This window comes from Corallococcus terminator (assembly GCF_049194865.1).
Lineage (GTDB): Bacteria > Myxococcota > Myxococcia > Myxococcales > Myxococcaceae > Myxococcus > Myxococcus terminator_A.
Map to the genome: position 1 here is coordinate 1 of NZ_JBLZWL010000003.1, position 115,343 is coordinate 115,343.

Annotated in this window: 94 protein-coding genes (1 of these 94 running past the window's edge); 48 read left to right on the plus strand and 46 right to left on the minus strand. The window is 68.8% G+C overall.

The window, feature by feature from the left end:
• On the plus strand, window positions 1-273 hold a 273-nt coding region (locus ACN469_RS04050; protein WP_498764301.1), incomplete at its 5' end, for an LpxL/LpxP family acyltransferase.
• Window positions 274-279: 6 nt separating this feature from the next.
• On the opposite strand, the gene alr is transcribed toward ACN469_RS04050, so the two are convergent.
• Window positions 280-1,500, minus strand: a complete 1,221-nt coding sequence (gene alr / locus ACN469_RS04055) for an alanine racemase (protein ID WP_498764303.1) — start codon at window positions 1,498-1,500, stop codon at window positions 280-282.
• 224 nt (window positions 1,501-1,724) lie between these two features.
• On the opposite strand from alr, the gene ACN469_RS04060 reads away from it, so the two are divergent.
• Both ACN469_RS04060 and ACN469_RS04065 read left to right on the plus strand, forming a co-directional pair.
• Window positions 1,725-2,624 carry a transcriptional regulator gene (locus tag ACN469_RS04060; protein ID WP_498764305.1) on the plus strand — a complete coding sequence of 300 codons (900 nt, stop codon included), beginning with the start codon at window positions 1,725-1,727 and terminating at the stop codon, window positions 2,622-2,624.
• 100 nt (window positions 2,625-2,724) lie between these two features.
• Window positions 2,725-3,393: a metallophosphoesterase gene (locus tag ACN469_RS04065; RefSeq protein WP_498764307.1), complete on the plus strand. Its 669-nt coding sequence runs from the start codon at window positions 2,725-2,727 to the stop codon at window positions 3,391-3,393.
• 34 nt (window positions 3,394-3,427) lie between these two features.
• On the opposite strand, the gene ACN469_RS04070 is transcribed toward ACN469_RS04065, so the two are convergent.
• The 6 genes from ACN469_RS04070 to ACN469_RS04095 form a co-directional block, all read right to left on the minus strand.
• A complete protein-coding gene (locus tag ACN469_RS04070; protein ID WP_498764309.1) occupies window positions 3,428-3,784 on the minus strand; it encodes an SDR family NAD(P)-dependent oxidoreductase in 357 nt (118 codons plus the stop codon).
• Window positions 3,785-3,957: 173 nt separating this feature from the next.
• Window positions 3,958-4,980 carry a hypothetical protein gene (locus tag ACN469_RS04075; protein WP_498764311.1) on the minus strand — a complete coding sequence of 341 codons (1,023 nt, stop codon included), beginning with the start codon at window positions 4,978-4,980 and terminating at the stop codon, window positions 3,958-3,960.
• A 219-nt stretch (window positions 4,981-5,199) separates the two neighbouring features.
• Window positions 5,200-6,801: an LVIVD repeat-containing protein gene (locus tag ACN469_RS04080; protein ID WP_498764313.1), complete on the minus strand. Its 1,602-nt coding sequence runs from the start codon at window positions 6,799-6,801 to the stop codon at window positions 5,200-5,202.
• Between the two features lie 51 nt (window positions 6,802-6,852).
• Window positions 6,853-7,311 carry a ribosomal maturation YjgA family protein gene (locus ACN469_RS04085; protein ID WP_498764315.1) on the minus strand — a complete coding sequence of 153 codons (459 nt, stop codon included), beginning with the start codon at window positions 7,309-7,311 and terminating at the stop codon, window positions 6,853-6,855.
• Window positions 7,312-7,345: 34 nt separating this feature from the next.
• On the minus strand, window positions 7,346-7,981 hold the full coding sequence (locus ACN469_RS04090) for a CHRD domain-containing protein (RefSeq protein WP_498764317.1): 636 nt from the start codon (window positions 7,979-7,981) through the stop codon (window positions 7,346-7,348).
• A 108-nt stretch (window positions 7,982-8,089) separates the two neighbouring features.
• A complete protein-coding gene (locus tag ACN469_RS04095; RefSeq protein WP_498764319.1) occupies window positions 8,090-8,974 on the minus strand; it encodes a LysR family transcriptional regulator in 885 nt (294 codons plus the stop codon).
• A 429-nt stretch (window positions 8,975-9,403) separates the two neighbouring features.
• Between ACN469_RS04095 and ACN469_RS04100 the strand changes: the two genes are divergently transcribed.
• The 7 genes from ACN469_RS04100 (at window position 9,404) to ACN469_RS04130 (ending at window position 18,018) form a co-directional block, all read left to right on the plus strand.
• The gene (locus ACN469_RS04100) at window positions 9,404-10,606 is read left to right on the plus strand and encodes a DUF2380 domain-containing protein (RefSeq protein ID WP_498764321.1); all 1,203 of its coding nucleotides are present in this window, start codon (window positions 9,404-9,406) and stop codon (window positions 10,604-10,606) included.
• Window positions 10,603-11,073: an NUDIX hydrolase gene (locus ACN469_RS04105; protein ID WP_498764322.1), complete on the plus strand. Its 471-nt coding sequence runs from the start codon at window positions 10,603-10,605 to the stop codon at window positions 11,071-11,073. Before ACN469_RS04100 ends, ACN469_RS04105 begins: the two co-directional genes overlap by 4 nt.
• A 27-nt stretch (window positions 11,074-11,100) precedes the next feature.
• Window positions 11,101-11,583, plus strand: a complete 483-nt coding sequence (locus tag ACN469_RS04110; RefSeq protein ID WP_498764323.1) for a hypothetical protein — start codon at window positions 11,101-11,103, stop codon at window positions 11,581-11,583.
• Between the two features lie 46 nt (window positions 11,584-11,629).
• Window positions 11,630-12,928, plus strand: coding sequence for a sporulation protein (locus tag ACN469_RS04115; RefSeq protein ID WP_498764325.1), 1,299 nt, complete (start codon window positions 11,630-11,632; stop codon window positions 12,926-12,928).
• Window positions 12,929-12,964: 36 nt separating this feature from the next.
• On the plus strand, window positions 12,965-16,078 hold the full coding sequence (locus tag ACN469_RS04120; protein WP_498764327.1) for a sensor histidine kinase: 3,114 nt from the start codon (window positions 12,965-12,967) through the stop codon (window positions 16,076-16,078).
• A gap of 84 nt (window positions 16,079-16,162) precedes the next feature.
• Entirely contained in the window at window positions 16,163-17,218 is a 1,056-nt protein-coding gene (locus ACN469_RS04125; protein WP_498764329.1) for an SMP-30/gluconolactonase/LRE family protein, read from the plus strand.
• Between the two features lie 128 nt (window positions 17,219-17,346).
• A complete protein-coding gene (locus ACN469_RS04130) occupies window positions 17,347-18,018 on the plus strand; it encodes a hypothetical protein (protein WP_498764331.1) in 672 nt (223 codons plus the stop codon).
• 82 nt (window positions 18,019-18,100) lie between these two features.
• Here ACN469_RS04130 and ACN469_RS04135 read toward each other — a convergent pair whose 3' ends face one another.
• The 3 genes from ACN469_RS04135 to ACN469_RS04145 all read right to left on the minus strand — a co-directional run bounded on the left by ACN469_RS04135 (window position 18,101) and on the right by ACN469_RS04145 (window position 21,287).
• Window positions 18,101-18,685, minus strand: coding sequence for a superoxide dismutase (locus ACN469_RS04135; RefSeq protein ID WP_498764333.1), 585 nt, complete (start codon window positions 18,683-18,685; stop codon window positions 18,101-18,103).
• A gap of 235 nt (window positions 18,686-18,920) precedes the next feature.
• Window positions 18,921-20,210: a universal stress protein gene (locus ACN469_RS04140; RefSeq protein WP_498764335.1), complete on the minus strand. Its 1,290-nt coding sequence runs from the start codon at window positions 20,208-20,210 to the stop codon at window positions 18,921-18,923.
• A gap of 57 nt (window positions 20,211-20,267) precedes the next feature.
• On the minus strand, window positions 20,268-21,287 hold the full coding sequence (locus ACN469_RS04145) for a 2-hydroxyacid dehydrogenase (protein WP_498764337.1): 1,020 nt from the start codon (window positions 21,285-21,287) through the stop codon (window positions 20,268-20,270).
• Between the two features lie 256 nt (window positions 21,288-21,543).
• Here ACN469_RS04145 and ACN469_RS04150 point away from each other — a divergent pair, with 256 nt between their 5' ends.
• Together ACN469_RS04150 and ACN469_RS04155 are read left to right on the plus strand one after the other, a co-directional pair.
• The gene (locus ACN469_RS04150) at window positions 21,544-21,996 is read left to right on the plus strand and encodes a thioredoxin family protein (RefSeq protein WP_498764339.1); all 453 of its coding nucleotides are present in this window, start codon (window positions 21,544-21,546) and stop codon (window positions 21,994-21,996) included.
• A gap of 46 nt (window positions 21,997-22,042) precedes the next feature.
• Window positions 22,043-23,383: a nicotinate phosphoribosyltransferase gene (locus tag ACN469_RS04155; protein WP_498764341.1), complete on the plus strand. Its 1,341-nt coding sequence runs from the start codon at window positions 22,043-22,045 to the stop codon at window positions 23,381-23,383.
• Here ACN469_RS04155 and ACN469_RS04160 read toward each other — a convergent pair.
• Both ACN469_RS04160 and ACN469_RS04165 read right to left on the minus strand, forming a co-directional pair.
• Window positions 23,350-23,805 carry a DoxX family protein gene (locus tag ACN469_RS04160; RefSeq protein ID WP_498764343.1) on the minus strand — a complete coding sequence of 152 codons (456 nt, stop codon included), beginning with the start codon at window positions 23,803-23,805 and terminating at the stop codon, window positions 23,350-23,352. The genes ACN469_RS04155 and ACN469_RS04160 overlap by 34 nt on opposite strands.
• 119 nt (window positions 23,806-23,924) lie before the next feature.
• Window positions 23,925-24,833 (minus strand): LysR family transcriptional regulator, encoded by a 909-nt coding sequence (locus tag ACN469_RS04165; protein ID WP_498764345.1) that lies wholly within the window; start codon window positions 24,831-24,833, stop codon window positions 23,925-23,927.
• Between the two features lie 208 nt (window positions 24,834-25,041).
• Here ACN469_RS04165 and ACN469_RS04170 point away from each other — a divergent pair, with 208 nt between their 5' ends.
• The 6 genes from ACN469_RS04170 to ACN469_RS04195 all read left to right on the plus strand — a co-directional run bounded on the left by ACN469_RS04170 (window position 25,042) and on the right by ACN469_RS04195 (window position 32,025).
• Window positions 25,042-26,154, plus strand: a complete 1,113-nt coding sequence (locus tag ACN469_RS04170; protein WP_498764348.1) for a Kelch repeat-containing protein — start codon at window positions 25,042-25,044, stop codon at window positions 26,152-26,154.
• 451 nt (window positions 26,155-26,605) lie between these two features.
• A complete protein-coding gene (locus ACN469_RS04175) occupies window positions 26,606-27,874 on the plus strand; it encodes a TIGR02270 family protein (RefSeq protein WP_498764350.1) in 1,269 nt (422 codons plus the stop codon).
• A gap of 21 nt (window positions 27,875-27,895) precedes the next feature.
• Window positions 27,896-28,918 (plus strand): DUF2169 family type VI secretion system accessory protein, encoded by a 1,023-nt coding sequence (locus ACN469_RS04180; RefSeq protein WP_498764352.1) that lies wholly within the window; start codon window positions 27,896-27,898, stop codon window positions 28,916-28,918.
• Window positions 28,915-29,955, plus strand: coding sequence for a 3-oxoacyl-ACP synthase (locus tag ACN469_RS04185; RefSeq protein WP_498764354.1), 1,041 nt, complete (start codon window positions 28,915-28,917; stop codon window positions 29,953-29,955). Before ACN469_RS04180 ends, ACN469_RS04185 begins: the two co-directional genes overlap by 4 nt.
• A gap of 12 nt (window positions 29,956-29,967) precedes the next feature.
• Window positions 29,968-31,296 (plus strand): PAAR-like domain-containing protein, encoded by a 1,329-nt coding sequence (locus ACN469_RS04190; protein WP_498764356.1) that lies wholly within the window; start codon window positions 29,968-29,970, stop codon window positions 31,294-31,296.
• Window positions 31,297-31,299: 3 nt separating this feature from the next.
• Window positions 31,300-32,025 carry a hypothetical protein gene (locus tag ACN469_RS04195; protein WP_498764358.1) on the plus strand — a complete coding sequence of 242 codons (726 nt, stop codon included), beginning with the start codon at window positions 31,300-31,302 and terminating at the stop codon, window positions 32,023-32,025.
• Window positions 32,026-32,153: 128 nt separating this feature from the next.
• Here the strand turns inward: ACN469_RS04195 and ACN469_RS04200 are convergent, their stop codons facing one another.
• Window positions 32,154-33,035: a trimeric intracellular cation channel family protein gene (locus ACN469_RS04200; protein WP_498764360.1), complete on the minus strand. Its 882-nt coding sequence runs from the start codon at window positions 33,033-33,035 to the stop codon at window positions 32,154-32,156.
• 63 nt (window positions 33,036-33,098) lie between these two features.
• On the opposite strand from ACN469_RS04200, the gene ACN469_RS04205 reads away from it, so the two are divergent.
• Both ACN469_RS04205 and ACN469_RS04210 read left to right on the plus strand, forming a co-directional pair.
• Window positions 33,099-33,572, plus strand: a complete 474-nt coding sequence (locus ACN469_RS04205) for an amidohydrolase family protein (RefSeq protein WP_498764362.1) — start codon at window positions 33,099-33,101, stop codon at window positions 33,570-33,572.
• Between the two features lie 184 nt (window positions 33,573-33,756).
• Window positions 33,757-34,857 (plus strand): hypothetical protein, encoded by a 1,101-nt coding sequence (locus ACN469_RS04210; protein ID WP_498764364.1) that lies wholly within the window; start codon window positions 33,757-33,759, stop codon window positions 34,855-34,857.
• A 173-nt stretch (window positions 34,858-35,030) separates the two neighbouring features.
• Here ACN469_RS04210 and ACN469_RS04215 read toward each other — a convergent pair whose 3' ends face one another.
• The 3 genes from ACN469_RS04215 to ACN469_RS04225 are packed head-to-tail and all read right to left on the minus strand — an operon-like array spanning window position 35,031 to window position 39,628.
• Window positions 35,031-35,924, minus strand: coding sequence for a YIP1 family protein (locus ACN469_RS04215; protein ID WP_498764366.1), 894 nt, complete (start codon window positions 35,922-35,924; stop codon window positions 35,031-35,033).
• 30 nt (window positions 35,925-35,954) lie between these two features.
• The gene (locus ACN469_RS04220) at window positions 35,955-38,183 is read right to left on the minus strand and encodes a serine hydrolase domain-containing protein (protein ID WP_498764368.1); all 2,229 of its coding nucleotides are present in this window, start codon (window positions 38,181-38,183) and stop codon (window positions 35,955-35,957) included.
• Entirely contained in the window at window positions 38,180-39,628 is a 1,449-nt protein-coding gene (locus tag ACN469_RS04225; protein WP_498764370.1) for a GDSL-type esterase/lipase family protein, read from the minus strand. The genes ACN469_RS04220 and ACN469_RS04225 overlap by 4 nt, the downstream gene beginning before the upstream one ends.
• 272 nt (window positions 39,629-39,900) lie before the next feature.
• Between ACN469_RS04225 and ACN469_RS04230 the strand changes: the two genes are divergently transcribed.
• The 3 genes from ACN469_RS04230 (at window position 39,901) to ACN469_RS04240 (ending at window position 41,271) form a co-directional block, all read left to right on the plus strand.
• Window positions 39,901-40,254, plus strand: coding sequence for a helix-turn-helix domain-containing protein (locus ACN469_RS04230; protein WP_498764372.1), 354 nt, complete (start codon window positions 39,901-39,903; stop codon window positions 40,252-40,254).
• Window positions 40,255-40,329: 75 nt separating this feature from the next.
• Window positions 40,330-40,713, plus strand: a complete 384-nt coding sequence (locus ACN469_RS04235; protein ID WP_498764374.1) for a response regulator — start codon at window positions 40,330-40,332, stop codon at window positions 40,711-40,713.
• 57 nt (window positions 40,714-40,770) lie between these two features.
• Window positions 40,771-41,271 carry a MarR family winged helix-turn-helix transcriptional regulator gene (locus ACN469_RS04240; protein WP_498764376.1) on the plus strand — a complete coding sequence of 167 codons (501 nt, stop codon included), beginning with the start codon at window positions 40,771-40,773 and terminating at the stop codon, window positions 41,269-41,271.
• On the opposite strand, the gene ACN469_RS04245 is transcribed toward ACN469_RS04240, so the two are convergent.
• The 3 genes from ACN469_RS04245 to ACN469_RS04255 form a co-directional block, all read right to left on the minus strand.
• Window positions 41,272-41,697 carry an ATP-dependent helicase HrpB gene (locus tag ACN469_RS04245; protein ID WP_498764378.1) on the minus strand — a complete coding sequence of 142 codons (426 nt, stop codon included), beginning with the start codon at window positions 41,695-41,697 and terminating at the stop codon, window positions 41,272-41,274. It lies immediately after the preceding gene.
• A gap of 136 nt (window positions 41,698-41,833) precedes the next feature.
• Window positions 41,834-42,847, minus strand: coding sequence for an NAD(P)-dependent oxidoreductase (locus ACN469_RS04250; RefSeq protein WP_498764380.1), 1,014 nt, complete (start codon window positions 42,845-42,847; stop codon window positions 41,834-41,836).
• Between the two features lie 34 nt (window positions 42,848-42,881).
• Entirely contained in the window at window positions 42,882-43,892 is a 1,011-nt protein-coding gene (locus ACN469_RS04255) for an NAD(P)-dependent oxidoreductase (RefSeq protein WP_498764382.1), read from the minus strand.
• 190 nt (window positions 43,893-44,082) lie between these two features.
• On the opposite strand from ACN469_RS04255, the gene ACN469_RS04260 reads away from it, so the two are divergent.
• Genes ACN469_RS04260 through ACN469_RS04270 form a run of 3 tightly spaced genes read left to right on the plus strand, consistent with a single transcriptional unit; the run spans window position 44,083 to window position 46,657 of the window.
• A complete protein-coding gene (locus tag ACN469_RS04260; RefSeq protein ID WP_498764384.1) occupies window positions 44,083-44,673 on the plus strand; it encodes a TetR/AcrR family transcriptional regulator in 591 nt (196 codons plus the stop codon).
• Window positions 44,674-44,725: 52 nt separating this feature from the next.
• On the plus strand, window positions 44,726-45,655 hold the full coding sequence (locus ACN469_RS04265) for a LysR family transcriptional regulator (RefSeq protein ID WP_498764386.1): 930 nt from the start codon (window positions 44,726-44,728) through the stop codon (window positions 45,653-45,655).
• Between the two features lie 60 nt (window positions 45,656-45,715).
• Entirely contained in the window at window positions 45,716-46,657 is a 942-nt protein-coding gene (locus tag ACN469_RS04270; protein ID WP_498764388.1) for a pirin family protein, read from the plus strand.
• Window positions 46,658-46,712: 55 nt separating this feature from the next.
• On the opposite strand, the gene ACN469_RS04275 is transcribed toward ACN469_RS04270, so the two are convergent.
• From ACN469_RS04275 to ACN469_RS04285, 3 genes are all read right to left on the minus strand, one after another.
• Window positions 46,713-47,702, minus strand: a complete 990-nt coding sequence (locus tag ACN469_RS04275; RefSeq protein WP_498764390.1) for a LysR family transcriptional regulator — start codon at window positions 47,700-47,702, stop codon at window positions 46,713-46,715.
• Window positions 47,703-47,754: 52 nt separating this feature from the next.
• Window positions 47,755-48,357, minus strand: coding sequence for a hypothetical protein (locus ACN469_RS04280; RefSeq protein WP_498764392.1), 603 nt, complete (start codon window positions 48,355-48,357; stop codon window positions 47,755-47,757).
• Window positions 48,358-48,457: 100 nt separating this feature from the next.
• Window positions 48,458-49,942: a sensor histidine kinase gene (locus ACN469_RS04285; RefSeq protein WP_498764394.1), complete on the minus strand. Its 1,485-nt coding sequence runs from the start codon at window positions 49,940-49,942 to the stop codon at window positions 48,458-48,460.
• Between the two features lie 281 nt (window positions 49,943-50,223).
• Between ACN469_RS04285 and ACN469_RS04290 the strand changes: the two genes are divergently transcribed.
• Window positions 50,224-50,607, plus strand: a complete 384-nt coding sequence (locus ACN469_RS04290; RefSeq protein ID WP_253998940.1) for a serine/threonine protein kinase — start codon at window positions 50,224-50,226, stop codon at window positions 50,605-50,607.
• Here ACN469_RS04290 and ACN469_RS04295 read toward each other — a convergent pair.
• From ACN469_RS04295 to ACN469_RS04310, 4 genes are read right to left on the minus strand one after another with little or no spacing between them, the layout of a single operon-like run.
• The gene (locus ACN469_RS04295) at window positions 50,597-51,625 is read right to left on the minus strand and encodes a hypothetical protein (RefSeq protein WP_498764396.1); all 1,029 of its coding nucleotides are present in this window, start codon (window positions 51,623-51,625) and stop codon (window positions 50,597-50,599) included. The two genes, ACN469_RS04290 and ACN469_RS04295, sit on opposite strands and share 11 nt — an antisense overlap.
• On the minus strand, window positions 51,625-52,002 hold the full coding sequence (locus ACN469_RS04300) for a hypothetical protein (RefSeq protein WP_498764398.1): 378 nt from the start codon (window positions 52,000-52,002) through the stop codon (window positions 51,625-51,627). The genes ACN469_RS04295 and ACN469_RS04300 overlap by 1 nt, the downstream gene beginning before the upstream one ends.
• Window positions 51,999-52,652: a hypothetical protein gene (locus ACN469_RS04305; RefSeq protein ID WP_498764400.1), complete on the minus strand. Its 654-nt coding sequence runs from the start codon at window positions 52,650-52,652 to the stop codon at window positions 51,999-52,001. Before ACN469_RS04305 ends, ACN469_RS04300 begins: the two co-directional genes overlap by 4 nt.
• Entirely contained in the window at window positions 52,649-53,578 is a 930-nt protein-coding gene (locus tag ACN469_RS04310; RefSeq protein ID WP_498764401.1) for a hypothetical protein, read from the minus strand. Before ACN469_RS04310 ends, ACN469_RS04305 begins: the two co-directional genes overlap by 4 nt.
• A gap of 113 nt (window positions 53,579-53,691) precedes the next feature.
• On the opposite strand from ACN469_RS04310, the gene ACN469_RS04315 reads away from it, so the two are divergent.
• Window positions 53,692-54,888 carry a glycosyltransferase family 4 protein gene (locus ACN469_RS04315; protein WP_498764403.1) on the plus strand — a complete coding sequence of 399 codons (1,197 nt, stop codon included), beginning with the start codon at window positions 53,692-53,694 and terminating at the stop codon, window positions 54,886-54,888.
• A gap of 10 nt (window positions 54,889-54,898) precedes the next feature.
• Here ACN469_RS04315 and ACN469_RS04320 read toward each other — a convergent pair whose 3' ends face one another.
• Window positions 54,899-56,089 (minus strand): glycosyltransferase, encoded by a 1,191-nt coding sequence (locus ACN469_RS04320; protein WP_498764405.1) that lies wholly within the window; start codon window positions 56,087-56,089, stop codon window positions 54,899-54,901.
• Window positions 56,090-56,502: 413 nt separating this feature from the next.
• Here ACN469_RS04320 and ACN469_RS04325 point away from each other — a divergent pair, with 413 nt between their 5' ends.
• The 3 genes from ACN469_RS04325 (at window position 56,503) to ACN469_RS04335 (ending at window position 63,087) form a co-directional block, all read left to right on the plus strand.
• Window positions 56,503-59,643 (plus strand): RCC1 domain-containing protein, encoded by a 3,141-nt coding sequence (locus ACN469_RS04325; RefSeq protein ID WP_498764406.1) that lies wholly within the window; start codon window positions 56,503-56,505, stop codon window positions 59,641-59,643.
• Between the two features lie 238 nt (window positions 59,644-59,881).
• The gene (locus tag ACN469_RS04330; protein ID WP_498764408.1) at window positions 59,882-62,617 is read left to right on the plus strand and encodes a CARDB domain-containing protein; all 2,736 of its coding nucleotides are present in this window, start codon (window positions 59,882-59,884) and stop codon (window positions 62,615-62,617) included.
• A gap of 68 nt (window positions 62,618-62,685) precedes the next feature.
• On the plus strand, window positions 62,686-63,087 hold the full coding sequence (locus ACN469_RS04335) for a hypothetical protein (protein WP_498764410.1): 402 nt from the start codon (window positions 62,686-62,688) through the stop codon (window positions 63,085-63,087).
• Between the two features lie 4 nt (window positions 63,088-63,091).
• Here ACN469_RS04335 and ACN469_RS04340 read toward each other — a convergent pair whose 3' ends face one another.
• From ACN469_RS04340 to ACN469_RS04370, 7 genes are all read right to left on the minus strand, one after another.
• Window positions 63,092-63,904: a hypothetical protein gene (locus tag ACN469_RS04340; RefSeq protein WP_498764412.1), complete on the minus strand. Its 813-nt coding sequence runs from the start codon at window positions 63,902-63,904 to the stop codon at window positions 63,092-63,094.
• Window positions 63,905-64,003: 99 nt separating this feature from the next.
• Window positions 64,004-65,068 carry a cysteine hydrolase family protein gene (locus ACN469_RS04345; protein ID WP_498764414.1) on the minus strand — a complete coding sequence of 355 codons (1,065 nt, stop codon included), beginning with the start codon at window positions 65,066-65,068 and terminating at the stop codon, window positions 64,004-64,006.
• Between the two features lie 36 nt (window positions 65,069-65,104).
• The gene (locus ACN469_RS04350) at window positions 65,105-66,979 is read right to left on the minus strand and encodes a hypothetical protein (RefSeq protein ID WP_498764416.1); all 1,875 of its coding nucleotides are present in this window, start codon (window positions 66,977-66,979) and stop codon (window positions 65,105-65,107) included.
• Window positions 66,980-66,983: 4 nt separating this feature from the next.
• On the minus strand, window positions 66,984-67,787 hold the full coding sequence (locus tag ACN469_RS04355; RefSeq protein ID WP_498764417.1) for a protein phosphatase 2C domain-containing protein: 804 nt from the start codon (window positions 67,785-67,787) through the stop codon (window positions 66,984-66,986).
• Window positions 67,788-68,060: 273 nt separating this feature from the next.
• Window positions 68,061-68,750, minus strand: coding sequence for an NUDIX hydrolase (locus ACN469_RS04360; RefSeq protein WP_498764419.1), 690 nt, complete (start codon window positions 68,748-68,750; stop codon window positions 68,061-68,063).
• Window positions 68,751-68,803: 53 nt separating this feature from the next.
• A complete protein-coding gene (locus ACN469_RS04365) occupies window positions 68,804-69,808 on the minus strand; it encodes a diacylglycerol/lipid kinase family protein (protein WP_498764421.1) in 1,005 nt (334 codons plus the stop codon).
• Between the two features lie 81 nt (window positions 69,809-69,889).
• Entirely contained in the window at window positions 69,890-70,894 is a 1,005-nt protein-coding gene (locus ACN469_RS04370; protein WP_498764422.1) for an SDR family NAD(P)-dependent oxidoreductase, read from the minus strand.
• Between the two features lie 368 nt (window positions 70,895-71,262).
• On the opposite strand from ACN469_RS04370, the gene ACN469_RS04375 reads away from it, so the two are divergent.
• From ACN469_RS04375 to ACN469_RS04400, 6 genes are all read left to right on the plus strand, one after another.
• Entirely contained in the window at window positions 71,263-72,996 is a 1,734-nt protein-coding gene (locus tag ACN469_RS04375; protein WP_498764424.1) for an Ig-like domain-containing protein, read from the plus strand.
• A 262-nt stretch (window positions 72,997-73,258) separates the two neighbouring features.
• A complete protein-coding gene (locus ACN469_RS04380) occupies window positions 73,259-74,998 on the plus strand; it encodes an Ig-like domain-containing protein (protein WP_498764426.1) in 1,740 nt (579 codons plus the stop codon).
• A 134-nt stretch (window positions 74,999-75,132) separates the two neighbouring features.
• The gene (locus ACN469_RS04385; RefSeq protein ID WP_498764428.1) at window positions 75,133-76,659 is read left to right on the plus strand and encodes a PEGA domain-containing protein; all 1,527 of its coding nucleotides are present in this window, start codon (window positions 75,133-75,135) and stop codon (window positions 76,657-76,659) included.
• Between the two features lie 69 nt (window positions 76,660-76,728).
• Window positions 76,729-78,147, plus strand: coding sequence for an IgA Peptidase M64 (locus tag ACN469_RS04390; RefSeq protein ID WP_498764430.1), 1,419 nt, complete (start codon window positions 76,729-76,731; stop codon window positions 78,145-78,147).
• 123 nt (window positions 78,148-78,270) lie between these two features.
• The gene (locus ACN469_RS04395; protein WP_498764432.1) at window positions 78,271-81,165 is read left to right on the plus strand and encodes a lipoprotein TP_1001-related protein; all 2,895 of its coding nucleotides are present in this window, start codon (window positions 78,271-78,273) and stop codon (window positions 81,163-81,165) included.
• Window positions 81,166-81,327: 162 nt separating this feature from the next.
• Entirely contained in the window at window positions 81,328-84,666 is a 3,339-nt protein-coding gene (locus tag ACN469_RS04400; RefSeq protein WP_498764434.1) for a putative Ig domain-containing protein, read from the plus strand.
• Between the two features lie 261 nt (window positions 84,667-84,927).
• Here the strand turns inward: ACN469_RS04400 and ACN469_RS04405 are convergent, their stop codons facing one another.
• Window positions 84,928-85,443 (minus strand): hypothetical protein, encoded by a 516-nt coding sequence (locus tag ACN469_RS04405; protein WP_498764436.1) that lies wholly within the window; start codon window positions 85,441-85,443, stop codon window positions 84,928-84,930.
• A 363-nt stretch (window positions 85,444-85,806) separates the two neighbouring features.
• Between ACN469_RS04405 and ACN469_RS04410 the strand changes: the two genes are divergently transcribed.
• Window positions 85,807-86,682, plus strand: a complete 876-nt coding sequence (locus ACN469_RS04410; protein ID WP_498764438.1) for a tetratricopeptide repeat protein — start codon at window positions 85,807-85,809, stop codon at window positions 86,680-86,682.
• Between the two features lie 18 nt (window positions 86,683-86,700).
• On the opposite strand, the gene ACN469_RS04415 is transcribed toward ACN469_RS04410, so the two are convergent.
• Entirely contained in the window at window positions 86,701-87,081 is a 381-nt protein-coding gene (locus ACN469_RS04415) for a hypothetical protein (RefSeq protein ID WP_498764440.1), read from the minus strand.
• Window positions 87,078-88,070: a hypothetical protein gene (locus ACN469_RS04420; protein WP_498764442.1), complete on the minus strand. Its 993-nt coding sequence runs from the start codon at window positions 88,068-88,070 to the stop codon at window positions 87,078-87,080. The genes ACN469_RS04415 and ACN469_RS04420 overlap by 4 nt, the downstream gene beginning before the upstream one ends.
• A 328-nt stretch (window positions 88,071-88,398) precedes the next feature.
• Between ACN469_RS04420 and ACN469_RS04425 the strand changes: the two genes are divergently transcribed.
• The 8 genes from ACN469_RS04425 to hxsC are packed head-to-tail and all read left to right on the plus strand — an operon-like array spanning window position 88,399 to window position 100,234.
• Window positions 88,399-90,906 (plus strand): tellurite resistance TerB family protein, encoded by a 2,508-nt coding sequence (locus ACN469_RS04425; protein WP_498764443.1) that lies wholly within the window; start codon window positions 88,399-88,401, stop codon window positions 90,904-90,906.
• On the plus strand, window positions 90,903-92,243 hold the full coding sequence (locus ACN469_RS04430; RefSeq protein WP_498764445.1) for an ATP-binding protein: 1,341 nt from the start codon (window positions 90,903-90,905) through the stop codon (window positions 92,241-92,243). Before ACN469_RS04425 ends, ACN469_RS04430 begins: the two co-directional genes overlap by 4 nt.
• Window positions 92,218-94,452 carry a DEAD/DEAH box helicase gene (locus ACN469_RS04435; protein ID WP_498764447.1) on the plus strand — a complete coding sequence of 745 codons (2,235 nt, stop codon included), beginning with the start codon at window positions 92,218-92,220 and terminating at the stop codon, window positions 94,450-94,452. The genes ACN469_RS04430 and ACN469_RS04435 overlap by 26 nt, the downstream gene beginning before the upstream one ends.
• Window positions 94,453-94,480: 28 nt before the next feature.
• The gene (locus tag ACN469_RS04440; RefSeq protein ID WP_498764449.1) at window positions 94,481-96,718 is read left to right on the plus strand and encodes a DnaJ-like cysteine-rich domain-containing protein; all 2,238 of its coding nucleotides are present in this window, start codon (window positions 94,481-94,483) and stop codon (window positions 96,716-96,718) included.
• The gene (locus tag ACN469_RS04445; protein WP_498764451.1) at window positions 96,715-97,242 is read left to right on the plus strand and encodes a hypothetical protein; all 528 of its coding nucleotides are present in this window, start codon (window positions 96,715-96,717) and stop codon (window positions 97,240-97,242) included. Before ACN469_RS04440 ends, ACN469_RS04445 begins: the two co-directional genes overlap by 4 nt.
• A 28-nt stretch (window positions 97,243-97,270) precedes the next feature.
• Window positions 97,271-97,615, plus strand: a complete 345-nt coding sequence (gene hxsD, locus ACN469_RS04450; RefSeq protein ID WP_498764669.1) for a His-Xaa-Ser system protein HxsD — start codon at window positions 97,271-97,273, stop codon at window positions 97,613-97,615.
• A gap of 9 nt (window positions 97,616-97,624) precedes the next feature.
• A complete protein-coding gene (gene hxsB / locus ACN469_RS04455; protein WP_498764453.1) occupies window positions 97,625-99,067 on the plus strand; it encodes a His-Xaa-Ser system radical SAM maturase HxsB in 1,443 nt (480 codons plus the stop codon).
• A 3-nt stretch (window positions 99,068-99,070) separates the two neighbouring features.
• Complete coding sequence (hxsC, locus tag ACN469_RS04460) at window positions 99,071-100,234, plus strand: His-Xaa-Ser system radical SAM maturase HxsC (RefSeq protein ID WP_498764455.1); 1,164 nt, start codon at window positions 99,071-99,073, stop codon at window positions 100,232-100,234.
• 2 nt (window positions 100,235-100,236) lie between these two features.
• Here the strand turns inward: hxsC and ACN469_RS04465 are convergent, their stop codons facing one another.
• The 6 genes from ACN469_RS04465 to ACN469_RS04490 form a co-directional block, all read right to left on the minus strand.
• A complete protein-coding gene (locus tag ACN469_RS04465; RefSeq protein ID WP_498764457.1) occupies window positions 100,237-101,013 on the minus strand; it encodes an SDR family NAD(P)-dependent oxidoreductase in 777 nt (258 codons plus the stop codon).
• The gene (locus ACN469_RS04470) at window positions 101,013-101,684 is read right to left on the minus strand and encodes an SDR family oxidoreductase (RefSeq protein ID WP_498764459.1); all 672 of its coding nucleotides are present in this window, start codon (window positions 101,682-101,684) and stop codon (window positions 101,013-101,015) included. Before ACN469_RS04470 ends, ACN469_RS04465 begins: the two co-directional genes overlap by 1 nt.
• A gap of 140 nt (window positions 101,685-101,824) precedes the next feature.
• Window positions 101,825-103,615, minus strand: a complete 1,791-nt coding sequence (locus tag ACN469_RS04475) for a hypothetical protein (RefSeq protein WP_498764461.1) — start codon at window positions 103,613-103,615, stop codon at window positions 101,825-101,827.
• Window positions 103,616-103,702: 87 nt separating this feature from the next.
• On the minus strand, window positions 103,703-103,828 hold the full coding sequence (locus tag ACN469_RS04480; RefSeq protein ID WP_498764463.1) for a hypothetical protein: 126 nt from the start codon (window positions 103,826-103,828) through the stop codon (window positions 103,703-103,705).
• A gap of 638 nt (window positions 103,829-104,466) precedes the next feature.
• Window positions 104,467-105,213: an SIMPL domain-containing protein gene (locus ACN469_RS04485; protein WP_498764465.1), complete on the minus strand. Its 747-nt coding sequence runs from the start codon at window positions 105,211-105,213 to the stop codon at window positions 104,467-104,469.
• 156 nt (window positions 105,214-105,369) lie between these two features.
• Complete coding sequence (locus ACN469_RS04490; RefSeq protein WP_498764468.1) at window positions 105,370-106,005, minus strand: hemerythrin domain-containing protein; 636 nt, start codon at window positions 106,003-106,005, stop codon at window positions 105,370-105,372.
• A 434-nt stretch (window positions 106,006-106,439) separates the two neighbouring features.
• On the opposite strand from ACN469_RS04490, the gene ACN469_RS04495 reads away from it, so the two are divergent.
• On the plus strand, window positions 106,440-107,423 hold the full coding sequence (locus ACN469_RS04495; RefSeq protein ID WP_498764470.1) for a PDR/VanB family oxidoreductase: 984 nt from the start codon (window positions 106,440-106,442) through the stop codon (window positions 107,421-107,423).
• Here the strand turns inward: ACN469_RS04495 and ACN469_RS04500 are convergent.
• Window positions 107,374-111,714, minus strand: coding sequence for a two-component regulator propeller domain-containing protein (locus tag ACN469_RS04500; protein ID WP_498764472.1), 4,341 nt, complete (start codon window positions 111,712-111,714; stop codon window positions 107,374-107,376). The two genes, ACN469_RS04495 and ACN469_RS04500, sit on opposite strands and share 50 nt — an antisense overlap.
• Before the next feature lie 521 nt (window positions 111,715-112,235).
• Between ACN469_RS04500 and ACN469_RS04505 the strand changes: the two genes are divergently transcribed.
• Window positions 112,236-112,910, plus strand: coding sequence for a hypothetical protein (locus ACN469_RS04505; RefSeq protein ID WP_498764474.1), 675 nt, complete (start codon window positions 112,236-112,238; stop codon window positions 112,908-112,910).
• 49 nt (window positions 112,911-112,959) lie between these two features.
• On the opposite strand, the gene ACN469_RS04510 is transcribed toward ACN469_RS04505, so the two are convergent.
• Together ACN469_RS04510 and ACN469_RS04515 are read right to left on the minus strand one after the other, a co-directional pair.
• Window positions 112,960-114,285, minus strand: a complete 1,326-nt coding sequence (locus ACN469_RS04510; RefSeq protein WP_498764476.1) for an IS701 family transposase — start codon at window positions 114,283-114,285, stop codon at window positions 112,960-112,962.
• A 160-nt stretch (window positions 114,286-114,445) separates the two neighbouring features.
• Window positions 114,446-115,343 carry the final stretch of a serine/threonine protein kinase gene (locus tag ACN469_RS04515; protein WP_498764478.1) on the minus strand. It continues 1,544 nt past the right edge of the window, so 898 of the gene's 2,442 nt are visible here — the last part of the coding sequence; its start codon lies off the right edge, out of view; it ends in the stop codon at window positions 114,446-114,448.

A 115,343-nucleotide genomic window follows, 5' to 3' on the forward strand; every position in this document is an offset into this window, starting at 1 on the left:
CCCGCCCTGGCGGTGGCCGCGCAGCGCACGGGCGCGCCGGTGTTCGTGGTGATGAGCGTGCGCAACGGCAAGCCGGGCGCGCGCCTGCGGCTGGAAGTGCAGGGGCCCATCCTCCCGCCCGCGCCCGGCGAATGCGAGGACCCGATTACGGAGCACACCGCGCGCGTCACCGCGGCGATGGAGCGCTGCATCCGCAAGTACCCGCACCAGTGGATGTGGCTGCACCGCCGCTGGAAGGTGCAGCCGCCCAGCGCGACGGACGCGAAGAGCTGAGCGGCCCTACTCCACCACCACGCGGCGCAGGTGCGCGCCCAGGCTCGTGACAATCTCGTAGTGCAGCGTCTGCGCCCAGCCGGCGAGCGCCTCGGCGCTGACGGACTCGTCTCCGTCGCGCCCCATCAGCGTGGCCGTCACCGGGCGCTCGTCATGCGCGGCGCGCGTCACGTCGACGATGAGGTGGTTCATCATCACCCGGCCCAGCACCGCGCACCGCCGCCCGCTCACCAGCACGTGCGCCTTGCCCGACGCCAGCCTCGGGTAGCCGTCGTAGTAGCCCACCGGCAGCACGGCGATGCGCGTGGGCTCCGACGTCCGGTACGTGCAGCCATAGCCCACGTAGCTGTCCGCGGGCAGCCACTTCACCACCTGGCTGCGGCATCGCCACGACAACACTGGCTTGAGCACCGGCACCTCGCCCAGCACCAGCCGCGCCGACAGCCGCGTCTCCGCCGACGGCCACAGCCCATACAGCGAAATCCCCACCCGCTGCGCCTCGTAGCGCGCCCGGGGCAACACCAGCGTCGCGGCGCTCGCGGCGATGTGCCGCTGCAACACCCTCCCCGTCCCCAGCTGCTCCTCCAGCAGGCGCAGCCCCGTCTCGAACGCGTCCACCTGTGCCAACGCGTAGCCCTGCTCCGTCACGTCCTCCGTGTTGGCGAAGTGGCTCAGCCCGCCCACCACCTCCAGCACGTCCCGCGCGTCGACCATGAACTGCGTCTCGCGCGGAATCTGCTCCAGCGTGAAGCCCTCGCGCCCCAGGCCCGTGTCGATGTGGACGTGCACCCGCAGGGGCCGCTCCAGCTTCGCCGCGCGCAGCACCGGCACCGCGTCTTCCCAGCCACGGTCCGCCACCGCCACCTCCACGCCCTCGCGCGCCAGCACCACCGCCTCGTGCGGCGCCACCGCCCCCAGCACCACCACCCGCCGGGGAGACAGGCCCTCCGCCCGCTCGTGCTCGCGCACCTTCAGCGCGTCCTGCGGCGCGATGAAATAGAGGACGTCCACCAGCCCGTGAACCAGCGGCAGCACCTGCGCCAGCCCATGCCCGTAGGCGTTGCCCTTGAGCACCACGCCCAGCGGAGGCGAAGTCCCATCCCGCCCCTCCAACACCCGGAACACCTCCACGTTGTGCCGCAGCGCTCCCGCGCTCAGCTCCAACCACGAGGAATGGGCCGCATCCCCGGGCCCGCCACCAATGGACTCCACGTTCACCTCCACCACGTCGACTCCCGCCCCATACCAGCAATGGCCGGGCCATGGGCTTCGCGGCCCACGGGACACACGGGCGCCCGCGGATGGAGCAGGCGCACCAGGCGCCTGGGCCCGCCCCTTGTCATACCTGTCGTCCCGGAGCCCTCCTCCACCCTCGAACCGAGGCAAACAAGAGTTCACTTCGGAAATGGTTGAATCCGGATTACGCGAGGGGGGTGCTATCGTCCCACGGCGTGTCCCCCCCGGACGTTTCCCTGGCCCAGGCCTTCATCGCGGCGCGTGGCGTTTCCTCCGCGCCGGAGTCGTCGCTTCCCCTGCTGCAGGAGCGGCTGACGCGCGCGCTGTCCACCGCGCGCTCGGCGTGGCCCGGAGTGGAGCTGGAGGGCGCGCGCTTCGTCGGTCATCTCGCGAGGCTGCTCCCCACGCAGGCGCCCTCCGAGGACGTGGAGAAGCTCCACCTGCCGGACGTGTACCTGGCCCGCGCCGCCGCGGACCAGCTGCCCTCCGCGCTGAACGCCTTCGAGTCGAGCTTCCTCCCCGAGGTGAACGCGGCCGTCTCGCGCCTGAAGCTGCCGCCCACGGGGCTCGACGAGGTTCGCCAGTTGCTGCGCCAGCGCATGCTGGTGGGCAGCCAGGACGCGCCCGCCCGGCTGGCCGCCTACCCTGGCACGGGGCCGCTCAGCGGGTGGGTGCGGGCCGCGGCGCTGTGGCTCGCGCTCGACTGGCAGCGCCAGCGCAGCGGACATCCCCTGGCGGATGATGGGGACCTGTCGCTGCTCGTGGCGCCGGGGGACGACCCGGAGCTGCTCTACCTCAAGAACACGTACCGCGCGGAGTTCAGCACCTCGTTCACCGCGGCGCTCGGCATCCTGGAGCCGCGTCAGCGCAACTTCCTGCGCCTGAAGTACCTGGACGGGCTGAGCATCGACCAGCTCGGCGCGCTCTATGGCGTGCACCGCTCCACCGCGGCCCGCTGGGTGGTGGCCGCGCAGGACTCGCTCCTCCAGGAGACGCGACGACTGCTCACCGAGCGACTGCGCCTCACCGGCTCCCAGCTCGACAGCGTGCTGCGCCTCATCTCCAGCCAGCTCGATGTGAATCTCAGCCGACTGTTGCGCTCGAAAGCGGACTGACGCGCGAGCCCGCACGTGCCGGAAGGTGGAGGCAGGCAGAGGAAGAGCCCCTTCCGGAAGGATTCCCCGGAGCGGTGAAGCGAATTAAAGAAGAGGTGGGATGCGAACGCTCTTCATCGGAGATGTCCATGGCTGCGCGGAGGAGCTGAACGCGCTGCTGGCCGCGTGTGGCTGGCGGCCGGACGACCGCGTGGTGCTGGTGGGCGACCTGGTGGCGAAGGGGCCGGACTCGGCGGGCGTGGTGCGGTGCGCTCGCGAGAAGGGGCTGCTCGCGGTGCGCGGCAACCACGACGCGCACGTGCTGCGCTGGCACGCGGGCCGGGGCCCCGAGGGCAAGAAGCTGAGCAAGGAGCACCGCCAGGTTCTGGACACGCTGACGCCCGAGGACTGGACGTACCTGGAGGCGCAGCCGCTGTACCGCCGCCTCCCGGACCTGAACGTCCTCGCGGTGCATGGTGGGTTGGTGCCGGGTGTCCCGCTGGAAGCGCAGCGCGCCGATGAGCTGCTCAACCTGCGCAGCATCGCCCCGGACGGGACGCCGTCGAAGCGCGTGGATGGCGGCGTGCCCTGGGCGAGTTGCTGGAAGGGCCCGGAGCTGGTCATCTTCGGCCACGACGCCATGCGCGGCGTGCAGCAACATCCGCATGCGGTGGGCCTGGACTCGGGCTGCGTGTACGGCGGGCGCCTCACGGCCTATGTGATGCCGGAGGGCCGCCTCGTGTCCGTGCCGGCCCGCCGCGCGTACGTGGACGTGAACGCGTCACCGTGAGCCCGGGCCGCGCGCGTGACGCGGGGTGCCCCGCTCAGATGATTCCGCCGTTGGCGCGCGGCACCTGACCGTTGACCCAACCCGCATCAGGGCCTGCGAGGAAGGCGACGGTGGCGGCGATGTTGACGAGCACGTCCACGCCGCCGAAGGCCGTCTCCGCCGCGTCGAACAGGCGCCGCACCTCCGCGCTCTTGCTGACATCCGCCTTGGCGGCCAGCGCCTTGCCACCCGCCTGCTCAATCTTCCGGACGAGCGCCTCGGCGGGCCCTTCCGACTCCGCGTAGTTCACGATGACGGTGAAGCCGTCCTGGGCGAGCCGCTCCGCGATGGCGGCGCCGATGCCGCGAGAAGCGCCCGTGACGAGCGCCACCTTCTGGGTCTTCGCGTTCATGTCATTCCTCCTGGCCGGCGTTTCATCACCGGCATGAGAGACACCCTGTGCCTTCGCGAGGCCGAAATAATGCCCCCGAAACAGGCATCACAGTTCCACCAGCGCGAACAATCAGGCCGGACGGAAGCCCCGGAGTGCCCCTCTCGTCCGAGCGAGGGGCACCCGGAGGACGGCTAGAAGTCCCGGGCCTGGGCGCGGCGCTGCAGCCTCATGAGGCGCGTCAGCTCGTCACGAATCGACGCCGCGTATTCGGGGCTCTCGTAGTGGATCGTGAGCAGCCGCTCCCGGGGGAACTGGTAGCCCACCAGGCGGACCGTCGTCTCGAACGCCTTCCAGTTGGCGACCACCACCAGGCCACGGCGGGCGAAGCTCACCTCGGGCTCCGAGATGGGACCGAAGAGGGCGGGCTCCTCCGACTCGGAGTCATTCGCGTCGGGCGCCGAGGCCACCGCCGTATCCCGCGAGTCGTCCTCGTCCAGCGAGTCCCCGTCCGGCCGCGCCTCGAGCAGCGGAGGCTGTCCCTCGGACACCTGGGCTCCGGACTCCGTGGGCGCGGGGAAGTTCGTGGGCGCTCCATCGGGCGGAGCTCCCGCGACCTGGGCTCCCGACTCCGTGGGCGCGGGGAAGTTCGTGGGTGCGCCATCGGGCGGAGCTCCCTCGGCGACCTGGGCTCCCGACCCCTCGCTCCGTGACTCCACGGCGGCGGGGAAGTTCGTGGGCGCGGGCGGAGCGCTCTGCGAGAGCAGCCACGCGAGGTCGAGCGACTCGCGGTACCTCTGCACACGACGCGAGGTGCCCCGCTTGGCCGCGCGGCCGTACTTGGCGGTCAGCAATTCCACCACCTCCTGGTGGGCTTCCCGGACGTTCGTGGGCGTCGCGAAGCGCACGAAGACGGAGCCCAGACGCCCGTCCGCGAAGAGGAAGAACACCCGGGCCGGGTGCTCCGCGAGCGCCGTGGTGAGGACCAGGTCGCCGCGCGCGGTCTCCTGCGTGTCCGGGTACATCGCGCGAATCTGGTCGCGCGTCATGCCCCAGGTGGTGGATTGGAAACCGTCACTGGAGCCGTACTTCTCCGCATGCGAGGCGCGGATGGCGGCGCGGCGCTCGTGCACCGTCGGACCGTGGTGACGCGAGCCGCAGCCGACGAGCACGAACAACAACAACGACAAACACCCATTGCGAAGCATCGAGGCCATCTTTCCGTTTCCCCGACAGGACGGCGTCCAGGGCCTCAGCCCGCGACAATCCCCCCGAGGAATCCATGTTCAACCACCGGCACCCTGCTTCGCAGCGTATGGCAGATGGCCTGGAAAGGGCTATGCGTCCGGACAGGCCTCGTACCCGCGCCCGGCACATTCGTTCAACGCCGGAGGCAGGCGCCCACCCGCCTCCGGTGAAGGACTTCCGCCTACCGGCTACAGCTCCTCGAAGATGAGCAGGCCGCGCGAGGTGTCGATGACATAGACATAGCCATCGCCCGGGATGCGCATGCCGATGGCGCCGTCATAGAACGACAGGCCGCGAGCCCGGTCCGTGCCTCTCCAGGTATTGAAGTAGGCGACCTCCCGCATCTGCGAGGGACGCGTCACGTCCAGCACGCGCACCCCGTGCTGATAGTGGGCGAGGTAGAGCAGGCCGTCCTTCAGCTCCATGTTGTGGACGGAGACGCCCTGGGACAGGCGGTACTCGCCGATGAGCACGGGCTCCTCCAGGTCCGTCATGTCGAGCGCGCGGACATGCGCGCCCCAGTCCTCGCCTCCCTCGAAGACGATGAGCCGGTTGTTCACGTAGTGCCAGCGGTTGGTGTGGCTGGTGGCGCGCGGATAGACGTACTCGCCCTGCTTCACCACGTTCGTCGGGTCGCTCACGTCGAGCACCAGCAGCCCCGCGGCCCAGTGATTGACGAAGAGGCGTGTTCCCCACGACGTGGCGTCATGCGGGAAGGAGGCGACCATCGGATTCACGCTCGGGTCCGCGTAGCGGCCGAGCAGCACCGGCTCGCGCTCGTTCTTCACGTTGAAGATGAGCGTCTCCGGCGTGGGCGAGGCGGACATGACATAGAGCCGGTCGTTGTCGCCGTGAATGGTGTGCGCGTCGATGGCGCGGCCATCGGGCAGCGAGCGCAGCAGCTTCGGGTTCGCCGGCTCGGCGATGTCGAAGACGAGCAGCCCCCGGGCGGCGCTGGCGACATAGAGGGCATTGCCCTTGGCCCAGACGCTGTTCCAGTAGCTGTCGCCCGGATAGGTGATGCTGTTCACGAGCCTGGGCTGGGAGCGGTCGCTCAAGTCATAGACGAAGAGCCCACCGGGCCCGGCGAGGGAGTCCGAAAGCGAGACGACATACGCGTGCCCCTGGGTGACGAAGACGTCGGCGACGACGCCCTGGCCCAGCACGGCCTCGCCCACCAGGGTGAGCCCCTGGGACTCCTCCTCGCCCGCGCGCCGCTGGACCTTCTCCGCCTCGAAGGTGGCCTGGAAGGTGGGCTCACCCGCCAGACAGGACACGTAGCACCCCATCACGCGGCCCGGGTTCGGTGCCTCGCAGCCCACGAAGGAGGACCGGTACGCGCGGCCGTCCGGGAGCGTGCCGTGATTGGAGAGGAAGAAGGTGTTCCCCTCCACGCTCACCTCCCGCATGAAGCGGCCGTCGTAGAGCACCCCTCCCTCCGCCAGGAAGTTCATCGCGCCGGTGAACTGGTTGTTGGCTTTCTGGAGGATGTCATTGCCAATGACATTCACGGTGAAGTGGCCCACGGCATTCAGGCGCGTCAGCGAGTCGCGCTCGCACGCGGACAGGTCGAAGGACTCGGGGGTGCCGCACTCGGCGGCGGCGCCGCTACGGGGCAGCAACGGGCAGGTGGCCAGGGGCTCCGGGGCCCAGTCCCCATGGTCCTCGAGTATCTGCGTGGGGCCCTGGTTGACGGGCACCTCCACCACGTCGGTGAGCTCTCGGGAACAACCACTGACGGCACTCAGGCACAGCGAGGCAACGAGCACACCTCTCACGGCAGTCGTCATGATGCTCCATCCAACGGTGTCGGCCCCGGCCTCTCACCAACGCGGTGGAAGTCAGGCCATATCGGTGGAGGGTGCGGATATTTCCGGACGCCGACGCGTCAACAGCGCCGTGTCGAGCCCCAAGCCCAGGAGCACTCCGACGGAGTAACAGACGAGGTCGCTCCACAGGAACCCCGCGCCCAGCACCAGTCGTCCCGGCAACGTGCGGCGCGCGGCATCCAACCAGGGTGCGTGATAGCCCTGGCTGAACTCGATGCCGAAGGAGAACGCGAGCGCGACGGCGGCCACGGCGAGCGCGGAGCGACGAGGAGCGAGGAAGCGCAGCAGCAGGAACACGAGCAGCGCCCACAGCGTGTCCCCCGCATAGGTGGCGAAGAAGGAGGGCCACGGCAGCGACCTCCGGCGCGACGCGAGCCCCAGCGGAATCACCAGCGCCGCCAGCCCCAGCGAGAGCAGGCGGGTGCGAGGCAGGGTGGCTGAGCCAGGGGAGGGGCGCGGAGAGGAGGTCACGCGCCCCAGCCTACCCGAGCCCCGACACGCGGACTCAGGGCTGGGCGGCGTAGAGCTGCCCGCGCATCTCGCCGTAGTAGGTATGCGCCTTGGTGTGGAGGTTGAAGTAGAGCACGCCCTTGCGCGCGAGCGACTCCAGGCTGGCCAGCGTCTTCGTCTGCGCCAGGAAGCCCAGCTCCGCGGGGCAGCTCTCCGGCAGTCCTGGCTTCATGCCCTTCATGTCCTTGATGAAGACGACGTTCGCGTTGGTCAGCTCCACCGACAGCTTCCCCTCCGAGAGCGTCTTCGACAGGTTGCCCAGCTCGCCGAAGTCCACCACCACCGGGCCCAGCACTCCGGGCGGGCCGCAGTGGATGTGGAACATGAGGATGTCGGCGGGGTTGACGCCCTTCATCTCGAACTCGACGTAGGCCCGCGTCAGGTCCTTGGTGAACTTGAGCGCGCCGTAGCCCCGGGACTTGCGCGCCTCGCGAGGCGTGGAGGGCGCCGTGGCGCCCAGGCTCTTCTCCAGCGGCTTCGGCGTCTCGGACTCCTCGCCGGGCTCCTGCGCGGGGCTGAGGAAGGCCTCGTAGACGGTGAAGGTCGTCGCGCCGAGCGCCGGGTCCTTCGCGTGAGCGGACAGCGTCAGCAGCGTGGTGGTGGCGAGTGTGAAGAGCAGCGGCGTTCGCATGGCGGGCTCCGGCGCGGAAGAACGCCCTCATCCGTAGCGTGGATACCCGAGTCCGGGGATGGCCGAAGATGGACACCCGGTGGCCGGATTCGTTCTGTCCTCCTCGGCTCACAGCGGCGCGAGGAAGCCGCGGATGTGTGCGAGCACCTGCTTGATTTTGGGAATCTCGCTGAGCGCCTCGGGGACACTCAGGCGCAGGGGCCGCTCGCGGCCCACCACGTCGGGGAGCACCGGCATCAGCGCGCCCTCCCCTTCTCCCGGGTCGGCGAACTCCACGCTGGGAATCAGGCCGATGCCCTGACCCGCCAGACAACACACTCGGATGAAGTGGATGTCTGTCGACACGAGCGCGGGCTCCACCTGGAACGAAGGTCCGCGCAGTTGGGGCCACAGGCACGCGTCGTCGCCCGGCGCCTGCCAGGAGAGCAGCTCATGGCCCTTGAGGTCCTCCACCGAGCCCGGCGTCCCGCGCCGACGCAGATAGTCCTCGCTGGCCAGGAGTCCTTCGTGCACCCGCAGCACCACTTGCGACATCCAGGGCCCTCGGGGCAGCTCGTCTCCGAAGTGCGCCGCCACGTCCACGTTGTCGAGCGGCTCCGCCAGGGGATTGTCACTGAAGCTCGCGTGCACGCGCAGCAGTGGATAGGTGGTGCGCAGCAGGGCGAAGAGGGGCGCGAGCAGGTGCGGTGGCAAGCCTACCGGAAGAACCACTCGCAGCACTCCGGAGGGGGCCTGCCCCACTTCACGCAGCGAGGCCACCAGCGCGCTCGTCTCCTGCATCATCAGGCGGCCACGACGGGCGAGCACTTCTCCCGCTTCGGTCAGGACGATGCCCGTCGGGGTGCTCGTGAGGAGCGGCACACCCGCGCGCGCCTCCAGTGCCTCCACGCGGCGGCGCAGCGTGGTTCGTGACACGGCCAGGGACTCCGCCGCGGCCAGGAACGAGCCCGTCTCCGCGACACCCACGAAGGCACGCAACTCTTCCAGGTCCATGCTCTCGCCTCGTCGGTGAGGACACGCGGGCCCACACCCAGACGCCTCCCTTCGAGTGAGCATCCTCGGGCCCCTGCACGACCGCAAGGCGGGACGCGGCGACAGTCCTTGCATTCGAGCGAATGGAGCTCGCGGCGGCAGGGGGTACGCTGCTCTTCCCCCATGCGGAAGGAATGCCGTGGTCGAGGGCCTTCGCCTCGGTGGGGTTGAGGGTGGACCATGCGCGCTGACGTGCTGCTGGTGACTGTGTTGCTGCTGGCCACGGGGTGCGCCTCCGTGGAGCGTGCTCCTGGGCGTCGAAGGACCTTGAACTACGCTCCGCATGCGGCCACTGAGTACGCCGCGCAAAGCCACCGGGTTGGAGCCGCCGGGGATGGGGGCCAGAGCGCCGCACTGACACGGCAAGCCGTCCTCGAAGCGACTGACGAAATGAAGGACTCCTTGGACGGTATCGAAGCCGCGCTCTCCACGCTCGAGGGGCGCGCTCCGGATTTTGGTGGAAGGAGTCTCCACGGCGCCTTCACGCGCTATCTCGACCACGGCACCCGTCAGTTGACGTCGCTTCGTGGTGCGCTCGGGCGTGCCACCGTGCTGCCGGGCGTGGCTTCGGAAGTCGGCGATTCGGACATGGAGCTGGCCCTGCTCCGCATGACGGGACCCCGGCTCCAGGGGGCCCTGTTCGGCACCCTGCTACTGGCCACCTGGGTCGACTTCCTTCGCCTCGCGGACGCCGTGCTCCGACAATGCCTCGCGTGCGGCGTCGAGGAGCTGTTCGTGGACCTGTATCGAGTGCGCGAGCTGATGGAGCCCACGCTGAAGGAACTCGCTTCGCCGGAGCCGGAGCGGGTCGAAGCGGCGGCGACCGCGATGCCCGAGTTGATGGGGAAGCTGACGCATGAGTTCGACTCAATTCATCGAGATATCCGCGAGGCCATGAAGGTCGGCGGGCAGGTCATGGCGGCGGCGCAGGCGATGGAGATGCTCGCCCTGATTTCCACGCTGAGGATGTCGCTGCCTCGGCTGCCTCCCTCCGCGCCCGTGACGCTCGGCACGGGGCTGGTGATGGGCTCAGGTGGCGTGATGGCTGGCTCGCGAATCGCCGTCTCCGCCGAGTGGGTGGAGACGATGCGAAGGCTCGTGCAGGCGGGCGTCCTCTCCGTGCCCGCCGTCAGCGCGGCCGTCCGCATCCACGGCGGACAGGTTCTGATGGCTCAAGCGAATCAGGACCTGCCCAAGGGTGTCCGCGATGCGCTGGGCGACAGCCCGGAAGTGCGCGGCATGCGGGTCACGGGCAAAGCGGGAGCGGGCATGTCGGAGGCGCCGCAGCACCACGTCATGCCGCAAGAGCACCGTGAGTGGTTCGAGCAGCGCGGCTTCAAGGGCGACATGGACATCGACCAGTTCTGCGTCCGGATGGAGCGGGCCCACCACGAGGCGATTCACGGCGGTGGGAACTGGAAGCTGGGGCGCATGTGGCCCGACGAGTGGAACCGGATGATCATGCGACTGTTGGGCAAGGCCGAGAGGGAGACGGGCAGGACGTTGACCCGAAACGAGATCCTGAACATCGTCGCGGAGAACATGAAGCTCTACGACATCCCGCTGAAGTTCACCAAGGGGAGGCGCCGATGACCGACGGACGTTCGTGGCAGGGGAACTGGAAGGCCCGCCTGTATGAACGCGTCCGCGAGCGCGGCTACGACTCGCTCACCGCCTTTGCCGCCGCACGCCCAGCCGTCTCGTTAGTAGAGCTGGCAGAGGAGCTTGGCGAGGATGACATCGCCGGTGTGCAGGTGCTGAATGGGCTGCGCGCCGAGGCAGAGCAGCACAAGAGCATCACACGGTTTGTCCGCGATGTTCTCGTGCGCCTGCTATCCCAGAACCTCCCAAATGGGTGGCCAGCAGTCCTTGATGACGGAACCCGCTTCCAGGTTGGGAAGGCTCTTGGCTCATGGTCAGCCTACATTCCTGCTTCATATGAGGAACGAGCCGATCAGGTCATGGCCGCGCTTCGTGCGAATCCCCCACCCGCGGGCTGGCGCCCGCTCGGGCCCGATGACGATTTGCTCCGCACGCTCCTGCCTGACGAAGAAGCCTGACCGGCGGCAGCAAGGAAGACACCGACAATGCCAGGTCGACGCCCCTCCCGAACGGCCACGTCACGCCTCCTCGTCGCAATCCTCGCACTCGGATGGAGCGGCCTCGGCTGCAAGGACTCTGGCCCCGCGCCCACGAGCCAGTCCGCCAAGACGGGCACGGACCTCGCGTCCCTGGAGCGCGTGGTGAACCTTCCCCGTCGGCCCGTGTCCGTCCAGTGGCGCAAGGCCCTTCGCGGCGCGCCGGGGATGGGCCCCACCGACTGGGAAGTGCTGGCGGTCCTCGAGTACTCGGAGACAGAGGCCCAGGCGCTCCTGGCCACGCTGAAACCCACGGACCTCGCTCCGCCCACGCTGGACGACGGAGGCTGGCTGCCGGCCACCACGAGAAAGTCCCTCGCGGGCGCCCGGGCCTATGACGCCTCCCCCTTCTACCGGTCTCCACTCCTGCACGGGACACTCCTCCACGTGCCGGGCACGAACACCTTCGTGCTCTCCCTCTTCACGATGTAGGCACCTGGCAAGCCACCCCACTCTCCCCCCGCTAGAGTCGAACCCCATGGGCCTCTTCGATTCGATGTTCGGCGGCGGCACCGGACTGGAAATCACGCTGGACGGCGACACCGTGTCCGGAGGCGAGGCGCTGACGGGCACCATCACCGTGCGCGGCGGCAAGAAGGCGGCGACCATCACCTCGCTGAAGGTCCAGGTGCTCGGCTCGCGTGTGGGCGGCGCGGGAGACTTCGAGCACCGCCTCCTCTTCGACGGCGCCATCGCCCAGGACGTGGCGCTGCCCGCCAGCGAGTCCATCGAGCTGCCCCTGAGCCTCGACATCCCCGAGGACGCCGACCCGAGCCACGACTACCAGCTCACCGCGACGGCGGACATCCCCGGCGTGGCGGACCCATCGGCGAAGGTGTCCTTCACCGTGCTCGGCCCGGACGACGGCGACGACAGCGCGAGCGTCTACACCGTCGACGAGGTACTCGGGCAGTGGCCCGCGCTCACCGGGCACGACGCGGAGGCATTCCGCGACGCCGCGGTGGAGCTGGATGAACTGAAGGAGAACTTCAACGTGTCCGCTGGCGCGGAGGTGCTCCGCCGCCGCTTCCACGACGAGGACGCGGAGCTGCGAGACACCGCCATCTGGTGGTACGCGCGCCTGCTGGGCCCCACCGCCAATGCCGCCGCCGCCGCGCCGCTCCTCGCCCTCATCCAAGAGCATGCGGACGACACCCTCTTCCTCGACGGCCTGGCCGACGCCGCTGGAAAGCTGGGGCCCGCGGGAGAGGAAATCCTCGCCGTGCTCGCTCGGAGCCGTCACCCGTCGGTGCGGCGCACGGTGGGCTTCGCGCTCCCTTCCGCCGGAGGCCCCCGACAGCGCGAGCTCGCGGAGGCGCTCGCCAGGGACGCGGAGCCCCAGGTCGCCTCGGCGGGCCTCAAGGCGCTCGGGGGCAAGCTCCTCCTGGAGCCCGGCATCGTCGCTCGCCTGGTCTCCGAGGCCACCCACTCCGACAAGGACGAGCTGCGCGTCCACGCCCTCTACGCGCTCAGCGATGCACCCGAGTACGGCGTGCGGGACGCCGCGCTGCCAGCCTTCGCGGTGAATGTGCGGCACGGCTCGGACCAGGTCCGGTCCACCATCGCGGAGGCGCTGCCGAAGTGGCCCCAGTCGCCGGAGCTGATGCGACTGATTGAGCAGCTCGCCTCGGACTCCGACCCCCACGTGCGCGGCAAGCTGATGAACGCCCACGACCGCGACTGCCCCGCCCACCTGCGGCCTCTCTGGGAGCGCGTGGCGGACCAGGACCCGGATGAGAACGTGCGCATGTTCGCCCGCCAGGCGCTGGAGGGCTGAGGACAGCGGGAAGCGGGTGTTAGCCTGGAAGTCTCCATGGCCCCCGCTCCATCAGCGCTCGCCCACCCCGCCGAAGTCACGACGCGCGCGCCCAGGCCAGCCCATCACGGGAGCACGGGGATGCGCGTGCTGGCGCTGCTCACGCTCCTGTGGAGCACGGTCTCCGTCGCGCAGGTGAACGGGCGCGAGCGCCACATCGGCCAGTTCTATCACTCGCGCTGGACGGTGAAGGACGGCGCGCCCGGTCAGGTCTCCGCCCTGGCGCAGACGCCGGATGGCTTCCTGTGGCTGGCCTCGGCGGCGGCGCTGTACAGCTTCGACGGCGTCCACTTCCGGCGCTTCGAGCCGCCCGATGGCCAGCCCTTCAGCAGCATCCAGACGCTGTATGTCGCCCCTGACGGCGCGCTGTGGATTGGCTTCATGCATGGCTCCGTGGCGAGCCTGAAGGACGGCCAGGTCACCCGGTATGGCGAAGCCCAGGGCCTGCCCTTGTCCCAGGTGGTGTCGTTCGCCACCGATGCCCAGGGGGGCCTCTGGACCTCCACCAGTCTTCGCGGCGTGTACCGCCTGAACGGGAGCCAGTGGGAGCGCATCGCCGAGGCCTGGGGTCTGCCCGCGGTGGAGCAACGGGCCCGCGCGATGCTCGTGGACCGGGACGGCGCTCTCTGGCTCGCGCTCGCCGACAAGGTCTACTACCTGGAGAAGCACGGCCGCGCGTTCCGCGACACGGGCATCGCCGTGAAGTGGGCGAGCCGGCTGACCCAGGCACCCGACGGCACGCTCTGGGTCGCCGACCCCACGGACACGGTGCGCCCCGTCGGACTGCCGGGCGGCAAGCCCTACCCTGGCGCGGGGAGCCTGGAGGTCAAGTCCGCGGGCCTGCTGTTCGACCGAGAGGGGAGCCTGTGGGCCACCTCGCTCGGTGACGGCGTGCGCCGCATCGCGCATCCCGAGCACTGGGGTGAGCGGCGCATCACCCGGCGCGACGAGGCCGGGGAGCCCTTCACCGAGAAGGACGGCCTCAGCTCCGACTACACGTGGCCCATCCTCGAGGACAGGGAGGGCAACCTCTGGGTGGGCACCAGCGGCGGGCTGGACCGCTTCCGTCACAGCACCCTGGTGCTGGCCGAGTTTCCTCGCGGCTCGCATGACTTCGCCATCGCGGTGGGCGACAACGGCGCGCTCTGGGCGGGCACCACCAACCGGCCGCTGATGCGGCTGCGCGACAGGACGGTGGACACCTTCGACATCGGCGCCCCCATCCTCGCCGCCCACCGCGACAGGGACGGCCAGGTGTGGCTGGCCGCGGAGACCGGCCTCTGGCGCATCCAGGACGACAAACCCCTGCGCGTCGCGGACCTCCCGGCGCCTCCGCCCGCGTACATCCATGCGATGACGAAGGACACGGAAGGCACCCTCTGGGTCACGCTCGTCGGCGGGGGCCTGTTCCAGTGGCGCGAGGGGAAGTGGACGTCGCTGGAAGCGCGCTCGGAGCTCAAGCCTCGGGAGCGCATGATGGCCGCGACCACCGACGCCCAGGGCCGTGTCTGGCTGGGGCAGACGCAGGAGCTCCTCCGCGTCGAGGGGAAGGACGTCCGTCGCTTTGGCCGCGCGGATGGACTGGAGGTGGGCATCGTCACCTCGCTGAGCGCGGGCCAGCGCCTGTGGGTGGGCGGACAGTTCGGGCTGGCGTACTTCGACGGGCAACGCTTCCACACGCTCGCCGTGGAGGACGACGAGCCCCTGCGAGGCGTCTCCGCCATCATCGAGCTGGCGGACGGAAGCCTGTGGGTCCACGCCGTCTCCGGCATCTTGCACCTGAGCGCGAAGGAGCTGGCCCGTGTCCTGGCCGCGCCCGACAGTGCCGCGCTGCGCTGCGAGCGCTTCGACTTCCTGGATGGCCTTCCGGCGCGACCCACGCTGCTGCGCCCGCTGCCCACTGCGGTGCGCGGAACGGATGGGCGGCTGTGGTTCGCCACCAGCAACGGCGTGGTGTGGGTAGACCCGACGCGCATCTTCCGCAATCCGCTGCCGCCGCCCGTGGCCATCCACGCGGTGCGGGTGGACGGCCAGTGGCTCCCCCCGGGCCCCGGCGCGCTCACCCTGCGTGAGCAGGCGACGAACATCGAAATCGACTACACGGCGCTGAGTCTCTCCATCCCCGAGCGCGTGAGGTTCCGCTACCGGCTGGAGGGCGTGGACACGGCGTGGCAGGACGTGGGCGGACGGCGCGAGGCGTACTACTCACACCTGTCCCCGGGGCACTATCGCTTCCAGGTGCTCGCCACGAACAACGACGGCATCTGGAACGAGCAGGGCGCGACGCTCGAGTTCATCCTGCCCCCCGCCTTCTTCCAGACCTGGTGGTTCCGCGCGCTGTGTGGCGCCGTCGTCGTGGTGGCGCTGTGGCTCCTCTACCTGCTGAGGCTGCGCCAGGTACGGGCCCGCCTGCGGCGACTGCTGGAGGAGCGCCACCACGAGCGGGAGCGCATCGCGCGCGAGCTGCACGACACGCTGCTGCAGGGCGTGCACGGGCTGGTGCTGCGCTTCCAGACGGCGGCGGAGCTGGTGCCCACGGGACACCCGGCGCGCGTGGCCATGGAGAAGTCCCTGGAGCGCGCCGACCAGGTGCTCGTCGAGGGGCGGGACAGGGTGATGGACCTGCGCGCCGCGACGGTGGACCCGGGCGAGCTGTCCACGGCCTTCACCCAGCTGGGCGAAGAGCTGGGGCACGGGCAGCCCATCGCGTTCCAGGTGGTGGTGGCGGGCACCCCCGCCGCGTTGAATCCGCTGGTGCACGACGAGGTCTTCCGCATCGGCCGCGAGGCCCTGGTGAACGCGTTCCAGCACGCCAGCGCCCGGCGCATCGAGGTGGAGTTGACGTATGACTTCACCCAGCTCCTCCTGCGGGTGCGCGACGACGGACGTGGCATCGAAGAGGCGTTCCTCCAGGCCGGCGGCAAGCCCGGGCACTGGGGCCTGTCGGGCATGCGCGAGCGCGCTGGGAAGCTGGGGGCCGGGCTCGACCTCCGGGGCCGGGAGAAGTCGGGGACGGAGATGGAGCTGCGCGTCCCCGCGGAGACGGCGTACGAGGACTGCCCCCAGGGCATCTGGGACCGGCTGCGGCGGCTCGTGGGCGGCCTGCGCTGAAGCCCCGCCACGGTCCGAGGATGTGACACCCCTCGCGCCCTGCTAGCGTCGCCGCGTCCATTTCCCGGCGAGGCTCCAGGCACCATGAAGAAGCTCCTCATCATCGCGGGTGTGCTGTTCGTGGCGCTGGGAGGGCTCGTCCTCAAGACGTTCGCCGACGCCGGCCAGTTCAAGCACCTCTCCCCCCACGCGCCCGGCAAGTGCACGCCGGTGTCGGGCATGCCCGGCGCGGAGGACATCACCTTCCACCCGAGCCTGGGCTACGCCTACGTCTCCTCGGACGACCGGCGCGCGACGCTGGCGGGGCGCCCCGTGCCCGGCGGCATCTACCGCTATGACCTCTCCGGCACCACGCCCCCGGTGCTGCTGACGAGCGGCTTCGCCCCCGACTTCCATCCGCACGGCATCGGCCTGCACGTGGACCCGTCCGGCGCACAGACGCTGTTCGTGGTGAACCACACCCAGTCCGAAGGCAACCGCATCGAGCGCTTCGAGGTCGGCGAGGACGGCCTGCTGGTGCACCGCGCCTCGTTGCGCGACGCGCTGCTCGTGTCGCCCAACGACGTGGTCGCCGTGGACGCACAGCGCTTCTACGTGACGAACGACCACGGCAACCCGCCGGGCGTGAAGCAGGTGCTGGAGGACTACCTCCAGCTCGCCCAGGGCAACGTCCTCTACTTCGACGGCCAGCGCTTCCAGGAGGTCATCCGGGACACGAAGTACGCCAACGGCATCAACCGCTCGCCGGACGGGCGCACCGTGTACCTGGCGGAGTCGGTGGGCCGCTCGCTGCGCAGCTACGAGCGCAACCTGGAGACGGGCGCGCTGACGCTGCTCAACACGCTGGATTTGAAGACCGGCCCGGACAACATCGAGCTGGATGCCGAGGGCAACCTCTGGATTGCCTCTCACCCCAAGCTGCTCGACTTCGCGTCCTATGCGGGCGACCTGACGGGAAAGAGCCGGGCGCCCGCACAGGTGCTGCGCGTGACGGGCACGGGCGCGGACCTGAAGGCCACCGAGGTGTTCCTGGACGACGGAAGCCAGACGGCCGGCACGGCCACCGCCGCCGTCTTCGGCAAGCGGATGCTCCTGGGCCCCGTGTTCGAGAAGGACTTCCTCGACTGCGAGCTGCCCTGAGCGCGCGTCGGAATCCAACGGCCCGTCGCCCCCAGGTCCCAGCCGGCTTGTCCTGACTTGAGAGCCTCCCCAACCTCCTGGCTGCCAAGACAGGGGGCGGAGGCTTTCGCCCGGGGGAGAACGGCGACATGGGCGGTGGGCTGAGTTGGAGGGGGAAGGTTGGACTGGGGGGACTCTGCGCGGCGCTCGCGGCGTTCGCTCCGGGGAGCGCGAAAGCGGACGCGGACGATGCCCTGGCCCTGGGACATCACCACAAGGACAAGCACAAGAAGAAGGAAGAGGAGAAGGCGAAGCGGGAGGCGGCCGCCACCGGTGGCTCGGGCGCGGCGGCGATGATGGGGCCTCGCGTGGGTGGCCACGTGGCCGCGGTGATTCCCTTCCTGAGCGTCACGGACGAGGACACCTCCGTCATCTTCGGGGACTTCTTCACCTTGGGTCTCGCGCCGGGCATCACCCTGACGCTCAACGAGCGCTGGGCCATCGACTTCGAGTTCATCGCCTTCAGCCGCTGGCAGTTCGAGGACGACGGCACTCCGGCGAGCGTCAGCACCAGCTTCGTGCTGGACCCGGGCGTCATCTACGACTTCGGCGCGTTCAAGGGCGGCCTGCGGCTGGCCATGCAGGTGGGCGAGGGCGTGCCCTTCAACGGGGGCATCGTCCCCATCATCATCAAGGGCTTCCCCATCACCGAGCACCTGAAGTTCTTCGTGGAGCTGGACCTGCCCTTCTTCATCACCGGAGCGCCGGGCGACGGGGGCTTCAGCTTCTCGCCCCAGATTCAGACGGGCATCGCCTTCTGACGACGCCCGCCTCACCACCCATCCAGAGCCGCTTCACCGTGCTCGTCACGAGCGGGATGAAGCGGCGCTGGCTGCGAGGACTTCAGCGCGCCTTGAGGTTCTCGGCGACGAAGTCCCAGTTGACCAGGCTGGTGAGGAAGGTCTCGATGTACTTGGGGCGCTGGTTGCGGAAGTCGATGTAGTACGCGTGCTCCCACACATCGATGGTGAGCAGCGCCTTCTGGCCGTGCTTCATCGGCAGGTCCGCGTTGCCCGTCTTCGTGATGACGAGCTTGTCGTTCTGCCGCGCCAGCCACGCCCAGCCGGAGCCGAACTGCGTCGCGGCGGCCTGGGAGAACTCCTCCTTGAACTTGTCGAAGGAGCCGAAGTCGCTGGTGATGGCCGCGGCGAGGTCACCCGTCGGCTGCCCGCCACCGCTCGGCTTCATGCAGTGCCAGTAGAAGGTGTGGTTCCAGACCTGCGCCGCGTTGTTGAACACGCCGCCGTCGCTGGAGAGGATGATCTCCTCCAGGGACTTGCTCTCCTCGGGCTTGCCGGCGAGCAGCTTGTTCAGGTTCGTCACGTACGCCTGGTGGTGCTTGCCGTAGTGGTACTCGAGCGTCTCCTCGCTGATGTGAGGGGCGAGCGCGTCCTTGCGGTACGGAAGTTCAGGCAGCGTGAAGGCCATGAGTCGTGTCCTTTCCAGGGTAAAGGGATGCGGAGAACTATCACCCTCCTACCCGCGAAAGGGGCACGACTCCAATGCATTGGCGGCCCGCCAAAGCACTGGACGCCCGGGATACCGCCGGGTCAACACTCCGCGCGGGCTCCCAGGACAGCGATGTATCAGGTGACCCCGGGCACGTTACGGAACTGGACACCCAGGGTCGCCCAGGCGGTGCACGGCCGCGCGACGCGGAACATCACACCGTGGGCGGACGCACCAGGAGCACCGGCCGCTCGGTGCGAGCGAGGACGGCCTGTGTCACCGAGCCGAGCACCGCGCGCTTCAGCCCCGTGCGCCCATGTGTCCCCAGCACGAGCGCATCCACGGCGAGGCGCTCCGCGGCCTGGGCCAGCGCTGTCACCACGTCCTTGCTGTCGGTGATGACCTCCACCCGCGCGTGACGTCCGGTGGCCTCGGCCTCGCGAGGCACCAGCGCCTCCAGCTTCCGCTGCTCGGTCTGCACCGGCTGGCCCGCCTCCGCGACGTGGAGCAGGTGCACCGTGCCGCCCGGCGCCACCAGACTGAAGGCGTACGCCACCGCGCGGTTGCCCGTCTCCGAGAAGTCAGTGGCCACCAGCACGTCGCGGAACGACGGCAGGGGCGCGTCCACGCCGGTCGGCACCGCGCGCGAGGACACGCAGGCCACGGACATCCGCGCCAGCCGCAGCGCATGGTGGGACACGCTCCACATCTTCCCGAGCGCGCGCCGGTGATGCGTCCCCACCACCAGCAGGTCGGCGCGCTCCCGCTCGGCCAGCTCCACCAGGTGGTCAGCGATGCGTCCCAGCGAGGGCTCCAGCACCGTGCGCGGCGTCGCGCCTCCCGAGGCCAGCGGCGCCATCAACGCCTCCGTCTCCCTGTCCAGCACCGCGCGCAGCTCCGGCGTCATCTCGGCCAGCTCCAGCGGGCGCGACAAGCCCAGGCGCCGGTACTCCTCATCCGGCCACACCACGCGCGCGCCGACGACCTCCACCGGCCCCCACGCGCGCAGCCCGCGCACCCACTCCCGCGCCGCCTCGAAGGGCACCGAGCGGTCCACGCCGAGCACCACGCGAATGGAGCGCTTGCCCTGCGCCCACGCCTCCATCGCCTCCGCGTCGCGGACCGCCAGCAGCGGCGCATCCAGGGACTGCGCCAGTCGGTCCACCGTCCCACCCACGCCGAGGAACGGCGCTTCGCGCGTCGGAGGCGCCGTCACCACCAGCGTGGCCACGCGCTGCCGGGCCACCTCCGCCACCTCCACCGCCGCCTCGCCGGTGCGCAGCTCCTGCTCCACCCGGGCGCCCAGCTTCGTCAGCCGGCGGGCCTCGTCTCCCAGCGCCGCCTCGGCCGCCTGGAGCAGCGCCTTTCCGAACGCACGCGCGGAGTTGGGGTTGAGCACGTGCACCAGGTACAGCGGCACGTTCGCCTTCCGGGCCAGCTCGGCGGCGAAGTCACAGGCGCGGCGCGCGGCGTCGGAGAAGTTGGTGGCGCAGACGATGGACATGGCGGGTTCCTCCACGAGTCGGACGGGCGTCATGCCCATCCGCCCTGCACACACGGCTCACGCTCCGGCGGGCCGGACCTGTTCGACGCGCACCTCGTTCACCAGGGGCTCGCCATGCTCGAAGGCCCGGACGCTCGCCAGCGTGGTGCGGGCGATGCTCACCAGGGCCTCACGGGTGAGGAAGGCCTGGTGCGAGGTGACGAGCACGTTGGGGAAGGTGAGCAGGCGCGCCAGCACGTCGTCCTGGAGCACCTGTCCGGAGAGGTCCTGGAAGAAGATGCCTTCCTCCTCCTCGTACACGTCCAGGCCCGCCGCGCCGATGTGGCCGGACTTGAGCGCGTCGATGAGCGCTCGGCTGTCGATGAGCGCGCCCCGGCCCGTGTTGACGAGCACCACGCCGCGCTTCATCCGCGTCAGCGCCTTGGCGTCCACCATGTGCCGTGTGCCCGGGGTGAGCGGCACGTGGAGCGAGATGATGTCCGAGGCCGAGTACAGCGCGTCCAGCGACACGTAGCGCGCGCCCACCTCGCGGGCGAACGCCTCATCGGGCGCGGCGTCGAAGCAGACGATGTCGCAGCCGAAGCCCTTGAAGATGCGCGCGGCCACGCGGCCGATGCGGCCCGTGCCCACCACGCCCACCGTCTTGCCCGCCATGTCGAAGCCCACCAGCCCATCCAGCGAGAAGTTCCAGTCGCGCACGCGCGCGAAGGCTCGGGGGATGTGGCGGTTGAGGGAGAGCACCAGCGTCACGGCGTGCTCGGCCACCGCGTGCGGCGAGTACTCCGGCACGCGCGTCACCCGCACGTCCAACCGGCGCGCGGCCTCCAGGTCGATGTGGTTGTAGCCCGCGGAGCGCGTGGCCACGAGCCGCACGCCGCCCGCGCGCAGCACCTCCAGCGTGGGCGCATCCAGGCGGTCGTTGACGAACGAGCACACCGCATGGAAGCCCTCCGCCAGCCGGGCCGTCTGGAGCGTCAGCCGAGGCTCCAGGAACGTCAGCGCATGGCCGAACTCCGCGTTGGCGTCCTCCAGCGCGCTCCGGTCATACCGATGGGTGTCGAAGACGGCCAGCCGCATGCCTGCTCCCCCGCCGACAGGCCGTGTGCCCGCCGCGTCCGGTCGGTTGCCACTGCAACGCTCACACCACGCATGGGCGCGGATGAGCAAGGCAAGGGACCGTGCAAAAGCTGCACACGTACGGGAGTGGACGCAAAAGCCACGTGCGCTCCGGGGGCTGGCGGCCAGGCAGGGCAGCCGTTAGAAGCACGGCGCGCGGGCCGCTTCCGGAGCCGACACGGCCTACCTTTTCGGAACGAGGCTCCGAGGAGGCGTCATGTTCCGCTGTGCTGCCTGTGGTGCGTTCAATCGCGTACGAGAGCCCCGCCCTTCCGGAGCACCGGAGTGTGGGCGCTGTCACAAGGCGCTGGATTTGTCGGGCGCGCCGCAGGAGGTGGATGGCGAGGCCCTGGACCGCGCGGTGCTCGGCTCTCCCGTGCCCGTCCTCCTCGACCTGTGGGCGCCGTGGTGCGCGCCCTGTCGCGTGGCGGGCCCCATCCTCGACGAGGTGGGCCGCGCGCAGGCGGGACGGCTGCTGGTGCTCAAGCTGAACACGGAGCAGCACCCGCGTCCCGCGAGCTCCCTGGGCGTGCAAGGCATCCCGACCTTCATCGTGTTCTCCGGTGGACGCGAGGTGGCCCGGCGCAGCGGAGTACTGCCCAGGCCGGAGCTGGAGCGATGGGTGTCGAGCGCCACGTCGGGCCCGCCCGGCGCGGGCGCCACGGCCTGAGTCCCGCACACAGCGCGCTCGCGTCGCGCATTGAAGGAGGCCAGCCATGGAGCCCGAGGCCGCGCTGCTGACGGACCTCTACCAGCTCACGATGACAGAGGCGTATCTCGCCGAGGGCCAGTGGGACGAGGCGGTCTTCAGCCTCTTCGTCCGCGGGCTTCCGGCGAGGCGCAACTACCTGCTGGCGGCGGGCCTGGAGGACGTGCTCGACACGCTGGAGCAGCTGCGCTTCCGTGCGGAGGACCTGGAGTGGCTGGCCTCGCAGGGGCGCTTCTCGGACCGGCTCCTCGGCTGGCTGGAGCGCTTCCGCTTCAGTGGCGACGTGGACGCGATGCCGGAGGGGACGCCGGTCTTCGGCCAGGAGCCTCTGCTGGAGGTACGCGCGCCGCTGCCGGAGGCGCAGCTGGTGGAGACGTACCTGCTCAACCAGGTGCACCTCCAGACGCTCGCGGCGTCCAAGGCCTCGCGCGTGGTGACGGCGGCGGCGGGACGGCCGGTGATGGAGTTCGGCCTGCGGCGCATCCACGGCACGGACGCGGGGCTGAAGGTCGCTCGCGCGACGTACCTGGCCGGCGTGGAGTCCACGTCCAACGTGCTCGCGGGGCGGCGCTATGGGATTCCGCTGTCGGGCACGATGGCGCACAGCTACGTGCAGTCGCACGACGACGAGTTGGAGGCCTTCCGGGCCTTCACCCGTGTCTACCCCGACGCGACGCTGCTGGTGGACACCTACGACACGCTGCGCGGCGTGCAGCACGTCATTCGACTGGCGCGGGAGCTGGGAGAGGACTTCCGCGTGCGAGCGCTGAGGCTGGACTCGGGAGACCTGCTGGCGCTGTCGTTGGCGGCGCGTGAGCTGCTGGACGAGGCGGGCCTGGAGCGCGTGCGGCTGGTGGGGAGTGGCGGGCTGGACGAGGACTCGGTGGCGAAGCTGCTCGCGCGAGGCGCACCCTTGGATGGCTTTGGCGTGGGCACGGCGATGGGCGTGTCCGCGGACGCACCCTCGCTGGACATGGCCTACAAGCTGGTGGAGTACGCGGGCAAGGGCCGCATGAAGCTCTCCTCGGGCAAGGCGCTGCTGCCCGGTGCCAAGCAGGTGTATCGACAGGAAGAGGACGGTGTCGCGCGCAGGGATTTGCTCGTGCGGCGCGGAGACGTCGCGAGCGGGCGCCCGCTGCTGCGACCGGTGATGCGCGCGGGACAGCGTCTGCCCGATGCGTCTCCGTCGCTGGAGGAAATCCGTCAGCACGCGCGACGGGAGCTGTCCCGACTCCCCGCTGAGGTGCGCGCCCTGGAGCCCGCGAGGCCGCCCTACTCCGTCGTCGTCGGTGACGGGCTCGCGCGGGCACGGGCTCACGAGGTCGAGGTCTGGGCGGCCGACCCCTGAGTGTCGCCCTTGCGCGACAGGAGGCCATCCAGCGCGAACGCGCCACTGCCCAGCAGGGCCTGCGCGATGAGCGACAGGAAGAGGAACGCGACGTACTCCCAGCCCCCTCCCTCGTTGGTGAACATCCATCCCTGGGAGACGTGAGGCTTGAGCGCGCCGAGCATCACCGGAAGCAGCGCGAGCGCCACCCATCGAACGCGCAGACCCGCGAGCAACGCGAGGCCTCCGAGCAGCTCCACCGCGAACACGGGCCCGGCCGTCCAGCCGGGGAAGCCATGGGACTCGAAGAAGCGGGCAGTGCCCTCGAAGGTGAAGATGAACGCCTTGGCTCCCGCATGCGCGAGGAAGACGGCGCCCAGCGCCACGCGAAGCACGGTGGCGGCCAGGTCGGAAGAGGAAGGAAGCGAATCGTCGCGGCGCATGAAGACGGCTCCTGGGGTGGAGGGACGCTTCAGGAATGCGCGCCTCGGGGGCGCGGCGGAAGGTCAACCTCCCGAACGAATTGTTCTGGAGGCAGGACAATCCACGCGAGGTGTGCGGCTCACTCCCAGCGGGTGGAGCGGAACTCGGAGGCCAGCGTGTCGAGCAGGGCCCGGACGAGCGGTGGCGGAGAGCGGCCCGCGGCGTGCACGGCGTGGATGCCGACGGGCCTGGGAGCGAAGCGGTCCAGCACGGTGACGAGGCGGCCCGAGCGCAGGTCCTCGTCCACCATGAAGCGAGGCAGCACGGCGAGGCCGATGCCATGGGCCACGGCTTCGCGCAGCAGTGTCCCATTGGAGGCGGACAGCGGGCCCGACACGGGCACGGGTACGGGGATGCGTCCCTTGGGGCCGTAGAAGCGCCACTCGTCCTCGGCGCGCAGGTGCTGGTAGCGCAGACAGTCGTGGCGCAGCAGGTCCTCGGGATGCTCGGGGGTGCCCCGGCGCTTCAGGTAGGCGGGTGAAGCGCAGACGCACAGCGCGGTGGTGGCGAGCTTCCGCGCCACGAGGCTGGAGTCACGCAAGCGCGTGATTCGCAGGGCGACATCCACCCGCTCCTCGACGAGGTCGACCAACCGGTCACTCAGCATGACCTCCACCGACGTGCCCGGATGTGCGGCGAGGAAGCGGGCCAGCGGGGCGGCGAGGTACATCTGCGCGAAGCTGATGGGCGCGTTGATGCGCAGCGTGCCTCGGCCCGCGTCGGAGGCCCCGCGCGTGGCGGCGCTCGCCTCCTGGAGCAGCCGCGCGCAATGGGCGTAGACACCCAGGCCCGCATCGGTGACGGAGAGCTTGCGCGTGGTGCGGATGAGCAACCGCTCCCCTACCCGGGCCTCCAGCCGCGAGACGCGGGCGCTGACCACCGACTTCGACACACCGAGCGCCGCCGCGGCCTGGGTGAACGAGCGGTGCTCCACCACGCGCGCGAAACACGCGAGGCCCAGCAGGTCATCGAACAGGGGCTCCGTCACCCGACGCAGGCTGCCATGGTCGCCCGTGTAGGACCAGCGGGCCAGGGACCGGCACGCCGTCCCACGAGTGGGACTCAGGACTACTGTATTTCCAGTGCAACACAGTGACGTGTATGTCGCGTCGTCACGCGAAGTTGACGAAGAGGGCCGCTGGAGCGTCGGTCCCTCTCGGCACAATGCGGACCTCACCCTTCACCACGAGGAACGGATGACACGAGTAACCACAGCGAAGACGTGGCTCAGCCTGGGACTGTGCGGAGCGCTGGCGACGGTGGCCGGAGCTTCCACGGCCGTCGCCGAAGCACCACGTGCCGAGGCGCGTACGGCCTTCATCTCCCCCTGGTCTCAAGCAGCGTCGATGAGCCAGATTCGCGCGTTCCACACGGCGACGAGGCTGCCGTCGGGCAAGGTGCTCGTCACGGGCGGCAATGGCTGGGGCTCGGTGACGGCGTCGACGGAGACGTATGACACGGCCACCAACACCTGGAGCGCGGCGGCGGCGATGAGCCAGACGCGGGCGCACCACACGGCGACGTTGCTGACCTCGGGCCAGGTGCTCGTCGTCGGAGGCCAGGGCGCGGGCACGCTGGCGAGCGCGGAGCTGTACAACCCCGCCACGAACACGTGGAGCGCCACGGGCAGCCTGGGCACGGCGCGCAGGAGCCATCAGGCGGTGCCGCTGGCGTCGGGCAAGGTGCTGGTGTTCGGCGGCTTCGGGACGACGGCGCTGAAGAGCGCGGAGCTGTACAACCCGGCGACGGGGACGTGGACGGCGACGGGCTCCACGTCGGTCGTCGCGGGGAAGGTCAGCGCCACGCTGCTGCCTTCGGGCAACGTGCTGGTCATCAACGACGACGGAGTCACTGGCGCGGCGGAGGTCTACAACGCGGGCACGGGGGCGTGGAGCCGCGTGTCGGACCCGCCGGCCTTCTATGGTCATGCGGCGCTCCTGTTGAACCAGGGCGCGGTGCTGGCCACGGGACAGGAGACGGGGCAGTACGCGAGCGGCGCGTGGCTGTTCTGGCCGGAGGACAACGAGTGGGAGTACGTCTCGTATGCCACCGAGGAGCGTCGGCGGAGTCACTCGATGACGCTGCTGCCGTCGGGCAAGGTGCTCGTCGCGCGCGGCACACGCAACCAGATTGGCGGCACCACGGAGGTGTTCAATCCGGCCACGTGGCAGCTCTCCGTCGTGGGCAATGACACGCCGACGTATGGGCATACGGCCACGCTGCTGACCAACGGCAAGGTGCTCGTCGTCGGTGGCAGCAGCCAAGAGGAGCCGGAGCTGTACTCGTCCGGCGAGCTGTTCACCGAGTAGCGCGCGGTCCGTGACTCCCGGCCCGCCTGTCTTTCGAGTCGAGGCAGGCGGCGCCCTCCAATCCCAAGCTCAAGCTGCGCCGGGTGCTCGAACACCGAGGCTTCGTGGTGCGTGAGCTGCCCGGATGCGGCTTCGCACACCGCTTCATCGACACGGTGTAGGCACAGGCGTCCATTGTGCTCGCTGGGCCCACCGGTCCGCGTCACGGCATGGTCCGTCCTGGCTCGTGGACGAGCTGTGCGCAGAGAGACCTGTGTGTCCAAGGCATGCGCCGTGGCCGACAGACGCGAAGCCGTGGCGCTCGTAGCCCGGTGGCGACTGGCCAGCGAATTGAAGTCCAGGCCTCCGGGGCTGTGAGCCCTGCTCAAACTCAACAACCTCTCGAGCAACCCGCTGGCCCTGTGTCAGAGCGCCACGCGAGGATTTGGGTGCTCGGCGGGGGGAGGCCTCAATGCTGTTGGTGGATGTCTGGGAAGAGCATCTCGATGAGGCGTCTTTCCGATGGGAGCAATGGGAGCGAGCGCTCGTGGCTCCGGATGCGACGCTGTCCGAGACGGCGGAGCGGGAAGAACGCCTGCTGGGGAATCTGGAAGGACTGGCGGAGCGGGAGGCACTCGACGCGGTGGTGCGGCCGGCGTTCGACTCGGAGGAAGCGGCTCGCGTCTCCGTCGCGACCCACGCGCTGTTGAGCCAGGGCGCCGTGGACGAAGTGTTGTCGAAGCTGCGAGGAGCGGAGGTCGAACTCCGTGCCGCCATGCGCCGCGCGCTGGAGGTCAGCGAGGCCGCGGGAGTGAGCAAGGCGGTCGAGTCCCTGTTGAAGCTGGGCGACCTGGACCTGCAGGCCCACGTGGTGGAGGCGCTGGCCTTCAGACAGTCCGCGTCGTCGGAGATGCTGGCGCGGTACTTCCTGCATGACGAGCCGAGGGCGCGAATCGCCGCGCTTGGCGGGGCGAGGCCGCTGCCCGAGGAGCTCGCGCGGCGGGTGTTGCCCGCGCTGCTCGGCTCCGCGCATCCGGGCATCCGGCTGGCAGCGGTGGAGGCGGGGCTGACGGCGGGGCTTCGTCTGGCGTGGGACGCGTGCGGCAAGGAGGCACGGGAGTTGGGGGCCGCGAGTCCGGAGGCGATGGTGTTGCTCGCGCTGGGTGGCGGTGAGGAGGACACGGACGTCCTCGTGGGACTGGCGAAGGACGATGAGCTTCGTCCCAGGGCCTTGTGGGCGCTGGGGTTCAGCGAGCGGCTCGCGGCGATGGAGGTCTGCGCGGGGCTGCTCCATGTGCCTGGCGTGGCCCGGCTCGCGGGGGAGGCGTTCTCGGCCATGACGGGGCTTGTGTTGGAGGGGCCGTACGCCCTGCTCGAGGGAGAGGAGCCCGAGGAGGTCGATGACCCGGAGGCGGATCTCACGGTGCGTCCCGAGGATGACCTGCCGTGGCCGAACGCGTCGGCGGTCCGGAGTTGGTGGGCGGAGTCACGGAGCCGCTTCGTGAAGGGACAGCGATATCTACTGGGTCGGCCCTTCAGTGGCGCCGTGCTGGTGGAGGCCTTGGAGACGAGTTCGATGCGGCGTCGGCATGTGCTGGCGCGCGAGTTGGCCATCCGCACGAAGGGGCAGCACGTCATCCCTACAAGGGCCTTCACCACGCGGCAGCGTGAGGCACTTACGCGGGCGCAAGGAGCGAGGCTGGCGCTGGGAAGCGGACCCCTCGTCTCCACGCTTCGCTGAGAGCGACGAGGACACGTCACCATGCCCGTTCTCGAAAACCTCACGCCATTCGCGGCGACCGACTTCCTGACGCAGACGAAGGATGGCGAGGACGGCCTCATCCTCGTCGTATCTGGCAGCTTCACCTTGCCAGCACCTGGACGCGCCTCGGTGGCGCCGCTGGCATTGAGCGAAGTGCAGGCTCCGCCACCGAGAGCGGATGCGTACTGGGGAGCACCGGAGACATCGAGTCTTCGGTATGAAGCACCGTCGTCCTATGCACGGCGGGCGACGGACGTGTTGTTGGAAGGGCGCGCATGGGCATCGCGTGGGCGCAAGGTGACGGGGACGCAGGTGCGAGTGCGCGTGGGGCCCGTGGAGAAGCGAGCACAGGTCTGGGGCACCCGAGTCTGGTATCGGGGGCTGGTTGGACTGAGCGCCTCGGCCCCGCTGCCGTTCGAGTCCCTGCCGCTGCGCTACGAGTACAGCTTCGGAGGCACACGCGCGTCGGGATACGAGGCACGCAACCCTGTGGGGCGCGGCTTCTACACGAGCGGGAAGGAGGCACTGGAGCAACCGCTGCCATCCATCGAGACGCCGGAGGCGCTGGTGCGCGGCTGGGCGGACAGGCCTCCGCCGTGTGGCTTTGGGCCGGTGGCTCGACACTGGCAGCCACGTTTGAGCTGGGCGGGGACATACGACGCCGCATGGGTGGAGCGGCGCGCACCGCTGTGGCCCGTGGACTTCGACGAGCGCTTCTTCCAGGTGGCTCCGGAGGGATTGCAGGCCTCGCCTCACTTGCGAGGAGGTGAGCCGGTGGTGCTGGAGGGAGTGTCCCCGGACGGACCGCTCGCGTTCCACCTCCCGACCTACAGGCTGCTGGCGCGCTGCACGTTCGCGGGGAAGCGGGAGAAGCGGCGCATGACGTTGGACACGGTGCGGTTGGAGCCCGAGGAGCGCCGGGTGGTGCTCACCTGGCGGGCGACGTTTCCGGCGCACCGGAGGTTGGCGACGCATGAGGTGAGCACGGTGCGACTGCTGGAGCCGTGGGAGGACGTGACATGAGCGGGGCGCGAGTGGTGGGGGTGGGGTTGTGCACGCCCATCGGGACGACGACGCACCTGACGCTGGCCTCACTTCGAGCGGGGCTCGTGCGCTTCGCGGAGACACAAGTCGAGGACGACCTTGGGGAGCCCGTGAGGGCCTCGAGGTTGAGTCTCTTGGACATCGCGTCGACACGAACAGAGCGAATGAGCGCATTGGCGCGGCAGGCGCTCGTGGGCGTGAAGCCCGTGCTGGAGCGCTTGCCGCCGAGGGCACGTGTGCCCGTGTACCTCGGGCTCCCGGAGTCCGGGTTGGGAGCACAGGTGGAGCAAGCGGCGTTGGTGTCCGCGCTCCTCGGGGCCGGCGAGGGGCGACTGGAGCTGGCGAAGGTGCACGAGGGAGGGAGAGCGGCCTTCTTTGAAGCACTGGCCACCGCGACAAGAGATCTTCAGTCCGGCCGAGCGGGAGCGCTGGCCTTGGTGGGGGCGGTGGATTCACTGGGGGATGAGGCATCGCTGGAGGCGCTGTCGAAGGCACGGCTCCACCTGGGGAGACAGAACCCGGACGGACGGATTCCTGGCGAGGCCGCGGGCTTCGTCGCGCTCACACGGCCAGGGGCATCGAAGTCACTGGGGTTGGAGGAGACGGGAGTCGTGCTGGGGACAGCGTTGGCGGTCGAGCCTCGTCCCTTCGCGCGGACGGAGCCGGGGCTCGCGGAAGGGCTGACAGAGGCGCTGAGGAGTGTGCGGGGCGACGGGGTGATGGGAGGGCGACGGGTGGATGGAGTGCTGGCCTGTCAGCCGGGAGAGACCTGGTGGGGAACGGAGTTCTCGCGGGCGTATCTGCGAAACGCGGGGCTGATGCCCGAGCCGCTGCGGGTGTACCTCTCGGGAGAAGGGTTGGGGGACGCGGGGGCTGGAGCGGGCCCGGTGATGTTGGGCGTGGCCCTGCATCGAGCGCGATGGAGGGAGCCGGCGGCGCGAAGGACGCTCATCTACGGGAGTGCGGACGGGGGTCGGGTGGGGGCGTGCGTGGTGGAGATGATTCCGAAGTCGTGAAGAGGAGGAACCATGGGACGCGTCTACGCGAATGGCCGTTCGATTCTCCACAAGGGTGACGGCAACACGCACACCTCGGCGGCGCCCGATGTTTGTAAGGTACCGACACCGGGAGGACCTGTGCCGACGCCCTTCGTCAATTCCGCGCAGGACTCGATGCTCACGAAGGGGAGCACGAGCGTCACGATTGAGGGCAACCCCGTGGCGCTGACGAGCTCGGAGTTGAGCACGAGCACGGGAGACGAAGCGGGGACGGCGGGAGGCCTCATCTCCTCCAAGTTCAAGGGGAAGATGGCCTGGGGCAGCGGCAGCGTGGACGTGAAGGTCGAGGGAAAGGGAGTGGTCCGCTACCTCGACGTCACCCTGCACAACGGGAACACCTACAACACCACCTTCATCTCCGGCGGGCGCACGGCCTGGGCCTATGGTGACGACGCGCAGTGCACGGCTTGCGGCAAGTCACTGGACACGCACCGTGTCCACGAGATGGATGACGTCGTGGTCCACATGGACACGGTGTTCCTGAAGCTCATGGAGCGACTCCATGAACAGCGACCTCTCATCGAGGAGTACCTGCGGCTCAAGGCGGAGCGAAACACAAAGGAGCAACGAGCTAATGAAGCCGCAGACATCGCAGCCTTGGCTCTGGCACCCCGAAAGCGGAGACGGGAAGAACTAATTTCTCAACTCAATTCCTCACCCGCCGGAGCCAGCACAACCATCAGGAATGAACTCGCCCCACTCCAATCAGAAATCGCAAACACGGAGAAGAAGAACAAGGAAAGAAGAAAAGAGAACCTCCAATCAATCCAGTCCATCAAACTCGAAATGGACAAAATCAACCACCAGCTCGAAAACATGAAACCCGTCCTCACAAAAGACGAGAGCACTGGAACATACACCAAAGGTTACATGGTCGGCACATGCATCTGTAAATGCGCACACCATCCAAGATTGCTAGCAGCATGCTCTGGCACCACTCCTCTTGGGTTCAAGGAGGCTATCGCCGCCACACCGTTCCAGAGAATCGACGACTTTCGGCCGAGTGAGAATCAAGTGCAGTCGATCAAGGGGCAGTCGCGCAACAAATGGGAGTGCGCAGCGCCCAAGCTGCTCCAGGCCGCTGGAGCGGGTGGCCACAAAGCTCGTACCATGTCCGAGCGCTACTTCTCTCCCATTCTGGAACACCAAGTAAAGGTGACATACAGCCACACCAGCAATCACGGAACCGAGCCAGCCCAAGAAGGAAAATTCGGTCATGGCGAATCCGTTCCTTCTTGCACCACCTGTCAAGAACTCCTTCCAGAAATGCTCTGCGCCAACCAGGAAGAGTGCTCATAAACCATGGAAGAACTACTCGCGCTTCTGGAGAGATACTCGCCTGGATATCGAGAGACGATTCATGGAGTTTTCGACTGGCGACTGGATGAACTCGAAGAAGAATTTGGGCGCCCCCTCCCAACGTTCTACAAGTCCTTCGCCACGACGATGGGACAACAGGGAGGACCTCTTCTTGCCCATGTAAACGTTCGTGAACCACTGCACATCGCTTTTCTCTATGAATCCATCGCAGGAGAAATGCCTCCACGGCGATTCTTGTTTATCTTCGGAGATCCGGACCCGTTGGCCCCCTATCACTACTGGCTCGACTTGGAGGCTCCCTCAGAAGAGGGGGACGGCCAAGTCGTACGAATGCCCTTTGGGGAGAACGCTTGGATAGACAAGCTGCACCGAGACTTCATCAGTCTCCGGGAGATGCTCTTCCTTTGGGCCATGGAAGCCGTCCACCTGCCGAGCTTTCCCTATCAAGCGCGTTACCACCGTGGGAAAGGACCCAAGGCCGGCACAGCCGAGGACCTCGCCCGCCTCCTCGAGAAGACGGGCTTCAACCGACTGCCCTACCCTCGCCACAGCATGCTCTTCGAACGGGAGGACGCCGCCATCCGGCTCTATCGCCTTCCCGATGACTCCACTTTCGACATTCGCGTGGGCATGCACAGCGCCGAGCAACTCAGCCACTTCCAGGCCCTCATCGAGGACAACTCAGACCTCGAAAGGTCGCGCTGGTGACCCCGTCATCCCCGTCACCTCGCCGCGTCCCACCCCGTGGCAATCCTGGGCCGGAATGCACGGGCACTCCTCCCACCTGCTGCGCTGGCTCAGGCTTCCTCCGCGAGAAACAGCCCTGACTCCAGGCCTCACGGCTTCGTCCAGCTCTCGTCCTCGTCAGGCCCGCCGAAGTCGTCCCCCTTCCGGGGCACCTCACGCGTGCGTTTGACGGGCAGCCTCCATCCCCGCCACACGGAGATGAGCCGCACCGCCGCACCCACGACCATCCCCGCCACCAGGGCCAGTCGCCGGTGCCCCGTCAGCGAGAACGCCAGACACACCAGGCTCGCCGCGAACGCGGCGAGCACGTAGTACCCAGGCTCCGGCCTCATCACCGAGGGCGTGCGCCGGATGAGCACATCGCGAATGATGCCGCCCCCCGCCGCGGTGATGATGCCGATGAGCACCGCCGTCCCGGGACTCAGCCCCACCTCCAACGTCCGCTGCGTCCCCGCCACCGCGAAGGAGCCGAGCGTCAGCGCATCCAGCGCAGACAACAGCTTCACCGTCGGCCCGTGCCGCAGCTCGAAGATGAACGCCGCGAACGCCCCCGTGAAGGCCGCGACCAGATACGCGGGCTTCACCAGCACCAGCGGCGGCCCCACCTGGAGCAACGTGTCCCGAAGGATTCCGCCCCCTACGCCGGACACGAGCCCCAGCACCAGGAAGCCCATCAGGTCCATCTTCCGCCGCTCGGCCAGCAGCGCCCCCAACACCGAGCCGGAGAACACCCCCAACAGGTCCGCGACGAGCGTCCCGAAGGAGATGACCTGCTCCTGCACATTCGGTTCAGTCAGGTCGAAGGACATGGCACGCGCGCGGCGGCCCGTCAGCACACCGCCATCCTCCAGCCTGGGGACGCCACCCGCCGCCAGCAACCCGCGCCCGGAGTCCCAGTCGCCGCTCGCACGGCATTCCCACCCCAGCGGGCTGGCACTCGGGCGACAGGACAACATCTCCCTGTCCCCCATGGACGCTTCCCCCCCTCGGGCTCACCTTAAGGGTCCACCCGCGTGTCCCCCGGAGCGAAGGCCATGAACCCTTCCCGATTCGCCGACCGCATCTTCGAGGGCGGAACCCTGCTCACAATGAACGAGCATCAGCCCACCGCCGAGGCGCTGGCCCTCCAGGACGGCCACATCCTCGCCGTGGGCACCCGCGCCGAGGTCCTCGCGCTCCGCGGCCCCGATACGGAGGTCATCCCCCTCCAGGGCGGCACGGTGATTCCCGCCGTCGTCGACAAGCTGTCGAACAACAACAACAACGCGGAAGAAGAGGAGCCGGACCCCCAGGGCACCCTCGCACCGGGCCAGCGCGCCAACTTCGTCGTCCTCTCCGGCAACCCGCTCGTCGTGACGCCCCGCGCCCGCGAGGACCTGCGCGTGCTGCACGTCGTCAAGGACGGCCGCAGCCTCTACTTCGCGGACACGCCACCCACGCGCGAGAAGAAGGACGAAGAGCCCTTCAACGAGGCCCTCTTCCTCGACGAGAGCGGCTGGCTCGTCTGAGCCACCCGCACGCGGCCGCCCCGAGCAACTGTCCGCGACAGAGCACCTCGGGGCGCCAGGCGGGTGGGACCGCACCCAGTCCCGCGTGGGCTATCTGAAAGTTCCGGCGATGTACTCCAGGGGTGACTTCCTCCCACTCCCGGCGTTCTGCGATGGTGGGTGGGAACCCGCACCGGAGAGCCTCATGCTCCGCCGCCTTGGCCCCGCGTTCTTCCTCGGAACCCTGCTGCTCGGGGGTGCCTGCAAGAAGTCACAGGACCCCGCGCCCGCGACTCCGCCGGCGCCCCCTCCCTCCGCGGAGCCCGCGCCCACGTTCGCGCTCTCGCTCCTGCAGGACGCAGCTCCCTCGGGCTGTACCTGGATACGCCAGGACGCCACGGGCATACGCAAGGCCCTGGCCACCGTGGATGCCCCCTGCGAGCGACTGGGCCTGGCCTGGGGCCCGGACGGCAAGCAGGGCGCACTGGTGGACCGGGGCAGCGGCACGCTGCCGCCGCGCGCCTGGAAGGTGGACTTCGACGCACCCCAGGGCCTCGTCCCGCTCGCACTCCCCGACGAGGGCCATACGGACTCACTCGGCTTTGACGCACAGGGCCGTGTCGTCGCGCTCGTGTCCCAGTTGGAGGGACTGACGCGCAAGGAGGAGCGCGGCGAGGAGGTCTTCGTCGTGGACGGCCGCCGGCTGCCGGTGCCGGAAGAGACGGAGGGCAGCCCGGCGGGTCTTGCTCACGCGTACCGCCGCGAGGGCGAGACGTGGAAGCGAATCGAATCCGTGGCGACAGTGTACGAGCGGGAGGACGCGCCGGGCACGACGGCGCTGGCCACCGCGAGCCAGCTGGTGTCCTCGACGTTCGGCGCGGACCCGGATGCGCCCGTGGCGACGGAGCTGACCGAGGACAGCGAGGCGGCGCGCCTGGACGCGGTGGTGAAGGACAAGGGCCACACCGAGTACGGCGCCTGGGTCGCCCTGGAGACGCACGGCGGCCCGCTGTACGCGTGGCGGGCGGCGCGCGAGCTGCCGGTGCTGATGCCGCCGCTGCGCTGGGAGGCGAATGATCGCCTCTCCGAGCCGGAGGCCCTGTCGCTGGAGCCCACGTCGGTGGTGGAGCTGCGCGTGCGGGGCGCCCTGCTGCTCGTGGCGTCGGACCACAGCGCGCGCATCTACGACGCGCGGAGCAAGAAGCGCCTCGCCCAGTTCGACGGCGTGCATGGCGCGCGGTTCTGGCCCAAGCAGCGCACCGTCACCGCGGCCCTCCCTTCCTCGGGGACGTCCGCCGGGCAGTAGCGTCCGGCTGGAGGGCAAGCAGGCCCTCGGGCGGCGGCCAGACAAGCAAGCCAACCCTCGCGCTCATGCCCATCCCTTCGAGGATGCATGAGCGCGCCCGGCAACGCCACCTCGCCCCGGGACACGATGAGCGGCACGAGTCCCCGCCGGACGCCGGCTCAAGGCACTGAAGCCTACGGAGACCGCATCAGCGTCGCCATCATCGCGGCGTAGCCGCCCACGCCCAGGCAGCAGGTGGCGATGGGCACGAACAGCGCGCCGAAGGCGGCCTGTCCCCAGCCCACGCGGTGCAGCTTCTGATACGCGGCCACCCGCACGCCGGCGCTCCAGAAGGGCATCACATACATGCCGCAGAAGGGCACCAGGCCTATCAGGTAGACGCCCTGGGACAGGGCATGTCCGCGCAGCGTCGCCGAGAAGGTGCTCGGCGCGCCCGCCATCCGCAGCACCAGGTGGTCCAGCGCGGAGGCCACCAGCGTGACTCCCGCGCTCAAGAGGGGCATCAGCACCACCCAGAGGACGAGGAAGAACACGACGGCGCCCCGGAAGAAGCTGGGGCCCGGCTCGTCCAGCCCCCGGGACGCGAGGTCCTCATAGGGAACCACCAGCAAGACAGCGCCATAGAGGAGCGTGGTGACGAAGTAGCCGACGAACGCCGTGAGCAGCGCGAAGAGGAGCGAGCTGCCCACGCTCCCCTCCGGTGACATCCGCCCGAACGTCGCACCCGGACGCAGCATCACGTCCACGCACGTCTTCCAGAACGCCTTCGCCCAGCCCAGCTCCGCGCGCTCGTCCCACGCGAGCGGCGAGTACGGCGAGCGCTCATGGCACCCCGCGCAGACCAGCTCGCCGCGAGGCCCTTCGTGCAGACACTGCGAGCACGCGAACGCACCACAGCGCGTGCACGCATGAAAGCTCATCCACTCCGGATGGATGGCGCAGACGGCCACCTGCGAATCGGCGGGAGGAGCGACCAGGAGGGAGGCGCCACACGCCGCGCAGCGCCGAGCGCCGGGTGCGAAGGGGGCCTGACAGAAGGGACACGGGATGCCGGACACGCGAGGCATCCTCGCACAGTCCTCCCGAACGGCCTCGACTCAGAGCGTCTGGCGCGGGCGCACGAGCCCGTGGTCATCCGGCACGGGACCCGAGCCACGGTCCACGCCTGCCCGGTTGGCTGGCGGCTCGGAGGAGGAAGGCTCTGGCCGGGCCTCGCGCGCGCGACGGGCCTGTCTCAGGGCCGCCTTCGCCTCCACCTTGTGGCCCTGGGCCTTCTCCCGCTTCGCCAGCGCCTCCCACAGCTCGGGGGACTCCGGGTGCAGCGCCACCCCCGCGCGCAGCAGCCCCAGCCCCACGCGCGGCGGCGCCTCCGCGTCCATCACCACGCGCTTGAGGAACGCCAACGGCGCCAGGGACACCGCGCCCTGCGGCGTCGCCAGGGCTTCCTGAAGCTGAGCCAGCACCTCTTCATCCCGCTTCACCGTGAGCAGCGCCTGGGACAGCGCCCACCGCGCGTCCACGCTCTTGGGCTGAAGCTCCACCGCCCGCTCCAGCCAGCGCACGCGATTCGCGGCCTGCTTGCGCCAGGCGAAGCCATCCGCGATGCGCAGCAGCTCGTCCGAGTAGTCCGGCCGCACGTCCGGCGACAGCGCCGCCGCCTTCTTCAGCGTGGGCCAGTGCGAGTCCGGGTGCTGCTCCTCGTCCAGCCGCAGGCGGAGCAGCGCCGGCACCTCCGCGCGCTTCCACCCGGCGACGAAGCGCAGCAAGTCTCCGCGCAGCGGCTCGCCGAAGCGCTCCGTGTCCGGCACGCCCTGCGCTTCACACGCCGCCAGGTAGTCCGCGAAGAACGACAGCGGCCCCTCCGCCGGGTACGCCAGCAGCCGCTCCGGGCCGTGGGCCTTCTCCAGCGTGCGCGCCATTCGCGCGCCCACGCGGATGAAGACGGAGCCCAGCTTCGGGTCATGCCCGCTCCGGATGCGCTCCAGCGCGGCCCTCGAGTCCTTGCCGATGAGCTTGCGGTCCAAGAGCTCCGACACGCGCGCGAAGGCGCCCGTCGGGTCCTCATCCGGCGGCAGCGTGCCCGGCCCGCGCGTGGCCCACAGGTGGTACGCCAGGCCATAGCTGGCGATGCGGCCCAGGCCCTCGTACACCACCGAGTCCACCGGGTCCGTGAAGTGCGCGTCCCTGCGCGTGACGCCGCCCTCCAGCACACCCTCCATCAACCGGATGGACAGGCGCCGCAGCCGCTTCGCCTCGCCCTCGATGTTGGTGGCCAGCGCAATCACCGTGTCCTCGGCGGGGAACATCACCAGCAGCGTCGTCGTCTCCGGCTGCCCGCCCGCGTGCGCCACCAGGTAGTGGCCGCGCAAGGGGTAGGTGGCGAAGCCCATGCCGTAGTCCGTGAGGCGCCCGTCGCGCGTGGCCATGGACGCCTGCATCTTCCCCATGGTGTCGCGCTTCACCAGCCGATGGGCCACCACCGCGCGGCCAAAGCCGAGCATGTCCCCCACCGTGGCCCTCGTCCCACCGCCACCGAAGCGACTGGACACGTCCAGGAAGCGCGAGGGCTTCAGCACGCCGTCCTTCACGCGGTAGCCCACCGCCTGGTGCTCGTCGCGCGTCGCGGTGATGTCCAGGTCCGCGTGCTCCATGCCCGCGGGCTGGAAGACATTCTCGCGCAGGTAGTCGCGGTAGGACTTCCCCGACGCGGCCTCCACCGCCGCGCCCAGCAGGTTGTAGCCCCAGGTGCTGTACAGGTAGCGGGTGCGCGGCTCGAAGGCCAACGGCTTCTCGGAGAACGCGGAGATGGCCTCGCCCGTGCTCACCGGCTTCACGTTGTTGCTGGAGGCCACCCCGTCATACGTGGGCACCCCGCTCAGGTGCCCCAGCAGGTCCTTCACCGTGACGGTCCACTGCTTCGCCGGGTAGCCCGGCACCAGCGTGTGGATGTCCGCGTCCAAATCCAGCTTCCCCTGCTCCACCAACTGCAACACGGCGATGGCGGTGAAGGACTTGGTGACGGACGCCATGCGGTACGTCGTGCGCGGCGTCGCCGGCAGGCGCCTGGCCAAATCCCTCAGGCCATAGCCACACACCCAGCGCTGGGCCCCGCGCGTGACACCCACCGTCAGCCCCGCGACGGGCCCCTGGGACAGCTCCGCGCGGACGATGGCGTCCAGCGCCTGCGTCACCTCGGGAGCAAACTCGCGAGGGCCGTCGACGGCCTCCGCGTTGACGGGCTCGCACACCGGGGTGAGGCGCGGCGCGGACAGCGCCGGAGTCGCGAGCAACCACAGCGCGGCGAAGAGCCACCTGGGCTTCATCATGGCGCGGCCTCCACCGTCGACGTGGGCGGGCTTCCGGCGGCGGGCGTCAGCGCGGCCACGCGACGAGAGGCCGGCGGCGTCTCCACCCAGGCGCGCAGCAGCGCGTCCGTCACCAGGTGCCCCAGCACGTCCAGCCCCCGGCCGCGCGGGTGCACCAGGTCCTCGTGCATGAAGCCGGACTGGTGGAAGCGTGACAGCGAGCCCTTGCCGCCCATGGCCGCGTAGAGGTTGAAGAAGGCGCACCCTTCCGCCTGCGTCACCTGGCGCTCCGCGTCGACGACGGCCTCCAGGAAGGGGCGCTGCGTGAAGGCCTTGCCCTGGTCCTTCGAGTCCCGCACCGCGTCCATGGGCCCCACCACCAGACAGGCACTGTTCGGCGCCGCCGCACGCGCGCGACGCAGCAGCGCGCCCAGGTCCGTGCGCAGCGTCTCCAAGTCCGTGCGCTTCCACTCCAGGCGCTTGGACTCGTTGCCGCCCAGGAAGAAGACCAGCAGCCGGGGCTCGCGCTCCGCGAGCTGCGAGCGCAGCGCCGCGTCATCCAGGCGCGCATAGAGGCTCGCATCCGCGGACGGCACCCCGAGCATGTCCAGGACGATGCCGGGCCGCGCCTGCTGCAACACCACGCCCTGCACCACCGCGCCCTTCGCCTCGGCGACGATGTCCACCGACGTCGTGCCCGGGGGCAGCTCGAAGCGCGTGGCCCTGGACTCGCCGCTTCCCTCGGGCTCCGTCCGCGCCAGCACCGTGTCTCCACTCAGCACCGTGAGCGCGCCGCCCTTCGGGACGTCCAGCCACCACAGGGTGCCGCGCGGCTCGCCCTCCAGCTTGAAGCGGCTGCGCGCCTTGGCCACGGTGGCCACGTGGTACACGCCGGTGATGCCGAACGGGTGCGGGGGCTTGCGCAGCTCGCCCAGCGTGCGGGGCTCCCACCCGCCCTTGCTGTAGCCGGTGCGTCCGCGCCCACCGTAGGGCGCCATCCGGTCCACCAGCAGCACGCCCCGGCCCGCCGCGCCGAAGCCCGCGCCCAAATCATCCCGGAGGATGTCCACGATTCGGTCCCCCGCGATGAGCGAGTTGCCGAAGGCCTCGATGACGGTGGGCCCCGTCGCCGTGCCGGAGGACAGCGCATCCAGCGACTCGAAGAAGGGCGCCAGCGCGGTGCGCTCGCACCCCGTGCCCGCGGGCGCCACGCACGGGTCATCCACCTTCGCCCCGGGCGCACCCAGCTTCACCGCCAGCGCCTGCGTCGCGCGCGTACGCTCCGTGGGCTCCGGCGCCACCCGACGTGAGGCGGGCTCGGGGGCGGTCGGGACGTCTGGCACGGACCGCGCCACCGCCGCCGCCGGAGGGGCCGTGACGGGCTCCGGAGCAGCGGTGAGGGGGCGGACCTCGGAACCAATTTCACAGGCGGCCAAGAGGCCACAGCAGACCAGGACGTGGAACACGGCCCGCCGTCCACCCCACCCGACTTCCGAATGCGTCATGCGGCGTGCAGCGTAGACGAACTCTTCCGCCCGCGCATTTTCCCGGCACGCCAGCCTCCCTGCTCCTCGGGGGAGCGCCGGGCGGAGACACGCTCGCACCTTGCCTCCTGGTTTCCCGCAACCCTGCGACACCCAGGGCCTCCGACTGGGCGGACATGCGAAATCCAGGGTCCACCCGTCAACACCTTCACTTCACTTGGGACGCGGCATCCCCAGATTAGTCGTCACCCAATATGGAGAATGCGAAGAACAAGGTAGCGACCTGGACGAGGTTCCATCGCAAATTCGGCGGTCATGTACGCGAGCTTCGTAACAACCGCGCGCTCACCCAGGAGGCGCTCGCGGAGCGGTGCGACCTCTCGGTGGACGCCATCCGCCGCATCGAACGCGGAGCGTTTTCGCCGTCCCTGGATACGCTCGGCAAGCTGACGACAGGCCTGGACGTGTCGCTCAAGACGCTCTTCAACGGCTTCGAGCAGGGACGCACCGAAGAAGTGGCGGAGATCTGCGACTTCCTTTCCGGCCTCTCTGGCCATGAGGTGAAGCTCGCCTGGAGGGTGCTCCAGGCCATGTTCGAGGAAACCTGAGGACCTCTTCTGCCGGTGCGAACCGGCAGATGTTCCCTGTACCTCGCAGCCACGCTGTCCTACGGGAGACCTCTCATGCCAGGTGCCTCCGAAGGAACCCTTCTCGTCGTGGAGGATGACGCGGACCTGCGTGCCTCCGTTGTCGACGTCCTCACGAGCGCCGGCTATCGCAGCGCCGTCGCGAAGGACGGACTGGAGGCGCTCACCTGGCTGGAGGTGCACGGGCGGCCCGCGCTGGTGCTGCTGGACATGGAGATGCCTCGCATGGATGGACGGGCCTTCCTGGAGCGCATCACCCGCCACCCCGCATGGGTCGGGCTGACCGTGGTGGCCCTGACGTCCCGCCAGGTGCACCATCCGGCCGTGCTCGACACCCTGCTCAAGCCCTTCGACGGGCACGCCCTCCTGGAGCACGTGCCCCACTGGCTGCGCCACTCGCGCCCGCCCGGAAAGCCCTGAAGCACGATTCCATTGCGCACAATGGACCTGGGCCGCATGTTGTGGGGAGGAACCGCCATGCCCCAGCCCAAGAAGCGTGTCGACGCGCTCCACCTCGACGAGCAGCTGTGCTTCACCCTCTATTCGACGGTGCACCTGCTCAACCGGACGTACCGGCCGCTGCTGGAGAAGCTGGGCCTCACCTATCCCCAGTACCTGGCGATGATGGTGCTGTGGGAGGAGGACGACGTCACGGTGAAGGCGCTGGGGGAGCGGTTGCTGTTGGACTCGGGGACGCTGACGCCGCTGCTCAAGCGGCTGGAGGCGGCGGGGCTCGTCAAGCGCGAGCGGGACGTGCTGGACGAGCGCCAGGTGCGCATCCGGCTGACGACCACGGGCCGCGCGCTGCGCTCGAAGGCGGAGTGCGTGCCCGTGTCCATCCTGGAGGCGTCGGGGACCTCCCTGGAGGAGCTGCGGGACGTGAAGGCCCGCGTCCTCGCCATCCGCGAGGCGTTGAGCGCGCGGCTGGAAGAGGAGCCCCCTCTCCCGCCCGCGAGCAAGCGCCGCAAGTCGGGGTAGCTACACCTGCGTCTTGAGGACGTCCTTCAGCCCGTTGGTGCCCTTCTCGACGATTCGGCTCACCAGGTCCAACACCTGCGCGTAGCGGTACATGGACGCCTGGAGCGACAGCAGCTCCGCGTTGGAGTAGCGCGAGCCGGAGGACGCGGACCGGATGATGTGGTCCAGCACGCGCTGGCCCTGCTCCAGCTCCTGGACGAAGCGGGAGATGCCGTTGAGCACCGTCCCGTCCATCCTCGCCACCGGGGGCACCACTCCGACGGAGGCGACCTCCTGCGGAGCACTCGGGCTCGGGACGTGACTTGCCTTGTCCGCGAGGACGCCATCGAACCGGGAGGCCTCGAACTTCTCGGCCGCGACACGCGTGGGAGGCGGCGCGGAGTGCAGCGGAAGTGACATGGGTGCGGCGGACAGCGGGCTCGTCATGGGATGAGGTCCCCTCAGGGTGCGGAGCAAGGCGCCAATCGCGAGTATCCGCGCCAGGGCTGACAGCCTCCTGGCACGGCGCACGAGCCCATCCTCCGGAGTCGCCCCACGCTGGAGCGCGGGTCATCCCCCCACGTCACGCACGCTGAATCCGTGTACCCCACGCCTTCAGGCGCTCGATGACGTGGGCCGAGTCTAACACTCCCTCGGGCGAATAAAGTCCGGGCCCGACGGGCGCGCCGCCCACGAGCCCCACCAGGCGCTCCACCGCGAGCGCAACGCCCCGTCCGCTCAGCTCCGAGTGAACATCCCCATCAACGAGCGTGTGACGGACGTGCGTCATCGTCCCGTCCGGCAGCTCACCGGTCAGCTCGATGACGACCTCATGGCCTGGTCCCTCGCCGGGCTTCCGGCTGGACGCGGCCCGCATCGCGAAGTCGAGCCGCACCGTGCTCGCGTCCGTCACCGCCGCGAGCGTGGCCACGTCCAGCAGGGGATAGGCGCGGCCTTTCCACTGCGTGCCATCCGCGCCCTGGAAGGTCCGCGTCACGTCCTCCTCCTCGGTGGCCCAGAGGAACTTCCCGTCCTTGCGAATCAGCGGGCTGGGCACGCCCTTCGTCAGGCGCTCCATGTCCCCGTTGGCGGCCGGACCTCCCACGTCCTCCTCGTCGAAGACGGCGCCAATCTGGATGGCGTGGACCTTCTTCAGCTCGCGCGCGAACTGGAGGGTGGCCAGGGCCACGGTGCCGCCCAGGAAGTGTCCCAGGAAGAGCACGGGCGCCGCCGTGGGCTGTTGGATGTGGAGGGCGACCTCCGGGCCGATGTCGAAGACGAAGTCGGAGAAGGAGACGTACGGCATGCCCTTTCCCTGCGCGTACTTCATCGAGCGCAGGGAGTCGTCCTTGAGCAGCACCACCATGGCGCTGAAGGCGGCGTCCGGTGGCAGCCCCAGGTCCTCGCGCTCCAGGTCGATGCGCACGGCCTCCGCGTGGCCCAGCTCCCGCGCGAGCGCCGCGGCCTTTTTCACATCACGTCCTCCGATTCGGAGGGCCAGCTCCGGGTGCAGCTCGCGCAGGGCCTTCACGGCGCGGCGTCCGACGACGCCGGAGCCACCGATGACGAGGACGGGCTTCAGGTTCGATGCATTCATGTGGGGACTCCTGTGGGGAGATGATGAGGGGACGTCATGCGCGACGAAGCCGGGTGCCGGACTCCTGGAGTCGGCGCAGCAGGTACTCCGGCTCGATGAGGACATGGGGGAGGTAGAGCCCCGGTGCGACGGGCGCGCCTCCCGCGAGGCCGAGCAACCGCTCGACGCCCACGGCCACGCCCACCGCCGTCATCGGAGCCTGTCCCTCCGGGTGCATCAACTCGTGACGCACGAGCGTCCGGGTGCCGTCGTGCAGCGTGCCTTCGAGCTCGAAGATGATTTCGGTGGAGAAGGGCTCGCCACGGCGGCGCGGCGCGGAGGTGCCGACGGCGACATCGAAGCGGATGGACTTCGCCTGCGTCGCGGCGGCGAGGCTCGCGGGGTCCATCATCGAGTACGCCTGCCCCTGGACGTCCTGCCCTCCTCCGTCGCGGAAGGTGCGCAGCGCCGCGTCGCCTCCCACCCAGCGCCACTGTCCATTCTCCAGGATGAGGTTGTTGGGCGTGGCCTTCGACTGCCGCTCCAGGTCCGCGTACGCGGCGGCCCCGCCCACGTCCTGCTCGTCGAGCACGGCGCCGATGGCGATGGACTCCAGCGCCCGGAACTCCCGGGCGAACTGGAGCACGGGCAGCGTGGCGGCACCCACCAGCCAGGTGCTTCCCAGGAGGATGGGCGAGCGCGTGGGCTGGTGCATGTGGAGGGCGACCTCGGGAGCGACCTCGAACAAGCTCGTGGAGATGCCCAGGTACGGCAGCCCGTGCGCCTGCGCGTACCGCAGCGAGTTCAGCGTGTCGTCCTTCACGAACAGGACGACGGCGCTGTAGGCGCGGCTCGAGGGCTGGCCCAAATCAGGCCGCGACAGGTCCACCGTCGCCGCGTCGGCGAGGCCGACCTCGCGGGCCACCGCCTGGGCGCGGGACAAGTCCCGGCCGCCAATCGTGAGCGGCAGGTCCGGTTGCAGCCGACGCAGGGCCTTGGCGGCCAGGGCGCCGACGACGCCCGAGCCACCAATGATGAGGACGGGTTTCCGAGGGTTCGAAGACATGACGGGTGCGCTCCCCTGCCCCGAGAGGCAGTGGTTGAGGGTGCCGGAGGGCCGGCGGGAAATGGCGCTGCGTTGACCCTACTTAAAGTAAGTTACTAAAAGTAGGTTCGCCACGATTTCGACGACGAGGGGTCAGGTTGCGCGTCCGCGTCGAGGCGGCTAAGCCCCAAGGGTGCCGCCGCGACGTCCCATGAGTGAACCCGCCCCCAAGAAGCTTCCCAAGGCCCAGCGACGCGAGCAGTTGCTCGACGTGGCGATGGCGGTGGTGAGGGAGGAAGGCACGGACGCGCTGACGCTCGCCCACCTGGCCGAGCGCGCGGGCGTCAGCAAGCCCATCCCCTACGAGCACTTCCAGTCACGCGCCGGGCTGCTGATGGCGCTGTATGAGCGCATCGACGCCGCGCAGCTCGCTGAGTTCGAGGAGGCGCTCCAGCGCACGCGACGCAAGCTGGAGGACGTCGCCAAGGTGATGAGCGGCTCGTACATGCACTGCTACCTGACCATCGGTCCCGAGCAGCACGCCATCTCCGCCGCGCTCAAGGGCGACGGGCAGATGGAAACCTTCTATCAAACGATTCTGGACCGCTACGTGGACCTCTACCGGGACGCGCTCGCGCCCTACTGCGAGCTGCCGAAGGAGACCCTGCGCCTGCGCTGCGTGGGCATCATCGGCGCGGCGGAGGCCATCTCACGCGACATGCTCCGGGGCGCCATCTCGGAGAGCACCGCCGCAACGACGCTGAGCTCGCTCATCGTCTCCTGGCTGTCGGCGCGCAAGTAGGGCCCGGCCCGCCACGCGTGCAACGCCCGCGTCGATGTGATGCAGTCACGCGGTGCTCGACAGCGTCACCATCGACCAGCTCCGGACGCTCCGCGCGGTGGCCGAGGAAGGCAGCTTCTCCGCGGCGGCCCGGCGCCTGGGCCAGGGACAACCCGCCGTCAGTCAGGCCATGCAGCGGCTGGAGAAGCAGCTGGGCCTGCGCCTCTTCGACCGCAGCAGTCGCGTCCCCCGCCTGACGATGAAGGGTGAGGCCGTGGTCGCCGCCGCGCAGCGCCTGCATGACGACCTCTCGACGTTCCAGACCGTGGTCGGCCGCCTCAAGAGCGGCGAGGAGACCAAGCTCGCGCTCGTCGTCGACGCCATGTTCCCCACGCCCGCGCTGCTGTCCTTCGTGAAGGAGCTGGCGCAGGCGCACCCGGAGGTGGAGCTGACGCTGGAGGTGGAGCTGCTCTCCGCCGTGACGGAGCGCCTGCGCGAGCTCAAGGCCACGCTCGGAATCGCCGGCGCGGACCTGGACCTCACCGGCCTGGAGCAGCGCCCCATCGCCCTCCTGCGCATGCTCCCCGTCGCCGCGCCGTCACACCCTCTGGCGGCGGTGAAGGGCGTCATCACCGACGAGCACCTCGCCACCACCACGCAGCTCATCCTCAGTGAGCGCCTGCCCTCCGGGAAGACAGGCACGGCGGACCGCGGCGTCTTCTCGGCGAAGAGCTGGCGCGTGGCGGACCTGATGACGAAACATGCCCTCATCCTCGGTGGACTCGGCTGGGGCCATGAGCCCGAGCACCTGGTGAGCGAAGACCTGGCGGCGGGGAGGCTGGTGCGTCTGCGGCTCGCCGCCTACGAGGGCGGGCCTCCGCCCCAACGGCCCCTCGCCCTGGTGCGCCGCAAGGGCACGCCGCTGGGCCCGGTGGCGACGTGGGCCTCGAACCGGCTCACCTCACTCTGCCAGCTCGCGCTCGCGGACCATCACACGACGTGATGATAAGCATCATGCGCGGGAGCGATTTACACACCCGCTCTGGCCCTTACGTTCTGTGTCATGAGCACCACGACCCAGACACTCAATCCCCCCATCGTTCCCCACGCGCTTCCCCGTGCGCGGACGCTCGAGAGCGTCCACGGCGGCGGGCCCTTCCACTGGGTCGGTGACGGCTTCCGCGTCAAGACGCTCGTCCCCAGCGGAGGCGTGTCCCAGGAGCGCGTCAGCCCCTTCCTTCTCTTGGACCACCATCCGCCGCATCACTACCCGCCCCTCGCGAAGGGTCAGCGGGGCGTCGGCTGGCATCCGCATCGCGGCTTTGAAACGGTCACGCTCGCGTTCGAAGGGAACGTCGCGCATCGAGACAACGCGGGCCACTCGGGCGTCATCGGCCCGGGCGACGTGCAATGGATGACGGCGGCGTCCGGCATCCTCCACGAGGAGTACCATGAGCATGCCTTCTCCCGACGCGGTGGCGTCTTCGAGATGCTTCAAATCTGGGTGAACCTGCCTCGCGCTCACAAGCGGGCCGCGCCGGGCTACCAGCCCATCACCGCGACCCAGATTCCCACCGTCCCCGTCGAAGGCGGCACGGTGCGAGTCATCGCGGGTGCCTTCAACGACACCCGGGGCCCGGCGAAGACCTTCACGCCCATCTCCCTGCTCGACGTGCGGCTGCGCGCGGGGACGGACCTCCAGGTTCCGCTGCCGAAGCACCACAACACCATCGTCCTCATCGCCTCCGGCCGCGTGTCGTCCGGTGGTGAGACGGCCACCGAGGGGGAGCTCGCCCTCTTCGCCAACGACGGCGAGCTCCTGTCCCTGCGTGCCGAAGCGGACACGCACTTCATCATCCTCGCGGGTGAGCCCCTCCGCGAGCCCATCGTCCACCTGGGCCCGTTCGTCATGAACAGCCAGCGCGAAGTGCTGCAGGCCATTCACGACTTCGAGTCCGGCGGCTTCGGCGAAGTCCCCGAGGACGCCCCCGTCGCCACCTCGTGACGGAGCGGGACGAAAAACACGCTGACGCCCTCTGGACCACCGGGTCCAGCGGGTGTCAGCGGCTCCGGGAGCGGCGCGCGGGGCCCGACGTTGGGGCCTTCGCGCGCGACTCCGCGCGAGTCGGCGGCATGTCCTTCAGCACCTCGAACAGCAACTGCCGGAAGTAGCGCGAGCCGGGGTCCGCGTCCGTACGGGTGTGCCACATGAGCGACATCGTCATGGGCGCGGGAGCGGGCACGAACTGCAACCGCTTCAGCGGAAGCATGGCGCAGAGGACCTCCGCCGTGCGTCCCGGCATGCCCGCGATGTAGTCCGTGCGCGTCGCGGCCATGCCCGCGGCGATGAAGTGGGAGACGGCGAGCGCCGAGCTGTACTCCAGGCCGTTGTCCTTGCGGAACCGCTCGAACATGGAGCGCCCCACACCAGGACGGCCCTGGGTGATGACGATGTCGATGTGCTTGCAGGCGTTGAACGCCTCCCGCGTCAGCACCGTCCCGTGGATGAGCGGGTGGTCCTTTCGGACGACGAAGGCCACCTCTTCCAGGTAGAGGTCCTCCACGCAGAAGCCCTCCCGTGTGGCCACCAGCCGGGGCCCCAGCGCGACGTCCACCTCACCCGTCGCCATTCCATCCGACGCGACGAGGAAGTCGATGCTCACCACGCGCAGCTGCGCCCGCGGCATGCGGCGCGCGAAGGCCTCCACGACTCGGGGCACGTCGCAGACGTCCTGGTTGTCACCGCAGGCCAGCGTGAAGCGGCGCGTGCTCTCCTCCGGCTGGAAGCGCTGACCATCCACGGCCACCTGGAGCTGCGACACCGCGTTGACGAGCAGCGGCCTCAGCTCCTCGCAGCGAGGCGTGGGCACCAGCCCCTTCCCCTGCCGCACCAGCAGCGGGTCTCCCAACAACTCCCGAAGCCGCGCCAGCGCGTTGCTCACCGCCGACTGCGTGACATGGAGCTGCCGCGCCGCGCCCGTGGCGCTCCCCGTCTCCAGCACCGCGTGCAGCACGAGGAACAGGTTGAGGTCGATGGCCGAGAGATTCATGGCGGGGCTGGCATACCGCACCCGCCCTCACCGGAACACCGGCCCGCCGCGCTCAGGAGCGCTGCGCGCCCGAGAGCATGGCCGCCACCTGGGGGTCCAGGCGGAACGACTCGAAGAAGCCCTCCGCGTCCTGGGGCGGCTTGCCCTCCGGGTGCAAGAGGAGCTGCTGATAGAGCCGGGGGCCCACCAGGTAGAAGCGGCCTCGCAGCCGGCGCGGCCCGGAGACGCCCTCCACCTCCCAGCCCGGGAAGCCCTCCAGCGTCAGCGGCTTCGAGGAGACGCCCGTGGCACCCAGGGCCTCCAGCGCGCCCAGGCTGGCGCGGGAGACGACGTCGCTCGGCTTCGCCTGCGACACCGCCGCCGGGGGGAAGTCCGTGTACGAGACGTAGTACGCCGTGTCCGACTCCGGACGGACGGCGATGAACGTGTGGAGTGTCACCTCGCCCACATCTGTCACCTGGGAGCGGCGCTCCTCGCTCACCGGCCCGGGCAGCGCGACGGAGAAGCCACCTTCCGTGGACTGGACGACAGAGGAGGGGGCGGAGGCAGGCTTCGCGGCCTGGGCCTCGGGCGCCGGCTGGCGGGAGGCACACGCCCCCAGTCCCCCCACGGACAGCAGGATGGCGAGCGGCGCGACTCGGCGCGAAATCTTCATGTTCCAGGCGACTCCTGTCATGGAGCCCGGAAGGTACGTCCGACGCCTCCCTGGCGCACCCAGACTCTCCGACGGAAGCACGAGACGCAACGCTTTGCGTCTAGTGCAGGGCGTCCGGAGGCACCGGAGTCCCCTCGTCCCGAGACTCCACGGCGCCCCCCGAGTTGGCGATGGCCAGCCGGACGCGGAACGTCGAGCCCGCGCCGGGAGTGCTCTCCACCTCGATGTGCCCGCCATGGGCCTCGACGATGCGCCGCGCGACGGACAACCCCAACCCCACGCCCGGCGCGCGCTTGCTCCGGGCATCCCCCAGCCGCTGGAAGGGGGCGAACAGCATGCTCTTCTCGTCCTCGGTGATGCCCACGCCCTGGTCCTTCACGAACAGGAGCACGTCGTCCGCCTCGCGGCGCACCCCCACCTCCACGCGACTGCCGGACGGCGAGTACTTCAGCGCGTTGCTGACCAGGTTGGCCATCACCTGCTCCAGCCGGTCCGGGTCCCCGCGCACCAGCAGGGGCGTCTCCGGCACGTCGAGCTGCAACACGTGTCCACTGTCGCTGGAGCGGTACAGCTCCACCACGTTCCGCGCCAGCTCGCGCGAGTCGCGCACCTCCGGCCGCAGCTCCAGCTTGCCCGCTTCAATCCGGGTGGAGTCGAGCAAGTCACCCACCATCCGGTCCAACCGCTCCACCTGCCGTCCCACCAGCGCCAGCGTGCGCTGCATGCGCTCCGGCGTGAGCTGCGCGCGGCTGCGCTCGGTGAGCGCGGTGGACAGCTTCAGCGCGGACAGCGGGTTGCGCAGCTCATGCGCCACGCCCGCGAGGAAGGCCAGCTGCTGCTCCTGCTGGTGCGTGAGGCTGTTGGCCATCTCGTTGAAGGTGCGCGCCATGTCACGCAGCTCCGTGGGCCCCGCCACCGGAGCGCGGGTGCGCTTGCGACCCCCGCCGAAGCGGCGCATGGCCTGACTGATATCGCGCAGGGGCTGCCAGGCGACGCGGCGCAACAGGAACGTCCCCGTCACCAGGCTCACCAGCAGCAGGCCGCACAGCACCAGCCCCACGGCGTTGCCCATCCGGTTGAGGTCCGCCGAGGACTCCCGTGCCATCCGGGCCTCCTCGACGTTGAACTGGACCAGCCGCTCCAAGGAGTCCAGCGCGTCATCCAGCGCGGGGATGACCCGCTGGGTGCGCTGTCGCAGGGGCAGCCGGGCGGCCTCGCGCTGGGCGGTGACATACTCGGTGAAATGCTGGTTCACCTCCTGGATGAGCGCGAGCTCGGCGGGCCCGAAGGCACTGCGATTGAGCCCGTCCAGCAACCGGGGGAACGAGGCCTCGATGCTCTCGGTCGTCCTGCCCCGGATGAACCCCGACGGCGTCTCCACCGGCCCCGTCACGCCGCTGAGCCGGAAGTGGATGAGCAGGTCGATTTCCAGCTCCTCCGCCAGATGGAGTCCCTCCACGGAGTTGCCGAGCGTGTTCGCCGAGTGATTCTGCGCGTTCGTCAGGACGATGAGCGCGGTGGCGGCCACGAGCGTCAGCAGGGCGAGGCCACCCATGATGGCGGCGAGCCAGGCGCGCAGACTCATGTCGCCTCCGAGCGCGGCGGAAGGGCTCCACGAAGGACCTGGCGCTGGGCGGGGAATCTCACGGCGGCGACCTCGCTGAAGCCGGGGGCGGATGTGGATGGGAAGCCCCCTTCATGACTGGAGGAACAAGGACTGGACGATGGGGATTCGCCGAGTGGACAGCAACCGGGCGTGGTGGGGGGTTCCCCGCACGGCATCAGCACCGGCAGAGGGCAATCGTGCTAGGGAAGGTCGGACGTGGCGGGCGAGCGTGAGCTCCCCTGGCTGCGCGCGAGGCCACCATGGACATGCTCCCCCAGCCGGTACGTACCCTGAAGTTCGATGGTTTCTGGCGCTGGCTCCAGGAACACACCCAGTGCATCCTCCGGTGCGGCTCCGTCGACGCGATGCTGTACGACCACGACGACTTCCACTGGCTGCTCTTGGAGGAGGACCGTCAGCACATCATCCAGGTCCTCAAGGGCAAGGTGCTCGTGGGCGAGCTGGTGATTGCGGGCCGCGAGGTGACGGAGGTGAATGTGGCGCCGGACCCGGACTCGGGTACGCAGGGCCACTTCCTGGTGGAGCTGATGAGCGGGCCGAAGGAAGACCCGCAGGTCGTCTACCACTTCATCATGGCGCACGGCATCGACCCGGCGCCCGGCCACAAGGACCTCAAGCACTGAGCACGGTGCGCTCGATGAGCGCCACCGCGTCCCTGGCGCCCCCGGAGTACGTCTCCGGCGAGCGCGCGACGCGAGGGCCCACCAGCGCGGCGACTCGCTCCATCAGCTCCGCCTCGGTGCGCGCCAGCTCCTCTGGACGCAGCCGCACCGCCTGCCTGTCGTAGCGTCGGGCCCGCGCCAGGGCCACCAGCGGAGTGCCCGTCACGCGCGCCTCCTGCACGGTGTTGTACCCGCCCGCGCCCACCAGGATGTCCACCCCCGGCATCACCGCGAGCGCGGGCCACACGCGCACGGGCTGGAGCATGTTGCGCGCGCGCGCACCGGACCTGGCGGGGAACCAGGGCCCGGGAGGCGCCAGCCACCGCACTGGCGCCGACACCCCGAGCCGCTCCTGGAGCCGCGTGGCGATGGCGCCCGCCTCCGCCACCTCCTCCGCGTTGCCGCTGCCCATCACAGCCACCAGCGGCCGGGCATCCTCCGGGTCCACGCCGAGCTTCTGCCTCGCCTGTGCGCGGCCCATCCACTCGTCGCGCTCCAGGAGGAGCCAGGGCGCGGTGCGCACGGCGCGAGGGTGATGAGAGAAGGGCGCGTCCTCACCCGGGACGAGCAGCAGGTCGAAGTCCTCCACCGCCGCCGCGACGTTGAAGCGCTCCACGTACGTGGGATTCAAGTCCCGGTGCACCAGCACCTTGCCCATGCGCAGCCCGGGCAACAGCGGCGCCAGCTCCCCCGCGAGTCCGCGAGGGAAGGTGTCCACCACGAGGACCTCGGGACGCACGCCATCGAGCAGGCACTCCACCGCTTCGCGCACCGCGGGCTTGGCCAGGTCCGGGTTGAGCCGGTGAACGTGGGCTCCATCGCCCAGTACGTCCTCCAGCGGGACGTCCGGTGCGAACACGCTGTTCGTCACGACGGTGACGCGGTGTCCCCGTCGAGCCGCCACGCGCGCGAGTCCACAAGCACGGGTGAAGTGACCCATGCCTCCGCCCAACGCGTAGATGAGCCAGCGCGCGCCCATCAGCTTCCGCCCAGGTCCTCCTCGAAGGAGGCATCTTGCTCGTGCCGCAGGCTCTCGCCGTCGGCCTCGGTGAAGTCATGCGGATCCTTCGAGGAACCACGAGACCACGAGGAGCCCGAGCCGTAGTAGCCGTAGTCCTCGTAGTAGGAGCTCGCGTCGTCCGAGTCCTCGTGCGTCGAGCCGTCGTCCTCCGAGCCGTCGTCACCCGCGGCCGCGCAGCTCGTGCAGACGAGCGCTCCCTCCTGGTTCGACGAGAGGTGCGCGTCACAGACGCGCTTGCCGCAACGCGGGCACAGGGCACCCGCGGGCAGGCCGCACGCATGGGAGAACAGGAAGCCCGTGCTCACCTCGCAGCCGTCGGTGGAGAAAGGACTCATGGCGCGGACTCGGACGGCGGGGTCTGGAGTTGATGGAGCAGCGCCACGCGGAAGGGCAGGTCCAGCTTCTCGAAGGCGAGGCAGGCCACCGCGTCCGCGCGCACCAGCGACTTGGTGGCGAGCAGCGTCTTGCCGCCGGGCTCACGCAGGGACACCTTGCCCTCGCGCACCTTCACCCGGGCGACCTCGGTACCGGAGGCATCCTGGATGCGTGCGCCCTCGTCGTCCGACGACACGGTGTAGAGCAGCGCGCCCTTCGCGTCGGTGAGCCGCCAGCCGGCGCCCTGTCGCGCGAGGGTGTAGAGCACCTGCCGCTGCTCGCCATCTCGCACGGTGAGCGCGCCGCCCGCGGAGCCGACGATGTAGCCCAGCGCCGAGTCATCCGGGCCGGACACCTTGAGGGCGGTGCCCTTCCACTTGAAGCGGGCCAGCTCGCGGTCCTCGCCGTCCACCAGCTTGGCGCCGTCGTCCTTGGGCTTGAGGGAGAAGCGCTCGCGGTCGTCGGCGTCCTTGAACTTGAGCTTGCCCGGGAGGGGGACCTCGTCGCTCGCGGTGGCGGACTGCGTCTGGGAGGACGGGGCCTCGGAGCCTGAAGGACGCGAGCAGGCGGCGGTGACGAGGAGGCTCAGCAGGAGCGCGCGGAACATCATCGGGAGGCCCTCGCGGGGAGTTGCTTGCGCTGGGAGGTGGAGAAGTTGAGCACCTGGTAGAGGCTCAGCAGCATCATGAGACAGGTGCGCGTCGCATCCCGGCCGGGAGACTCGACGTGCTCAGCGGCCTCCCAGTCGGAGTCCATCCGGGCGCGCAGGCCGAGCCGGTCGTCGGACACGTCCAGCCTGGTGAGCGCGACCGTCGGAGGGAGCTTCACCGCCTCGTGGGCCGCGTTCCGCAGTCGGGAGAGGCCAGGGTGGCGCTCCGGCTTCACGCGAAGCTGGGCCTGGAGGTACGTGCCGCTCTTCTGCTTGCGCTTTGTCTTGTACTTGCCCCGGGGATTGCGGCGGGTGCGCGAGCGCTTCTGGAGCCACTCGGTCATCGACAGGCGAAGGTGCGTGCCGTCGCGCAGGCGGACCTGGAGCGACAGCCACGGGTCCTCGAACTCATTCGTCGTCCACGTGCCCGCCATGCCCTGACACGTCCACTTGGTCTTGTGGTCGATGGGATGGAAGTCCAGCTCCAGCGACACGGGCTCCTCGGGAGCGATGTCGCGGCCCAGCCGTCGCAGCAACAGGTCGGGCAGCTCGTAGCGACGGTCCTCCAGGTCGTTCCGGCCGTATCGGGAGGCCTTGAACAGGAGGACGACCATGACGATGAGCAGGCCGATGCCCCCGAGCAGCAAGCCGCTCATCAACGTGGGGGCGTGCTCGGAGTCGAGGAGGTTGTTGATGAGGTTCGACAGGACGAACAGGCCCACACCCGAGCCGCCCACGATGAAGGCCCGTCGCTGCCACCGGCGCTTGAGGACGTCCATCTCCACGTCGAAGCCCGCGAGGACGCCCAGGTCTCCCATCAGCTCGGAGACGGGCGCGGTGTTGCTGTAGCGCTTCTCCACACGGAAGCGGTCGATGTCGAAGGTCAAGGCGGAGAGCTCCCCCTCGGAGCCACGGAACGAGCGCGGAGTGTATGGGTCGGCGAGGGGCGGGGCAAACGTCCCCGTTTGCCGAGCCGGGCGGGCCGCGATACCACGCGGGCGTGGCCTCCGCGTCCGGCATCATCTACGCCTCTTTCGACCGCTTTCCCGCTCCCAAGGGAGCCGCCGTGCACATCCGGGCCTTCGTCGAGGCCCTGGGAGCGGCCTTCGGGGATGTGGACCTGCTGGCGCTCCGAGACGGCCCCACCGCGAGCGCGGCCCCGCATCCACTCGTGGAGGGAGTGACGTATCACCCGCTGGACGCGCGGGGGCGAGACCTGGTGGCACAGGCGTTGTCGTTCCGCACGCACCTGTCGGCGTGGTGGAGCAACCGACCTCGGGCCCAGGTGGTCCACGTGCGCTCCATCTTCGAGGGCTATCCGGTGGCTCGGAGGAAGGAAGCGCTGACGGACGCGCTGGTGTTCGAGGTGAACGGGCTGCCGTCCATCGAGCTGAAGTATCACCACCCGGACGTGGCTGAGGACGCGGAGTTGATGCTCAAGCTGGTGGCGCAGGAGGACGCGTGCATCGCGAGCGCGGACCTGCTGGTGACGCCCAGCGAGGTGACGGCGGAGTACCTGGTGAAGCGGGGCGCGGAGGCGTCACGCGTGCAGGTGATTCCGAACGGCGTGGAGCTGGAGGTGTTTCGTCACGCGCCGCCGCGCGCGCTGGAGCCGGGGCGGCCGGTGCGGCTGCTCTACAGCGGGACGATGACGTCGTGGCAGGGAGTGCATCACGCCATCGATGCGCTGCGGCTGCTGCGAGCGGAGATGCCCGCGGTGCTGACGCTGGTGGGGCCGCTGCGCAAACACCAGCGGAGGGCGATGCTGGAGCGGTGTGGAGATCTGCTTTTGGAGGGAGCGGTGGAGCTGCGCGAGGCGATGCCGCAGGATGCGCTGGCGGCGCTGCATCACGAATGCGACGCGGTGCTGGTGCCGTTGCCGGTGAATGACCGCAACTGCGTGCAGGGCTGCTGTCCGCTGAAGCTGTTGGAGGCGATGGCTTCGGGCACACCGGTCATCGCGTCGAACCTGCCGGTGGTGCGGACGCTCGCGGGGCCTGATGAGGTGTTGCTGGTGAGACCTGGTTCGCCGAAGGCCATCGCGGAGGCGGTGAAGGACCTGCGAGCGAATCCCGGATTGGGGCCCGCGCTCAGTGCGAGAGCCCGAGCCCGTGTGGAGCGCGACTTCACCTGGGCCAGAGCGCGTGAGGCGCTGGTCGTGGCGTACGAGGAGCAGCTCGGGTTGAAGCGGCGCTGAGCACCTGAGTTCAGCCCACCCTGGGCACCGCGCGAGCCAGCACGCGGCGCAGCACCTCCGCCTCGGCGTCGGATTGGAATCTCTCCAGGATGCGCCTGCGCGCGGCGGCGCCAATCGCCGCCCGGTGCTCCGACGACAGCGACAACACGTCGAGACACGCCTGTCCCAGATGGTTCAACAGAGCCTTCGACACGAGGAAGCCGTTGCGCTGATGGTCGACGGCCTCGGGGATGCCACCGGCGTCACTGGCGATGACGGGACAAGCACACGACATCGCCTCCAGCAGCGCGTTCGGCATCCCTTCCCAGAGTGACGGCTGGAGATACACGTCGCACAGGCGCAGGTGCGCGGCGATGGCCTCGGGTGTCTCGAGCGCACCAGAGACGATGATGCGAGCACCATCCTCGGGATGCTCGGCGCGGTAGGCAACGAGGTGCTCCGCGTCACGAGGACGCACCTCCCCGATGACGAGCAGACACGCGGGCCGAGCCCGTCGCACCTCCGACAGCGCGGAGAGCAGGAACGGCAGTCCCTTCTTGTGACGCAGCTCCCCCGAGAACCCGAGCACCACCTCGCCCGGGGCGATGCCGAGCCGTTCGCGCAGCACCGGGTCGGCGAGCCCGGGTGAGAACACCTCGGTGTCGACGGCGTTGGGGATGACCTCCACCCGAGCATCCTTCCCGAGCAACAACCCCATCTTCCGTCCCAGGTCGGCGGAAGCAGCGGTGAGCACATCCGCGCGCTGGAGCGTCCACAGGAGCCGAGCGAAATCCCCGGGAGGGAACATGTGCTGGTCCACGTCATTGCCCCGAGCACTCACCGTGGACGCAATCCCCACCGAGGCGGCGAACACGACGGCGAGGAACCCCGGTGGCGACAGGTAGTGTCCCCACACCAGGTCATAGCGCCGCTTCGAGTGCAGGTAGTCGAGCACATCCAGCGTGTGTTGCATCGACAGGTCGCTGCTTCCGAACAGCCCCAGCCGATGCAACGTGACTCCGCGAGCAAACGGCGTCACCTCGCCCGCGTCATCCAGGGTGCTCAGCGCGCCAGGAGCCGCGGTGCGCGTCCACGCGAGCACGTCCACCCGAGCCCCCAGTCGAGCCAGTGCGCCAGCGGTGCGGGCGCCACTGCGAGCAAGCCCTCCGATATCGGGCGGGAAGCGTTCAGCGAGGAGGAGGACACGAGGTGAGCCAGCCATGGGACCGAATCTACCCGGCTCGGGGCGACCCATCCGACGGGAATCTCACCGAGCCTGCTCTCATCATTGGACAAACACCTCCCCACGACGCGCAAAGCCAGACGATTTCGTTGGACACCCGCAACAAATCAACCACACCATTCAAAAGCCCTCACCCCCGTGTGGCAGCTCGATCGCGCTCAAACCTCCCCCTGGTTTGACTTGGACCCATTTCACCGTGCCGTGGGTGTCGACCCAGCCCCACGCCCCCACGGGAGGTCCGTCCCCCTTGCTCCTCGCCCGAGAGGCCGGGTCCTGGAGCGCAACAGGAGCACCTCTTGAGAAGGCAATGCCCGCAACGGCCTGAAAGTCCTTTCGCTCGATACGTGGTTCCCCTGCTTCTGGTCGTGATGTCATGCGGTGACCCCGCATCCATGTCTGACAATGGGTCGGAGCCGACCACGACCCGCCAAAAGCTGTCGTCACCGGTGAAGGTGGACCGGGCGGTGGCGGCGGGTGCCTACCACTCGCTGTTCGTGCAGAAGAATGGCGAGGTCTGGGGCTGGGGACAGAACCTGTCCGGCCAGCTCGGCACGGGGAGCACGAACAGCACGCCGGTGACCAGTCCGACGAAGGCCATCGGGCTGTCGTCCATCAAGGCCACGGCGGCGGGCCAGACACACTCGCTCGCGCTCGACACGAGCGGACAGGTCTGGGCGTGGGGCAAGAACGACTTCGGGCAGGTGGGCCTCGGCACGGCGGGGGGCACGGTGCTTCTGCCCACCCGAGTGGCGACGCTCTCCAGCATCAGCGCCATCGCGGCGAACGGGAACCTCTCGCTGGCGCTAGGGCAAGACGGCCGCCTCTGGGCCTGGGGACAGAATGTGTCCGGACAGGTGGGCACGGGGACGGCGACCAGCGCGGAGCCCACGCCGCGTCAGGTGAACAGCCTGCCGACCATTCGAGCCATCGCGGCGGGCCACAACCACGTGCTCGCGTTGGACGCGGACGGCAACGTGTGGGCTTGGGGAAAGAACGACTTCGGACAGGTGGGCACCGGGAGCGCAACGGCCTCCGTCCTGGTGCCGACGCTGCTGGCCAACTTGCCTCGGGCGAAGGCCATCGCGGCGGGCTCGGGCCATTCACTCGCGATTGACGAGCAGTTCGGCAACGTATGGGCGTGGGGACAGAACTCGTCAGGACAGGTGGGCAGCGGAACGCCGGGGGCCACGCCGGTGCTGACGCCGACCGCGGTCAACGGGCTGTTCGCGGCGACGCACGTGAGCGCGGGCCACTCGTTCTCGATGGTCATCATGGGCAACGGGTTCGTGAAGACGTGGGGACTCAACGCCTCGGGCCAGTTGGGCCATGGCGTGGCGGGAGGGAATAGTGTGGTCCCCGTGGACGTGGTGGGAATGACGGACGCGACGGCCATCGCGGCGGGCTACCACCATGCGTTGGCGGTGCGTCCGGACTGCCCGGTGTGGGCGTGGGGCAACAACGGTCAGGGGCAGCTTGGCACGGGTGCGACGACCACGTCGGCCACGACATCGCCGGTGGCGAGCCTGATTCTCAACACGTTCTATTTCGACGGGGACATGGACGGATTTGGGGACGAGTACATCGCCCTGGAGTCGTGTACCGCGCCGGATGGCTATGTGGAGGACGTCGACTGTGACGACTTCACGTCGACCACGTTCCCGGGTGCGCCGGAGCAGTGCAACGGGATGGACGACAGCTGTGACGGCGTGGCCGACGAGGGGAACCCGGGCGGTGGCACGGAGTGCGGCACGGGGCTGTTGGGAGTCTGCGCGATGGGCACCACGGCGTGCACCAGCGGCAGCGTGGTGTGCGCGCAGAACCAGTCCGCTTCGGCCGAGCAGTGCGACAACCTGGACAACGACTGTGACGGTGAGGTGGATGATGGGAACCCGGGCGGACTCGTGGCGTGCGAGACGGGAGGCACGGGCGTGTGCGGCGAGGGCGTGAAGTACTGCACCCATGGCGTCCTCGACTGCGTGCAGAAGCAGGGTCCGACGGCGGAGGTCTGTGACACTCGGGACAACGACTGCAACGGGCAGTCGGACGACGGCCTGACGTTTACCGCGTGGTACCTGGACATGGACCACGACAACTACGGCGTGACGTCGCAGTCGGTGCAGGCCTGTGCACGTCCGGTGGACCACGCGCCCAACGCGGGGGACTGCGACGACACGCGGGCCACGTTCAACCCGATTGCGCCAGAGCTGTGCGACGGCATGGACAATAACTGCGACGGGCAGGCGGACGAAGGGTTGACGCAGCACACGTGGTACCGCGACACGGACGGTGACGGCTTCGGCATCGCGACCGACACGGTGCGGAATTGCCGGCAGCCCGCGGGCTACGTGTCCGTGTCGGGGGATTGCAACGACGGCAGCGCGTCCATCAAGCCCGGAGCAGCGGAGGTCTGTGACGGAGCGGACAACGACTGCGATACCCTGACGGACGAGGGCATGACGTCGACGTGGTATCGGGACGCCGATGGCGACGGCTACGGAGTGGCGAGCACGCCGACTCAGGCTTGCTCCGCACCAGCGGGCTACGTGGCGAACGCGACGGACTGCAATGACGGCAGCGCGGCCATCCGCCCGGGAGCCACCGAGGTCTGCGACGGCCTGGACAACAACTGCAGCGGTGCGGCCGATGAGGGGCTCGCCACGCAGACCTGGTACCGGGATGCGGACGGCGACGGCTACGGCAGCGCAAGCAACTCGACGGTCTCCTGCCGTCAGCAGACCGGCTACGTGGCGAACGCCTCTGACTGCCATGACGGCAACGCGAGCATTCGTCCTGGCGCCTCGGAGACCTGCGACAGCGTGGACAACAACTGCAACGGTTCTGTGGACGAGGGCGTGACGTCGACCTGGTACCGGGATGCGGACGGCGATGGCTATGGCAACGCTTCTTCGACCACGCAGGCCTGCTCGCAGCCCTCCGGGTATGTGACGAACACCAGCGACTGCAATGACGGTAGCTACAGCATCCGACCGGGTGCATCGGAGACTTGCGACAGCGTGGACAACAACTGCAACGGCACGGTGGACGAAGGCGTGACGTATACGTGGTTCAGGGACGCGGATGGCGACGGCTACGGGAGCGGAAACCTGTCCCTGTCCACACAGGCCTGCGCGCAGCCTTCCGGCTATGTAGCGAACACCAGCGACTGCCATGACGACAACGCCAGCATCCGCCCCAATGCCAGCGAGGTCTGCGACGGTACGGACAACAACTGCAACGGCTCCGTGGATGAAGGCGTGATGCCGACCTGGTACAGGGACGCGGATGGCGATGGCTACGGGAACGCGAACTTGTCAACGCAGGCTTGCGGGCAGCCATCCGGCTACGTGTCAGACGCCAGCGACTGCCACGACGGCAGCACGTACATCAGTCCAGCGGGCTATGAGGTCTGCAACGACGGAGTCGACAATGATTGCTCCCCCGTGACCGAGGACTATTGCTACATCCCTCCGGAGCCGTATCCGCCGAACCCGAACTGCCCAGTCATCTCACAACATGCCTGCGAGTGGCTGTAGTGGCGCCAACACGGCATCGGCCCCCCTTCTGCGCCCACCTCCAAGTTCCCCAGGAGCGCACTCCAAAGTGAGGGAGCCTCAAAGGTAGGGGCTACATGCCCCGACGTCAGGAGGGGCTCTTTCGAGCCCTTCCTGGCGCCTTCCGTGAATAAACCCCGCCGCCCCCCGTCCAGGGGCACGGTGGAGCCATCCCCTTAGTACGGCCGGACCCCCAGGCTCCCCCGGAGGCACGTCACACATGCACGCGCGTCGTTGGTGGGCAATCGCGCTCGCGGGAACACTTGCGGGCTGCATCGTGGAGCCCCAGGGTCCCGACTGGGACGACTGGGACGAGGACCCTACCCAGCCCTGGCCGGACAACCCCACCCAGCCCGGCGGCCCCGACTTCCAGGTGGAGTTCGTCTCCGGCCCCTCCGCCCTCGGCGTGGCGGAGCAATATGTCCAGGCCCGCCTCTGCAACGAGGGCGACAGCGCCGGCCCCACAGAGGCCGCCTTCTTCCTCACCGCCACCGCCTCCCCTGGCACGAACGAAATCCATCTGGCCACCAGCACCCGCTTCTCCCTCCGCTCCGGCGAATGTCGGGAAGTCTCCGCGTGGGTGAGCGCGCGGTCCGCGCCCGAGGGCAGCTACTTCCTGAGCGCGAGGGTGGACCCGGACGGCGTCGCCACCGAGTCCCGCGAGGACAACAACGTCCGTCTCGGCAACGCCATCCGCGTGGACCGCACGCCCCCCGAGACGCCCGCGCCCGCCTGGACGGAGGCCGGAATCGGGAGGCCCCGCAGCCTCACCCTCCACACCGAGGCAGGCGCCACGGTGCGCGTGTACCAGGGCCACGGCTGCTCCGGACGAGAAGTCGCGAGCACCGTGGCGGGCTCCAACAACTACTGCGAGGTCCCCATCGACGTCCCGACGACGCCCGGAGCCACCTACTCCGCGCGAGCGTATGACGACGTCGGCAACGGCTCTCCCTGCAGCCCCTCCGCGGACTACCCCTATGGCGACGGCACGCCGCGGCTCGCCCCGGTGATGCTCAACACCAACCCGAGTTCACCCGGTGGAAGCCTCCAGCCCACCTTCAACGGCCGCGCGGAGCCGCGTGTCACCGTGGAGCTCTTCAAGAACGCCACCTGCCAGGGCACCGCGGAGCAGACGCTGACCACGGACGCCGCCGGCAACTTCTCCGCCCGGGTGAACGTGGCCAAGAACGAGAAGGTGACGGTGTCCGCGCGAGCCAAGGACTCGGGCGGCTACTCCACGCCCTCTCCCTGCTCCAACCCGCTCGAGTACGAGAACGACGGCACCCCGCCGGCCCCGCCCCGCGTCACGGACGTGAAGTGGCAGTACCTCAACAGCGGACGTCAGCTCGTCGTCACGGGCACCGCCGAGCCCCACTCCACCGTGGCCATCTTCATCGACGCCGCGTGCACGGGAACCCCGGCGCGCACGGTGCAAGCGGACGCGGAGGGACGCTTCACCGCGACCGCGCCCTTCAGCGCCGGGGGCAGCCACCGCGTGTTCCTCGCGGCGAAGGACGCCTCGGGCAACGTGTCCACCTGCGCGGAAGGCCCGGCCTACGAGCTGCGCTGCCCGCCGGGCACCGCGGACTGTGACGGCCGCTCCTCCAACGGCTGCGAGGTGGACCTGACGGCGAACCCCAACCACTGCGGCACCTGCGGCAACACCTGCCAGGACGGCCCCTATGCGGACGGCGTCTGCGTGGCGGCCACGTGCGGCACCACCTGCGCGCCGGGCTACTACGACTGCGACGGCAAGGCGTCCAACGGCTGCGAGTCGCGCACGGTGTGCCAGCCCACCAACCAGTGCACCATCGACAAGCCGAGCGAGCTGATGATTACGGCCCTGTCCGTCGTCGAGGACCCGGTGCGCACGGCGCCCGGTGGGGCGTGGCACTTCGGCACGGTGATGCGCGAGCTGGCCGGTGGACAGGACCCGTCGCCGCTGGTGCGTGCGTGGCTGAAGACGTGGCTGGCGAAGCAGAACGTGAACGGGCTGGAGATTCCACCGCGTCCGGAGATGCAGACGCGCGTGCTGGGGCCGTGGGAGGCGCGCAGTGGTGGGCCGTCGGCGCCGCTGGACTTCAACTCGGCGCCGTTCCGGCTGCTGGCCATCGTCAACCGCATCGACCTGCGCGAGCAGGGTGTCCAGGCCGGAGAGGGGCGCTTCATCTACGGCGTGGTGGACCCGAGCGGTGTGCCGCTCGAGTTCACCGTCATCCTGGAGTACGCCCTGCCCGGGAACACGCCGGCGTCCATCCAGCGGTGGGCCACCGACTGGCATGAGCTGGGCGCGGTGAAGGTTGGAAACGCGGGCTACAACGCGAAGCTCCAGGCGCTCACGGACCGCTTCTCGAAGGCGGGGGTGATGACGGGTCGGCACGAGGGCAGCGCGCTGAACCAGATTCGCACCAATGAAATCGAGCTCGCGGAGCCGTGGGAGATGCGCGAGTTCAACCTCTCGCCGCTGGGCCTGATGCCGACGACGATGAAGCTGACGCCCGCGATGCACTTCGAGAACACGCAGCTGCTGGCCACCTACCTGACGCAGAACAGCGCGGACGTGCTCGCCGAGCGGCACGTGGTGCCCGACACCTTTGGGGGCTTCCCGTTCCTGGCGGCCCACTCGCTGGTGCCGCTGGACATGTTCTGGCGCGCGCCGAGCGTGTCGAACGAGGTGCGCCACAAGTTCTCGCTCAACACGTGCAGCGGCTGCCACGCGGGTGAAACTCAGACGGAGTTCGTCCATGTGGCACCCCGCTCACGAGGCGCGACGGCGGCGCTGTCGCCCTACCTGCGAGGCACCACGGTGACGGACCCGATGACGAAGTCGGTGCGCCCGTTCGACGACCTCACCCGGCGCGCCGATGACTTGAAGGCGCTGGTGTGCGCGCCGACGGCGGGCCTCAAGTCCGTGGGCCTGGTGCCGTCCAACCTGCCGCCCGCCCGCGTGCACTGAGCGACGCAAGACGACAGCGGGCCCGGGGAGGAATCCCTCTCCGGGCCTCGTCAGGGTAGGCTTTGGACATGGCCCTCTCTCCTGATGCATATGCCCGTCGCGATGCCAGCCACGCCCTGCATGCGAAGCTGCACGTCCAGCTCGAGGTAGACCGCGTCAAGCTACCGCCCTTCACCCCGGGCGAGGCCGTGGTGGAAGGACGCATCGCCCGGATATTCCGAGGCAACCCGGCACAGCTCTCCACCCCCGTCTCCTTCGAGGTCCCCTGCTACCGCGAGGGAGACATGCTTCCCCCAAGCGGCATCCGCTGGAAGCTCGTCGAGTACCTGGAGCACGCCCGGTACATTGAAATCTACCTCGACACGAACGCGGTAGGATTCATGGATGCTGGGCCGGGCATCACCGTGGTCGAAGCCCTGTCAGACACGCCGCAGTTCGTCTTCAGCGACATTGACGACGAGGACGCGTAGCGCCTCACCGTCCGAAGCCACCCAGGGCCGTGCGGCTGAAGCTGGCGGCCCCCTGGCTCACGCGCACCGCGGACTGGCTGAACACCTGGAAGGCGGCGCGAATCTCCTGCGCTGTCTGGCCCGGCGTCAGAATCCATTTGTCCTCGATGCCCATCTCCAGGAACACGCGCCGGAAGTCCGTGCTCCCGTCGTCGATGCCCATCGCCGCGACGATGTGGTTCTCCGCGCGGCGCAAGTCGTTCACCACCGCCGCCACGTCCTTGGCCCGAGCGCGACTGGAGTGCATGTCCGCGCCGTCGGTAATCAGCAGCGTCACCGTGCGCACCGGCACGCCGTTCCCGCTGAACTCCTGCGACTTCGCCAGCACCGTGCCCAGCAGCACCACCGCCTGGTCGTACAGCGGTGTGCCCTGGTCCGCGCTGTAGTTCTTCGAGTGCATCCGCACCACGTCCTCCAGCGGCCGGTAGGGATTGAGCACGTGGCCATTCAGGTAGCGGGTGTGGAAGAGGACGCCGTCCTTCTGCTTGCTCGCCAGCAGCGAGTCGAGCACCAGGTTGTGCCCGTCGCACACCGTCTTCGTGTGCCCGCCCGAGGAGATGCTCCCCGAGTCGTCCGGCATCACCGTCACCAGCACCACCTCGCTGGCCTGCACGTCCTCCACGCGCACGCCGAGCCCCGCCTGGATTTGCGCACCCAGGTCCACCACCGACAGCGCCTGCAACCCCGCGGGGCTCAGCACCCCTTCCGCGTGTGCATCCTCGAAGAGCTTCGTCACCGCCGTCTGGGGACCCCACGTCGACTTGCTCGTGCTGCTCATGTCTGTCTCACTTTCTCCCTCGGTCCGAGGGCATGGCTCCGCCCGCCTCACTCCCCTCGGAACAAGGTCGGGTCTTCGTATTCGTGACGAAGGGACAGCTCAGCCGATGCGCAGGTCCGGCCAGCTCATCAGCGGGTCCGTGGACTTCACCAGGTGCATGCCCGCGTCGGCGAAGCGCTTCAGCGCCGCGTCCGCCTGCGGGGTGAAGTCCGCCGCGAAGCCGCCCTTGCCGTCGGGCACCGTCACCGCGGACATGCAGTCGGTCAACAGATACACCTTGCGAGCCAGCGCCGCGTCCTGCGCGACGATTTCTCCGAGCAAATCATCGATGGAGCTCTTCACGCAGTGGCTCGCGGCCTGTCCGCCAATCACCACCGCGTCCGCCGTGAGCAGTGTCTTGAGGAACTGGGTATTGCGCTGTGCCAGCGGCTGGCCGTCATGCCGGCCCATCACCTCCGGCCTCAGCACGGAGTAGTTCTCGGTCAACGGGTTGCCGCCCTTCACCTCCGCCCAGGACTGCATGCCGCGCGCGTACGAGTGGAACAGCCGCGCCTCTTGCACCACGCCGGCCAGCGCGTGTCCGTCGCCTCCCAGGAGGCAGTGCGGCGGCCACAGGTACAGCGTGTACTTCCCCGCGCGCTCCAACTCCTCGCAGTAGTACTTCACCTGCTTGAGCAGCCAGGGGTAGTTGCCGCCGCACAGCCACTTCGCCATCGCGGGATTGGGCCGAGCCTGCCCGCGTTCGATGTGTTCGCGCGTCACCTCGCGGTACGGCGTGAGCGGCTTGTCATCCTGGTCCACCCAGAAGGACGGGAAGAAAATCTGGTACGCGAAGTGGGTGTCCAGCGTCGCCGTGACGTTCGTCAGCGCACCCAGGTTCTTGTAGATGAACTCGGCGATGCGGCGGCTGTCGTCCACCGCGCCGCGTCCGCTGCGCCCCGCGACGTAGAGCGAGCCCTCCGGGAAGCAGAAGTCCTTCTGCACATCGATGAGCAGCAGGTGCAGGTTGAACCCATCCGCCGCCGCCGAGGTGACTCCGTGCGCGCCCCGCCACGCGCCCGCCTCCAACTGGAGCCTCCCCGCGTCCGGGCCATAGCTGTACTGCCCCGCGTGGTCCGCCCGGTAGAAGCCAGGCATCGGAAGTTCCTTCAGGTGCTTCTTCATCGCGCTACCCCCTTGTGAAGAACTCAATGTGTCCGCTCACGCCATCCGCAGCGTGGTGAGGTCCTGTCTGCCCACCACCAACAACCCCTGCCGAGTCAGCAGGAGCTGACAACCCGAGTCCGCGAAGGGCTCGGCATCCGGAAACTCACGCACGGCCTCCAGCCGGCCGTTGCGCGACTCCACGCGGGTGAGGCCCACGTCCGTCGCACAGAACAGCGCCTCCCCCACCGCGCACCGTCCGCTCCGGAACGCGCCGCCCAGCCACGAGCCATCTCCCGCCTCGGCCACGTCGCTCGCGCGCACCACGCCGTCCGAGCCCACCACCACGCAGTGGTGCCGCGTGCGCCCCGCCGTCTCCTCCGCGAGGAACAGCCACGCGAGCGCCCCGTCGAAGACACAGTCCGCGTCCACGAGCTGTCCCGATGGCCACGGCAACACGAGCCCGTCTCGCAATCCCAGACGCTCCGCATCGAAGACGAACGCGCCCCGCAGTCCGCCCGCGCGGTGGAAGCCCAGGCCGAAGCGGGGCCCCACGAACAGGCGCGTCTGTCCCTCCAGCACGTCGCCGATGCGCTCCTGGCCATGCGCGCCGTCCCGCCACAGTCCGCCACCCACCGCCCAGTAGCGATGCCTCGCATTGGCGGCGAAGGCCGGGCGTCCCTCGGGGACATCCACGCTCAGGCGCTCGGGCGCGCGCTCCGGGACGAGCACCGCCACCACACCGTCGCGCGCCACCAGCGTCGCCTCCCCTTGCAGCGACCATCGCAGGGAAGGGTCCAGCGGTCCGCGCAGTGTCACGCGTCCGTCCTCGCGCCGATAGGCACCATCCGCGTGGTACAGCCAGCGCGGGACGCCCTCCTCCACGCTCGCGTGCACCAGGACGCCGCGCGTGGAGAACAGGCGCGTCGCCGTCACCTGACCTCGGGCCGAGGTGACAGGCGTGCTCGCCGCCACCGCGTGAGGCTGACAGGTGGGGCAGGCGCTCCGTGCATGTTCGACGCCGCACGATGCGCACGCGGTGAAGCGCAGGCCCTCCAGCATTTGCAACGGGAAGACACCGCGCAGGTCCTCCACGAAGACGCGGTGCAGGTGGTGGAGCACGTCATCCGGCAGCGTGCTCAGGGGGAGCGCGGGCTTCGGATACTGCACGTCCGGATGGAAGACGGTGATGCGCTGGAGCAACCGCCCCGCCGGAGTCGTCCGCGCCGCAGGAGACTTCGCCCGGTGCACCCCGCCATGAGGCCCCACGCACAGGAGAGTCTGCATCGCGGCCACGGTGAAGCCATACCAATCACTCGCATCCGAGGCGGGCTTCGTCGGGACGAGGCTCGTCGCGCCGCCCAGGCGCACCGGGTCGAGGAAGCGCTCGGTGAACACCGAGCACAGGAAGCCTCCGAACTGGAAGCTGTCCGCGTCGATGAGGTGCGCGTCCGCGGTCCCCGTCACCAGCACGTTCAAATCGTTGAAGTCGCCCACCACCACGCCCGAGGCATGCACTCCGGCGAGCGTCCGATGCAGCCCACACAGCACCTCGACCGCGCGCGCGGACGTGGCGCCGACGCGGCGGAACGAGGGCTCGCTGAAGCGTCGCAGGGACTCCACGCCGTCCAGCTTGCGCATCGCATAGCCCAGCACCCTCTGTCCTGTCGGGTCCGTGGCGAGCGCCTGCGGCGTCACCACCCGCCCCGGCAAGCCCGTGGGGAAGGCGCGCAGCTTTCGCTGATGCTCCTCCAGGCGGACCCGGGCGGCGGCCTGTTCGACGACGAGCCCCGTGTAGTCCGGGTGCTCGGGCTGCTTGAACACCTTGAGCGCTCGGCCCTTGCCCAGGTCGAACACATCCGCCTCGCCGCCCTTGCCCAGCGCCTTCGCGGGATTGAGCCGCACCTTCTTGCCTTCGAGCCAGAGGTCCATGGCCTCACGCCCTCCCCATGCGGCGACGGAGCACCACCATCGTCGTGTCATCCGCGAGCAGGCCCGGCGTGCGCTCCAGTCGCCGCGCCTCGAAGTCAGCGCGCGCGTGCTCGCGGTTGAGCATCGCCAGCCTGCGCCGCAGCGCATCCGGGTTCGCGAAGTAGCGGTCCTCCGTCCAGAAGCGCGACAGCTCCCCCACCCGCTCGTCGCTCCCGGGAAGGCGCGCCTCCGCCAGCTTCGCTAAATCGGAGACACCATCCGTCCCGAGCATCAGCGCATGCACGTCCCGCGTCGGCACCAGGGCCTGCGCGACGAGCGGCGTCTGGGTTCCGCCCGACAAGGCATACGCGAGGTAGGGCGGCGCGTTGTTCGGGAAGGGCCCCAGCACCTGCACCTCGCCGTTGAGGCACCACACCCCATCCCCCGCGGAGAAGACGAGCGTGTGAGAGGGCGTCAGCACCGCGCCCACCACCGTGAAGAGGAAGTCCCCCAGTGTGTCGCGGCCGAGCTCCCCCCGAAGCTCGCTCAGCAGACACAGCACGTCCTCCCTCAGTCCGGGAAGGAACCCGGCTTCATCCACACGCCCGTCTTCCGCCAGTCGCACCAGCGCCGCCTGCGCCACCCGCCGCACGCCGAGCTGCGCGCCCAGCTCACTGCACGGCTGGCTTCCACAGCCGTCCGCCACCACCGCCACCAGCCCGTGCTCGCTGGCCCGCACGCACCAGGCATCCTGGTTGTTGCGCCCCGCCCTCGCGTGCTCCCGGCCCTGCACGGAGGCGGCGGCGACATCGAAGGGCAGCGAGGACATGGCTCTCCCGTGGCCCGCGAACGGGCTCGGCTCGGCGAAGGTGCTGCAAGGTGACGCGCCTCGTCCCCCGGGCTCCCCGAGAGCGGCGGCCTCCCACGCCCCGAAGAGGGACTCCACGGGCCGCGCCTCTCCTCTGGTGGCGGCGTCCCGCGGAGCCTCGCTCCGGATTCGTGTAGCTACGACACCAACATAGTGTCTGAACGACACTATGTCAACGCAATCGCGGACCGGACGGGAGGACAGGCCTCCCGTGAGCTGGTGGACAGCGGGGCGTCAGAGCTCGAAGTTGAAGCCGGCCTTCTCGAGCTGGCGGTACTTCTTGTGGTCGAACCGGTAGAGGCGCGCGGCGCGATGGGAGACGTCCTGCTCCACCTCGTCCAGCTCCTCCAGCAGGTCCATGGCCAGGATTTTCTTGCGGAAGTTGCGCTTGTCGAGGTCGCGCTCCAACACGACTTCGTACAGGCGCTGGAGCTGGGTGAGGGTGAACTTGGGCGGCAGCAGCTCGAAGCCGATGGGCTGGTAGCGCACCTTGCCCTTGAGGCGCTGGAGCGCGGTGTTGAGGATGTCCGCGTGGTCGAACGCCAGCTTGGGCGTATCCCAGACGGAGAACCACGCGGCCTCGCGGGCGTCGGTGGCGGCGCGCAGCACGTGGGCACTGAGCTTCACCAGCGCGAAGTACGCCACGGTGATGACCCGGCCCCGAGGGTCCCTCTCCGGCTCGCCGAAGGTGAAGAGCTGCTCCAGGTGCCCGGGACGCAGGCCGGACTCCTCCTCCAACTCGCGCCGAGCGGCGGCCTCGAGCGACTCGTCCATCTTCACGAAGCCACCCGGCAGCGCCCAGCGGCCCTCGAAGGGCTCCACCCCGCGCTGGATGAGCAGCACCTTCAGGTCATCGTCGTCCAGGCCGAAGACGACGCAGTCCACCGTCAACGAAGGTCTCGGGTACTCGTAGGTGTAGCTCACGGCGCACCGGCATAGTGTCCGGAGCACACCCGAGTCAACGAGGGCGCTGCCCGCTACACGTCGACCATGCGGGACAGCTTGCGCCAGTCGACGAGTTGGACGCTCTCCTCGGCCAGGTCGAACTCCACCGAGCGCCGCAGGCCGATGACGTCGCCGCCCATCTGGAAGGGCACGTCGCGGTCGAAGTCCATGCGCAGGCGCTGGACGAACCAGTCATTCATGTGCGGCAGCGGGTGCTCGCCGCGCCACAGCTTGAACATGTTGCGCGTGGCCTCCATCACCCCGCCGCCGTAGACGCGCACGGAGAGCCGGTGCGGCACGCTCTGGGCGAAGGGGAAGGCCTTGAAGCCGAAGCCCCACTCGGGCGTCGTGGCGGCGCCGGCCACGCCCGCGGGCCCTTCGTACAGGAGCGCGCCCTTCTCTCCGTTGGGCACCGGAATCACGTTGCCGCGAGCGTCCACGGTGAGGGCGGGCTCGCCCACGTTGTAGACGGACACCCGGGGGTTGCCGGAGCCGAACATGTGCCGAGGCACCGTCCGGGTGAACATGGCGGTGAGGTAGCCGCGCAGGCCGGCCTGCTGGCTGCGCAGCGGACCCGCGGAGGCGAGCTGATCCTTGAAGTCCTGAATCATCTCCGCGTCCCAGCCCGTGCCGGCGAAGGGCGCCACCTTGCCCTCCACGCGCACCAGGGAGAAGGGGCGCGTGGGCGGCAGGACTTCGCGCATGGCGGCGATCTGCTTGAGCGCCACCGCGGGCCGGGGGGCGCCGGTGACGCGGGCCCAGGCGTTGCCGGTGCCCATGGGGAGCACGCCGATGGCCGGCAGGGCCACGCCCGCCGCGCGCAGCTCGTTGAGCAATCCGGTGATGGTGCCGTCGCCGCCGCCAGCCAGCAGCAGGGAGGGAGGGTTGGGCCGCAGCTCGGAAATCCAGGAACGGGCCTCTTCGAGCGAGCGGGTGAGCGCCAAGCGAGCCTTCGGGAGGAAGCGCTGCACCAGGCCGCCGACTCCCTCGGAGCCCCGGCGTGCGCGCAGATTGACGAGGACGGCGATGTCGGTCATGGCGGCGGGACTTTCCCCGGGCCGTGTCATGGCCCGGTCACGGGCCCGCGATGGACCTGGCCCGTGACGACAATGTGCGTCTCACACCCCGAGTGCGTGGGCGACACGCGCTCCAAGCCGCCCCCGAACCTCCCTCCGCCTCAAGAGTGCGGCCGTGGCGACCAGTCCCCCAGCCAGGAGCAGGCGGCGCAGGGCTTGCTTGCTTCGGGAGTGATAGCCGCCGGACGTGGCGGTGCCCTCGGACATGGGGTGGAAGAGGCTGCCGGAGGTGGCGCCCTGGCGTTCGTCCTCGAAGTGAAGGGCCTCGGTGGCGCCGTGCATGGTGCGCTCGAAGGTGCGAGGCATCAGGCCGTGCATGGCGGCGAAGGCGCGGGCGGCGGGGCCGACCAGGACTTCGGGGCGGGGTTGGCGCAGGACGCGGAGGATGGCGCGGGCGACGCGCTCGGGGGTGTAGACGGGTTCGACGGGGCGCACGCGCCAGCCGGTGTAGTTGGCGGTGTGGTGCCACAGGGGCGTGTCGATGGCGGCGGGCATCACGGTGCAGACGTGGATGCCGGTATCGAGGAGTTCCTGGCGGACGGAGGCGGTGAAGCCTCGCACGGCGTGTTTGGAGGCGACGTAGGCGCTGACATAGGGCGCGGTGACGGAGCCGAAGGACGAGGAGACATTGACGAGGGTGCCGTACCCCTGGCGGCGGAACTGCGTCACGGCGGCGCGGGTGCCGCTGACGGTGCCGAAGAAGTTGGTCTCCATGAGCTGGCGGAAGGCGTCATCGGGGGTCTCCTCGAGGCTGCCCATGAGGTAGACGCCCGCGTTGTTGATCCACGCGTCGAAGCGGCCGAAGGCTCGCACGGCCTCCTGGGCGAGCGCCTGCACGGAGGCGGAATCCGAGACATCGGTGGGGACGGCGACGGCGCGGACGCCGAGGGAGACGCATTCGCGGGAGAGGTCCTCGAGAGGCTCCTCGCGGCGGGCGGCGAGCACGAGGTGGGCGCCCTTCTTGGCGAGGGCGAGCGCGGTGGCGCGGCCGATGCCGCTGGACGCTCCGGTGATGACGACGACGCGGTTCTTCCATGCACGCTTCATGTTCCCTGGCCTCCGTGGGGCGAGCCGGCGCACTGGCGGCTCCGGCTCCTGGGCGAAGATGGGGATGAAGGTGGGCGGTGCCCCGTGCCCCCGGGGGCTCCCCCGGAGAGCGGGCGGCAGAGCGGTTCCGGAGCGCGGGACGGGGGTCCATCGTCGGGACGGAGTCCTGGAGCTTGCACCGGAAGTGGAACGCCTCTGCACCGGTGAGCCCGGGCCAGAAAGCAAGGAGTTGGGGTGGTTTGGAGGAAGGGGGAGAGGGCTGTTATGGGCAGACGGATGTCGGGCGGGAAACGGAACACGGCCTGCACTGACGCCTCTCGATGAACTCTCCAAGACCTGTCCTACTGCCCTGGGTGGCTGCCGTTCTCTTGTCCACGCCGGCCTGTATCCAAGTGCCGGACATCACTCCCGTCCAGGGCGAGGTGCGCATCCGAACGCCCGAGGCGACGGCCTATACGAAGGGGGTCCTGGACATCGGCCTGGAGGTGACGGGCCACCCTCCGGACCGGGTGGAGCTGCTCCGGGACGGGGAGGTACTGGCGGTGCTGGAGTCGCCGTACACGTATGCGTGGGACACGGCGGGGGAGGCGGAGGGCGAGCACCGATTGGGGGCGCGGGTGGTGTTCGGCGAGACGGTGTTCAAGGGGGAGGAGCGCGTGGTGGTGGTGGACCGCACGGCGCCACAGGTGGTGTCACGGGCGCCGGAGCCGGGGGCAGAGGACGTGTGGGTGAAGAGTCCCATCCAGGCCGTGTTCTCCGAGTCGATGAAGGTGGGCACCGTGACGAGCGCCTCCGTGCGACTCACCGTGGGCGGCGTGGAAGTGGTTCGGACGGTGTCACTGTCGGGGGACGGGAAGACGATGACGGTGGTGCCGGGAACACCCATCTTGGCTCCCAGTGCGGTGGCGATTGCGCTCACCTCGGCAGTGACGGATCTGGCGGGGAATGCCTTGGACGCTCCCGCAGGCCCGTGGGACTGGGAGCACCCCACCGTGCTGTTCGAGCCTGCTGGTCCCGTCTTCGCCAAGAATTCAGGGAGCATTGGTTCCTCTCGTTCTGGGTTCGGCTCGGACAAGAGAGGGAACTCCATCATCATCCAAACAGAAAAATTCCTGACACACACCCAACTACGAGTCTACAGCAACACTGGCAGCAAATGGACGGAATTGGGGAGGGGTCTGGAAGCAAGAACAGGCAGCTTCGAGCCAGACAAGCCAATCCTCAGATTCGACCCTCTTGATGACTCACCAGTCATTGCCTGGCATGAAGGACAAGGCAGCAACGATTCCGAGCGCATCTACGTCGCGCGTTGGATGGAAAACCAATGGAACCACTTAGGGGGACCGACAGGCATCCTCCCATCCCACCCCGACAGTCTTTATCCAGTCATGAATTTGGATGCGACAGGAAAACCACTCGTTGCATTCTTCTCCGACGCCGAGAAAAACACCTACGTCTACCGCTGGACGGGCACAGCATGGGAAGGAGTGGGGGACAGTATCAACTTGGCGCTCAGCATGACTTCGAGTTCCCCGCTCGACATCAGGTCCGGCCCCTCTCAATCTCTGTTCTTGTGGGTGACGGGGTCGACAGACGGAACACCCGCACCATCTATCATTCAGTGGGATGGCTTCACATGGAAGCCTCTTCGTGGAGCTCAACCTTCCGTCAACCCCTCTTTCGGTTGGAGCCAACGCCTCTTCATTTCCCCAGAAGGCAACCCGATTCTGACCGGGCTCGCTCAAGCGACTAGCGGCTCCACGCAGGCGCGTTCATACATCTGGGAGAGCAATGAGTGGAAAATCTATTGCCCACCGCTCGAGCCAACCATGGATAGTCATTCCGAGATGACGCGCCTCGAGGTCGACGACAATGGGACGTTGTGGATGGTCTGGGCGAAGCAGCTAGAAACAGTCTTCCACATCGAGCAATGCGTATCTGGGTCGTGGTCTCACTTCGCCAGCAGCTCGACCGCACCCCACCCCATCCCGACCGCGAAATTCTCGACCTTTACCCCTACGCGACACACCAACGGCATCCAAGTAGTGACCACTCTCCCCGACGGTGGAACGCTGGTCGTTCACTCACACCCCAATCGCTAGAATCGGCCATGCCCTCACCTCTGCGCTCTGCCATTACACCATCCAGGAGAAATGCCATGCGGTCCGCATTGTTCATCCTGAGTTGTGTTCTTCCCTTCACCTCATTCTCGGCCCCCCGGCGATTGGTCGTAGCGAGTGGCGATTGCAAGGACGCGGAGCTGGGCAGCCGAATGTCGGTCGGGCAGTGGAACACGGACTGCATTGACGCCACGCGATGAGCTCTCCAAGACCTGTCCTGCTGCCCTGGGTGGCTGCCGTCCTCTTGTCCACGCCGGCCTGTATCCAAGTGCCGGACATCACTCCCGTCCAGGGCGAGGTGCACATCCGAACGCCCGAGGCGACGGCCTATACGAAGGGGGTCCTGGACATCGGCCTGGAGGTGACGGGGCACCGTCCGGACCGGGTGGAGCTGCTCTGGGACGGTGAGGTACTGGCGGTGCTGGAGTCGCCGTACACGTATGCGTGGGACACGACGGGAGAGACGGAGGGCGAGCACCGGTTGAGGGCACGGGTGGTGTTCGGGGAGACGGTGTTCGCGGGGGAGGAGCGCGTGGTGGTGGTGGACCGCACGGCGCCGCAGGTGGTGTCGCGGTCTCCTGAGCCGGGGGCAGATGACGTGTGGGTGAAGAGTCCCATCCAGGCCGTGTTCTCCGAGCCGATGAAGGCGAGCACCGTGACGAGCGCCTCCGTGCGACTCACCGTGGGCGGCGTGGAAGTGGTTCGGACGGTGTCACTGTCGGGGGATGGGAAGACGATGACGGTGGTGCCGGGGACACCCATCTCGGCGCCGACCTCGGCGGCGATTGCGCTCACCTCGGCAGTAACGGATCTGGCGGGGAATGAAGTGAGCAACCCCTCGGAGGCATGGAATTGGGCCTTGCCCTACTGGATTCCGTGGGGAGCAACTAACGTCTCCCTGCCCCTGGGACTCCACGACACAGGCATTCACCGCATTGATTCATCCGGCAGACTTCTCGCAACGTGGCCCCTTCACACGGATCCTTCGGGAAGACCTCAGCTGAATCGATGGGGCGGTACTGATTGGGAGTTCTGGGGCGGAACCTACATCGACAGCGCCATCATGAGCAGCAACGAAGGCCCTCCACTCCTGCTGGACGATACAGGCAACCCTGTCGTCGCCTGGGTGAGCGCCTATACTCATGACAAGTCCCTGATTCACATCAGACGATGGACCACTGGAGTCTGGCAGCAACTTGAATCCCCCACCCCCGAAGGAACAGGGCTGCCAGTCAAACTGCACCCCACTCTTCAGTGGACTCCGGCCGGCCAGCTCGCCATCGCCTGGGTCGAACACAACGCGACCCAACAGAAAGTATGCGTCAGCATCTTGACCGAACACCAGTGGACCCCAGTGGGGGCATGCCTGGCCGACACACTCGCAGGCCCTCCCAACCCGCATCTATCTCTGAACTTCACCTCGACGGGCATCCCGGTGGTGGCGTGGCTTGGGGAGGGAAGCACTTCCGCTGCCACGGAAATCAAGATTCACTACCACTCCGAGGGGAAGTGGCAGGCCATGGATGACGACCGCGACACAGAACCAGGCAAATATATTCTCACCCACCCGGGGCCCAACAACAGCCTGTACCTTGTAGGACTCTCACCGCGTGGGCTCCCTACGACGTACGACCTGCATACTTATCGCTATTCGCTGGACCCCGACGCCACTGGAGGTGCCATTGGCGTCTTCCAGCCGGCATCGGAAACCGCCTCCATTCGGAACTTTTCGATCATCACCGACAAGGACGAGCGGCTCGTCATTGTATGGGAGGAAGCGGTTCCTCAAGGCGGCACAAAGCTTCACCTGCGCCGCTGGTCTCATACCTCTTGGGACTCTCTAGAAGATGCAGCCCCCTTGGTAGGTTCGCTCACGGTCATACCCTCCTCTCTCCAGACCACACCTGATGGCAGCCTGGTCCTGAGTTGGATTGAGCAGACGCAGTCCGACACACACATTCACATCAAGCGATTCAACGAATGAGCCCGGCGTCTTGGCGAACAACCGTCCACCCTCCGAACCGCAGCTGAGAATACGCCGACTCAACTACTAGCGTTCCCATGGCCCATGCACGCTCACAGAATATCCGGGCGGGCTCACCTTACGAAACCACTCCGATGACAGATTTTCGAATCGTTGTTCTCCTCCTCGCGATCCTTCCGACACTCGGGCTCGCGGCACCTCGCCGTCTGGTCGTCGCGAGTGGAGACTGCAAGGACGCGGAGCTGGGCAGCCAGGCCAACGCGTTCCTCGGTGCCCTCGTGTCACGCCCGGAGCAGGACGTCCTGAGCGCGTCTGGTTTCAGTGAACGACTGTTCCCCCAGCCCACCAAGAGCTACGAGGACCTCCAGCGGCAGCTCGACTCCGCTCAGGACCACTTCTACGAGAGCCGGAACGGCAAAGCCGCCGTGGCCATCGACGAAGCACTCCAGCAAATCAACCGCCTGCCCGTGGGCGATGCGCGCTGGAAGCTCTACGTGAACGCTCAGCTCCTGCACGGCCTGAACTATCGGGCCATGGGAAGACAGAAGGAGAGCGACACCGCATTCCGGCACGTGTTGCGCCTCCAGCCCGCCTACGAGCTCGACCCGGACTACTTCGCCCCCTCGGTGCGCCAGGGGTTCGACAAGTTGCGACGTGAGCTGAACCTCGCTCGCAAGGTGAAGCTCTCGGTGAAGTCCACCTTGCCCACCTCGGACGTGTATCTCGACGGCATCAAGATGGGGCAGACGCCGCTGACGCTCGACGTGCTGGCGGGCAGCTATGACCTCACCCTGGTGAAGGGCGAGGCCATCAGCTTCCCTCGGCAGATTCAGGCGCAGGGCGCTGACACGCCGCTGCTCGTGGACCTCGCTTATGAGGGCTCCGTCTCCGCCACGCCGTTCCCCTGCCTCTCCGTGCCCGAGGCCAGCATGGAGCAGACCCTCAGTCACGCCGTCCGACTGGGCGGCACGCTCGGCGTCGAGGAGGTCATCGTCGTGCGACTGGAGCGTCCCAGCAGTGGCCCCAAGTGGTTCGCCGCCACGGTGCTCAATGTCGAGGGCGGCCAGAAGCTTCGCGAAGGAGGCTTCAAGACACAGGGATTGGATGCCCCTTCGGAAGCACTCTCCGCCCTGGTCGACTTCGTGACCACGGGCCGGTCTCCTTCCAGCCTCGTGGTGATGAACGCCAATGGGCGTGCTCCCTGGGAGCAGGCTGTGACCTCGGACAAGTCTGGCGCCCAGCATGGAAGCGGCATGGACATCAGCGCTCCGGACCTTCTCTCGGACGGCGTCGCGGACTCGGCGGACCGATCCACACCGGCACTGCGCGTGGCGTCCTATGTCCTTCTCGGCACCGGCGTGGCCGCACTGGGTGGGGCAGGTGTGGTGCGGTTCCTCGCACAGAAGAACGTCGATGACCTGGAGAAGCGGATGGAGAACGGTCGAATCCTCTCCTCGGACCAAGAGGCGCTGCGGCTTCGGAACTCCCTGGTCCAGAAGAGCAATCTCCTCACGGGACTCCTCGTCGGAGGAGGCGCCGCTGTCACCACGGGGGCCGTGCTCTTCCTCCTATCGCCCTCGCCCCAAGGACCGCAGCCTGTCTCGGTGGGCGTCGCCACGAATGGCGAGGAGTTCTCGGCCAGCCTCTCCGGCACCTTCTGACGTCCACGCCCCCTAGGGAGTCGCTCACCATCCGCGCCGACACCCTCGCCACCGCATAGAGTGCCGCGCATGACGCGTGCCCTTCTTGCCCTGCTCTTGGCCACGAGCGCTTCCGCCGCGGCCCCTCGCACCCTCCGGGTGGATTACTTCCACACCGGAAATGCCACCGAGGAACGCTTCAGCCTCGATCGGGTGGTCCTCGAGCCGCTGCCCTGGCCGGGACACGCGGCACGTGCGGTCGACGACACCAACCTCGGCAAGTACCTCTTCGAGGTGAGGGACCGGGACACGAACCAGGTCCTCTTCTCCCGAGGCTTCGCCTCCATCTACGGAGAGTGGGAACTCACCACCGAGGCGAAGAACCAGCACCGCACGTTCCACGAGTCGCTTCGCTTCCCCACGCCGGAGCGCCCCGTCCAGGTGCTCCTCAAGAAGCGCGACACACAGAACGCCTTCCGAGAGGTGTGGTCACTCATCGTGGACCCGAAGGACATGTTCGTGGACCCGTCCTCGCCACCCGCTCCGGGCCCACTGCTGAAGCTGCTGGAGAACGGACCGCCGGAACAGAAGGTGGATCTGCTCATCCTGGGAGACGGCTACACCGAAGCGGAGCGCCCCAAGTTCGAGAAGGACGCCCGGCGCATGGTGGACATCCTCTTCACCTTCTCTCCCTTCAAGGAGCGCAAGGCGGACTTCAATGTCTGGGGCCTGATGCCCGCCGCCGCGCAGTCCGGAATCTCTCGGCCGTCCACCGGCATCCACCGGCGCTCGCCCGTGGGCACCACCTATGACGCCTTCGGCAGCGAACGCTACATCCTGACCTTCGACAACAAGGCCTTCCGCGAGCTGTCTGCCTTCGCGCCCTACGAGTTCGTCGAAATCCTCTCCAACGGCAACACCTACGGGGGCGGCGGCATCCTTGGCCTCTACGGCACCGTGGCAGCCGACAGCCTGTGGGCGCCCTACGTCTTCGTCCACGAGTTCGGCCATCACTTCGCTGGACTCGCCGACGAGTACTACACCTCCGAGTCCGTCTACGTGTCCAGCGCGGACCGGCTGGAGCCCTGGGAGAAGAACGTCACCGCGCTCAAGGACCCGGAGCAGCTCAAGTGGAAGCACCTGGTGACGCCCGGCACACCCATTCCCACGCCCTGGGGCAAGGAGGCCTACGAGACGCACTCCAATGACGTGCAGAAGCGCCGCCGCCAGGTCCGCGCCCAGCGCAAGCCGGAGTCGGAGATGGACTCTCTGTTCGTGGCGCAACGCGACTGGGAGGAGAAGTTCCTTTCCTCGCAGAAATACTCGAACAAGGTCGGGGCCTTCGAAGGGGCCAACTACGAGGCCCGGGGGTATTACAGACCCCAGCTCGACTGCGTGATGTTTACTCGGGACCGCGTGCCCTTCTGCGCGGTGTGTCAGGACGCGATTTCACAGGTCATCGACTTGTACGCGGGTCCGAAACCCCAGGCATCCCGCAAGACTCCGTGAAAACCTGACATTTCAAGGGATTCCTGCGTGACATAGCGGTGTCACGGGGGCCCCGCAATGGACCCTCTCCAGGTTCAGGTGTAAGGGGGGCGAGTTACTACCTGCATCCCTGGAGGGGACCGCATGCAGAAGCGAAATTGGCTTGCAGCGCTCATGACCGCCGTGCTCGTCACGCTGGGCACGGGCTGTGGAGATGAGTGCGTCGACCAGTTCGACTGTCGCGCCGACAATGGCCAGCCAGATCCGGGCAAGGAGTGGACCTGTAATGACGGGACCTGTGAGCAGGCCGCCATCAACATTCCGACGCCGGACTCGGGCACGCCTGATTCGGGCACGCCTGATTCGGGCACGCCTGATTCGGGCACGCCTGATTCGGGCACGCCTGACGCGGGCGTGACCTGCAACCCGGCGTGCGCCGCAGGCGAGCTGTGCGACGTCAGCTCCGGCACGGGCGTGTGCAAGACCTGCCGCGATTCCGCCACGGGCACCAACCAGGACGAGGGTTGCTCGGCTGCTGCTCCTGTCTGCGACACCACGGGTGCCGGCGGCAAGGGCCTGTGCACTGCGTGCCGTGACACAGCACAGGGTGGCGCGCAGGACCTGGGATGCTCCGCGGCAGCGCCGGTTTGCGATACTGCCGCCAGCAACGGCGTGGGCGTTTGCAAGGCCTGCACGGATTCAGCGCTGGGCAACGCCCAGGACAACGGCTGCTCGCCCACCGCGCCGGTCTGCGATCCGGCCGCCAACAGCGGTGCGGGCGCGTGCAAGGCATGCGTCGATTCCGCCACGGGCACGGGCCAGGACGTCGGCTGCTCGGCCACGGCTCCCATCTGCGATTCCTCGGCGAACAACGGCGGGGGAGCGTGCAAGGTCTGCGTCGACTCGCAGACGAGCCCCGACCTGGGATGCTCTTCGCCCACCAACATCTGCGACCCGACGGGAAACAACGGCGCTGGCGAGTGCAAGGTCTGCAACACCACCGAGGGTTGCCAGGGTGAGCAGACGTGCAACGCCACGGGCACGGCTTGCGAAGGCTGCGCGGACAACGCGTCGTGCGCTCCGGAGACGCCGGTCTGCCGCACGGATACCACGCCGACGGCATGCGTCGAGTGCACCCCGTCCGACACTGCCCATTGCGATGCGACCAAGCCGGTTTGCAATGCCAACTTCCTGTGTGGCTGCTCGGACAATACTCAGTGTGCGGCGGTGCCGGACAGCGCGCGTGACTTCTGCGACCCCGTGGCCAACAACGGTCGCGGTCAGTGCGAGGTCTGCCTGACGAATTCCGAGTGCGCCAACGCAGACCCCAGCAAGCCCATCTGCAACAACAGGACGGCATGCGTGCAGTGTCTTACGAACGCGAACTGCGGCATCACCCAGGTGTGCAACACCACGACGTTCGCGTGCGAGACCTTTGGCCCTACGCCAACGGACACCAGCGCGCAGATTCAGAACATCCTGACGGCCGCCCCTGGAACCATCAATCAGGCAGTGACCGGTGCGTTCGTCACGGCCATCAAGTCCGCCGCCCCGGGTCAGGCTGCTACCGAGCCCGTGGGCTTCTTCATCCAGGCCGAACCCAATGGCCCCGCGGTGTTCGTCTCCGACTCGACGGCTCTGGCGCAGGTCGCTGTGGGTGACCGCGTGAACCTGACCGCCACGGCGAAGGCGGAACCGAACCTTCAGAAGACCGTGACAGCCGTCTCCGACTTCTCTCGCATCAGTCAGGGGCACCCGGTGAAGAACCTGGCAACCCAGACCCCCGCGGGTCTCGCCGTGAATGTCTCTGGCGCAAACGATCTCGTGACGGCATTGGGGAACTACGAGAGCGAGATCGTCTCCATCAGTGGCACCATCGCCAACAGTGGCGGTGGCGTTGGAGCTGGGTTCACCGGCTTCCAGTTCACGACCACGGGCATGACCGCTGCCAACAACAATTTCCGGCTTCGGATGCCCATTGCCTTGGGGCAGACGCTGGACATCGTCCAGGGTTGTACGTTCACCTTCGTGGGCCCCATGTGGCGGTTTGATGCCGCTGCGCAGCCCTCCGCGTCCACGGCGGCTGACCTCACCCTGAGCTGCGTGGCGCCCAAGCTGCTGAGCGCTGCGGCGTCCTCGCTGACCACCGTGACCCTGACGTTCGACCGCAACATCTCCGACGCGAGCCTCACCAACCTGGCAAGCCAATTCACCTTCACGGAGGGGCTCACGGTCACCGCCGCGCAGGTGACTGGCAAGCAGGTCGTCCTGACCACGTCCACCCAGACGGCGGGCACCTCGTACACCGTCACCGTCGCGGACACGGTAAAGGACACGGTCGGTGGTTCCGTGGTGGCGCCGAACAACACGGATGAGTTCAAGGGATTCCGCACCGCCGCTGTGGTGCGAATCACCGAGGTTCAACCGAACATGGCGAACAGCATGGACCTGGTCGAGCTCCAGGTTCTTACGGCGGGCACCACGGATGGCTTGGTGCTCCAGCAGGACGTCAATTCGGCCGTGGTTCTTCTGACGTTCCCCGACGTCAACGTCGCGCAGGGGGATCTCATTGTCGTCCACATCAATGAGGCTACCGCGTACCAAGGCGAGACCACCGCCAAGGACCAGTTCCCCAAGACTACCGTGGCCGCCAACTACGACAACGCCTGGGACTTCAAGGGCGGCGCGACGGGCATCACCTTCTCCAGCCGTATCCTGCTGGTCAAGGATGCTGCCGGAACGATTCAGGACGCGGTCTCGTTTGCGCGTAACACTGCTCCTCCCGCCGTGTTCCCCGCCAATCTGCAGGCCATCCAGGCCGTTGGTCAGTGGCTGCCCGCGGACTGCGGCGGCGCGCCCTGCACGACAACCTCGACTCCGACGGCGGGACAGGTCTCGGCCGACTGGAGCGCCATCCCGTCGACGGCAGCCGCTGTGACGCCGGCGACGGACACCATTCGCCGCGTCAGCGCGACGGACAACAACACGGCGGCGGACTGGGCCGTGGGTACTCAGTCGTGGGGTGTTGCGAACCCGTAGTCTGACCCGGTCTTACTGAGACATCCTGGCCGCGGTCCCTTCGGGGGCCGCGGCCTTTTTCTTGGCCGCATCACCTGACGCGCGCTTGAGCCGTCGTCAGCGCCACGGACTACAGTGCCCGCTCTCACCTGGGGCCTCGGCTCCTACCGTTCTGGAGTCTCCATGCGGTTCCGCCGCGCCCTGGCGCTGCTCTTCGCCCTCAGCCTCACCGCATGTCCCGGCTCCAAGCCCACCACGCCCCTGCTGCCTGAACAGGACGCGGGTCCGACTCCCATCGACGCCGGTCCGACTCCCACCGACGGCGGCCATACCTCGCTCACCTTCGAGACCTCCACCCTCTCCGAGGCCTACGTCGGTGACTCGTACTCCGCGCCCCTCGCGGTCTCCGGTGGCTCGCCCCCCTACGCTTGGACCCTCGTCAACGGCGCCCTGCCTCCCGGGCTCACCCTCGTCGACTCCGGCCGCATCGAGGGCACCCCCTCCGCTGGTGGCGCATCCACGTTCAGCCTCCGCGCTACCGACGCACAGGGCGCTAGCGCCACTCGTGAGCTTTCACTCACCATCTACCTGCCTCCCACGCTTGCTCCCGTGAGCCCTCAGCTCGTCTACGTCCGCGACAACATCGCTCGCGCACTCGAGTCTTCGGGAGGCAAGACACCCTTCGTCTTCACCACGCCGGGCCCGCTTCCCCCAGGCCTCACGCTCGCTCCCGAGGGACTTCTCCACGGACAGCCCACCCAGGACGGCACCTTCACCTTCGAGCTCTTGGCTCGCGACGCCAATGGCCGCACCACCACGCGCTCCATCACCTTCACCGTCGCCGCCCTGCCCTCCATCACCACCCTGTTGCTCTCCGATGCGACGCTGAGCGCTCCCTACCAGCACGTGCTCAGCGCCACGGGCGGTCGTGGCTCTCTCACCTGGACGCTCGTCTCCGGTGCCCCGCCTCCCGGACTCACGCTCTCTTCCCAGGGCACGCTGAGCGGTACACCCTCCTTCAGCGGCACCGCGTCCATCACCGTCCGCGTCTCCGACGAGTACGGACGCACCGACCAACGCACCCTCGCGCTCATCGTCTACGCCCCACCCTCCATCACCAGCACCCTCGGCGACGGCTACGCCACCACCGCGTACACCGCGTCCCTCACCGCCTCGGGAGGACGCGCTCCCTTCACCTGGTCCGTTGCCAGCGGCACCCTGCCCTCGGGCCTCTCCCTTGCTCCGAGCACGGGCATCCTCTCCGGCACCCTCGGCTCCAGCGTGGGGACGCACAACCTCACCCTTCGCGTCACCGACAGCGCCAGCCGCACCAGCACCCGTGCCGTCACGCTCTCCGTCTACTCGCTGCCTGTCGTCACTGGCGCGGCCACCTCGCTCGATGGCTACGTCACCGTCCCCGTGAGCGCGGTCTACGGAGCCTCCGGTGGAAAGCCGCCCTACACCTTCGACACCCCCAGCACCCTGCCCTCCGGCCTCACGCTCTCCAGCGACGGCCGCCTCACCGGCACGCCCTCCATTCCCGGCCCCTTCTCCCTCCAGGTCCGAGCCACCGACTCCAACGGCCGCGTCGCCCTTCGCCCGCTCGCCCTCAGCATCTTCTCGCTCCCTTCCATCACCACGAGCACCCTCCCCGAGGCCGACACTGGCGAGCCCTACCCCGCCACCACTCTGTTCGTCTCCGGTGGCAAGACGCCCTTCTCCTGGAGCGTCATCTCGGGCTCGCTGCCCACAGGCCTTTCCCTCTCCAACTCCGGCACGGTGAGCGGCACCGCCACCTCCGGCACCAGCACCTTCACCGTGCGCGCCTCCGACACCAACGGCCGCGTCGCGGAACGTGCCCTGTCCCTCCCCGTCTACGTGCCACCCTCGGTGACGACGGCCACCCTGCCCAACGCCGTCTCCGGACAGCCCTACTCCGCCACCCTCGCCGCGAGCGACGGCCGTGCGCCCATGACCTGGAGCCACGTGGGCTCACTGCCCACCGGTCTGTCCCTCTCCACGAGCGGCGTCATCTCCGGCACCCCCACCGTCCAGGGCACCCGGTCCTTCAGCACCGTCGTGCAGGACGCCAAGGGCACCTCCGCTTCGCGCTCGCTGTCGCTCACCGTCAGCGGCTCGGGACAGGTGCTCACCGTGGGCCAGTGGAACATCGAGTGGTTCGGCGCGGACACCCAGGGACCGCCCGCCTCCACGTCACCCGGAGGCTCGCTCGATGACCTGCAGCTCGCTCACGCGGGCGACATCCTCACGAACACGGGCGCCAATGTGTGGGGCCTCGTCGAGATGGTGGACAGCGCGGACTTCGAGGTCCTCAAGGCCCAGCTCCCCCAGTACGACGGCTTCCTCGCCAACGACTGGTCCTACGTCTCCAACGCCAGCTCCTGGTACTCCTTCAACGAGCAGAAGCCCGGCATCCTCTACGACAGCAGCCTCGCCTTCCAACACGCGGAGCTCATCCTCACCGCGAACGACTACGCCTTCGGAGGTCGCCCTCCCCTGCGCGTCGACTTCACCACCGTCATCAACGGCGCGTCGGCCCCCATCATCGTCATCGTCCTGCACATGAAGGCCTTCGCCGACGTGGATTCCCATACGCGAAGGCAGGAGGCCAGCACCGCGCTCAAGGCGTATCTCGATGCGCTGCCCACCGCGCGAGTGTTCGTCCTGGGCGACTGGAATGACGACGTCGACCGCTCCATCACTTTCAGCGGAGGCGTGTACCTGCCCACGCCCTTCCAGAACTTCCTCGACGACCCCACGCACTACACCTTCATCACCAAGGTCCTGTCGGAGCGCTCCGAGCGCACCACCACCGAATACCCCGACGCCATCGACCACACGCTCGTCAGCGACGAGGTCGCCGCCGTCTACGTCCCCAACTCCGTCCGCGTCGTGCGCCCCGACACGGGGATTCCCAACTACAACAACATCGTCAGCGACCATTACCCTGTCGTCAGCCGCTATGACTTTGGCGGAGGCGGTGGAAACACCGACGGAGGAACCCAGACACCTCCCGCGATGCTCATCAACGAGTTGCTCGCCAACGAGCCCGCCTTCCCCAGTCCCGACGGAGGCACCATGGCCGACACCGAATACGAGTTCGTCGAGGTCATCAACACCGGCGGCTCCACCGCGGACCTGTCCAACTGGTCGCTGTGGGACTCCAACGTGATGCGCCACACCTTCGCCACCGGGACACTCGTCCCCCCGGGCCGCGCGTACGTCGTCTTCGGCGGCCCCCGAGGCTTCCCTGCTGGCACACCCAACACCGTGCCCGCGTCCACGGGACAACTGGGTCTCAACAACGGTGGTGATGGCGTGAGCCTTCGCGACTCGGCGGGCGCGCTCGTGGATGTGATGACCTATACGGGCACCGTGGACAACGTGTCTCTCAATCGCTCACCTGACGCGTTCCCCGGCACGGACTTCGTCCTCCACACCACGCTCAATCCCAGCCTCGGCTCGTCGCCGGGCCGTCGCGCGAACGGCAACGCGTTCTGACTCGAGGCCCCGCCCACCCCGCACTTCGCACGGTGGGCTGACGCTCGCGGGCGACTCGTACAACTCACCTGGATTGCCGCGCGCGGTGCGGACACTTTTTGGCTCCGCCCTCGCGCGCGGATGGAGACTCACGGACGCGTCGAGGGCTCGCTGCTCTTACGCTCCGTGGGAGCCTCGGGGTCAAGGGAGGATGCTCACGGACGCGTCGGAGGTTCGTTGCTCTCACGCTTCGTGGGAAGCCTCGGGGCCTGGGGAGGATGCTCACGGACGCGTCGGAGGTTCGTTGCTCTCACGCGCTCGGACCTCGCGCTCCGTCGGAAGCTTTGGTGCCTGGGGAACCACCACGTCGACCTGTCGCGCCACCCAACCTCCGGGGCCGTCGTCGTACGACACTTCGACAGAGTCTCCCTCGCGCATCGAGGCCAGCCCCACCGGCTTCCCGTTCAGGCGCAGCAGCGTGTCCGGCGTCACCTCGACGTCTCGCTCCTGTCCGCCCGAGTCGCGGATGAGCAGCTCGTTGTCACCCACCCACTCCACGTTCCCCGACACGCTCCCCGTGGGCTCGGGTCTTCCGGAGCCGCCCCGCCCCGGGAGGCCCTGCTCGTCCGGACCTTTCAGCGCCTCGGGGTCCGGCGCGCGCTCGCGCGAGGCGACCAGGTCTCGAAACAAGGCCGAGCGCACCTCACGGTCGTCCGCCGACGGACCCTGCGTCGTCACCTTGTCCTCTTGTCGCTCGCAGCCGCTCCCCAGCACGCCCGCCGCGAGCGCCAGCGCCAACCACCCTCCTTGGCGTGTGCGGCCCATCGTCTCCCCCGTGATTCCGCATGCGCGTCAGTGCTAGTAGGCCCGGGCTCGACACGCCCCGCCCGCTCACCTCCCCGTCAACATGCGAACGCTCCAGACAGCCGAGAACCCGGGGCACTCGGGCCCCCAGCCCCGAAGCACGATGGGCAGGCAGCCTGGCGCCTCGCTGCCCGCATATCGGCACGAGGATTCAAAAGCCCTTCGCGAGCCACCTGCCCAAGCAAACCCCAGACATCCGCCCGGGACTCGTCCGCGAGCCGTTGCCACCTCGAGTTGGTGGCATTCCAGGTCGCAGTCACGCTACGAGGCCGCCTCGACTTTCACCCGGTGAGCCCCGTGACTCCGCTTCCCCTCCCCAAAGAGCGCCATCTCCGACCCTTTTCCTTCTTCTCGGTGCAATGGGGAGGCCTGTGGCTGTTTCTCGTCGTCGTCTTCGTCATCTCCTACAACGCCAGGTCCCTCGTCAGTGCGCTGCGCGAGCACATGACGCCTCCGGTGCTCATCATCGGCGGTGGCTCGCTGTTCCTCGTGCTGTTCGCCTTCTTCTTCTGGCGCATCCGCAAGTGGGGCCTCACCTATCACCAGGGAGTCTCCTACTCGGGCGCGGGTGACGAACGAGAAGCAGCCCGCTGCTACGAGGAGGCTGCACGCCGAAGCACCGTGGGCTCCCAGAGGGCCGTCTCCGTCGCCATGGCCGGACTGTCCCTGTTGACACTCGGGGAGGCCACACGCGCGCTCGAGCTCTTCGGCTCCGCGGAGCACTCCGGTGCGTTGCGCAGGTTCGTTCCGGCCGCTCACCAATGGCTGCCCAATCTGATTGCCCTCGCCTACTTCCTCCAGGGAGAGCTGTCTCCAGCACGTGAATGGCTGGAGGAAGGGCGCAAGCGGGCTGGGAAGCTGCCCCTTTCGTTCGCGTTGCTGCCCGAGGTCGCGCTGCTCTGCCGCGAGGGACAGCCTAGCGCCGCGTTGGCGGTGCTCGCAGCCCGAGGGGGCGAGGCGGACGCTCTCGCGGGACGTGATGCCCGCCGACTCAAGCTCCTCAAGGCCTTCGCCCTGGATGCCGTGGACCCGACCACTCATGCAGTGGACATCGACGCCACCCTGTCCGCCGCACGGCTCGGGCGCCCCGAGGACTTCGAGGCCCTGTCCGCGCGGTGGCCGGAGCTGCGCGCCTTCATGGAGCGCAGAGGCCTGACGACTGTCGCCGCGTAGAGGGCGAAGCGGCGCCTCCTAGAACTTCCACTCCGTCCCCGGCTTCCCGAGCGCGACACGAGTCGCCGCCACATCCCGCAGCGCCTTGAAGGGCGAGGCATCGGCCAGCTTCACGACGGAGTCCAGGACCACCGCCGCCATCCGCACATTGTCGCTGGCGATGGCTCCATCCAGGCGCTCGAAGAGTTGTCGAAAGTTCTCCCGACGCTCGTCGAAGCTGCGGTCCAGGTAGTCCAGGAGCACGTCACGCATCGCGTGGATGTGCTCGACATTCACTCGGGACTCTTCACGCAGCCGAGTCTGTTCCGTGCGCTCCTTCTCGATGTCGCGCACGCACTCGGCCACCACCTTGAGGCCGGTCAGCACGTCCTTCAGGTTCAAGACCACCTTCACGCTCATGTCGTCTCCCTCTGAAGAAGGCCGCGAGACTGCTCCAGCAGGACCTCCAGCTGGTTGTTGAGGTCTCCGCCTTCGGCGAAGAGCGGCACCCGCATCAGTTCACTCTCCGCCTTCACCAACTGCATCGCGGTGGCGAACCGAGCCAGATGCCCATCGTTCTCGGTGTCGAAACGCTCCGCCAACTCCCAGAGGGAGTCGATGGCCCGACCCGCTCGCTGGTCGAGCGCGCCGAGAACACCGCTCAGCTCGTCCACGCGCACTCCCGCCCGCTCCAGCAGCGCGATGGCCGCATCGATGCGCGCGACCTGTTCATCGACCTCCTCCGCATAGGCCAGGGCCTTCGTTCTGGCCTTCTCCCCTTGATGGGCCATGACGAAACCAACGACGGCCATCGCGGGGGCCACCGCGATGCCTCCGAGGATCGCCGTGCCTCCAGCAACGCCCCAGCCGCCCGCCGCAAGAGAGCCACCGCCAAGCCACGCCAGCAGGGCGCTGTTCGCCGCGGCGCCAGTCAGCCCCGACAACGCGGCGCCCGTTCCAGCCGTGGCGAAGCTGGTGACCAACCCCGTGGTCAGGGCGCTGGCTCCCGCGCCCGTGACGGCCGCCGCGACCGAGCCCGACAGCGTGCCGCCCGCTTCGAGATATTGCACGGCGAACTCGCGGACGGCTTCCCGACTCACCCCCACGCGTCCCAGGTGCTCCAACGCCTCGATGCGGGCCTTTTGATTCAACTGCTCGAGGAAGTCGAAGAGACGACGGAAGGTCGTGGTGACAACACCATCTCGCTGAGCGGCCAGGGCATCCAGCTGACGTTGCAGCACGCCACGCGCACCCTCCACCCGCTGAACCGCGGCTTCATGTCGTGCCTGCGCCTCCTCGCCGATGTCCTTGGCGTCCTTCATGCTGTCGAGGCCGTCGTAGCTTTTCTTGGCGCCATAGCCAAAGAGACCAGCAAGCAGAAGCGCGGCGGGAATGAGCGGAAGCGGCATCACATACCTCCTGAGTGCGTGAGCTGGGCCTGTCCAACGAAGTCTGTCAATCAAGGGCGGCAGACTTCAGGCACACCCTTGTCCGACCCACGATGGGTCATGACCGCCCCGATGGGAATACCTCTCCGGGGTGATGAGCCTTTGAGCCTTTTCCCTCCCGCGCGCGCCTGCATCCCATTACCCTGACCCGGGCTGGTACAGTCAGACGTGTGAGGTAGCCGTCCTTCAGCGCCCGGCGGGGAGCGACACAATGGACGTATGGATGCGGGCGCTGCCGACCCTGGTTGCCGCCGCTCAGTCAGACGGGGCCGGGGGAACGCTGTGCTGGATGGTCGTCGTGGGTCTGGGGGTGTGGGGCGGCGCTGTCTGGCTCAACAATTTCAACAAGCGCTGGAATGCCGCGCAACTATCAGGCGCCATCGTCGCGCCTGCTCGCGTTCCCGCTCCCGTCCCTCGCGCTGCCCCACCTGACTCCACCATCGCGCTGCGATTCGACACCGTGAGCGCGCCCAGGGTCTCCCCAGGGCTCATGGTCCGCATCCCGGATGAGCCGCGGCCGGTGGCACCGCGTCTCGCGCCTCCACCCCCTGTGACTCCCGCGCCCGCGGCCTTCACGATGACAGCCTCCGCTCCGGCCGTGGAGCCAGTCGAGCCCGCACCGCGCGTCGAGCCCGCTCCTCCCGTGGCGACCGTGCCACCCGTCGCGACACAGGCGGCCCCCGGTCCCACGCTGTGGCCACCCACCCCTCCCAAGACCGGCTGGATTCCACCAGGACAGTCCATCGAGGTCGCTGGCTACAAGCTGAAGGACGGAATGGTCTACGTGGGCTCGCGGCTGCGCGCCGTGAATGCCCCGGGCACCGAGCCCTCACTCATCAACCCGAGTCTCGAAGTGGCCTCTCGGCCCAACCGCGATGGACAGGGCATGCGGTACTGGCCCTCGTACTCGGACATCTCTCCCGCTTCCCGCGCGGGTTATCTGGAGTGGCTCGCGAGTGGACGTCGCAATCCCAACGCCTACATCGGCTATGTCTTCCTCTTCTTCTACGGACTGGAACGTCGAGCACTCATCGAGCTGGGTACGGACGCAACGGCCGCCACCGAGGCCCGCCTCATCGAGGATGAAGTCCAAGCCCTGCTCAGGGTCCACGAGGAGAACAGCTCCTTCCGTGGCTATGCCTCCGCCTTCCTCGACGTGCTGCGCGTGCGCCGCGCCGGAGAAGACGGACTGCTGAAGGAGGCGCCCCAGTTCTCCTTGCGCCATGCGGGCGCGGCCTCGTTCGACGTGCGCATGGCCGTGGGCACCGCGGCGTCCAAGGGCCTGCCACTTCCCGCAGACTGGGCACTCGCCTGGGCCGTGGAGGCGAGTGACTCGCGATTGCGCACTCCCGCCACACGCTGCCCCGAGGAGTTCCAGGCCCTGTTCCGCGCGCGCTACCAACGAGACCACGGCGCGGGCATCGTCCCTCGTGCCACGAAGACCCAGGTGGACGCCCGCTACGAGCCCGCGAGCGCGTCCTTCGGAGGAATGGTGCGCCTGGCGTCGGCCTCCGTCACCAACGCCTCCGAGACATCGCTCAAGCCCGTGCGCGCGCTCATCGAGGACTGCTGCGAGTCGCTCGAGTCCTACAGCCGCTGGGTGGGAAAGAATCCCGACGCGCGCAACAGCATGAGCGCCCTGGCCCTGCTTCCCCCCGAGCTGGCGACCACGGTGCAAGGTGGCTCGGACGTGCAGGCGCTCCGCGCGCTGTTGCAGCAATCGCTCGGGAGCAACGTCTCCGCGCCCGTGGCCGCCGCCTCCCTCCTCGCGCACTGGCCCACCGCGACCTCCGGCAAGCTCTCCAAGTCCGAGGCCGTGGGACTGGCCCAGGCCCTGGAGAAGCTGGGCTACGGCATGGAGCCCGACCCTCGCATGGGTGGCGCCGTGCTCGCCCTCGAGGAGTCCGCCCACCTCTTCACGCTGCCCCCGGAGTCACCGACCGCGCCCTCCGGTGACTACCTGTCAGCGCTCGCGATGCTCCACCTCGCCGCCGCCGTGGCGACCGCGGATGGAACCGTCTCCACGGACGAGACCACTCGCATGGTGGCCCTGGTGGAAGCGGCCCAGGGACTGCTCGCCTCGGAGAAGACCCGCCTCAAGGCACATATCGCGTGGCTCCTCGCGAGGCCGGCCTCCAGCGCGGGCCACAAGAAGCGCGTCGAAGCGCTCGCACCCGAGGCCCGCACCTCGCTGGGCAACCTCTTGATTGAAGTCGCCATGGCGGACGGCAACGTGTCGCCCCAGGAGCTCAAGACGCTGTCGAAGCTCTACGCCATGCTGGGACTCGACGAGGCCAGCGTCTACTCCCGCGTCCACGCCGCCTCGGCGACGCGGCCCACCGCCGCGACGGAGCCCGTCTCCATGCGGCTCGCCGGAGCGCCCGAGAAGGGCTTCGCCATCCCCGCGCCTCCTCCCGAGAAGGGAGAGCGACTGGCGCTCGACATGCGCAGCGTGCAGGCGAAGCTCGCTGAGACCGCCGCCGTCTCCAGCCTCCTGGGCAGCATCTTCGCCGAAGAGGAAGCGCCGCCGCCCGTCGCTCCGACGACACAAGCCCCCGTGGAAGCCGGCGTCGCGGGTCTGGACTCCCTCCACTCCTCCCTGCTGCGAGCCCTCGTCGCGAAGACGGAGTGGCCTCGCTCCGACGTGGAGAAGCTCGCCGGTGGGCTCGGCCTGCTCACGGACGGCGCCCTGGAGGTCATCAACGACGCGGCCTTCGAGGTGTGCGGCGAGCCTGTCCTCGAAGGCGACGACACACTTCAGCTCAATGAGCAGGCAGCACGGGAGATGATGTCATGACGGACGCGACACCCCAGGGACGCATCAGGCCGAAGGACCGGGACGCCATCGTCCAGTCGCTGCGCGCGGGCGTCGTGCCTCGCGTGGGACAGCAGCACATCCAGGTGGGACGCGTCGAGGAGGTCCGGGCCCTCGTCCGTGACGTAGAGCGCATCGCCGAGGGTGGAAGCGCCATCCGCTTCGTCATCGGCGAGTACGGCTCCGGCAAGACGTTCTTCCTCAACCTCATCCGCTCCATCGCCCTGGAGAAGCGCCTCGTCACGCTGCACGCGGACCTCAACCCCGACCGGCGCTTGCACGCGACGGATGGGAAGGCTCGCAGCCTCTACGCGGAGTTGATGCGCAACCTGGCCACCCGGGCCAAGCCCGAGGGTGGCGCGCTCGCCAGCGTCGTGGAGCGCTTCGTCTCCAGCGCCCTCACTGACGCGAAGAGCCGGAACCTGAACCCCGAGGCCGTCATCCGGGAGAAGCTTGCCGCGCTCTCGGAGCTGGTGGGCGGCTACGACTTCGCGGAGGTCATCGCCGCCTACTGGCGCGGCCATGACAGCGGGAACGAGGTGCTCAAGGCCGACGCCGTGAAGTGGCTGCGCGGCGAGTTCTCCACGCGCACCGATGCACGCAAGGCGCTGGGCGTCCGCACCATCATCGACGACGCGGATGTCTACGACCAGTTGAAGCTCCTGGGTCGGTTCGTCCGGCTGTCCGGCTACGACGGCCTGATGGTGTGCCTGGATGAGCTGGTCAATCTCTACAAGATGGCCAACACCAAGGCCCGCGCCTCCAACTACGAGCAGATCCTCCGCATCCTCAATGACTGTCTCCAGGGCACCGCCGAGGGCCTGGGCTTCATCCTGGGAGGAACGCCCGAGTTCCTCATGGACACCCGCAAGGGCCTCTACAGCTACGAGGCCCTCCAGTCGCGACTGGCGCAGAACACCTTCGCCGTGGGCAACCTCGTCGACTACAGCTCACCGGTGCTCCGGCTGGCCAACCTCACCCCCGAGGACCTGTACGTCCTGCTCACCAAGCTGCGGCACGTCTACTCCGTAGGCGACACGTCCGCGCAGCGCCTGCCCGACGAGGGACTCCAGGGCTTCATGACCCACTGCTCCGAGCGCATCGGCGAGGCATACTTCCGCACGCCCCGGAGCACCGTGACGGCCTTCATCAACCTGCTGGCCGTCCTTGAACAGAATCCGACCGCGGACTGGAAGGAACTGCTCGGAGGCGTGCAGCTCGCCACGGACGTCAACCCGGACCTGGCCCCCCTCGTCGAGGCGGAGGCGGGAAGCATGACGGCCGGAGCGGATGATGAGCTCGCATCCTTCAAGCTCTGACCCGAACGGCTCCGCGTCGGGCTCCTTCCACCGACTGCACCCCAAGGTGCGGCGCTGGGTGTGGAGCCAGGGGTGGAAGGAGCTGCGCGGCATCCAGGAGGCCGCGATTGCTCCCATCATCGAGGGGACGCAAGACGTCATCCTCTCGGCGTCGACGGCCAGCGGCAAGACGGAGGCCGCGTTCCTGCCCATCTGCAGCCGGCTCGCGGAGGACTCCGGCGGCAGCGTGCGCACCATCTACATCGGCCCGCTCAAGGCCCTCATCAACGACCAGTTCGAGCGACTCGACGGACTCTGCGAGGGCTTGGGGATTCCCGTGCACCGCTGGCACGGCGACGTGTCCCAGGGCCACAAGTCGCGGCTGCTCAAGTCCCCAGCGGGAATCCTCCTCATCACTCCCGAGTCGCTCGAAGCCCTCTTCATCCGACAGGGCTCCGCGCTGGCCAGCCTGTTCTCCGGGCTGGAGCACATCGTCATCGACGAGCTGCATGCCTTCATCGGCACTGAACGGGGATGCCAGCTCCGGTCGCTCCTGCATCGTGTCGAGCTGACCCTGCGTCGCAACGTGCCGCGCGTGGGCCTCAGCGCCACGCTCGGCGATATGTCCCTGGCCGCGGAGTTCCTCCGGCCTGGAGCTGGCGAGCAGGTCAAGCTGTGCAACGCCGACTCCGGCGGTGGAGAGCTGCTCCTCCAGCTGCGGGGCTATCGCACGCGGGCGCCTGATGTTCGGCGTCTGGCCTCGGGAGCTGACGAGGAGTCCGAAGAAGGGCTGCCCGAGGATGAACACGACGTGGGGGCGCACCTTTTCAAGACGCTGCGAGGGACCCACAACCTCGTGTTCGCCAACAGTCGCAGGAACGTGGAGCTCTACGCGGACCTCCTGCGCCGCATGTGCGAACAGGCCCAGTTGCCCAACGAGTTCTTTCCCCACCACGGCAACCTCTCCAAGGAGCTGCGAGAGGAAGCAGAGGCCGCGCTCAAGGCGAAGCAGCGTCCCGTCACCCTGGTGTGCACCACCACGCTGGAGATGGGCATCGACGTGGGCGCCGTGCAGAGCATCGCCCAGGTGGGCGTTCCTCCCTCGGTGGCCAGCCTTCGTCAGCGCCTGGGACGCAGCGGACGCAAGGGCGGGCCCGCCGTGCTCCGCCTGTATCTCCAGGAAGCGGAGCTGACGAGCACCAGTCCCCTGACAGACCAGCTCCGAGTGCGTCTGCTCCAGTCGGTGGCCATGCTCGAGCTGCTGCTGACGAACTGGTTCGAGCCTCCCGCCTCGGGCGCCTTCCACTTCTCCACGCTGGTCCAGCAGCTGCTCTCGCTCATCGCCCAGCATGGCGGCGTCAAGGCGGGCGAGGCCTTCTCCGCGCTGTGCCAGGGCGGTCCCTTCGCGCGGGTGTCTCGCGAGGACTTCGTGCACTTCCTGCGGGGCCTGGGACAGCGGGAGCTGCTCTCGCAGTCCTCGGATGGAACGTTGCTCCTGGGGCGGATAGGAGAGCGGCTCGTCAACCACTACAGCTTCTATGCGGCCTTCGCCTCGGTGGAGGAGTTCCGGCTGGTGGCCTCGGGACGCACGCTGGGCACGATGCCCATCGACCAGCCGCTCTTCGTCGGCACGTACCTCATCTTCGGCGGACGACGGTGGCGCGTGCTCGCCGTTCAGGCCGACGAGAAGGTCGTGGAGCTGGAGCCCGCACCCTCGGGTCGCGTCCCCATGTTCGAGCCCGCCAGCGTGGGCGGTGTGCACGACCGCGTCCGGGAGCAGATGCGCACTGTCTATGCCAGTGACGGTGTTCCTCGATACCTGGATGCGCGCGCGCAAGAGCTGCTGGCGGAGGCTCGGGCGAACTTCCAGCGATGGGGGCTCGCCGAGCGCTCCATCGTCACCTCGGGTCGGGAGGTCCATGTCTTCCCCTGGGCCGGCGACGCGGTGGTGCACACCCTGGCGCTGTCACTCCAGGCGCGAGGACTGTCGGTGCAGACGCTGGGGGCTGTCTTGAGCGTGGAGGGGATGCAGTCAGACGTGGAAGGCGCCCTGCGTGGGCTCGTGGCGGAGGGGCCTCCTCGGGCCGAAGCCCTCACGACCCACGTGGCCAACATGGCGCTCGAAAAGCATGACGGCTTCGTGCCGGAGGACCTGCTCGCGCGTGACTACGCGGCTCGGTACCTGGATGTCCAAGGTGCGTGGCGCGCGGCGCAGCGGGTGTTGCAGTGACGCTCTCCCTGAAGAGGCCTTGTCGCCCATGAGTCTTCCTTCTCACGAGTCCCAGGCCGTCGACCCGACGCCTCCCGAAGACGCGGCGGCCATCAAGCACGCCGCCACGCAGGCCTTCGTCGAATGGGCACGACGCCTGCCCGTGGCACCTTCGAGTCCGACGGACTTCATCCGCTCCGTGGAGCCGAAGGTGCGGAGGGCCTGCCGGCTCTACACGACCATCACCGAGCGGACGGTCGTGTGGAAGGAAGAAGCCGCTCGAGGTTCACCGCCCATCACGGGGTTGAGGCGCAAGGCCGACAGCGTCGACCCCTGGGCGGAGACACGCACGAGCCTCCGTGAAAACAGCCTCTCCATCCTCGCCTGTTCACCGTGCGGTGGCCTGGGCTCGCTTCCTTGCTCCAGGTGTAGCGGAACTGGGGCGGTCCGCTGCTCGAACTGTAACGGCACACGGAAGGCCTACGGTTACGCATCGAACGGCTCGCGTCGACTCATGAACTGCAGGTCATGTGACGCGCGGGGCAGTGTCTCCTGTAGCGGCTGCAATTCGGGGCGGGTGTCCTGCTCGCCATGCCTGGGGCACGGCCGTGAGCAGCGTTGGCTCGAGTTCGTCGAGTCGGTCCGCTTCGACTTCCTGGTGATGACGGAGGACGAGACGCTGCGCGGCCTGCCGTGGACGACGGTGGAGATGGAGAAGGACGCGAAGCTCCTGGGAGAAATCAGCGCGAACGGTGCGCTGTCGCGGGAGAAGGTCGCGCCGCATCTCCCCGAGGATTGGCTCCAGGAGCACTGGGAGAAGACCCGAATCGCGCTCAAGACCCAGGAGCGCATCACCAGCCAGCTCTTCCAGGTCTTCGAGGCGCCTGCCGCGCAAGTCTCCTACTCCATCGAGGATGCGCGCCCCACGACAGTTCACTTCGAGGGGCAGAGGATGCTGGCGCCACCGGTCTCCGCGGACCGACAGTTCGCGGCAAGAGCCCGGAAGGTCTTCGCGGCCCGGTTCGTCCTCCTCCTGCTGGCCGGTTGGATTTCGCTCCTCTACATCCTCCGAGGCTCCTACTTCTGGAACGGCTGGCTGGTGGCGCTGTGTGTCTCGCTCGGTGGGCTCGCGATTCTGGGTGAGCACTTCGTCCGGGACTGGACCCTGGGCAGGAAGCAGAAGGCTCGCCGCTGGGGTATTGGCGCGGCCGTCTTCACGGTCCTCGCGGGTGTCATGGCCCTGGCTTCGGAGCCTTGGCTCAGTTCCGCGAAATCCCATATCGCGGAGGGCCGCCTCGACGACGCGGATAAGGAACTGCTCGCGCTCGGCGGGCCCGACGACCCCTCTCTCCAGCAAGCATGGACGGACCTCCATCTCGCCCATGCGCTCCGCGCGGAGACCGTGAAAGAGGTCGCCGAGGATGCCGTCTTGATGAAGGCGGGTTCTCCGCAGCGGGCGAAGGTCGACCAGCACCTCCTGGAACTCACTCGGCAACAGGTCCTCCAGTCCCTCGCACGCAAGGAGCCCGCCTCCGCCCTGGAGGTGCTCACCACCGCGAAGCCCGCGCTCGAACAAAGCTTCTCGAAGGACGTCGGCGAGCTGACCGCACGCATCCATGAAACAGAGTTCGAGACCTGCTCGACGGAGGCCTGCCAATGGAAGGCCCTGGGCGCCGCGCTTCGCGCCGAGCCCACGTCGAACCGGGAGCAGCGACAGGAACAGGTGCGCGCGACGCTCATCGAGCGACTGTCGCCCACGCCGCGGCCCAAGGTGGCCACGCTGGAGTGGGTCCTCTACCTCGACAAGACGCGCTCGCTCGCCACCGAGCTGGGTGAGACACCCTCCGATGCGGACCTGGGGGAGCGCGCACGACAAGCCGCCACGTGGACCCAGGAGGAACGGGGGCGGATTTCCCTCATCGGCGCCGAGCGCGCCGTAGCCACCGCGCTGCTTCAACTGTCGTCCGGCGGCGACTCGAACATCCTGATGGCGACCACGAAGTCCGTCTCCCTGTACTGCGCGCTGAAGGACGGGCGCTGCGCGGGCGCATATCTGGTGGGCGCGGACAAGGCCTCGCGCGCGCTCAATGGACTGCAACATGCGGTGACCACGAAGGAGCTGTTCTCACGGGCCCTGGGGCACTCCGCCGAGCTGCCCGCGCCACCGCAGCCTCGTGGCGGCAAGTCACCCACGCAGTCCACGTGGAAGGATGGCGGGGTGACCATCGTGGCGAGATGGAGTGGTGCCCACTTGATGGAGCTGCGCATCGGAGAGGTGAAGCCATGAATCCGAAACCTCCCCGTCTGCTGTCCGTCAGCGCGGCGCTCATGGGACTGCTCGGCGGCGCGGCGCCTTCGGGCCTGCTCATTCCAGGCATCGAGCTCCAGGTCGCGCAGCCCACCTGGAGACGACGCGACGAAGAGGACTCGCGTGACGAGCTGCTCCTCGTCGTCCCACCCACCAGCGGGCAGATTCTCCTCGCGGGACATCGCTCACACCGCTCCCACTCCTCGCATCGCAGCCACTACTCCGGCAGCCGGAGCCGGAGCTACGGCGGCGGCTACTCCGCCCCCGCCGCAGAGCCGGAGCCACCCCCTCCACCTCCCAAGCCCGCGATGGTTTCCTTCGTCGCCTTTCCAGGGGGACGCATCTTCGTCGACGACAAGCCCGCGGGGCAGGACGTGACGTCGCTCATGCGACTGGCCGCGGGCAAACACGTGGTCCGCATCGAGAACCGTTTCCTCGGCACCACCACCGTCGAGGTGGACCTGGTCGCGGGGCAGATGGGCGATGTCACGATTGAGTGGTAGCGGTGGGACTGGGAGCTGACACGTGACGATGAAAGAAGCCGAAGCTCAGCCACCCTTCACCTTCCGCGACGGCGCCGTTCAAGCCGTCCTCGACCTGCGCGTCTACCGGCTCGCGGCGATACAGAAGTCCGCCTACCGCTTCGCGGAGCGGTGCACCGCCGTGCTCGGCTCGCCCGAGGCGGACCGGCTCTCCGTCCGCTTCGTCTTCGGACCGACTGTCACCGAGCAGGACGCGCTGGAGACCGTGCGGCTGTTCTTCCAGGAGCTGCTGGACCAGGAGCTGCGCGAGCAGGTGGGCGACGAGACGCGTGCCCTCCGTGCGCTGATTCTCGCCCAGGCCTTCTCTCGCACCGACTTGATTCGCAAGGACTGAGGGCGACGCATGTTCCATGACCGCTCCAGGTACCAGTCCGCGCGGGGATACCAACTGGCGCCCTTCCGGTTCAGCCCACTGGACGGCTCGCGCTACATCGCGACGAACGACGTGGGCGAATACGTGGTGCTGCCTCGCGAGGAGCTGGTCGAGTTCGTCAGCCATGCCCTGCCCCCGGACCGGGAGACCTACAAGGCGCTCAAGTCCCGGCACTTCATGTTCGATGAGCACTCGCGCGTGGCGCTCGAGCTGCTCGCCCTGAAGTACCGGACTCGCGCGGAGCAGCTCGCGTCCTTCACCGGGCTGCACATCTTCGTCGTCACCCTGCGCTGCGACCACTCCTGTCCGTACTGTCAGGTGTCACGGCAGGCCGAAGGACGCCTCGACTTCGACATGTCGCGAGAGCACGCCGACCAGGCGCTCGACTTCATGTTCCGCAGTCCGTCCCCCGCCCTCAAGGTCGAGTTCCAGGGCGGCGAGCCGCTGCTCCACTTCGAGCGCATCCGCTACATCGTCGAGCGCGCCAAGGCCCTGAACCAGGTGCACGGCAGGGACCTCCAGTTCGTCATCGCGAGCAACCTCTCGCGCCTCACGGACGACGTGCTGGCCTTCTGCCAGGAGCATGGCGTGCTGCTCTCCACGTCCCTGGACGGACCCGAGGCCCTGCACAACGCCCAGCGTCCCGTCCGTGGCGGTGACAGTCATCAACGGACCATCGACGCGATTCGCCGGGCACGACAGGCGCTCGGGCCAGACGCGGTCTCCGCCCTGATGACCACGACGCAGGCGAGCCTGGAGCGTGTCGAGGACATCATCGACGAGTACGTGCGCCAGGGCTTCCACGGCATCTTCCTGCGGAACGTCAGCCCCTACGGTTTCGCTGTCCGCCAGCGCGCCTCGCGCCAGTACGGCGTCGAGGCCTGGGTCGAGTTCTACAAGCGAGGGCTCGCGCACATCCTTCGCATCAACGAGCAGGGGTATCCGCTCCAGGAGGAGTTCACCGCCATCCTGTTGCAGAAGTTCTTCTCCCCGAGGGGCTCGACCTATGTCGACCTCCAGTCGCCCTCGGGCATCGGCATCGGGGCGCTCGTCTACAACTACGACGGCGCGGTGTACGCCTCCGACGAAGGGCGGATGCTCGCGGAGATGGGCGACTTCTCCTTCCGGCTCGGGCACCTCTCCCGCGACTCCTACGAGTCCATCATGACGTCCGAGACGCTCCTGGCCCACCTGAGCGACACGATGCCGGAGGGCGCTCCCATGTGCAGCGACTGCGCCTTCCTGCCCTACTGTGGCGCGGACCCTGTCTTCCATCAGGCGACGCTCGGAGATGCCGTCGGCCACAAGGCCTTCAGCGCGTTCTGCAAGAAGCAGATGGGCGTGCTCCGTCATCTCATCGGACTGCTCGAAGATGACTCCCGCGCTCGGGACATCCTCATGGGGTGGCGCTGAGTCATGCCGGCACTGGACCTCGCATCGACCGGACTGCGCCCTCTCTCGGAGCGCTCACCCGAGCCATTCATCGGCCGCATCCGCGAGCAGCATGACTCCCCGGCGCTCGCACGCAACCAGGAGATTCTCCTCGTCCGGCGTCCGCTGGAGCGCCTTCCTCCGGGCTTCCGCGGGTACCTCCTGCTGGAGGAAGGTGCCGTGAGCCCGGAGCTGAAGGACGTCTACGTCCTGGCCCCCGGGCTTCGCTACCTCGCCGATGGGGATGTGGTCCGCATCCATCCCGAGCGTGGAGCCCTGGCGACGCTGTACCGCCGCGAGTCTCCGTCGAACTCGTTCCTGGTGACGGAGCGCTGCGACAACAACTGCCTGATGTGCTCCCAGCCACCGCGCAAACAGGATGACTCCTGGCTCGTGGACGAGCTGATGGAGACGCTCCCGCTCATCTCTCCGGAGACTCGTGAGCTTGGAATCACGGGCGGCGAGCCGAGCCTGCTCAAGGGGCGCCTCGTCGAGCTGCTGGAGCGGATGAAGAGCCATCTGCCACGGACGTCGGTCCACATCCTGACCAACGGGCGCGGCTTCGCGGACGCCGAGCTGGCGCGCGCGGTGGCGAAGGTCCAGCACCCCGACCTCATGCTGGGGATACCGCTCTACTCGGACCTGCCCGAGGAGCATGACTACGTCGTGCAGGCCCTGGGCGCGTTCGACGAAACCCTCCGAGGCATCCTCCACCTCAAGCGCGCCCGCGTGCGCGTGGAGCTGCGCTGTGTCGTCCACGCGCAGACGTACTCGCGCCTGCCCCAGCTCGCGGACTTCATCACGCGCAACCTGTTGTTCGTCGACCATGTCGCGCTGATGGGGCTGGAGCTGATGGGGTTCGCCAGGACGAACCTCGGCCTGCTCTGGGTGGACCCCCTCGACTATCAGGCCCAGCTCACCGACGCGGTCAGGACGCTGAGCCGCGCGGGGCTCAACACGTCCATCTACAACCACCAGCTCTGCACCCTCCCCACCGAGCTGCATCCCTTCGCGCGAAAGAGCATCTCCGACTGGAAGAACGTCTACGCCGAGGACTGCGAGGGCTGCGCGCGGCGGGAGGACTGCGGCGGGTTCTTCGCTTCAGGTGTCCTGAAGCGAAGCCGAGGCATCCAGCCGTTCCGGGACTGAAGTCAGAACGTGGGCAGGTCCGACGCCAGGTGCGCCGACAGGCCGCCGTCCATCACCAGCGCACTGCCGTTGACGTAGCCACTGAAGGGCCCGACGAGGAAGGACACCATGCCCGCCACCTCCTCCGGCGTCCCGAAGCGCTTCACCGGGATTCGCTCCAACAGTCGCGCGCGCACGGCCGGGTCCGCCTTCGCCAACATCTCCGTGTCGATGTAGCCCGGACAGAGCGCGTTGCAGGTGATGCCATAGGCACCCCACTCAGCGGCGATGGCCTTCGAGTACCCCACCACCGCGTGCTTGGTCGCCGCATACGTGGACGACTGCGCCCCACCGAAGAGCCCCATGATGGAAGCGATGTTCACGATGCGCCCGTAGCCCCGCTCCTTCATGCGCGGCAGCGCCCAGTGACACAGGTTGCGCACGCCCGTCACATTCACTCCGAACAGCTGGTCCCACTCGGCGGTGCTCACCTCGTCCACCCGGTGGAACGGCCCTCCCACTCCCGCGTTGTTCACCAGCACCCGAGGCACCCCCAGCTTCGCCTCCAGCCGCTCCATCGCCACCCGCACCGCGCCCTCATCCGCGACGTCACAGGCCAACGGCCAGACGCGCCCACCTGCCCGCGTCAGCTGCTCCTCCAGCCGCGCCAGCAGCGCCACGTCCCGCGCCAGCAACACCACCTCGAACCCCTGCCTCGCCAGCTCCGTGGCGATGGCCGCGCCAATTCCACGACTGGCCCCGGTGACGACCGCGACAGGGGCCTTCGACTGCGTCTCCATCAGAGGACACCTCGGGGCGGAACGAGGCGCACCTCGTCCACCCGCACGTTCAACGGCTTGGTGGAAATCTCCCAGATGCACTGCGCCACGTCGTCCACGGAGAGCATGTCCTCGGGACTGAACTCCGGCCGGGACCTCCAGAAGGACGTGTAGACCGCGCCCAGCGACAAGAGCGTGGCGCGGATGCCCAGCGCCTTGCCCTCCTCGTTCAGGACTCCCGTCAGCCCTCGCACCCCGTGCTTGGACGCCGCATAGGCCCCGTTCATCGGCAACGTCAGGTGGTCACTCACGGACCCGATGTGGATGAGCCGACCTCCACCTCGGGACTTCATCCGCCGGAACGCCTCCCGCGCGCACAGGAACGTCCCCGTCAGGTTCACCTCGAGGCTCCGCCGCCAATCCTCCAGCGTCAGCTCCTCGAGCGGCCTGAAGACGCCCACGCCCGAGCAGTTGACCAGGACGGAGATGGGACCGAGCCCCGCCTCCGCCTTGTCGAACATCGACACCACGGAGTCCTCACGGGTGACGTCCACGTGCACCGCGTCCACGCTCTCCGTCGCCACGTCGTTCGCGGCGCACAGGACGCGCAGCCCCTCGGCTCGCAGCTTCTGCGTGACGGCCCGGCCGATGTCGCCCGTACCTCCGACGACGATGACATTCCGACCACTCACGTGCCGTGCCCTCCCCGCAGCTCACCCTCGCGAGACGCGGGGGGCGGGGAGTATGTCGGACCGGCGAGGGAAAGGGGGGCGCTCGTGGCGCCCCGCCCACACTCCGGGAGCAAGCCCAGCGTCGGGCCGCTCCCAGGGACTCAGGCGGCGTTGCTGAGCTGGCTCACCCGGGTGCCCTCGGGCGAGTTGTCGATGTCCACGCCCAGCTCGTCCCGGAACACATCCAACAGATAGGGCAGCACGCCGATGGTGCCCTTGCGCATGCGGTGGTGCAGCGCGAGGTCCTTGTTGGTGAGTCGTCGGTCCGGGTGGGGACGCTGGAGCAGCGCGTTGACCTCACGCTGGACATTCTCCAGCACCCGCAGCGCCGAGCGCTCCAGCGTCAGGAACTCCGCGGTCGCATCCGCGATGGCGTCCGCCTGCTCCGCCCGAGGCCCCGAGGTGGCACCCGCGCGCTCGCGGACCAGGGCCCGGAGCTGCTCACGCGTGGTCTCGTACACCGCGTCGTGCACGGGCGTGAAGATGTCCTTCAGGTGAAGCAGCGAGTCCTCCCGGAAGTTGCTCATGCCGCGCTGGGCGCGGTCGAACATCTCGATGTAGCGCGCCTCCGCCCAGTCGCGCTGCGTCGCCGAGTGGAGGCGCGTGGGCCGCATCATCTCCCAGTCGTGCGCCACCCGCTCACGCATCCGGCTCCAGAACCCGCCAGGCGCGTCCTCCACCTGGTTCACCGCCGCGCGGATGACCTCATAGGCACGGCACATGTAGCTCCACAGGTTGAACTGGAGCGAGTAGAGCTGGAGCCCGAGCTGCCCGTAGTCCACCCCCGGCACGATGTCCTTCGCCCACGGCAAGTCCGACGATGGCGCACCCGCCACGGGCCTGCCGTCCATCACCGTCTGGAAGTACTCCTCCATGAGGTTCGGCGGACCGGCGCACACCCCTCGCGTCGACAGGTAGTGGTTGTCGCGGTCCGACACATAGAGCAGCTCCGCGGAGGAGATGGGCGTCTCGTACGTCATGGGGTCTTCCGGGAGGAAGAGCATGTACGCCGCCACCATCCGCACGCCGTCCGTCACCCGGTAGATGTTGGAGAGGACCGGGTCCAGCGTGCCGTTGGGCACCGGGTCATTGGCGCGCATCAACATATAGGACGGCACCGCAAGCACGGCGCACGCCACCGCGTGCAGGTCTCCCAGCCGCCAGCGTCCATCCGGAAGCACCGTGTCCGGGCGCAGGAACGCCTGCCGCACCGCGAGCACCGCCTGCATCATCGGCTTCCAGTGCTTCATCATCGACTTGAGCGCCGTGACGTTCATCGGCGCGTTGTTGCGGTAGCGACTGCCCGGAAAGTGGCAGGCCTTGAACTCCGTCTCCACCTTCATCCGCATCGTCTCGGGGAAGGTGTTGCTCTCGCCGATGTGCCGCCCCTCCGCGTCCAGCGCCGGGTGGGCGATGCGGTACACGGGGAGCATCGCCTCCAGGAAGCCCAGCTCCAACGGGGTCCCCGTGAGCTGCTTCATGACGCTGGCCGCGTCCGGGTTCCACCACATCGGCTCGGTGGGCGCCTTACGCCGGGCCTCGAACTCCAGGTACTTGCGGTGGCTCTCGCTCTCGAAGGTGAGCGTCGGGGCCTCGCGGGTGACGATGCCTTCGGCCAGCAGCGCCTCCAGCAGCTCCTTCATGCGCTCCCAGGGATAGGGCTCGCCCGGCGTCCACTTCGTGGCGGCGCCCGCCATGAAGGAGTCCTCGAGGCAGAGCTGCTCTCCGAAGGAGTGCAGGTCCAGCTCCTCGATGTAGATCTCCTTGGTGCCGTAATAGATGTGCAGCTCGGGCTGGCCTTCGGGCGAGTTCAGGTACTCCTTGATGAAGCGACGCCGCATGGGCACGTACAGCGTCTCATGGGGGTCCACCGGCACCGGCTCCTGACTCACGTGGCAGCTCCTGGAAGGGCTTGAATAAAAACAGTCGCCGGCGAGCCGGTACTCGGCCCGCTGGCGACTGAGGTCAGCTCACCGCTCTCAGAAGTCGAGCGGGGCGGCGATGATGATACCGCCACCACAGCCACGACCGCCGCCACCACCACCACCGATGGTGCCGTCATCCGTCGACATCGGGCCTGCACGAACGCGAGTCTTGATCTTCATGGACTGCTCCTTGTGCGAGTGAGGACTGGTTGCGTTGAGAAACGATCAGAAGTCGAGCGGGGCGGCGATGATGATGCCACCGCCACAGCCACGACCACCGCCGCCGCTGCCACCCGTGGTGGGGGCCGCGGGACCTGCACGAACGCGCGTCTTGATCTTCATGGATTGCTCCTTGTGTAAGTGAAGACGGCTCTCCAGTTCACGCAAGGCACAGACCTCGCGGACCCGGAGTATCAATTGAAGCCGGATTAATCCATGAGGTCAAGTTGCACCAGTCACTTGGAAATAAATACATCCCGGTGACTGGAATTCTTGCATCGCGGGCTCAGGCTGAAGAATGGCGCAATGCGCTACATTCCTCGCCGAGACACGCACCGAGGCACTGAAGCTTGGTTCACATGGGGAACAGCCCTCACGGACCCGGAGTAGCAATGAAAGCGGGATAACTCCGCGAGGTCAAGCCGACGTTTTACTGATTTTAATTGGAATTCTGGTTTGGCGGATTCAACCCCTCAAGAGGGAAGGCCACCCACCGGGTGATATCGAGACAATGACACGACCCGTCGCAATGCCTCTCCAATCCACCCCTGGCACCCCAGCGAGGGCCCGCCGAAGCAGGCCCTCGCGAGACGTCTGACTCAGCGCAGCGGTTCGATGACGTAGATGAGCGTGACCTTGGCCTGCACGGTCTGCTCCTCCGGCTGGATGGGCGTGGCCACGCGGGCATCCGCGGACTCGGCCATCGCGAAGCGCGCCGGGTACATCTGCGGCGACTCCGTCACCGTGCTCGCGTCCACCACCGCGCCCAGCTTCACGTTCAGCGCCGCCGCCAGGACCTCGGCCGACTTGCGCGCACGAGCCACCGCCTGCCGCAGCGCCTCACCCTGGACCGCGTCCTGCTTCGCCAGCCCGAAGCGCACCTGGTCCACCCGGTTCGCCCCCGCCGCCAGCGCCTGGTCCAGCAGGCTGCCCACGCGCGACAGCTCCGTGAGGTGCACGCTCACCAGGTTGCTCACCCGGTAGCCCTTGAGCTTCGGCTCCGTCTCGTTCGGCGCCGGAGGCCCGTAGTCCGGGTACACCGAGTAGTTGCGCGTCTGGATTTCCTTGCGGGCGATTCCCGCCGACGTCAGCGCCGCAATCACCTTCTCCATCTTCTTCGCGTTCTGCTCGCCCGCCGCCTTCGCGTTGGGCGCCAGCGTCTCCACCGCCAGGTCGATGAAGGCCTCGTCGGGCTGCGCCTTCACCTCGCCCGTGCCCTCCACGCGCAGGGTCCGCACCGCGGGGTCCAACGGCGGTCGCGGCGCGGCGGGCTGCGCGGACGCGCCCAGCGCGGTGAACAGCATGGCGGTGAGCAGCAGGGAACGAACGGGTCTTGCGTGAAGCATGGCGCCTCCTCGGGCGGGATTCCGGTACGGCGGGTGACGTGATGCCGCTGCCTTACTCCTCGGGACGGGACCCCGCGGGCAACATTCACGTCCCCCCACGGCACCTGTCCCGCACGGGAGGGCGGAGCACACCCCGCCCTCCCGTGGGAGCCGACCTCACGGACTCGCGGCGTCCCCGGCCTCGTACTCGGGGGCCTGGGGCTTGGGGCCACGCCCGGTGACTTCCCGCACCTTCGTCGTCGCCTTGCGACGCGCGGCCCTCAGCGCGTCACGGCCGATGTCCATCACCGCCGACATCGCGCCCGCCACCAGGTTGCCCGGCGGCGTGTCCGGCGCCAGCGGGTGCGGCCGGGTGGGCGCCGCCTGCTTGGCGCTCTCCAGCAAGGCGCCCAGCTCCCGCAGTTCCTGCGGCTTGAAGGCCTTCTTCACCGCCGGGAAGAGCGTGGTCTCCTCCTCGAGCACGTGCGCCCGCACGTTCTCCATCAACACGTACACCTTCGCATCGAAGCGCTCCGCCTCCGCGGGCAGCTCGTCCAGCTCCGACAGCACCCACTTCACCACGTGGTGCTCCTCCAGCGAGCGCAGCACCTCCTCCTTCATCGACTCCGAGCGCGTGCGCACCGCCGGGTAGAACGCCTGCTCCTCGATGGCGGCGTGCACCGACAGCTCGAGCACCATCTGCTCCACCAGCTTGCGCTTGAGCTTGTGGGCATTGGCGCCCGCCTTCTCGAACCTGCGGAAGAGCTGCTCCACCGTCTTGTGGTCCGTCTTCAGCAACGCGATGGCATCCATGCTTGATTGCCTCCCTGGGGTTCTGGGGGCCGCGCATCCCCTCCATGGAGCGCAAGGCTCCTGGCGCGACATGTCCTGGATGGTGGGGATGACCTCGCCTCCATGCCGGAGCGACGAGGCAAAAGCCCGCTCCCTCGCGAACCCGGCAGCCAGCCAGGGCGTCCGTGCACCGGAGAACAAGCGGGCCCCGCGAGGGCCTACATGGGACCTCGTGGGAAGTTCCTAGCCCTCTGATAGGAGCCCGCCCTACCCAAACCAGGAAGCGGCGCTCCATGCGTGACACCGACGCGGCCCTGGCGGTCCGGCCGCCGTCGGGGAAGCAACGCGCCGACCGCCCCCTGGTTCAATCCCACGCGGAACCACCCCTGCCCAATCTCGTCTCGTCGAAATGGTGATGGGCTCGCCGCGGGCGCGAGAAGGGGAGAGGGAACGCAGTGAACACCTTGATGAATGATGCTCAGCGCGTGCGCGTGGCCCGGATTTCGAGCGAGGCCGAGGACATCCTGTCGTACGAGCTGGTCGCGGAAGACGGCGGTGCGCTCCCCGCGTTCGAGCCCGGCGCCCACCTGGACGTGCGCGTCCCTGGCAAGGACTCCGCGCTGCGCTCGTACTCGCTCTGCAACGACGCGGAGGAGACGCACCGGTATGTCATCGCCGTGCAGAAGGATGCGCGAGGCCGCGGCGGCTCCATCGGCATGCACGAGCGCGTGCGTGAAGGCGATGTGCTGGTGGTGAGCGCGCCGCGCAACGACTTCCCCCTGCTGTTCGCGCGCGCCTATGTCCTGGTGGCGGGCGGCATCGGCATCACCCCGCTCTTGTCCATGGCGCGCCAGCTCCAGCGCACCGGCGCGAACTACGTCCTGTACTACTGCGTCCGCACACCCGAGCGCGCCGCGTTCCGCGAGCTGTTGTCCTCCGCGCCGTTCGCGGACCGGGTGCGGTTCCACTTCGACGGCGGAGACCCGGACAAGGGGTTGGACGTGTCGGGGCTGCTCGCCACGCGAGGGCCGGGCACGCGGCTGTACTGCTGCGGCCCCGCGGGCTTGATGAAGGCCGTGCGCGAGGCCTCCACGAAGCACCGCTGGCCCTGGGAGAAGGTCCACTTCGAGTCCTTCGGCGCCGAGGGCAACGGCGCGGCCCTGGGCAAGGACGACACCGACTTCGAGGTGGCCCTCCGCAGCACGGGGCAGGTGCTCAGCGTGCCCAAGGGACAGTCGGTGCTCAACGTGCTGCGCCGCAATGGCGTGCGCGTGCCCAGCGAGTGCGAGGCCGGCTCCTGCGGCACCTGCGTCACCCGCGTCTGCGAGGGACAGCCCGAGCACCGGGACACCTTCTTCCAGCAGGAGCCCGCGGGCGACGAGCGCATGCTCATCTGCGTGTCGCGCGCTCGCTCCAAGCGGCTGGTGCTGGACCTGTAACCCGGCGCGCTCGCGCGACTTCGGCCCGGACCAGCCCTCGCAGGGCCTCCGGGTCGAAGGGCTTCTCCACGCGCGGGTTCTCCACCCGCTCCAGGAAGGTGCGCGCCGTCGGAGTGAAGGCCCCGCCGGTGATGAAGACCATCCGCTCCGCCACGTCGGGCGCCGTGCGCACGAGCGCCTCGTAGAGGTCCATCCCCGTCATCTCCGGCATCATCAAGTCACACAGCACCACGTCGTAGCGCTGGGGCTCGGGCGCGTTCAGCCGCTCCAGGGCCTGCCGCGCGCTCACCACCACGTCCACGTCGTTCTCTCGCGACAGCGTGCGACGGATGGCCCCGCTCACCAGGGCGTCGTCGTCCACCACCAACACCCGCCCCCGGACCGGCGGTGGCGGGCTCTCCACCCGAGGGGCGTCCGTCACCACCGCCGTCGTCCCGGTGCGCACCGCCGTGTCACTCGCCAGCTCGGGCACCCGGGCCTCGGAGGAGGGCACTGGACCTGGGACTCGCGGGGAGCTCGCGTCCATCGCGAGGCTCGGGGCCGTGACACGTGGGATGGCGGCGCCGAAGGACTCCGAGCCGAGGGCTGTTGACGGGCGCTCCGGCGCCAACCTGGCTTCGGGCGGTGCTTCCCACTGGGTCGGCGCGCTGACGGGTGACGCCGGGCGCTCCGCCGCGGGCCTCACGGGCACCGTCGGGAAACCCGTGGGTGAAGTCTCACGCTCGGACAGGGGCCATGAGCCGGAGACCGGCGGGTAACCCGTGGGCGAGGTGTCCCGCTCCGTCATGGACCTCATGCCCAGGGAGGAATCGGAGACCGTCGGGTATCCCGAGGGAGACGAAGGACGCTCCGTCACCGGCCGCGCTCCCAGTGAGGACTCGGACACCGTCGGGGACGATGGACCCTCCGTCACCGGCCGCGCTCCGGACACCGTCGCGTAGCCCGAGGGCGACGAGGGACGCTCTCTCACCGGCCTCGACTCCGCCTCACTTGTGCCTCGGGAGGACCCTCCGCTGCCCTGCGCTCGCGCCTCCGCCGGTGCCGCCGCGTCTCGCGACCGGCCTCGTGCCTCGGACGTCAACGCCGAGCCCACGTCCCTCGCGCGGCGCAGCGCCACCCGGAACACGGAGCCCTTGCCCAGCTCGCTCTCCACGGAGATGGTGCCGCCCATCGCCGTCACGTACGCGTGGCACAACGACAACCCCAGCCCCGTGCCCACGCCCACCGGCTTCGTCGTGTAGAACGGGTCGAAGATGCGCCCGAGCGACTCCGGCGAAATCCCGCTCCCCGTGTCGCGCACCTCCGCCAGCACCCAGCCATCCGGGCCGCCGCGCGTCACCAGGCGCACCTCGTTCTCCTCCGCCCGGCCTTCCGGCAACGCCTGCGCCGCGTTGATGAGCAGGTTGAGGAACACCTGCGCCAGCCGCGCCTCGTTCCCCTCCACCCAAGTCACGTCACCGTAGTCGCGCACCACCTTCGCGCGCGGACGCAGCTCGCCCATGGCGATCTTCACCGCCGAGTCGAGCACCGAGCCCAGCTCCACCGGCCCCTGCTTCTCGTCGTCCGGCCGGGAGAAGGTCTTCAAGTCGCGGACGATGCGGCGCACCCGGTCCGCGCCATGCAACGCCTCGCGCAGCGCCTGCCCCACCTCGCGCAGTCGCATCCCCGCGTCCCGCGCCTCGCCCAGCTCCTTCGCGAGCGCGTCCGACTCCTCGCTCGCGTGCTCCAGGTTCGACACGATGTACGCCAGCGGGTTGTTGATTTCGTGCCCCACGCCCGCGGCGAGCTGCCCCACCGCCGCCATCCTCCCGGCCTGGACGAGCTGCGCCTGCGTCTGCCGCAGCGTGCGCACGTTGGACTCCAGCTCCTCGTTCGCCCGCGCCAGCTCCCGCGTGCGCTCCTGCACGCGCGCCTCCAGCCACCGCTCGCGCGCCTTCAGCTGCCCCACGCGCAGCAGGTACACGCTGACGCCCAGCATCCCCAGCCCCAGCACGAACAGCACCCAGAAGTCCGTGCGCTGCCACAGGCTCGGCTCCAGCAGCACGTCCAGCGACACCGGCTCCGTCCAGCCGCCGTCCCGGCCCTCCGCCTGCACCTCGAAGCGATAGCGCCCGGGCCGCAGCCCCGTGTACGTCGCCCGGCGAATCTCCGCGCGCACCCAGCCGTCGTCGTGCCCCACCAGCCGGTAGCGGAACGGCAGCCGCACCGCGTCCCCCGGCGTGAAGGCCGTGAAGCGGATGTCCAGCCGCGAGCCATCCGGCCGCAGCTCCACCGGGCCCGTCACCGGCACCAGCTCGCCCTGCACCCGCACTTCCTCGATGCGCACCTCGGGAGGCTGGCGGCTGGCGCGCACCCGCACCGGGTCCACGACGATGGCGCCCTGGATGGTGGTGAACCACAGCCGCCCGTCCCTGCCCCGCCACCCCGACGGCTGCGTGTTCCCGTTGCACTCCGCGGTGCGCATGCCGTCCGTCTGGTCGAACCCCATCACCGTCAGCCGCGCGCGGCGCCGGCCCTCCGCCACATCCTCCAGCTCCCGCCGCGACACCCGGGACACGCCCTTGTTGCTGCTCATCCACAGGTGGCCATCCCCGTCCGAGACGATGCTGAACACCGCGTCGTCGTAGAGGCCGTGCTGCGACACCGAGTAGCGCGTCCACGCGCCCTCCTTCCACCGCGCAAGCCCCGTCTCCGTGCCCACCCACACCGTGCCGTCCGAGTCCGCCAGCAGCGCCAGCACCACCTCGCCGGGCAGCCCGTCCTTCACCGTGAAGCGCCGCGGGCCCTTGCCCTCCTCGATGCGCCACAGCCCGCCCTCGGAGCCCAGCCACACCGCGCCCTCGGCGTCCTCCGCCATGACGATGATGGGCTCGGCCGACAACCCCTGCTTCGTGTCGAACACCGTGACGTCGTCACCGCGCACCCGCGCCAGCCCCTGCCGCGTGCCGAACCACTGCGTCCCGCGCGAGTCCACCAGGATGGACGTCACCACGTGGTCCGGCAGCCCCTGCACCCGCGACGACCTGGCGAAGCGCTGCCCGTCGTAGCGGAACGCGCCCGCCTTGGAGCCCACCCACAGCGTGCCATCCGGTGCCTCGTGCAGCGCGGTGATGACCGGGTCCGTGCCTCCCTCGAAGTCCTCCATGCGGCGGATGCGCCCGTCACGCAGGTAGAACAGCCCGCCGCCCACCGTGCCCAGCCACACCGTGCCGCGCTTGTCCTCCAGCACCGTGCTGACCGTCTCGTTGCTCAAGCCCTCGGGGAGGCCGTACGTGGCGAACGGGCCGTCTCTCAGGCGGAAGAGCCCCGAATAGGTGCCCACCCACAGCGCTCCGTCGCGGTCCTCGAGCAGCGACAGGACCTCCGCGTCCGCGAGCCCCGCGCCGTGCAGCGGTGAGCTGAAGCCGTCGACCTCCCGCCGCACCAGCCCGCCGCGCCGCGTGCCCACCCAGAGGTTGCCCTGGCTGTCCGCCAACAATGCGGTGACGGTGGCCGGCAGCCCGTCCGTCACCGTGAAGCGCGTGGCCACCACGCCATTCCACGAGACGAGCCCCGTCTCCGTCCCCATCCACAGCGTACCGGCGACGTCCTGGAAGAGCGCGGTGACTTCCGGACGCTCGTCGGGGCCCGGGACAGGAAAGGGCGTGCGCCGCACCTGCCCGCCCTCCAGCAACGCCAGGCCCGACTTGGTGCCCACCCACAGCCGGTTGTCACCGCCCGCCCGCGCCAGCGCGGTGATGAAGGAGCCCGGCAGTCCGTCGGCTTCCGTGTACTGGCGCGCCACGCCCTCGCCCAGCGGCACCTGCCAGAGCCCCCCGGTGGTGCCCACCCAGAGGGAGCCCTCGCCCACCAACAGCTCCTCCACGCGCACACCCTCCAGCGGCGCGGAGGCCCCGGGGGCGCGCTCGAAGCGGCCGTCCACGTAGGACACCAGCCCCTGGTCCGTGCCCACCCACAGCACGCCGGAGGCATCCTCCGCGAGCGCCTTGATGGTGTGGTTGCGCAGCTCCGGCGTGTTGCGCTTGTCGAAGACGACGAAGCGCGCGCCGTCGAAGCGCACCAGGCCCTCCCAGGTGCCCAGCCACACGTAGCCGTCTCGCGTCTGCGCGAGCGCCAGCAGGCTGTTCTGCGGGAGCCCGTCGTCGCTGCGCCACGAGTCCTGGCTGTACTGGGACACCCACCGCTGTGGGTCCAAGGCGAGGCCCGGCCGCGCCAGGATGACCCCGGCCAGCAGGATGAGCCCCATGGGCCCACGCCAGAAGGCGCGGAGCCGATGCCTCGGGATGGACATGACGGCCCCAGTGTCCGGCAGAAACGCCCGCGAGGCCAAACCTCGGGCATTCACCCACAGTGGAACGTTGGCCGTTAACGGCCTCGGCGACAGCGGCGGGGGACGACCTGCCCCCCCTCGACTCCCAGACTTCCCCCCGCCGCTGTCGCCTCGTACGCCACCACCGCCGGCACCCAAGAGCCGTGCTCCCGGGTGACCGGGGCCATGGCCCTGGCGCTCCTCGCTTCGAGACCCCGGTGGTGGGTGGGGTCTCGCCGCATCGCGCTGAACCCAAGATGGGAGCCACCTGTGTCTCGCGCCACTGCGGGAAACAGACAGCAGTCACGTCCCGCGGTCGCCCCAGGGTGGCCCCTGGGCGCCCGTCCTCCCGCCCGGCGTAGCGCCATGAAACATCCCGAGCCCGCCTGCTCTCGCGGTGGCTTTCCAGACGAAGGCCGGGCGAAGGCCGGGCGGTGGACGAAGGTGCATGCCCCCCGGGGGCCGCGAACGTCTATGCTCCGCGCGCCGAAGAGCGAGGGTGGATGAGCGACGGGGCGTTGTTCTCGACGGACACGGTGAGCACCGAGGCGCGGTACCAGTGGCAGCTGTGGGCCGCGGACGTGCTGGATGTGGCGACGGCGGCCCTGGTCGGCTGGGCCGCGCTGCGAGCGCTGGAGCACGAGCGGACGCCGGGGGCGATGGTGCTGGCCATGGTCCTCGCCTGGCTCGCATGGTCCACGGTGGGCGGGATTTGGGGACGGACGCTGTGGCGGCAGCTCCTGGGCGTGTGGCTGGTGAACAACGGAAGCGCGCCGGGCGCGCAGCGCGGGCTGGTCCGGGGCTTCACCACGCCGGTGGACCTGCTGGTGGCGCCCGTGTTGCAGCGCCGCCCCTTCGACACGATGCTCGGCCTCTACGCGGAGCCGGTGACGGCGGGCGCGGGGCCTCGGCTGAAGGGCATCGGCTGGCAGCTTCCCTGGCTGGCGGTGCTCGCGGGCGCGGTGTGGCTGCTGGTCACGCCCACGCGCGCGGAGACGCTCAAGTACCTGGGGCGGACGTTGACGGGCTGGCACTGCTGCCACGGCACCCGGGACGTGACGTGGGAGTGCCGCACGTCCCTGAACCGCGCGGTGCGCGAGGCGGGCTCCGGCCACGAGGACGTGCGCGCCGTCGTGGCGGACTGTCCGGCGGCCTCGGAGCGACTCGCGAAGCCGTGAGTCAGACTCGACTTTCGCTCTTTTGTGGCGAAGGGGCGAGCGCTGCGGTCTACGCGGCGCGCCCCTGGGGCAGCGTGGCGCGGGAGGCGGCGCGTAAGTTGGCGCGAAGTCGACGCGGCGAGTGCCAGCGGGCACGGGCCAGGGTAGCTTGAGCCAATCGCAGGACATCCGCGAAGCTGACAGTGGCCTTGGTGGTGTACCAGGGTCGCATAGGCAGCTTCAGTTGCTGCCAGCTGGCGGCCAGCTCCAGGTACCAGAGGACGAGCAGGGTGTAACTCAAGCCCGCGAAGGGAGCGGTGCGCAGCACGGCCAGGCGGCGGCGGGCACGCGAGTCGGCGAAGCCAAGCAGCTGTTTCAAGTCTCGGAAAAGCACTTCGATGCTCCACCGGAAGGCATACCTTTCCACCACTTGGAGGGCCGTGAGGGAGGCGTCGGTGCAGAAGAAGACGCGCAGGGGGCGGCTGCCGCCCGTCATCCGCACGACGACGACCTTGAGCATCCGCTCACCGGCAGCACTCTTCCAGCGGGCCACCACCTCCTTGCAGTCCACCTGCTGCGACTGGCCGTAGAGAAAGGCCGTCAGCCGCTGCCAGGGGAGCGCGGCATCCCGGGCGAGGGCCTGGGGCTTGGGGACCGTCACGTCGCGTGTCAGCCACCGGCCCGTCTTCGGCGAGCGGCACCGGTGAGTGCGCGGGCGAGTCAGCACTGCGTCTGGGCGCATGGCGCCGACGAAGACGAGCCGTTGCGGCAACTGCTTGAGCACGGTGCTGCACGAGTAGGCCTCGTCTGCGGCAAGCTCCAGGGGAGCCGTGGGCAGCCAGCTGAGGACACGCTCCACCAGCTCTCGGCCCAGCTGCGTCTTCTTGCGGTGCGCAATGCCTTTCTTCTGGCACTCGGCCTGGGTGCGGTAGAGCCGAAAGAGGATGGGCAGCGCCCAGGGGCGCGAAGCGAAGGGCACCTGCACCAGCACCGCCAGCGTCACCCAGACGTGGCCGAAGCAGAAGACGTGCACACCTCGGGTGGAGTGCACCGCATCCAGGTGGCTGCCCAGCCCGAACACCTTCGGCCCTTTGTGGCTGCACAGGGTGTCGTCGAGCACCAGTCGCAGGGGCCCCAGGGCCGAAAGCTTCAGCAGCAGGAGTCGGCCCACTTCGTCCGCACTCCAGCGAGCCCGGGAGAAGAAGCGATGGAAGGCCGCGTGGTGCTGCACGCCCGAGACACCCGCGGCCACCAGCGCCTCGGTGACCGCGTGCGTGCCGCCACTGCACACCCAGCCGGCGAACAGCACCAGGAAGCGCAGGAACGAGGGCTCGGTGAAGGCGGGCCGAACCAGCTGCAAGACTCGCAACAGTGCATACAAATGGGAGGCGGCCATCGGGAGACCTCGAAGGTGCTGGTGGAGGCGTGTCTTGCCGGACACCTCTCTCAGCTGGCCTCGATGGCCGCTCTTCTCCTACTCTCAGCCCTTTCTACCCTCGCCCCCCTGCTTGGGCCTCCCGGCCCAAAAGGGCGAAAGTCGAGTCAGAGCGCCGGGGTCATTGCGGCGAGGTGATGAGCTGTCCCTCTTCGCAGAACACGCCCACCTTGCCCTTCTCGACGAAGTGCTCGGCGTGGGTCGCGAAGCTCTTCACGGTCCGCTCCTTGCCGGCGAGCAGGATGCCCAGCTTGCCCCGCTGACGGCGGTCCTTCACCACGGAGCAGTTGGTCCAGGTGAAGTCGCCGGTGTTGCGGACCATCACATCGTCTCCGCCGAACGGTCCGACGCCGCCCGCCATCCTCACGACTCCCTGGAGGCGCCTGGGCGGAGCAATCATCGGAGGAGCGGGCTGCGACGGTGCGACGGTGCCCGCTGGCCCGGCTGGGTCGGGTTCGTCGTCGGGGAATGACTCTAACTCGTTGCCGGAGCCCGGCAGCGCGATGAAGTACATGGACTTGGCGCTCTTGAGGTCCTTGGGCGCGATGACCTTCCTGACCTTCGCATCGAACTTCACCCAGACCTTCGGCCCGTCCTTCCTCTCCACGATGGCGTACCCGAACAGCTCTCGCCGTCCGTCGATGCCCCTGGGGAAACCCACGACCCAAAGCTTGTCGTCCACCAGCAACCTCTTGACGGAGGGGCCGGCGACGAAGGGGCCGCCTCCATCACTCTTCAAGGGAAGCGCGTCCTTGATTGAGACGTAGGTGGGGCCCTTCTCGGGCGCGGGCTTGGGCGCCACGACGACGGGCTCGGGCTCGGGGACCGGCTTGGGGGGAGGAGGCTTCGGCGTGGACGGCTTGGGCTTGGGCAGCGGCTCCCGGGTCGCCACCCTCTCCGGCTCCGGCTTGGGCGCCGGCTTGTCGGGAGGAGGAGAGACCGGACGCGTGTCGGCGGTGGTCGGCGAAACAGGCTTCGTGTCCGGGTTGGGAGGCGGTGGCGGGCTCGTGGTGACGGAA

What these genes read in the sequence shown, in the direction of transcription:
- ACN469_RS04065 (WP_498764307.1), top strand. Translation starts at nt 2,725, where the DNA reads ATGCGAACGCTCTTCATCGGAGATGTCCATGGCTGCGCGGAGGAGCTG.
- ACN469_RS04070 (WP_498764309.1), bottom strand. Translation starts at nt 3,784, where the DNA reads ATGAACGCGAAGACCCAGAAGGTGGCGCTCGTCACGGGCGCTTCTCGC.
- ACN469_RS04075 (WP_498764311.1), bottom strand. Translation starts at nt 4,980, where the DNA reads ATGGCCTCGATGCTTCGCAATGGGTGTTTGTCGTTGTTGTTGTTCGTG.
- ACN469_RS04080 (WP_498764313.1), bottom strand. Translation starts at nt 6,801, where the DNA reads ATGACGACTGCCGTGAGAGGTGTGCTCGTTGCCTCGCTGTGCCTGAGT.
- ACN469_RS04090 (WP_498764317.1), bottom strand. Translation starts at nt 7,981, where the DNA reads ATGCGAACGCCGCTGCTCTTCACACTCGCCACCACCACGCTGCTGACG.
- ACN469_RS04095 (WP_498764319.1), bottom strand. Translation starts at nt 8,974, where the DNA reads ATGGACCTGGAAGAGTTGCGTGCCTTCGTGGGTGTCGCGGAGACGGGC.
- ACN469_RS04100 (WP_498764321.1), top strand. Translation starts at nt 9,404, where the DNA reads ATGAAGGACTCCTTGGACGGTATCGAAGCCGCGCTCTCCACGCTCGAG.
- ACN469_RS04105 (WP_498764322.1), top strand. Translation starts at nt 10,603, where the DNA reads ATGACCGACGGACGTTCGTGGCAGGGGAACTGGAAGGCCCGCCTGTAT.
- ACN469_RS04110 (WP_498764323.1), top strand. Translation starts at nt 11,101, where the DNA reads ATGCCAGGTCGACGCCCCTCCCGAACGGCCACGTCACGCCTCCTCGTC.
- ACN469_RS04115 (WP_498764325.1), top strand. Translation starts at nt 11,630, where the DNA reads ATGGGCCTCTTCGATTCGATGTTCGGCGGCGGCACCGGACTGGAAATC.
- ACN469_RS04120 (WP_498764327.1), top strand. Translation starts at nt 12,965, where the DNA reads ATGGCCCCCGCTCCATCAGCGCTCGCCCACCCCGCCGAAGTCACGACG.
- ACN469_RS04125 (WP_498764329.1), top strand. Translation starts at nt 16,163, where the DNA reads ATGAAGAAGCTCCTCATCATCGCGGGTGTGCTGTTCGTGGCGCTGGGA.
- ACN469_RS04130 (WP_498764331.1), top strand. Translation starts at nt 17,347, where the DNA reads ATGGGCGGTGGGCTGAGTTGGAGGGGGAAGGTTGGACTGGGGGGACTC.
- ACN469_RS04135 (WP_498764333.1), bottom strand. Translation starts at nt 18,685, where the DNA reads ATGGCCTTCACGCTGCCTGAACTTCCGTACCGCAAGGACGCGCTCGCC.
- ACN469_RS04140 (WP_498764335.1), bottom strand. Translation starts at nt 20,210, where the DNA reads ATGTCCATCGTCTGCGCCACCAACTTCTCCGACGCCGCGCGCCGCGCC.
- ACN469_RS04145 (WP_498764337.1), bottom strand. Translation starts at nt 21,287, where the DNA reads ATGCGGCTGGCCGTCTTCGACACCCATCGGTATGACCGGAGCGCGCTG.
- ACN469_RS04150 (WP_498764339.1), top strand. Translation starts at nt 21,544, where the DNA reads ATGTTCCGCTGTGCTGCCTGTGGTGCGTTCAATCGCGTACGAGAGCCC.
- ACN469_RS04155 (WP_498764341.1), top strand. Translation starts at nt 22,043, where the DNA reads ATGGAGCCCGAGGCCGCGCTGCTGACGGACCTCTACCAGCTCACGATG.
- ACN469_RS04160 (WP_498764343.1), bottom strand. Translation starts at nt 23,805, where the DNA reads ATGCGCCGCGACGATTCGCTTCCTTCCTCTTCCGACCTGGCCGCCACC.
- ACN469_RS04170 (WP_498764348.1), top strand. Translation starts at nt 25,042, where the DNA reads ATGACACGAGTAACCACAGCGAAGACGTGGCTCAGCCTGGGACTGTGC.
- ACN469_RS04175 (WP_498764350.1), top strand. Translation starts at nt 26,606, where the DNA reads ATGCTGTTGGTGGATGTCTGGGAAGAGCATCTCGATGAGGCGTCTTTC.
- ACN469_RS04180 (WP_498764352.1), top strand. Translation starts at nt 27,896, where the DNA reads ATGCCCGTTCTCGAAAACCTCACGCCATTCGCGGCGACCGACTTCCTG.
- ACN469_RS04185 (WP_498764354.1), top strand. Translation starts at nt 28,915, where the DNA reads ATGAGCGGGGCGCGAGTGGTGGGGGTGGGGTTGTGCACGCCCATCGGG.
- ACN469_RS04190 (WP_498764356.1), top strand. Translation starts at nt 29,968, where the DNA reads ATGGGACGCGTCTACGCGAATGGCCGTTCGATTCTCCACAAGGGTGAC.
- ACN469_RS04195 (WP_498764358.1), top strand. Translation starts at nt 31,300, where the DNA reads ATGGAAGAACTACTCGCGCTTCTGGAGAGATACTCGCCTGGATATCGA.
- ACN469_RS04200 (WP_498764360.1), bottom strand. Translation starts at nt 33,035, where the DNA reads ATGGGGGACAGGGAGATGTTGTCCTGTCGCCCGAGTGCCAGCCCGCTG.
- ACN469_RS04205 (WP_498764362.1), top strand. Translation starts at nt 33,099, where the DNA reads ATGAACCCTTCCCGATTCGCCGACCGCATCTTCGAGGGCGGAACCCTG.
- ACN469_RS04210 (WP_498764364.1), top strand. Translation starts at nt 33,757, where the DNA reads ATGCTCCGCCGCCTTGGCCCCGCGTTCTTCCTCGGAACCCTGCTGCTC.
- ACN469_RS04215 (WP_498764366.1), bottom strand. Translation starts at nt 35,924, where the DNA reads ATGCCTCGCGTGTCCGGCATCCCGTGTCCCTTCTGTCAGGCCCCCTTC.
- ACN469_RS04220 (WP_498764368.1), bottom strand. Translation starts at nt 38,183, where the DNA reads ATGATGAAGCCCAGGTGGCTCTTCGCCGCGCTGTGGTTGCTCGCGACT.
- ACN469_RS04230 (WP_498764372.1), top strand. Translation starts at nt 39,901, where the DNA reads ATGGAGAATGCGAAGAACAAGGTAGCGACCTGGACGAGGTTCCATCGC.
- ACN469_RS04235 (WP_498764374.1), top strand. Translation starts at nt 40,330, where the DNA reads ATGCCAGGTGCCTCCGAAGGAACCCTTCTCGTCGTGGAGGATGACGCG.
- ACN469_RS04240 (WP_498764376.1), top strand. Translation starts at nt 40,771, where the DNA reads ATGCCCCAGCCCAAGAAGCGTGTCGACGCGCTCCACCTCGACGAGCAG.
- ACN469_RS04245 (WP_498764378.1), bottom strand. Translation starts at nt 41,697, where the DNA reads ATGACGAGCCCGCTGTCCGCCGCACCCATGTCACTTCCGCTGCACTCC.
- ACN469_RS04250 (WP_498764380.1), bottom strand. Translation starts at nt 42,847, where the DNA reads ATGAATGCATCGAACCTGAAGCCCGTCCTCGTCATCGGTGGCTCCGGC.
- ACN469_RS04255 (WP_498764382.1), bottom strand. Translation starts at nt 43,892, where the DNA reads ATGTCTTCGAACCCTCGGAAACCCGTCCTCATCATTGGTGGCTCGGGC.
- ACN469_RS04260 (WP_498764384.1), top strand. Translation starts at nt 44,083, where the DNA reads ATGAGTGAACCCGCCCCCAAGAAGCTTCCCAAGGCCCAGCGACGCGAG.
- ACN469_RS04270 (WP_498764388.1), top strand. Translation starts at nt 45,716, where the DNA reads ATGAGCACCACGACCCAGACACTCAATCCCCCCATCGTTCCCCACGCG.
- ACN469_RS04275 (WP_498764390.1), bottom strand. Translation starts at nt 47,702, where the DNA reads ATGAATCTCTCGGCCATCGACCTCAACCTGTTCCTCGTGCTGCACGCG.
- ACN469_RS04280 (WP_498764392.1), bottom strand. Translation starts at nt 48,357, where the DNA reads ATGAAGATTTCGCGCCGAGTCGCGCCGCTCGCCATCCTGCTGTCCGTG.
- ACN469_RS04285 (WP_498764394.1), bottom strand. Translation starts at nt 49,942, where the DNA reads ATGAGTCTGCGCGCCTGGCTCGCCGCCATCATGGGTGGCCTCGCCCTG.
- ACN469_RS04290 (WP_253998940.1), top strand. Translation starts at nt 50,224, where the DNA reads ATGGACATGCTCCCCCAGCCGGTACGTACCCTGAAGTTCGATGGTTTC.
- ACN469_RS04295 (WP_498764396.1), bottom strand. Translation starts at nt 51,625, where the DNA reads ATGGGCGCGCGCTGGCTCATCTACGCGTTGGGCGGAGGCATGGGTCAC.
- ACN469_RS04300 (WP_498764398.1), bottom strand. Translation starts at nt 52,002, where the DNA reads ATGAGTCCTTTCTCCACCGACGGCTGCGAGGTGAGCACGGGCTTCCTG.
- ACN469_RS04305 (WP_498764400.1), bottom strand. Translation starts at nt 52,652, where the DNA reads ATGATGTTCCGCGCGCTCCTGCTGAGCCTCCTCGTCACCGCCGCCTGC.
- ACN469_RS04320 (WP_498764405.1), bottom strand. Translation starts at nt 56,089, where the DNA reads ATGGCTGGCTCACCTCGTGTCCTCCTCCTCGCTGAACGCTTCCCGCCC.
- ACN469_RS04325 (WP_498764406.1), top strand. Translation starts at nt 56,503, where the DNA reads ATGTCTGACAATGGGTCGGAGCCGACCACGACCCGCCAAAAGCTGTCG.
- ACN469_RS04330 (WP_498764408.1), top strand. Translation starts at nt 59,882, where the DNA reads ATGCACGCGCGTCGTTGGTGGGCAATCGCGCTCGCGGGAACACTTGCG.
- ACN469_RS04335 (WP_498764410.1), top strand. Translation starts at nt 62,686, where the DNA reads ATGGCCCTCTCTCCTGATGCATATGCCCGTCGCGATGCCAGCCACGCC.
- ACN469_RS04340 (WP_498764412.1), bottom strand. Translation starts at nt 63,904, where the DNA reads ATGAGCAGCACGAGCAAGTCGACGTGGGGTCCCCAGACGGCGGTGACG.
- ACN469_RS04345 (WP_498764414.1), bottom strand. Translation starts at nt 65,068, where the DNA reads ATGAAGAAGCACCTGAAGGAACTTCCGATGCCTGGCTTCTACCGGGCG.
- ACN469_RS04350 (WP_498764416.1), bottom strand. Translation starts at nt 66,979, where the DNA reads ATGGACCTCTGGCTCGAAGGCAAGAAGGTGCGGCTCAATCCCGCGAAG.
- ACN469_RS04355 (WP_498764417.1), bottom strand. Translation starts at nt 67,787, where the DNA reads ATGTCCTCGCTGCCCTTCGATGTCGCCGCCGCCTCCGTGCAGGGCCGG.
- ACN469_RS04365 (WP_498764421.1), bottom strand. Translation starts at nt 69,808, where the DNA reads ATGACCGACATCGCCGTCCTCGTCAATCTGCGCGCACGCCGGGGCTCC.
- ACN469_RS04370 (WP_498764422.1), bottom strand. Translation starts at nt 70,894, where the DNA reads ATGAAGCGTGCATGGAAGAACCGCGTCGTCGTCATCACCGGAGCGTCC.
- ACN469_RS04385 (WP_498764428.1), top strand. Translation starts at nt 75,133, where the DNA reads ATGACAGATTTTCGAATCGTTGTTCTCCTCCTCGCGATCCTTCCGACA.
- ACN469_RS04390 (WP_498764430.1), top strand. Translation starts at nt 76,729, where the DNA reads ATGACGCGTGCCCTTCTTGCCCTGCTCTTGGCCACGAGCGCTTCCGCC.
- ACN469_RS04395 (WP_498764432.1), top strand. Translation starts at nt 78,271, where the DNA reads ATGCAGAAGCGAAATTGGCTTGCAGCGCTCATGACCGCCGTGCTCGTC.
- ACN469_RS04400 (WP_498764434.1), top strand. Translation starts at nt 81,328, where the DNA reads ATGCGGTTCCGCCGCGCCCTGGCGCTGCTCTTCGCCCTCAGCCTCACC.
- ACN469_RS04415 (WP_498764440.1), bottom strand. Translation starts at nt 87,081, where the DNA reads ATGAGCGTGAAGGTGGTCTTGAACCTGAAGGACGTGCTGACCGGCCTC.
- ACN469_RS04420 (WP_498764442.1), bottom strand. Translation starts at nt 88,070, where the DNA reads ATGCCGCTTCCGCTCATTCCCGCCGCGCTTCTGCTTGCTGGTCTCTTT.
- ACN469_RS04425 (WP_498764443.1), top strand. Translation starts at nt 88,399, where the DNA reads ATGGTCGTCGTGGGTCTGGGGGTGTGGGGCGGCGCTGTCTGGCTCAAC.
- ACN469_RS04430 (WP_498764445.1), top strand. Translation starts at nt 90,903, where the DNA reads ATGACGGACGCGACACCCCAGGGACGCATCAGGCCGAAGGACCGGGAC.
- ACN469_RS04435 (WP_498764447.1), top strand. Translation starts at nt 92,218, where the DNA reads ATGAGCTCGCATCCTTCAAGCTCTGACCCGAACGGCTCCGCGTCGGGC.
- ACN469_RS04440 (WP_498764449.1), top strand. Translation starts at nt 94,481, where the DNA reads ATGAGTCTTCCTTCTCACGAGTCCCAGGCCGTCGACCCGACGCCTCCC.
- ACN469_RS04445 (WP_498764451.1), top strand. Translation starts at nt 96,715, where the DNA reads ATGAATCCGAAACCTCCCCGTCTGCTGTCCGTCAGCGCGGCGCTCATG.
- hxsD (WP_498764669.1), top strand. Translation starts at nt 97,271, where the DNA reads ATGAAAGAAGCCGAAGCTCAGCCACCCTTCACCTTCCGCGACGGCGCC.
- hxsB (WP_498764453.1), top strand. Translation starts at nt 97,625, where the DNA reads ATGTTCCATGACCGCTCCAGGTACCAGTCCGCGCGGGGATACCAACTG.
- hxsC (WP_498764455.1), top strand. Translation starts at nt 99,071, where the DNA reads ATGCCGGCACTGGACCTCGCATCGACCGGACTGCGCCCTCTCTCGGAG.
- ACN469_RS04465 (WP_498764457.1), bottom strand. Translation starts at nt 101,013, where the DNA reads ATGGAGACGCAGTCGAAGGCCCCTGTCGCGGTCGTCACCGGGGCCAGT.
- ACN469_RS04480 (WP_498764463.1), bottom strand. Translation starts at nt 103,828, where the DNA reads ATGAAGATCAAGACTCGCGTTCGTGCAGGCCCGATGTCGACGGATGAC.
- ACN469_RS04485 (WP_498764465.1), bottom strand. Translation starts at nt 105,213, where the DNA reads ATGCTTCACGCAAGACCCGTTCGTTCCCTGCTGCTCACCGCCATGCTG.
- ACN469_RS04490 (WP_498764468.1), bottom strand. Translation starts at nt 106,005, where the DNA reads ATGGATGCCATCGCGTTGCTGAAGACGGACCACAAGACGGTGGAGCAG.
- ACN469_RS04500 (WP_498764472.1), bottom strand. Translation starts at nt 111,714, where the DNA reads ATGTCCATCCCGAGGCATCGGCTCCGCGCCTTCTGGCGTGGGCCCATG.
- ACN469_RS04505 (WP_498764474.1), top strand. Translation starts at nt 112,236, where the DNA reads ATGAGCGACGGGGCGTTGTTCTCGACGGACACGGTGAGCACCGAGGCG.
- ACN469_RS04510 (WP_498764476.1), bottom strand. Translation starts at nt 114,285, where the DNA reads ATGGCCGCCTCCCATTTGTATGCACTGTTGCGAGTCTTGCAGCTGGTT.